The 89,356-nt window shown below is 66.3% G+C and carries 88 protein-coding genes and 1 pseudogene; 49 read left to right on the top strand and 40 right to left on the bottom strand.

Annotated features, from left to right (window positions below; all coding sequences use genetic code 11):
* Positions 1-90: 90 nt before the first annotated feature.
* From IFT88_RS16685 to ykgO, 4 genes are all read right to left on the bottom strand, one after another.
* Positions 91-363: a hypothetical protein gene (locus tag IFT88_RS16685; RefSeq protein ID WP_043594878.1), complete on the bottom strand. Its 273-nt coding sequence runs from the start codon at positions 361-363 to the stop codon at positions 91-93.
* Between the two features lie 92 nt (positions 364-455).
* Positions 456-764 (bottom strand): ArsR/SmtB family transcription factor, encoded by a 309-nt coding sequence (locus IFT88_RS16680; RefSeq protein ID WP_192122029.1) that lies wholly within the window; start codon positions 762-764, stop codon positions 456-458.
* An 87-nt stretch (positions 765-851) separates the two neighbouring features.
* A complete protein-coding gene (locus tag IFT88_RS16675; protein ID WP_192122027.1) occupies positions 852-1,007 on the bottom strand; it encodes a zinc transporter permease in 156 nt (51 codons plus the stop codon).
* A 142-nt stretch (positions 1,008-1,149) separates the two neighbouring features.
* A complete protein-coding gene (ykgO, locus tag IFT88_RS16670) occupies positions 1,150-1,272 on the bottom strand; it encodes a type B 50S ribosomal protein L36 (RefSeq protein ID WP_055795327.1) in 123 nt (40 codons plus the stop codon).
* A gap of 667 nt (positions 1,273-1,939) precedes the next feature.
* Between ykgO and IFT88_RS17790 the strand changes: the two genes are divergently transcribed.
* The 5 genes from IFT88_RS17790 to IFT88_RS16640 all read left to right on the top strand — a co-directional run.
* Positions 1,940-2,319, top strand: a 380-nt coding sequence (locus tag IFT88_RS17790; protein ID WP_446718842.1) for a GTP-binding protein, incomplete at its 5' end; no start/stop codon positions are given.
* 237 nt (positions 2,320-2,556) lie between these two features.
* On the top strand, positions 2,557-3,063 hold the full coding sequence (locus IFT88_RS16655) for a hypothetical protein (RefSeq protein ID WP_192122021.1): 507 nt from the start codon (positions 2,557-2,559) through the stop codon (positions 3,061-3,063).
* Positions 3,060-3,608 carry a DUF6611 family protein gene (locus tag IFT88_RS16650; protein ID WP_192122019.1) on the top strand — a complete coding sequence of 183 codons (549 nt, stop codon included), beginning with the start codon at positions 3,060-3,062 and terminating at the stop codon, positions 3,606-3,608. Before IFT88_RS16655 ends, IFT88_RS16650 begins: the two co-directional genes overlap by 4 nt.
* A 173-nt stretch (positions 3,609-3,781) precedes the next feature.
* On the top strand, positions 3,782-4,162 hold the full coding sequence (locus IFT88_RS16645; protein ID WP_192122017.1) for a hypothetical protein: 381 nt from the start codon (positions 3,782-3,784) through the stop codon (positions 4,160-4,162).
* Positions 4,163-4,258: 96 nt separating this feature from the next.
* On the top strand, positions 4,259-5,026 hold the full coding sequence (locus IFT88_RS16640) for a CorA family divalent cation transporter (protein ID WP_199859355.1): 768 nt from the start codon (positions 4,259-4,261) through the stop codon (positions 5,024-5,026).
* Positions 5,027-5,042: 16 nt separating this feature from the next.
* Here the strand turns inward: IFT88_RS16640 and IFT88_RS16635 are convergent, their stop codons facing one another.
* From IFT88_RS16635 to kdpF, 6 genes are read right to left on the bottom strand one after another with little or no spacing between them, the layout of a single operon-like run.
* A complete protein-coding gene (locus tag IFT88_RS16635; protein ID WP_192122015.1) occupies positions 5,043-5,732 on the bottom strand; it encodes a response regulator in 690 nt (229 codons plus the stop codon).
* A complete protein-coding gene (locus IFT88_RS16630) occupies positions 5,729-8,230 on the bottom strand; it encodes an ATP-binding protein (protein WP_192122013.1) in 2,502 nt (833 codons plus the stop codon). Before IFT88_RS16630 ends, IFT88_RS16635 begins: the two co-directional genes overlap by 4 nt.
* A gap of 4 nt (positions 8,231-8,234) precedes the next feature.
* Positions 8,235-8,840, bottom strand: a complete 606-nt coding sequence (gene kdpC, locus IFT88_RS16625; RefSeq protein WP_192122010.1) for a potassium-transporting ATPase subunit KdpC — start codon at positions 8,838-8,840, stop codon at positions 8,235-8,237.
* A 31-nt stretch (positions 8,841-8,871) separates the two neighbouring features.
* Positions 8,872-11,031 (bottom strand): potassium-transporting ATPase subunit KdpB, encoded by a 2,160-nt coding sequence (gene kdpB, locus IFT88_RS16620; protein WP_192122008.1) that lies wholly within the window; start codon positions 11,029-11,031, stop codon positions 8,872-8,874.
* A gap of 2 nt (positions 11,032-11,033) precedes the next feature.
* Positions 11,034-12,707, bottom strand: a complete 1,674-nt coding sequence (gene kdpA, locus IFT88_RS16615) for a potassium-transporting ATPase subunit KdpA (protein ID WP_192122006.1) — start codon at positions 12,705-12,707, stop codon at positions 11,034-11,036.
* Positions 12,707-12,796, bottom strand: a complete 90-nt coding sequence (kdpF, locus tag IFT88_RS17500) for a K(+)-transporting ATPase subunit F (RefSeq protein ID WP_159825887.1) — start codon at positions 12,794-12,796, stop codon at positions 12,707-12,709. Before kdpF ends, kdpA begins: the two co-directional genes overlap by 1 nt.
* A 48-nt stretch (positions 12,797-12,844) precedes the next feature.
* Between kdpF and IFT88_RS17785 the strand changes: the two genes are divergently transcribed.
* Together IFT88_RS17785 and IFT88_RS16600 are read left to right on the top strand one after the other, a co-directional pair.
* On the top strand, positions 12,845-13,480 hold the full coding sequence (locus IFT88_RS17785) for a LysR family transcriptional regulator (protein ID WP_446718841.1): 636 nt from the start codon (positions 12,845-12,847) through the stop codon (positions 13,478-13,480).
* A gap of 216 nt (positions 13,481-13,696) precedes the next feature.
* Positions 13,697-14,995 (top strand): TrkH family potassium uptake protein, encoded by a 1,299-nt coding sequence (locus tag IFT88_RS16600; protein ID WP_342212194.1) that lies wholly within the window; start codon positions 13,697-13,699, stop codon positions 14,993-14,995.
* A gap of 39 nt (positions 14,996-15,034) precedes the next feature.
* On the opposite strand, the gene IFT88_RS16595 is transcribed toward IFT88_RS16600, so the two are convergent.
* The 3 genes from IFT88_RS16595 to IFT88_RS16585 all read right to left on the bottom strand — a co-directional run bounded on the left by IFT88_RS16595 (position 15,035) and on the right by IFT88_RS16585 (position 18,472).
* The gene (locus tag IFT88_RS16595; RefSeq protein ID WP_192122002.1) at positions 15,035-15,721 is read right to left on the bottom strand and encodes a potassium channel family protein; all 687 of its coding nucleotides are present in this window, start codon (positions 15,719-15,721) and stop codon (positions 15,035-15,037) included.
* Complete coding sequence (locus IFT88_RS16590) at positions 15,714-16,955, bottom strand: TrkH family potassium uptake protein (protein WP_342212193.1); 1,242 nt, start codon at positions 16,953-16,955, stop codon at positions 15,714-15,716. Before IFT88_RS16590 ends, IFT88_RS16595 begins: the two co-directional genes overlap by 8 nt.
* A gap of 554 nt (positions 16,956-17,509) precedes the next feature.
* A complete protein-coding gene (locus IFT88_RS16585) occupies positions 17,510-18,472 on the bottom strand; it encodes an NADP-dependent oxidoreductase (RefSeq protein WP_192121998.1) in 963 nt (320 codons plus the stop codon).
* Between the two features lie 142 nt (positions 18,473-18,614).
* Between IFT88_RS16585 and IFT88_RS16580 the strand changes: the two genes are divergently transcribed.
* Positions 18,615-19,550 carry a LysR family transcriptional regulator gene (locus tag IFT88_RS16580; protein WP_342212192.1) on the top strand — a complete coding sequence of 312 codons (936 nt, stop codon included), beginning with the start codon at positions 18,615-18,617 and terminating at the stop codon, positions 19,548-19,550.
* A 250-nt stretch (positions 19,551-19,800) separates the two neighbouring features.
* On the opposite strand, the gene IFT88_RS16575 is transcribed toward IFT88_RS16580, so the two are convergent.
* Positions 19,801-20,079: a hypothetical protein gene (locus IFT88_RS16575; protein ID WP_192121996.1), complete on the bottom strand. Its 279-nt coding sequence runs from the start codon at positions 20,077-20,079 to the stop codon at positions 19,801-19,803.
* Between the two features lie 190 nt (positions 20,080-20,269).
* Between IFT88_RS16575 and IFT88_RS16570 the strand changes: the two genes are divergently transcribed.
* From IFT88_RS16570 to IFT88_RS16545, 6 genes are all read left to right on the top strand, one after another.
* A complete protein-coding gene (locus IFT88_RS16570) occupies positions 20,270-20,500 on the top strand; it encodes a hypothetical protein (RefSeq protein ID WP_192121994.1) in 231 nt (76 codons plus the stop codon).
* Between the two features lie 363 nt (positions 20,501-20,863).
* Complete coding sequence (locus IFT88_RS16565; RefSeq protein ID WP_192121992.1) at positions 20,864-21,379, top strand: MarR family winged helix-turn-helix transcriptional regulator; 516 nt, start codon at positions 20,864-20,866, stop codon at positions 21,377-21,379.
* A complete protein-coding gene (locus IFT88_RS16560) occupies positions 21,376-22,146 on the top strand; it encodes a hypothetical protein (RefSeq protein WP_342212191.1) in 771 nt (256 codons plus the stop codon). Before IFT88_RS16565 ends, IFT88_RS16560 begins: the two co-directional genes overlap by 4 nt.
* Positions 22,147-22,219: 73 nt before the next feature.
* Positions 22,220-23,089 carry a S26 family signal peptidase gene (locus IFT88_RS16555; RefSeq protein ID WP_192121990.1) on the top strand — a complete coding sequence of 290 codons (870 nt, stop codon included), beginning with the start codon at positions 22,220-22,222 and terminating at the stop codon, positions 23,087-23,089.
* A complete protein-coding gene (locus IFT88_RS16550; protein ID WP_192121988.1) occupies positions 23,086-23,964 on the top strand; it encodes a LamG domain-containing protein in 879 nt (292 codons plus the stop codon). The genes IFT88_RS16555 and IFT88_RS16550 overlap by 4 nt, the downstream gene beginning before the upstream one ends.
* A 666-nt stretch (positions 23,965-24,630) precedes the next feature.
* On the top strand, positions 24,631-24,969 hold the full coding sequence (locus IFT88_RS16545; protein WP_249409119.1) for a LysE family translocator: 339 nt from the start codon (positions 24,631-24,633) through the stop codon (positions 24,967-24,969).
* A 64-nt stretch (positions 24,970-25,033) separates the two neighbouring features.
* Here the strand turns inward: IFT88_RS16545 and IFT88_RS16540 are convergent, their stop codons facing one another.
* The 3 genes from IFT88_RS16540 to IFT88_RS16530 form a co-directional block, all read right to left on the bottom strand.
* Positions 25,034-25,561: a hypothetical protein gene (locus IFT88_RS16540; protein WP_192121986.1), complete on the bottom strand. Its 528-nt coding sequence runs from the start codon at positions 25,559-25,561 to the stop codon at positions 25,034-25,036.
* A 38-nt stretch (positions 25,562-25,599) separates the two neighbouring features.
* Positions 25,600-26,169, bottom strand: coding sequence for a recombinase family protein (locus IFT88_RS16535; protein ID WP_192121984.1), 570 nt, complete (start codon positions 26,167-26,169; stop codon positions 25,600-25,602).
* A gap of 1,332 nt (positions 26,170-27,501) precedes the next feature.
* On the bottom strand, positions 27,502-33,852 hold the full coding sequence (locus IFT88_RS16530) for a PA14 domain-containing protein (protein WP_192121981.1): 6,351 nt from the start codon (positions 33,850-33,852) through the stop codon (positions 27,502-27,504).
* A gap of 935 nt (positions 33,853-34,787) precedes the next feature.
* On the opposite strand from IFT88_RS16530, the gene lepB reads away from it, so the two are divergent.
* Entirely contained in the window at positions 34,788-35,432 is a 645-nt protein-coding gene (gene lepB, locus IFT88_RS16525; protein WP_342212195.1) for a signal peptidase I, read from the top strand.
* A gap of 63 nt (positions 35,433-35,495) precedes the next feature.
* Here lepB and IFT88_RS16520 read toward each other — a convergent pair whose 3' ends face one another.
* Positions 35,496-35,873 carry a hypothetical protein gene (locus tag IFT88_RS16520; RefSeq protein WP_192121977.1) on the bottom strand — a complete coding sequence of 126 codons (378 nt, stop codon included), beginning with the start codon at positions 35,871-35,873 and terminating at the stop codon, positions 35,496-35,498.
* A gap of 78 nt (positions 35,874-35,951) precedes the next feature.
* Positions 35,952-36,323 (bottom strand): hypothetical protein, encoded by a 372-nt coding sequence (locus tag IFT88_RS16515; RefSeq protein ID WP_192121975.1) that lies wholly within the window; start codon positions 36,321-36,323, stop codon positions 35,952-35,954.
* Between the two features lie 696 nt (positions 36,324-37,019).
* Between IFT88_RS16515 and IFT88_RS16510 the strand changes: the two are divergent.
* A pseudogene (locus tag IFT88_RS16510) lies at positions 37,020-37,637 on the top strand (recombinase family protein).
* A gap of 110 nt (positions 37,638-37,747) precedes the next feature.
* Here IFT88_RS16510 and IFT88_RS16505 read toward each other — a convergent pair.
* The 5 genes from IFT88_RS16505 to IFT88_RS16480 all read right to left on the bottom strand — a co-directional run bounded on the left by IFT88_RS16505 (position 37,748) and on the right by IFT88_RS16480 (position 42,477).
* A complete protein-coding gene (locus IFT88_RS16505; RefSeq protein ID WP_192121973.1) occupies positions 37,748-38,086 on the bottom strand; it encodes a DUF2274 domain-containing protein in 339 nt (112 codons plus the stop codon).
* Complete coding sequence (locus IFT88_RS16500) at positions 38,083-38,421, bottom strand: ParA family protein (RefSeq protein ID WP_192121971.1); 339 nt, start codon at positions 38,419-38,421, stop codon at positions 38,083-38,085. The genes IFT88_RS16505 and IFT88_RS16500 overlap by 4 nt, the downstream gene beginning before the upstream one ends.
* A gap of 541 nt (positions 38,422-38,962) precedes the next feature.
* Positions 38,963-39,832 carry an AAA family ATPase gene (locus tag IFT88_RS16490; RefSeq protein ID WP_192121967.1) on the bottom strand — a complete coding sequence of 290 codons (870 nt, stop codon included), beginning with the start codon at positions 39,830-39,832 and terminating at the stop codon, positions 38,963-38,965.
* A 254-nt stretch (positions 39,833-40,086) separates the two neighbouring features.
* A complete protein-coding gene (locus IFT88_RS16485) occupies positions 40,087-42,063 on the bottom strand; it encodes a hypothetical protein (RefSeq protein ID WP_192121964.1) in 1,977 nt (658 codons plus the stop codon).
* Positions 42,064-42,240: 177 nt separating this feature from the next.
* Entirely contained in the window at positions 42,241-42,477 is a 237-nt protein-coding gene (locus IFT88_RS16480) for a hypothetical protein (protein ID WP_192121962.1), read from the bottom strand.
* Between the two features lie 204 nt (positions 42,478-42,681).
* On the opposite strand from IFT88_RS16480, the gene IFT88_RS16475 reads away from it, so the two are divergent.
* From IFT88_RS16475 to IFT88_RS16395, 17 genes are all read left to right on the top strand, one after another.
* Positions 42,682-43,356 carry an XRE family transcriptional regulator gene (locus tag IFT88_RS16475; RefSeq protein WP_342212190.1) on the top strand — a complete coding sequence of 225 codons (675 nt, stop codon included), beginning with the start codon at positions 42,682-42,684 and terminating at the stop codon, positions 43,354-43,356.
* A gap of 133 nt (positions 43,357-43,489) precedes the next feature.
* Positions 43,490-43,939: a hypothetical protein gene (locus tag IFT88_RS16470; RefSeq protein ID WP_192121960.1), complete on the top strand. Its 450-nt coding sequence runs from the start codon at positions 43,490-43,492 to the stop codon at positions 43,937-43,939.
* Between the two features lie 26 nt (positions 43,940-43,965).
* Positions 43,966-44,853, top strand: coding sequence for a hypothetical protein (locus IFT88_RS16465; protein ID WP_192121958.1), 888 nt, complete (start codon positions 43,966-43,968; stop codon positions 44,851-44,853).
* Positions 44,850-45,971, top strand: a complete 1,122-nt coding sequence (locus IFT88_RS16460; protein ID WP_192121956.1) for an alpha/beta hydrolase family protein — start codon at positions 44,850-44,852, stop codon at positions 45,969-45,971. Before IFT88_RS16465 ends, IFT88_RS16460 begins: the two co-directional genes overlap by 4 nt.
* 173 nt (positions 45,972-46,144) lie before the next feature.
* A complete protein-coding gene (locus tag IFT88_RS16455; RefSeq protein ID WP_192121954.1) occupies positions 46,145-47,539 on the top strand; it encodes a zinc ribbon domain-containing protein in 1,395 nt (464 codons plus the stop codon).
* A gap of 25 nt (positions 47,540-47,564) precedes the next feature.
* Positions 47,565-47,915: a hypothetical protein gene (locus IFT88_RS16450; RefSeq protein WP_192121952.1), complete on the top strand. Its 351-nt coding sequence runs from the start codon at positions 47,565-47,567 to the stop codon at positions 47,913-47,915.
* Complete coding sequence (locus IFT88_RS16445) at positions 47,915-48,655, top strand: hypothetical protein (RefSeq protein WP_192121951.1); 741 nt, start codon at positions 47,915-47,917, stop codon at positions 48,653-48,655. Before IFT88_RS16450 ends, IFT88_RS16445 begins: the two co-directional genes overlap by 1 nt.
* Positions 48,655-50,058 carry a hypothetical protein gene (locus IFT88_RS16440; protein ID WP_192121949.1) on the top strand — a complete coding sequence of 468 codons (1,404 nt, stop codon included), beginning with the start codon at positions 48,655-48,657 and terminating at the stop codon, positions 50,056-50,058. The genes IFT88_RS16445 and IFT88_RS16440 overlap by 1 nt, the downstream gene beginning before the upstream one ends.
* 1,489 nt (positions 50,059-51,547) lie before the next feature.
* Complete coding sequence (locus tag IFT88_RS16435) at positions 51,548-53,227, top strand: hypothetical protein (RefSeq protein WP_192121946.1); 1,680 nt, start codon at positions 51,548-51,550, stop codon at positions 53,225-53,227.
* Between the two features lie 23 nt (positions 53,228-53,250).
* Entirely contained in the window at positions 53,251-53,808 is a 558-nt protein-coding gene (locus IFT88_RS16430; protein WP_192121944.1) for a hypothetical protein, read from the top strand.
* Between the two features lie 11 nt (positions 53,809-53,819).
* Positions 53,820-54,869 (top strand): hypothetical protein, encoded by a 1,050-nt coding sequence (locus IFT88_RS16425; RefSeq protein WP_192121942.1) that lies wholly within the window; start codon positions 53,820-53,822, stop codon positions 54,867-54,869.
* Between the two features lie 2 nt (positions 54,870-54,871).
* The gene (locus IFT88_RS16420; RefSeq protein ID WP_207110912.1) at positions 54,872-55,093 is read left to right on the top strand and encodes a hypothetical protein; all 222 of its coding nucleotides are present in this window, start codon (positions 54,872-54,874) and stop codon (positions 55,091-55,093) included.
* A gap of 44 nt (positions 55,094-55,137) precedes the next feature.
* Positions 55,138-55,641, top strand: a complete 504-nt coding sequence (locus tag IFT88_RS16415; protein WP_192121939.1) for a hypothetical protein — start codon at positions 55,138-55,140, stop codon at positions 55,639-55,641.
* Positions 55,638-56,162, top strand: coding sequence for a hypothetical protein (locus IFT88_RS16410; RefSeq protein ID WP_192121937.1), 525 nt, complete (start codon positions 55,638-55,640; stop codon positions 56,160-56,162). Before IFT88_RS16415 ends, IFT88_RS16410 begins: the two co-directional genes overlap by 4 nt.
* A gap of 22 nt (positions 56,163-56,184) precedes the next feature.
* Positions 56,185-57,297: a hypothetical protein gene (locus IFT88_RS16405; RefSeq protein WP_192121935.1), complete on the top strand. Its 1,113-nt coding sequence runs from the start codon at positions 56,185-56,187 to the stop codon at positions 57,295-57,297.
* A gap of 101 nt (positions 57,298-57,398) precedes the next feature.
* Positions 57,399-58,925, top strand: a complete 1,527-nt coding sequence (locus tag IFT88_RS16400; RefSeq protein ID WP_207110910.1) for a type IV secretory system conjugative DNA transfer family protein — start codon at positions 57,399-57,401, stop codon at positions 58,923-58,925.
* Positions 58,922-59,341, top strand: a complete 420-nt coding sequence (locus tag IFT88_RS16395; protein WP_192121931.1) for a DUF4913 domain-containing protein — start codon at positions 58,922-58,924, stop codon at positions 59,339-59,341. The genes IFT88_RS16400 and IFT88_RS16395 overlap by 4 nt, the downstream gene beginning before the upstream one ends.
* Before the next feature lie 65 nt (positions 59,342-59,406).
* On the opposite strand, the gene mobF is transcribed toward IFT88_RS16395, so the two are convergent.
* Positions 59,407-63,225 (bottom strand): MobF family relaxase, encoded by a 3,819-nt coding sequence (mobF, locus tag IFT88_RS16390; RefSeq protein ID WP_249409121.1) that lies wholly within the window; start codon positions 63,223-63,225, stop codon positions 59,407-59,409.
* A gap of 345 nt (positions 63,226-63,570) precedes the next feature.
* Between mobF and IFT88_RS16385 the strand changes: the two genes are divergently transcribed.
* Positions 63,571-63,990, top strand: coding sequence for a hypothetical protein (locus IFT88_RS16385; RefSeq protein ID WP_192121923.1), 420 nt, complete (start codon positions 63,571-63,573; stop codon positions 63,988-63,990).
* Between the two features lie 36 nt (positions 63,991-64,026).
* On the opposite strand, the gene IFT88_RS16380 is transcribed toward IFT88_RS16385, so the two are convergent.
* Positions 64,027-65,223, bottom strand: a complete 1,197-nt coding sequence (locus IFT88_RS16380) for an ATP-binding protein (protein WP_192121921.1) — start codon at positions 65,221-65,223, stop codon at positions 64,027-64,029.
* Between the two features lie 776 nt (positions 65,224-65,999).
* Between IFT88_RS16380 and IFT88_RS16375 the strand changes: the two genes are divergently transcribed.
* Together IFT88_RS16375 and IFT88_RS16370 are read left to right on the top strand one after the other, a co-directional pair.
* A complete protein-coding gene (locus IFT88_RS16375) occupies positions 66,000-66,353 on the top strand; it encodes a hypothetical protein (RefSeq protein ID WP_192121919.1) in 354 nt (117 codons plus the stop codon).
* A 33-nt stretch (positions 66,354-66,386) separates the two neighbouring features.
* Positions 66,387-69,146 (top strand): class I SAM-dependent DNA methyltransferase, encoded by a 2,760-nt coding sequence (locus IFT88_RS16370; protein ID WP_192121917.1) that lies wholly within the window; start codon positions 66,387-66,389, stop codon positions 69,144-69,146.
* Positions 69,147-69,398: 252 nt separating this feature from the next.
* Here the strand turns inward: IFT88_RS16370 and IFT88_RS16365 are convergent, their stop codons facing one another.
* Positions 69,399-70,136: an RES family NAD+ phosphorylase gene (locus IFT88_RS16365; protein ID WP_192121915.1), complete on the bottom strand. Its 738-nt coding sequence runs from the start codon at positions 70,134-70,136 to the stop codon at positions 69,399-69,401.
* Positions 70,133-70,507, bottom strand: coding sequence for a hypothetical protein (locus IFT88_RS16360; protein ID WP_054146476.1), 375 nt, complete (start codon positions 70,505-70,507; stop codon positions 70,133-70,135). The genes IFT88_RS16365 and IFT88_RS16360 overlap by 4 nt, the downstream gene beginning before the upstream one ends.
* A 197-nt stretch (positions 70,508-70,704) precedes the next feature.
* On the opposite strand from IFT88_RS16360, the gene IFT88_RS16355 reads away from it, so the two are divergent.
* On the top strand, positions 70,705-71,289 hold the full coding sequence (locus IFT88_RS16355) for a GntR family transcriptional regulator (protein WP_192121912.1): 585 nt from the start codon (positions 70,705-70,707) through the stop codon (positions 71,287-71,289).
* Positions 71,290-71,334: 45 nt separating this feature from the next.
* Here IFT88_RS16355 and IFT88_RS16350 read toward each other — a convergent pair whose 3' ends face one another.
* Genes IFT88_RS16350 through nrdH form a run of 4 tightly spaced genes read right to left on the bottom strand, consistent with a single transcriptional unit; the run spans position 71,335 to position 72,584 of the window.
* A complete protein-coding gene (locus tag IFT88_RS16350; RefSeq protein ID WP_192121910.1) occupies positions 71,335-71,733 on the bottom strand; it encodes a hypothetical protein in 399 nt (132 codons plus the stop codon).
* Positions 71,730-71,993: a hypothetical protein gene (locus tag IFT88_RS16345; RefSeq protein WP_192121908.1), complete on the bottom strand. Its 264-nt coding sequence runs from the start codon at positions 71,991-71,993 to the stop codon at positions 71,730-71,732. Before IFT88_RS16345 ends, IFT88_RS16350 begins: the two co-directional genes overlap by 4 nt.
* A 10-nt stretch (positions 71,994-72,003) precedes the next feature.
* Entirely contained in the window at positions 72,004-72,321 is a 318-nt protein-coding gene (locus tag IFT88_RS16340; RefSeq protein ID WP_192121906.1) for a hypothetical protein, read from the bottom strand.
* Positions 72,322-72,323: 2 nt separating this feature from the next.
* Positions 72,324-72,584 carry a glutaredoxin-like protein NrdH gene (gene nrdH, locus IFT88_RS16335; protein WP_192122031.1) on the bottom strand — a complete coding sequence of 87 codons (261 nt, stop codon included), beginning with the start codon at positions 72,582-72,584 and terminating at the stop codon, positions 72,324-72,326.
* A 1,080-nt stretch (positions 72,585-73,664) separates the two neighbouring features.
* On the opposite strand from nrdH, the gene IFT88_RS16330 reads away from it, so the two are divergent.
* Positions 73,665-73,856 carry a hypothetical protein gene (locus IFT88_RS16330; protein ID WP_192121904.1) on the top strand — a complete coding sequence of 64 codons (192 nt, stop codon included), beginning with the start codon at positions 73,665-73,667 and terminating at the stop codon, positions 73,854-73,856.
* Between the two features lie 132 nt (positions 73,857-73,988).
* On the opposite strand, the gene IFT88_RS16325 is transcribed toward IFT88_RS16330, so the two are convergent.
* The 3 genes from IFT88_RS16325 to IFT88_RS16315 form a co-directional block, all read right to left on the bottom strand.
* On the bottom strand, positions 73,989-74,312 hold the full coding sequence (locus tag IFT88_RS16325; RefSeq protein WP_192121902.1) for a hypothetical protein: 324 nt from the start codon (positions 74,310-74,312) through the stop codon (positions 73,989-73,991).
* An 89-nt stretch (positions 74,313-74,401) separates the two neighbouring features.
* A complete protein-coding gene (locus IFT88_RS16320) occupies positions 74,402-75,316 on the bottom strand; it encodes an ArdC-like ssDNA-binding domain-containing protein (protein WP_192121900.1) in 915 nt (304 codons plus the stop codon).
* Between the two features lie 79 nt (positions 75,317-75,395).
* The gene (locus IFT88_RS16315) at positions 75,396-75,581 is read right to left on the bottom strand and encodes a hypothetical protein (RefSeq protein ID WP_192121898.1); all 186 of its coding nucleotides are present in this window, start codon (positions 75,579-75,581) and stop codon (positions 75,396-75,398) included.
* Between the two features lie 372 nt (positions 75,582-75,953).
* Here IFT88_RS16315 and IFT88_RS16310 point away from each other — a divergent pair, with 372 nt between their 5' ends.
* Positions 75,954-76,118 carry a hypothetical protein gene (locus tag IFT88_RS16310; RefSeq protein ID WP_192121896.1) on the top strand — a complete coding sequence of 55 codons (165 nt, stop codon included), beginning with the start codon at positions 75,954-75,956 and terminating at the stop codon, positions 76,116-76,118.
* A 196-nt stretch (positions 76,119-76,314) separates the two neighbouring features.
* Here IFT88_RS16310 and IFT88_RS16305 read toward each other — a convergent pair whose 3' ends face one another.
* A complete protein-coding gene (locus tag IFT88_RS16305; RefSeq protein WP_192121894.1) occupies positions 76,315-76,467 on the bottom strand; it encodes a hypothetical protein in 153 nt (50 codons plus the stop codon).
* 19 nt (positions 76,468-76,486) lie between these two features.
* Positions 76,487-76,681, bottom strand: coding sequence for a hypothetical protein (locus IFT88_RS16300; RefSeq protein WP_192121892.1), 195 nt, complete (start codon positions 76,679-76,681; stop codon positions 76,487-76,489).
* A gap of 126 nt (positions 76,682-76,807) precedes the next feature.
* Between IFT88_RS16300 and IFT88_RS16295 the strand changes: the two genes are divergently transcribed.
* Both IFT88_RS16295 and IFT88_RS16290 read left to right on the top strand, forming a co-directional pair.
* A complete protein-coding gene (locus IFT88_RS16295) occupies positions 76,808-77,203 on the top strand; it encodes a hypothetical protein (RefSeq protein ID WP_192121890.1) in 396 nt (131 codons plus the stop codon).
* Positions 77,204-77,241: 38 nt separating this feature from the next.
* Positions 77,242-77,850, top strand: coding sequence for a hypothetical protein (locus IFT88_RS16290; RefSeq protein WP_192121888.1), 609 nt, complete (start codon positions 77,242-77,244; stop codon positions 77,848-77,850).
* 50 nt (positions 77,851-77,900) lie between these two features.
* Here IFT88_RS16290 and IFT88_RS16285 read toward each other — a convergent pair whose 3' ends face one another.
* The 3 genes from IFT88_RS16285 to IFT88_RS16275 form a co-directional block, all read right to left on the bottom strand.
* Positions 77,901-78,824: a DUF3800 domain-containing protein gene (locus IFT88_RS16285; protein WP_192121886.1), complete on the bottom strand. Its 924-nt coding sequence runs from the start codon at positions 78,822-78,824 to the stop codon at positions 77,901-77,903.
* Positions 78,825-78,960: 136 nt separating this feature from the next.
* The gene (locus IFT88_RS16280) at positions 78,961-79,827 is read right to left on the bottom strand and encodes a hypothetical protein (RefSeq protein ID WP_192121884.1); all 867 of its coding nucleotides are present in this window, start codon (positions 79,825-79,827) and stop codon (positions 78,961-78,963) included.
* Positions 79,824-80,168, bottom strand: a complete 345-nt coding sequence (locus IFT88_RS16275) for a PadR family transcriptional regulator (protein WP_192121883.1) — start codon at positions 80,166-80,168, stop codon at positions 79,824-79,826. Before IFT88_RS16275 ends, IFT88_RS16280 begins: the two co-directional genes overlap by 4 nt.
* Before the next feature lie 332 nt (positions 80,169-80,500).
* Here IFT88_RS16275 and IFT88_RS16270 point away from each other — a divergent pair, with 332 nt between their 5' ends.
* From IFT88_RS16270 to IFT88_RS16235, 8 genes are all read left to right on the top strand, one after another.
* Entirely contained in the window at positions 80,501-81,121 is a 621-nt protein-coding gene (locus IFT88_RS16270; RefSeq protein WP_192121881.1) for a hypothetical protein, read from the top strand.
* 281 nt (positions 81,122-81,402) lie between these two features.
* Positions 81,403-83,460 (top strand): cytochrome c oxidase assembly protein, encoded by a 2,058-nt coding sequence (locus IFT88_RS16265; RefSeq protein WP_192121879.1) that lies wholly within the window; start codon positions 81,403-81,405, stop codon positions 83,458-83,460.
* The gene (locus IFT88_RS16260; protein ID WP_192121877.1) at positions 83,457-84,068 is read left to right on the top strand and encodes a copper resistance CopC family protein; all 612 of its coding nucleotides are present in this window, start codon (positions 83,457-83,459) and stop codon (positions 84,066-84,068) included. The genes IFT88_RS16265 and IFT88_RS16260 overlap by 4 nt, the downstream gene beginning before the upstream one ends.
* Before the next feature lie 38 nt (positions 84,069-84,106).
* The gene (locus IFT88_RS16255; RefSeq protein ID WP_192121875.1) at positions 84,107-84,655 is read left to right on the top strand and encodes a copper chaperone PCu(A)C; all 549 of its coding nucleotides are present in this window, start codon (positions 84,107-84,109) and stop codon (positions 84,653-84,655) included.
* Entirely contained in the window at positions 84,652-85,890 is a 1,239-nt protein-coding gene (locus tag IFT88_RS16250; protein WP_192121873.1) for a Dyp-type peroxidase, read from the top strand. Before IFT88_RS16255 ends, IFT88_RS16250 begins: the two co-directional genes overlap by 4 nt.
* Before the next feature lie 50 nt (positions 85,891-85,940).
* Positions 85,941-87,392, top strand: coding sequence for a PepSY-associated TM helix domain-containing protein (locus IFT88_RS16245; protein WP_192121871.1), 1,452 nt, complete (start codon positions 85,941-85,943; stop codon positions 87,390-87,392).
* 69 nt (positions 87,393-87,461) lie between these two features.
* The gene (locus IFT88_RS16240) at positions 87,462-87,899 is read left to right on the top strand and encodes a GNAT family N-acetyltransferase (RefSeq protein WP_192121869.1); all 438 of its coding nucleotides are present in this window, start codon (positions 87,462-87,464) and stop codon (positions 87,897-87,899) included.
* A 161-nt stretch (positions 87,900-88,060) separates the two neighbouring features.
* Positions 88,061-88,768 (top strand): hypothetical protein, encoded by a 708-nt coding sequence (locus tag IFT88_RS16235; protein ID WP_192121867.1) that lies wholly within the window; start codon positions 88,061-88,063, stop codon positions 88,766-88,768.
* Positions 88,769-89,356: the final 588 nt, after the last annotated feature.

The following is an 89,356-nucleotide window of genomic DNA, read 5'->3' as shown; positions in this document are numbered from 1 at the left end:
GAATGAACGTTGCGGCATCCGCCGCCTCTGCCTGGTGCTCGGCCGCAAGGACGCCCCGCCCGGCAGCCGATCCCCTATCGGGACGCCTCGTCAAGGCTTGCGGCGCACACCCTGTCGGTAGCCGAGCCATGCTGCCAGCACGAGCAAGCTGATGACGACGATGGCCGCGCCCACAAGGCTTGCGGTCGAGAACATGTGCACACCCTCGGCTGTGAACGTCGTAGCCGACAGGGGCGCATAGGCGAACCACCCGAAGGACACCGGCTGCGCCGCCGCGATGGCAAGGACGACGATGCCCACAACCAACGCGGCCAGGCCGGCAACCAGAACGAGGCGGGAAGTCAGACCAGCACGACGCGTCATGCCTGGACCATAGCGCGCCGGTTCGCGCACCAGGATGCCCGCGACATGCCCGTCGTCCAACAGACTGATGGATGTGACCGGTGGCCGATCCTCTATCGGGCGCGTACCTCGAGTCTTGGAGCCTCGCCCACGTGTTCTACCGCGTCATCGACAATGTGGGAGACGTGTCGGTCGGCGACCGAGTAGATCGCTTCCCTGCCTACGCGGTTGACCTCGACCAGGCCGGCCGCCCGGAGGACGCGCAGGTGCTGCGACACCAGCGGCTGCGCCAGGCCCGACGCCTCGACGAGGGCAGTCACGCCCGCATCGCCGTGACCGAGATGGCGTAGGAGTCGGAGTCTCGACGCCGATGAGAGCGCCTTGAAGAGGTCCGCTGCAGACTCAAGGGAATCGGTGCTCATGAGCGTCACATTAGCGTTTACGAATGCGACGAGGGCCCCACCAGATGGTGGGGCCCTCGTCGCTTAACGCCGGTCAGCGCCAGAAGTTCAGTGCTCGTCGTAGTGGTCGCCGTGCTGTGCGTGCTTGTGGTCGCCATGGACGTAGTCGACGTGATCGTTGTGCGTCACGGTCTCGTGACCGCACGCCGTGCCGTGCTCGTGCTCGGTGACGGTGTGCTCTGCGTGGACTTCGGTGTCAGCCATGGGTGGCGCCTTTCTCATCGGGTGAATGCGTCCAGCAAAGCAGACGCATGCACGCATGGCAATGCATTGATCTAGATGATGATGAGAACCGGAACCAATGCCACGGACCAGCGGCGGCAGAACGCGCCAGCAGTGAAGGTCGTCAGCCCTGACGGGCCTTCCAGCGCGGGTCCTTCTTGTTGATGACGAAGACCCGGCCACGCCGACGCACGACCTGCGATCCAGGAATGGCCTTCAGCGCCTTGAGCGAATTGCGGACCTTCATGACGCCTCCGATTGTTAGTGAGAACAGTTATCAACTAGCGTAGCGGCATGGCCACCCGACCCGCTTCCTCGCCCACCTCGCGACACCGGGGCATCGTCCTCGTCGGCGGGCAGGACGCCACCGAGATCGAACGAATCGCGCAGGAGATCGCCGGCGATGCGAGTCATCTCGTCACCGTCGGCCCAGACGTGCAAGAGGGTGCCGACGTCATTCATCGGCTCTCCCTCGACCTGGCGAGATCCGGTGCCCGCGTCGACGTCGTCGCCGCCCTCGCCCCAGGCACCCCGTTGCGGGCGTTGGCGGTGTTGCTCGGTGCGCTGGTCGACTCCGACCTGGGCAGGCCGGGCGGAGAGTGTCTGCTCCAGCACGTAGTGGCCGGGGTGAGCGCGGTCGATCTCGCTGATCTGGCCTTGCGCGGTGTGGACGACAGGTTCTTCGCCGCCGAACACGTCATTGACCTCGTCGAGCACGCCACCGTCGTCATGCTCACGGACACCGCAGCCGTGCCCCCGCAGGACCTCCAGATCCTCGAACGACTGCTCGCCCGGCTCGCACCCGAGACCTCCGTTTGCAAGGCCGAAGAACTTACCCGTGACTCGCTGTCGCTACGAGGCGGCGCAGCGCAGCTCGCTGGCGCGGCCGGCTGGATGCAGGCTCTCTCGGAGCNTCGTCTACCGGAACGAGCGCCCCTTCCATCCGGAGCGTCTCGCGGCAGTCGTGGAGCGCACCTTTGCCCCGGGGGCCGTCGGCACGGTGCTGCGGTCACGCGGCTTCACGCAGTTCGCCACCCGTAGCGACCGGGTCGGCTCCTGGTCGAGCGTCGGACAGATGCTGAGCCTGGACCCCACGTCACTCCCGTCGTGGCACCCCGACTCACCTCACGGGCAACAGATCGCCTTCTTCGGCCTCGACCTCGACGTCGCCGCCATCCGCCGAGACCTCGACACCTGCCTCCTCACCAACGACGAGCTGCTCAGCGACCCCGCCTCGTGGCGTGACTTGGTCGACCCCTTCCCCGTCTGGACCGGCCACCGACACACCCACTAGCGCCGTCCGTAAGCCGATCCCCTATCGGGCACCACCACTGTGGTCACGACCGAACCGACTCGGTCGCGACGGCGTCGTGCACGAATGCCGTCAGGATGACGGTCGAGAGCGCATGGATGTCGCCAGGGTCGCCCCGGACGACGAGCAAGTCTCGTAGGACTGTCTCATGCACTCTCACTCTGCTCGGTCCGTGACGGATCAGCTCCGGCGCCGGTCTGCCGGCGCGGCGGATCGCTCGTGACCCTCACCGACATCCTCCCGTCGATGCGACGCGTCATCGCTGATCCATTTGCCGCGGATTCGTGGCCCGAGAGGACTCACCCCACAGTTGATGACGTCGTCATTGGTGGCGTCTCCCTGGTCCGCCTTGCCAGCATCTGCGAGACACCTTGTGTTCATACGGGTGCGGCCCTGATCCCTCGCTCGGGCGGACGCGTGTCTCCAGTGGACGACGCGACCGCGATCGTGGTCAGCGTCCGGACGGTGAGTCGTCACACGTCCGGCGCGATCGTGGTCCAGGTCGACGGGCGGCTCGGCTGTGCACCCGTGGTCATCGGCGAGCTCCGGCTCATCGGGAGGATCTCGACCGTGCACGACACAGCCGTGGTGGTCGGGCTCGATGACGAGGGGCCGTCCGTCGCGGTCGTCGACCTGCCGGCGGACCTGCGGGTCGGCGATCTTCTCGCCGTCCCCTGCCCTGGTGACGTCACGGTGGGGCGCCTCCGGCGTCGACACGCCCGATGAGCGCAGCCGAGGTGCCCCGGTCGGTCCGCCACGCCGTCCATGACCTGGTCGACGGCGCCCATTCCTGGGGCAGCCTGGATCAGGCGCCAGCTCGCTCCACGGTTGTTCAACAGATCACCCTCACGGTGCATCGACCAGGGACGAGCCTGCACGATCGTCGCCTCCTGCACGCACGTCAGACCTGGCCCCTCGGAGGAGCGATCCTCGCCGTGTCGATCGTGATCTTCATGGTGTCGTGGGCACCGGCGCACGTCATCGGATTGGTGGTCCTGATCGCCTGGGGGCTCGGGTTCGGGATTCTCGAGCTGACGACGCGTGGGCTTCGCGAGTCGGTTCGGGAGCTGTCGGCATCGTCGACCTGCACTCCGAGCGGACTTGTCGTCATGGGCGACGCGGCGTGCGTGCGCGCGACCGCAGCCCGGCTATTCGCCTTGGAACGAGAGCTTGACGCAGGGCACATCTCCACCGACCGCTACCTCACCCTGTGGGAAGAGGTTTGGCTGGCACTTCCCAGCACCCCGACCAAGCAGAGCGCGTACCCGTGAACGCGGACGTTTTTACCAGCGGGGCGTGGCACAGGACGCTGGGAACGGACCAACTGGAACGATCCGTCCGCGGCGGCACCGCCTCTCTCGTCGGATTCTCGGCGAAGGCGCGAGCCATCGGCTCAGGGCCGCGATATCGCGCCCTCGTCGTACAGATCGATGACACTTCGGCCATGACTCGGGGGCAGTCACGGCACCTGAAGCACGTGCTGGCCACTGCCATTGAGGCGCAGCTTCCCTCACTGGAGCCGGTGAGTCAGGTCCTGCTCGTCGAGCACGCTGACGAAGCACGTCGAGTGTCCGGGACTCATCTCGCGATGATCCGGGGAGTGCTCGGACAAGTGCGCAGTCACGGGCTGAACCGGTGCGGGACGGAAGTGTCTGCGAACGCCGTCATCCTGCCGATGTTGTTCACCGATGAGCGCACCGAACTGACCCTCGCAGACCTCTTGGAGCACCGCCCCCTCCAGGTCACGGGCGTCGTCGTCGACAGCCATGATCAGAGCGCAGATGTGCCCGACCTGCGCTCGTCGCTCGTGGCGGCATTCCTGTGACGGCGAGCGTCAGGAGTACGTAAGGACTCTTGGGCCTGGCGCATGGGTCTCGTGAGGACGACCAGGTCGAGCAGCGCCGGCCGGTAGACACGGTCCATGACCTCAGCCCCGCCCGTGAACGACGTCTCGCACCTCCCGCTCATCCGCACGGACGACTCGGGTCGTCTCGAGGTCTTCGGTCACCGTGCCGATCTCGCGCCGGGCCTCGGCGTGGAGGGTCGGCGAGCGGCCATGGGTGCGCACCTGCGTCTCGTGCTGGCGTCCTACGACGCTGTCCTCGAGGTCGTAGCGACCCGAGTGGACGAGGTCGAGGACGGCCTCCTCGATGAGCAGACCAGGTCCTTTCAGCCCCTGCACGCTGCCCTTCGCGACGTGTCACTGCTGCAGCGGTGCCTGCGACGTGTCGGTCGCTACGTCGCCGAGCACGACGCACTCGAGACCCCTTCCGCTGTTCGCCCGGCCACGTCGTCGGTGACCAGCGCCGAGGCGGCCCGGTGGGCTAACCTCAGCGAGAGGGCGGGGATGCTCCGCGCGTCCCTCCGCGACGCGTTGACGATCCACGCGGCCGTCGAGACCGAGCGGCAGAACGACGAGCTTCGTCGCCTGTCCGAGGCGAGCCTGGCACTCGGGCGGGAGACGCGCGACGTGTCGCGCCTCGGGGTGCGCCGAGCCGAGGAGAGCAAGACGATCTCGTCCTGGGCGGCGATCCTCTTCGCCCCGACGTTGATCGGGACCGTCTACGGCATGAACTTCGAGCACATGCCCGAGCTCGGCTGGGCTGCGGGTTATCCCCTCGCAGTAGGGGCGATGCTGTCCATGGGGGTGGGGCTGTGGCTCATCTTCCGTCGCAAGGGCTGGCTCTGATGTCCTTCGTCTCGCCTCAGCGTGGACGGTTCTCGGGGATGAAGCGGTACCCCATGCCCTGCACGGTCTCGATGTGGCGAGGCCGGGTCGGGACGGCTTCGAGCTTCTTCCGCAGCTGAGAGACGTAGAGGCGGAGGTACCCGCCGTCGTTGGCGTGGGTCGGGCCCCAGATGCGGGTGAGGATGTCCTCCCGGGTCACGAGCCGGCCCGGGTTCCGCACGAGGATCTCGAGGATCCGCCACTCCGTGGGGGTGAGCCGGATGACCTGATCAGGGACGCGGACGACGCTCTTGGCCGCGAAATCGACCCGGATTTCCCCGAAGACCACGGCCGGTTCGTCTGCCACGGGTGCCGTCCGCCTCGTGAGCGCCCGAAGGCGGGCGAGGAGTTCGTCCATCGCGAAGGGCTTGGTGATGTAGTCGTCGGCACCCGCGTCGAGGGCTTCGACCTTGTCCGACGCCCCCGCTCGACCGGAGACCACGAGGACCGGGATGTTGGACCACCCTCGGAGGCCCTGAATGACTCCGATACCGTCGACGTTGGGCATGCCGAGGTCGACCATGACGACGTCCGGGTGTTCGTCGATGGCGGCCCGGAGCGCCTCGGCTCCGTCGGCGGCGGTGGCGATCTCGTACCCGACGGCTGCGAGGGTCAGGGTGAGGGCGCGGACGATCTGGGGATCGTCGTCGGCGATGAGGATCTTCATGCGTCTGCTTTCTCAGCCGGGTCGGGGAGGGCGGGGAGGGAGACGACCATGGTGAGACCGCCTCCCGGGGTCTCTTCGGCCGTGAGGGTGCCGCCCATGCCCTCGGTGAAGCCCTTGGCGATGGCCAGCCCGAGGCCGAGGCCTGCGGTGTTGTCGGTGTCGCCGAGGCGTTGGAACGGGACGAACACCAGATCCAGGCGGTCCGGGCTGATCCCGGGTCCCCGGTCGGCGACTCGGATCTCCACGACGTCCCCGAAGGTGCTCGCCGAGAGGCGGACGGGGACGCCGGCGGGACCGTGTTTGACGGCGTTGTCGAGGAGGTTCACCAGCACCCGTTGCAGGAGGACGGGGTCGGCGTCGACGGGAGGGACGTCATCGGCGATCTGCAGCTCCATCCGGCCGAGGCCGGCCTGGAGTTCGTCCATGGCGGCGAAGAGGACGTCATCGACGTCGAGGGGTTGACGGGAGACCGCGAGAGCACCCGCCTGGACTCGGCTGACGTCGAGGAGATTGGTGACGAGGGCCGAGAGCGCGTCGAGGCTCTCGTGAGCCGTGGTGAGCAATTCGTCGCGGTCGTGGTCGTCCCAGACGACACCGTGCTGCTGCAGGCCGGTCACCGCCGCCGTGGCCGAAGCCAGAGGGCGCCGGAGGTCGTGCCCGACGGCGGCGAGCAGTGCCGTTCGCACTCGGTCGACCTGGGCCATGGGGCCGGCCGACTCGGCCGTGGCCGACAGGGCCTTGTGCTCCAGCGCCGTCTCCACTTGGGCGGCGATGACGGTTAGGAGGCGCCGTTCGGAGGCGGCCAGGGGCGGTCCGGTCATCTCCAGGCGCGCCTTCTCCCCCGCGGCGACGACCGTGGTCTCCTCGCCTCTCCGTGCGGTGCCGACGGAGTCCACGACCGCTCCGTCGGTGTCGATCACCGAGACCGATCGGAGACGGAACGCGTCCTGCGTGCGGGACAGGATCGCGTGGAGGGCGTCCTGTCCGCGGATGACTCCGCCGGCGACGGCTGCCAGGAGCTCGGACTCCGCCAGGGCCCTCGCAGCCGAGCGTGACTTGCGGGCGGCCTGGTCGACGACGTAGCTGACAAGCAGCGCGATGACGACGTAGAGGATCAGAGTCAACAGGTGCAGAGGGCGGCCGACGGTGATGCTGTCGTAGGGCTCGACGAAGAAGAAGTCGAGCGTCACCCCGGAGAGCACCGCGGCGAACAGAGCAGGCCAGATCCCGCCGACGAGGGCGACCACGACGACGAGGAGCTGGTAGACGAGGACGTCGCTCGTCAAGGACTCGTCACTGCGGAAGGCCACGAGCAGCCAGGTCAGCAGGGGGCCGAGGACGAGGGCGAGGGCCCCGCCGAGAAGCCTGCGACGGAGGGTCAACGCACCGCCGGCCCGCGGGAGCGTGAACCGGCCGCCGGCCGCGGCGTGGGTGACGATGTGCACGTCGATGTCACCGGATTCGCGGATCACGGTGGCGCCGATGCCGGGGCCCGACAGAGCTGCGGTGATCCGGCTCCGCCGGCTGACGCCGATGACGAGCTGGGAGGCGTTCATCGCCTTCGCGAACTGGACGAGCGCTTCCGGCACGTCGCCTCCGACGACCTGGTGGTAGGTGCCGCCGAGCTTCTCCGTCAGAGCCCGTTGGGCCGACAGCGCCCCGGGGTGGGCGTCGCGGAGACCGTCCTGGGCGATGACGTGGACGGTGACGAGCTCACCGCCCGAGGACCGGGCAGCGATCCGCGCACCCCTGCGGATCAGGGTCTCCCCCTCAGGGCCGCCCGTGAGGGCGACGACGACGCGTTCCCGGGCCTCCCACTTGCTGTCGATGCCCTTCTCACGCCGGTAGGCCTTCAGGGCGCTGTCGACCTCGTCGGCGAGCCACAGCAGGGCCAGCTCCCGGAGCGCCGTGAGGTTGCCGAGCCGGAAGTAGTTCGAGAGCGCGGCATCGACCCGGACAGCGGGGTAGACGTTGCCCTCGGCGAGGCGGTCGCGAAGGGCCTGCGGTGCGAGGTCAACGACCTCGACCTGGTCGGCGCCGCGGAGGATGCTGTCCGGGACGGTCTCCCGTTGCGCCGCCCCGGTGATCTTCTCGACGACGTCGTTCAGCGACTCGATGTGCTGCACGTTGACCGTCGAGACGACGCTGATGCCGGCGTCGAGGAGGACCTGGACGTCCTGCCATCTCTTCTGTCGGACCGACCCCGGTGCGTTGGTGTGGGCAAGTTCGTCGACGAGGGCGAGGTCGGGGTTCCGCTCGAGGACCGCGTCGACGTCCATCTCGGTTAGCTCAACGCCGCGGTGCGACGTCGTCCGTCGGGGGACGATCTCCAGGTCGCCCAGCATGGCCGCGGTGGCCTCGCGCCCGTGGGTCTCGACCACGGCCACGACCACGTCCTTGCCGTCTCGACGGAGACGGGTGCCCTCTTCGAGCATGGTGTAGGTCTTGCCGACGCCGGGGGCGGCGCCGAGCAGCACCCGGAGCCGCCCTCGCTTCACGGTGTCAGCGTCCCGTCTCGGCCAGGGCCGTGTTCAGCTCGAGCACGTTCACCGTGGGCTCTCCGAGGTAGCCGAGGTCCCGGCCCTGGGTGTGCTCCGCCACGAGGGCCTCGACGTCCGCGACGGGCAGGTCGCGGGCGTCGGCGATCCGCTCGACCTGGAGTCGGGCGTACTCGGGGCTGATGTGGGGGTCGAGTCCCGACGCGGAGGCGGTGAGGGCGTCGACGGGGACGTCCTCCGGGTCGACGCCGTCGCTCTCGGCGATCGCTGTACGGCGTTCGTCGATCGCGGCGATGAGGTCCTCGTTCTCGGGCCCGTAGTTGCTGCCGCTCGAGGCCGAGGCGTCGTAGCCGTCACCGGCAGCGGAGGGCCGTGACTGGAACCACTCGGGCAGGGCGGCCCCGTCGGCGTCGGTGAAGGACTGCCCGATGAGTGACGAGCCGACGGTCTCACCGTCGACGTGGACGGCGGAACCGTCCGCCTTGCCGCCCAGGACGAGCTGGCCGACCCCGGTGACGACGGCCGTGTAGGCCACGCCGAGGACGACGGTGAAGACGAGCATCGCGCGGAGGGCGACACCGTACTGGCGGAGCAGGGTGCGGGTGTTCATGGTCTCTCTCTCGTTCGTCGTCTGCGTCGGCTCAGAAGCCGGGGAGCAGGCTGACGATCAGGTCGATGATCTTGATGCCGACGAACGGGGCGACGACGCCGCCGAGTCCGTAGACGAGGAGGTTGCGCGACAGGATCGACGACGCCGACGCCGCCCGGTACTTCACGCCCCGCAGGGCGAGCGGGATGAGCACGACGATCACGAGGGCGTTGAAGATGATCGCCGAGAGGATCGCCGAGGCCGGCGAGGACAGCTGCATGACGTTCAGCAGCCCGAGCCCGGGGAACACCCCGGCGAACATGGCGGGGATGATCGCGAAGTACTTCGCGATGTCGTTCGCGATGGAGAACGTCGTGAGGGCGCCTCGGGTGATGAGCAGCTGCTTGCCGATGCGGACGATGTCGATCAGCTTCGTCGGGTCGCTGTCGAGGTCGACCATGTTGCCGGCCTCCTTCGCGGCCGACGTGCCCGTGTTCATCGCGACGCCCACGTCGGCCTGTGCCAGCGCGGGGGCGTCGTTGGTGCCGTCGCCGGTCATCGCGACGAGCGCGCCTCCTTCTTGCTCCCGGCGGATGAGGGCGAGCTTGTCCTCCGGGGTGGCCTCGGCGAGGTAGTCGTCGACGCCGGCCTCGGCCGCGATCGCCTTGGCGGTGAGGGGGTTGTCGCCGGTGATCATGACCGTGCGGATGCCCATGCTGCGCAGTTCGGCGAAGCGCTCGCGCAGGCCGGTCTTGACGACGTCCTTCAGGTAGACGACGCCGAGGACTCGGGCCTCGGCCTTGGTGCTCTTCAGGGCGACGACGAGGGGTGTCCCGCCGGCGTTGGAGATCTCGTCGATGCGGCCCTGGAGTTCGTCGTGCTCGGTGCTGGCGAGGTGGCGGTCCTCCTCGATCCAGGCGATGACAGAGTTCCCGGCGCCCTTGCGGATCTGGGTGCCGTCAGGCAGGTCGAGACCGGACATGCGAGTCTGGGCGGTGAAGGGGACGATCTCTCCCTGCTGACCGCCCGCGTCGTGCCAGCCCGTCGTCAGGGCGAGGTCGACGATCGACTTGCCCTCGGGCGTCGGGTCGGCGAGCGACGACCGGGCGGCGGCGTCGACGAGCTCGGCCCGTGCGATGCCGTCGAGGGGCGTGAACTCGGCGGCCTGCCGGTTGCCGTAGGTGATGGTGCCGGTCTTGTCGAGCAGCAGCGTCGTCACGTCGCCCGCGGCCTCGACGGCCCGCCCCGACATCGCGAGCACGTTGCGCTGCACGAGGCGGTCCATGCCGGCGATGCCGATCGCGCTTAGCAGCGCGCCGATCGTCGTGGGGATGAGGCAGACCAGCAGCGCGATGAGCACCGGGATGCTGACGGACGCGTCGCTGTAGCTGGCGATCGGGTTCAGCGTCAGGGTCACGACGACGAACACGATCGACAGGCTCGCGAGCAGGATGTTCAGCGCGATCTCGTTCGGGGTCTTCTGCCGGGAGGCGCCCTCGACGAGGCGGATCATCCGGTCGACGAAGGTCTCGCCCGGCTTGCTCGTGATGCGCACGACGACGCGGTCGGACAGCACCCGGGTGCCGCCGGTGACGGCGCTGCGGTCGCCGCCCGACTCGCGGATCACGGGGGCGGACTCGCCGGTGATCGCCGACTCGTCGACGCTCGCGATGCCCCAGACGATGTCGCCGTCGCCCGGGATCAGCTCGCCGGCGGTCACGACGACCGTGTCGCCGAGCGTGAGGTCGGCCGAGGACACCGACTCCGAGGAGGCGCGCTCGGCACCGGCGTCGGACGTCGCGTCGTACGAGACCACGCGCTGGGCGGTGGTGCTGGTGCGGGTCGCCTTGAGGGTCTCGGCCTGTGCCTTGCCGCGACCCTCGGCGACGGACTCGGCGAGGTTCGCGAAGACGACGGTCAGCCAGAGCCAGACCGCGATGGCCCAGGTGAACGAGCCGGGGACGGGCGAGCCGCCCGAGGTCTCGGGACCGGTGAAGAGGCCGGCGATCGCGAGGATCGTCGTGTAAGCGGCACCGACCTCGACGATGAACATGACGGGGTTGTGCCACATCTCGCGCGGGTCGAGTTTGCGGAGCGCGCCGGGCAGGGCCGCGACCAGCTGGGCGACGCCGAACGCGCCTCCTCGGTTCGTCGGGGCGTGCTCGCCCTCGTGGTCGTGGTCGGTGGTGGGTGTGTCGGTGACGACGGACATGGTTACTGCAGCCCTTCAGCGAGCGGTCCCAGTGCGAGGACGGGGAAGTAGGTCAGCGCGGTGATGATCACCGAGACGCCGGTGAGCAGGCCCACGAACTGCGGGCGGTGCGTGGGGAGGGTCCCGGCGGTGGCGGGGACCTTGTCCTGGGCGGCGAACGAACCGGCGAGGGCGAGCACGAGCACGATCGGCACGAACCGGCCGAGCAGCATCGCGACGCCGAGGGCCGTGTTGAACCACGGGGTGTTCGCGGTGAGCCCCGCGAAGGCCGAACCGTTGTTGTTCGACGCCGACGTGAACGCGTAGAGCACCTCGCTGAAGCCGTGCAGGCCCGGGTTCCAGATCGACGTGCCCTCGACGTCGGCGCGCACCGCGGGGATCGCAAAGCTGAGTGCGGTCCCGGCGAGCACGAGGGTCGGCGTGACGAGGATGTAGAGGCTGGCGAGCTTGATCTCGCGAGGCCCGATCTTCTTGCCGAGGTACTCCGGCGTGCGGCCGACGAGAAGGCCGGCGATGAACACCGTGATGACGGCCAGGACGAGCATGCCGTAGAGACCGGAGCCGACGCCGCCGGGGGCGATCTCACCGAGCATCATGTTGATCATCGGCATCATGCCGCCGAGCGCCGTGTATGAGTCATGCATCGAGTTGACGGCACCGGTCGAGGTGAGGGTCGAGGTGGAGCCGAACAGGGTGGATCCCCAGATGCCGAACCGCGCCTCCTTGCCTTCCATCGCGCCGCCTGCGAGCTGTGGTGCCGTGCCCGCGCCCCGCAGCTCCGCCCACGTCAGGGCGGACAAGGAGACCGCGAAGATGGTGGCCATGACGGCCGCGATCGCGACGCCCTGCTTGGTGGAGCCGACCATGCGGCCGAAGGTGCGCGGCAGCGAGAACGGGATGACTAGCATCAGGAGGATCTGCAGCAGGCTCGTCCACGGCGTGGGGTTCTCGAACGGGTGGGCGCTGTTGGCGTTGAAGAAGCCGCCTCCGTTGGTACCCAGCAGCTTGATGGCCTCCTGCGACGCGACGGGGCCGCCGGGGATCGTCGCGGTGCCGCCGGTCAGGGTCGCGACGTCGGTGAACCCGGCGAAGTTCTGGACGACGCCGCCCGCGATGAGCACGACCGCCGCGACCGCGGCGAGGGGCAGCAGGAGGCGGACGAGCGTGCGGGTCAGATCGACCCAGAAGTTGCCGAGCGTCCCGGTCTTCACTCGGGCGAGGCCCCGGATGAGGGCGACGGCCACGACGATGCCGACGGCCGCGGAGACGAAGTTCTGCACGGCGAGGCCGCCGAGCTGCACCGCGTACCCGAGGGTCACGTCGGGTGAGTACGACTGCCAGTTGGTGTTCGTGACGAAGGAAGCGGCGGTGTTGAACGAGAGTCCCTCGGGCACGGCGGGGAAGCCGAGCGAGTACGGCAGGACGCCCTGGAGGCGCTGCAGAGCGTAGACGAGGAGGACACCCACGAGGGAGAACGCCAGGACGCCCCGGAGGTAGGCCTGCCAGGTCTGTCCGGAGGCGGAGTCGACGCCGATGAGGCGGTAGAAGCCCCGCTCGACGCGGAGGTCCTTCGTCGTGGTGAACATGGTCGCCATGTAGTCGCCGACGGGCCGGTAGAGGACCACCAGGATGACGACGACCGTGAGGATCTGGAGGATGCCGAAGAGCGCGTCCATCAGAAGCGCTCAGGCTTCACGAGCGCGTACACCAGGTACGCGAGAGCGGCCACCGCGAGGACGACCGCGCCGATGCTGAAGACGATCACAGCTTCTCGACCCCCTTCGCCACGAGGGCTATCACTGCGAACACAGCGATGACGGCGAGCACGTACACGATGTCGAGCACTACGACTCCAAGAAGAACGATCGACGGGCCACCAGGGCCCGGTGCCCGTCGTGGGCACAGCGAGTCAGTAGACACCCGGAGGAGCGCCGGATCGGTGGCCCTTACGGGTTCCTCACGCCAGGACGTGGATTCCTCACGAACATCACACGCCCGACAAGGGAAGAACCCAGCAGACTGGCTAATCAGCGGCGTCGCGAAGGTGGCCTGCACAGTCCGTTCGCCGATATGGCACAGAGGAGGGACACCCGTGACAGCAGCAACAGCATCGCTCTTCGTTCAGATGGAAACGCTCCTGGCGGTCACCGAGGAAGGAAGCTTCGGGCGCGCAGCTCATCGTTTGGGTGTCAGCCAGTCCGCGGTGTCACAACGCATCCGAGCTCTTGAGCAGGCAAGCGGGCGGAGGCTGGTGGGGAGATCCACTCCGCCGATACCCACGAGAGAAGGGCTTGCTGTTCTGCAGGCGGCGAAGGACGCACGCGCGGTGACGCTCAGCCTCCGAGAGCTACGAGAAAAATGGATCCAAGAGTCTGCTTCGTCGACGTTCCCGGCGACGGCCTCGTCCGTCGGTCCTGGGCAGCTCCCGGCTTCGCATGTCCTTCAATGACCAATGTCCGGCTGCTCAAGGCCCATTGTCACTCCCCCGCATCTGCCAGGGGCATTCGGTCGCTTCGGGCCGCAGCTCGGTGAGGGCTCCGGGTCATCCCGGGGCGACTTTGCCGACCGTGAACGACGTCCTTGGAGTGGTGCGGTGAACGCCCGGGCGTCCACCGCACGCATTGCCGGTTTGCCGCAACGCGTTTTGCGACGGTCACCGGCCCTCGTGGCCCTAGGGATCTTCCTCAGCGTCATCGTGCTGTTCTCGGCACTGCTCGCGTTGCCCGTCGCAACTGCGGACGGCACCAGGACACCCCTTCACGACGCAGTGTTCACGGCCGTGTCGGCGATGACCGTCACGGGCCTCGTGACCGTGGACACCGCCTCCCACTGGTCGTTCTTTGGGCAGGTCGTGATCCTCGCCGGCATCCAGGTCGGGGGCCTCGGCATCGTCACCATCGCCCTGCTGCTCTCCCGGGCCGTCACGCACAAGCTCGGTGTTCGGGGCCGCATCATGGCTCAGCAGGGCATCGGCACCAGCAAGCTCGGCGAGGTCCAGTCGCTACTGAAGATCGTCGTCCTCACCACCGTGATCGTCGAGGCAGCCCTCGCCCTCGTGCTCGTGCCTGCCTTCATCGTCCGCGAGGGCTCCGTGGCGTCCGGGACCTGGCACGGGATCTTCTACGCGGTCTCAGCCTTCAACAACGCTGGGTTCGTCACTCACGAAGGCGGCCTCCAGCAGTTCGGCACTGACCCGTTCATCCTTGTGCCGCTGATGGCCGGCGTCTTCATCGGCAGCCTCGGCTTCCCGGTGTTCATGATCTTGATGGTCCACAAGACCCACGTGCGCCGCTGGAACCTCCACACCAAACTCACGCTCTCGGTGACCACCGGCCTGCTGGTCTTCGGGGCGATCGTGTGGACCCTGCTCGAGTGGGGCAACACCGCCACCATCGGGGACATGGCCCCCGGCGACAAGATCGTCCACGGCCTGTTCGCGTCGACCATGATGCGCAGCGGCGGCTTCGCGCTCGTCGACACTGGCGCCTCCCACCCCATCACCCTCCTCGCCTCCGACGCCCTCATGTTCGTCGGCGGCGGGTCCGCGTCGACCGCGGGCGGCATCAAGGTGACGACGATCGCGCTGCTGTTCCTCGCGATCGCCGCCGAGGGCAAGGGCGACAAGAACGTCCGGGTGTTCCGCCGCACCGTCCCCGAGGCAGCTCTCCGCGTCGCGATCAGCGTCATCTTCCTCGGCGCGACCCTCGTCCTCGCCGCGACCGCCCTGATCATGACCGTCAGCGACGAACCCCTCGACCGCATCCTGTTCGAGGTTATCTCCGCCTTCGCCACCTGCGGCCTGAGCGTGGGGCTGAGCGCCGAGCTCGACCCCTTCGGCAAGTACGTCCTCGCCGCCCTCATGTTCGCCGGCCGGGTCGGGCCCATCGGCCTCGCCTCGGCCCTCGCCGTCCGCCGCCGCACCCTGCTGTACGACTACCCGGAGGACCGCCCCGTCATCGGCTGACGTGCGCCCCTCAATCCGTCACGGGCGCCATCGCCGAGATCAGAGTGCACAGAACCGCTCGGTGCGTTCACGGGGCCCGGTGACGATGATGAGGTCGCCCTCGGCGGGGACGGTGTCCGCAGAAGCCGCCCGCCAGTGTCCGTCGAGGGACCGGATCTTGATGACCGTGACGTCGAAGCGACGTCGGATCCCGCTCTCGGCGAGTCGACGACCGACGATCTCGGCGGGAGCGACCGTCTTCGCCACGACGAGGTCGTGGTCGAACTCGACGTAGTCGAGCATGGAGCCGCGCACGAGGTGCGCGACCCGACGGCCCATGTCGGCCTCGGGGTAGACGACGTGGTCAACGCCGAGCTGGTCGAGGATCAGTCCGTGCTGGGGGTTGATGGCCTTCGCCCAGATGGAGGGGACTTGCATCCGGCGCAACATCGAGGCAGTGAGGATGCTGGCTTGGATGTCGTTTCCGATGCCGATGACGACTCGGTCGAAGTCTCCGATGCCGAGTTGGTCGAGGACCTCCTGGCGGGTCGAGTCGGCTCGGAGGACGTGGGTCAGGACACCGTTGAAGGACTGGACGATGTCCTCGTCGGTGTCGACGCCGAGCACCTCTGCCCCGGTGCGGGCCAGCTCGGTCGCGAGCGACCCGCCGAAGCGTCCGAGGCCGATCACCGCGACGGAGCGGGCGTCCGGCTTCGGCCGGCGGTGGGAGAACGGGTTGCTAACCAATGATGGGACGCTCCTTCGGCAGTTCGTAGAACCGTGTCGTTCGTGTGAGGGCCAGGGCCGACCCGAGTGCGACCGGCCCGAGTCGACCGACGAACATCAGCAGGATGAGGACCACCTGGGCGGCCGGCGGCAAGGAGGCGGTGATGCCGGTCGACAACCCGACCGTCGCGAACGCGGATATCACCTCGAAGAGAACCCGGTCGAAGTCGAGCCCCGAGATCACCATGATCGTCAGGGTGGACGCGATCACCAGGGCGACGGCGAGCAACGCCACCGTCAGCGCTTCGCGGTGGGCCGAGCGGGGCAGGCGCTTGCCGAACATGTTGACGGCGGAATCGCCCCGCAGCTCTGCGACCACGATGAAGAACAACACCGCGAAGGTCGTGATCTTGAGCCCGCCCGCCGTGCCGGCAGGTCCGCCGCCGATGAACATGAGGATGTCGGTCACGAGCCACGACGCCGGTTGCATCGCTGCGATGTCGAGGTTGTTGAATCCGGCGGTCCGCGGCATGACGGCCGCGGTGAACCCCGACAAGAGACGGTCAGCCGGAGCCATCGGACCGAGGGTGTCGGGGTTGGTCCATTCGAGAGCCGTGAGCACGACCGCACCCACAACGAGCAACAAGGCGGTACCGGCGATCACCGTGACCGTGTTCAGGGTCCACCGGCGGGGCACCGCGATCCGCTGACGCAACTCCATGAGAACCGGGAACCCGAGACCGCCGAGGATCACGCCGGCGCAGATCGGCAGGCAGATCCAGGGGTCGGTCGCGAACGAGATCAAGCTGTCGCTGAAGAGCGCGAAACCGGCGTTGTTGAACGACGAGATCGCGTGGAAGACGCCCAGCCAGACTGCTCGGGGAAGGTCCACTCCGTAGCCGACGAACCACCGGAGCGTGAGTACGAGGGCGATCAGCGTCTCGCAGGTGAGGGTGATGAGCGCCACACCGCGGAGGACTCGGCGCACGTCGCCGATGCCGACGCTGTGCGACTCGCTGACCGCGGTCAGGCGTGTGCGGAGACCGAGGCGGCGCGCGACGAGCAGCCCGAGGAGGGTCGCCAGGGACATCACACCGAAACCGCCGATCTGGATCAGCAGGAGGATCACGACGTGCCCGAAGGGCGACCAGAAAGTTGGAGTGTCGACGACGACGTGGCCCGTGACGCAGAGGGCACTCGTCGCCGTGAAGAGCGCCTCGACCAACGAGGCCCGGTTTCCGGGGGTGGTCGCCACAGGCAAACTCAACAGCGCCGTTCCCGTAACGATGCCCGCGACGAACGCGCCCGCGATCGTCCGACCAGGACGACCTGACACGAGCAGGGACACCCTCGTCCTCATCGTTCCCCCGGTGTCCGCAGTCATGCACGGTCGTGCACGGCGAGGAGTCTACGCACCCGTCGGGGCTGCACCGACTCGGCCCGAGGCTACGTGACGGCGACCGCCCCGACCCGGATGCCCCAGAGAGATGCCTGCAGCGGTCTCCGGAGCCCGCCTCCGGCAACAGATCGCAAGACGGTACTTGACCGTGCCGAGCTCGACGAAAGATGCGCGCCGAACTCGGCGTTCAACAGGCTCTGTGCCAGCAACTCCAGGACCTGGAATGCGCGGGCCGTCAGCGCGGTGCCTCCCTCGGGCCCGTGCCCCTGCCGTTGGAGTTGTTCCTCCCGCCTTGGGCTGCTTCGTCACGTCGGGGCACAGCCGGTTGCCGATCCCCTATTGGGACGCTGCACTCATGACTGCAGCGCGTAGCGGGCGGTAGCTGCTGACGCGCGTGCAACCTCGACCTTTCAGGGCAGAAGGACGATTTTGCCGGTGGCCTGGCCCGAGAGCCCAAGCTCGTGGGCGCGAGCTGCCTGGTCAAGCGAGAAGCTCTCCGCGATGACGACGCGCACCGCGCCAGAGCCGGCCAGCTGAGCGAGTCGGCCGCGGAACGAGGCCCGGTACTGCGTTCCGGCGTCCTGTCCCGGCCCGTAGCCGATCAGCTTGATGCCTGTGCCGAACCGCCGATCCGAACCGACGATCGAGGCAATGCGGGCTGGGTCGGCGACGAGTTCCAGTGACACGTCGAGCGCCTCCTCGGTCCCTGCGGTGTCGACGGCGGCGTCCACCCCTTGCGGGGCCGCAGCACGCACCCGGTCCGTGAGCCCTGGGCCGTAAACCACGGGAGTCGCGCCGAGGTCCCGCAGGAGGTCGTGGTTCCGCGCCGCAGCCGTCGCCACCACCTGGGCGCCGAGCTGGCGGAGGAGCTGGACGGTCATGAGGCCGACCCCGCCGGACCCGCCGTGGACGAGGACGGTCTCCCCCGCGCGGACGCCGGCCGCCTGTACTGCATGCGCGGCGGTGAGCCCGGCGAGCATGAGCCCGCCGGCCTCGGCCCACGGCAGCCCTGCCGGCTTCGGGATGAGCGACGTCACCGGCGCCAGGACGTAGTCGGCGTAGGCGGCCGTGACCGGGTAGACGATGACCTCGTCACCGACCGAGACGCCCGTGACACCCGGACCCGTCGTGACGACGACGCCAGCGCAGTCCATGCCGAGGCTCGGCAGCGCCTCCCTGAGTCCGGCGGCCTCCTTCTCGTCGTCATCGACCTCGTGGAAGGCCCCGCTGTAGAGCTTCCAATCGAGCGGGTTGACGCCGGCCGCGCGGACCTCCACCACCACCTCACCCGGACCGGGCGTCGGGGTCTCCACCTCGACGATATCGAGGACGTCGGGACTGCCGAATGTTCGCGGGCGCACGATGCGTGCCATGGGGACCTCCAAGTGCTGGGCATCCGCACGCGGGACGTTGCCGTGCGGGGAGCGATCCGCTCCTCGATCATCTTCCGGCGGCCGTAGATACTCGCAAAGCGCAACCTCTGCAAGGCATTGTTGCGTCCGCGACAATGAGGTCGTGGCTACCGATCAGATGGACCTGAACCTGCTCCGCGTCTTCGACGCCGTCGTCACCGCGGGGAGCGTGACCCGAGCCGCTGAGCAGCTGCACTTGTCCGTCCCCGCCACGAGCCGGGCGCTCGGTCGTCTCCGTCGAGCTTTGCGAGACCCCGTCCTGGTCCGGGCGGGCAGGACCATGGTGCCGACCCCCTTCGCGCAGCGTGCGGCCGCACGAGTGCGCGCGCTCCTCGAAGACGCCGACCAGCTGCGCCTCGAGACCACCGGTGACCCCGCGACCTGGCGACGGACATTCACGATCCGAGTCAACGACGCCCTGATTCCCGTGCTCGCACCCCGCCTCACCCGGCTCGTCACGACGGAGGCCCCGCACGTCCAGCTCCGGTTCGTCGCGCAGGACTCCAAGGACCCCGACCTCCTCCGAACCGGCGCCCTCGACCTCGACGTCGGTGTCGCCGACCCCGGCCCCGCCGACGTGCGGAGCGCTGCCCTGTTCACGGACACCTTCGTCGCCGTGGTCGCCGCCGCCTCGCGTCTAGGGCGTGAGCCGGTGCTCACGATCGACGACCTCTGCTCGGTCCCCCACGTGTCCGCGTCCCGCCGAGGCCTTGACCGTGGACCCCTCGACGACGCCCTGGACCAAGTCGGCCGGATACGACGAGTCGCCGCGGTCGTCCCGTCCTACGCGGTGGGTGCCGTGATGGCGCTCGAGGACGACGTCCTCTGCCTCGTCCCTCGCTGCCTCGCCACACACCTCGTCGACCGCGGGGTCCCCCTCCGTATCCACGACGTCCCGTTCGATCTGCCTCCCGCCGTGGTCGAACAACGCTGGCACCGACGCGTCGACACCGACCCCGCGTCGCGCTGGCTGCGACACGCCCTCACACGGGTCGGCACTTCGATGACGATGGCCCGTGACACCGTCTGCTCGTCATGAGCGGCACGGCGTTCGACGGGGATCTGATGAGGATGCACACGCCTATCTGACGGAGGCAGAGCCGGAGTCGCCCGGTGACCGATCACCTATCGGGCACTAATGCAGGCCATCGAAGCGAACCCGGCGGAGCCGATGGCGGAGGTCTTGCACATACGTATCACCCCGTTCCGGGTCCTCCTCGAGCCTCTCGAGGCAACCCCTGACGGCAGCCTCGATCAGCTCGAGTGGGTCGCTGGGCTGAGGGGGCACCTTAGAGTTCGCTCGTGAAGTCGTGGAAGCTCGGGTAGTCAAAGGCCACTACGAGGTCATCGTCGTCGCAAACATCCTCCAGGACAGCCTCCGATTCGAACGCGATCGGGATGCCTGGTGTGACCAGCACGTCCAGCACCCTGTTCCTGACCAGAGTGACAGTCACCATGCCCGCACCGTCTTGGGCCGCTTGCACCACGGCTTCCTTGACCTGGCTGATGTCTTGCCCCTGAGCCAGATCATGTGGAACTCCGTCCACGTGCATCGTGATCCGTTCCATGCCCCGATGCTGCCCCGGGTATGGCAATGCCCGCCCGACAAGTGCAGAGGGGCTGCCGACGGCGATAGTCCTACCTACCCTGTGCCTCTCCCGACAGGCCCCCCGAGGACCATCTACCGGGCAGCGTCGCCCGCGAGCGGCGCGCAGAGCCGCCTTACAGTTGCGTGGCACTTTTAGCTCGACGCGGACGATGCACGGCATCTCCTACGGGGCCGATGCCCACCACGGTCTCCTCCTGTGGGGCTCCGCGCCAGCGAGTATGCGTGAACCCCTGAAAATGAAGCGGGCAGTACCTAGCGACATCGAGGTCGTCTCCCGTCTGACAGCCGGCGAAGAGACCGTAATCACCGCGCTGGTCTCGGGAAAGACGGTGACCGTGGTCATCCCCACCATCGCCATCGGGGCCCTGGAACTCGCCTGAAAGCGCGTGAACAACTCGGCCTAACCCCACTGGCTGATCTCCAAACAGTTCGGGGGCACCTCTACCAGGTCCAGGTCCAGGTCCAGGTCGACTTCAACGGGCACGTCGGTTCACCAGGTATGCCAATGGGCACACCAACGCTGGCCATGCCATGTCGCTGCATTCCTCGCCCGGCCACTGGGAGGCAGGCAGAGCCAGGAACGCATCATTCACGTCACGGGAGAATGAAGAGCCAAGGAGTGAGTCGAATCGTCACACACGCACTCACTGCGAGTGGACCAAAATCTTTTTACCTTTGCACGACAGTCGTCTATCTTTGTTGCCAACACTCTTGCCTGCCGACTTTCTTGGACGTCAACACCCATGACCACATCACTTCCCACCACCGTCACCCCCGTCCTCACCGAAGTTCCCGAAAGCATGCAAACGCTCCTGACGGCATACGTCCGGCTCCAGCGAGCCAGCGACGCGGCGGCAGATCGCCTTGCGCGACTGTGCGACGTGCCAGAAGTTGACCTTCGGGGACTGGTCTACGTCGCGGGAAGCCAAGGACTCACCCCGAAAGACCTGGGACGAGAGCTAGGGCTGACCAGTGGCTCCGTCACAGGGCTGATTGATCGGATGCAGCAGAGCGGCTGGGCCCAGCGCGTACCCCACCCCGAGGATCGTCGCAGCACGATCATTGAGGTCACTCCCGCGGGGTTCCAACTGGTGGCCGAGATAGGCGCAGTGTGGGCCGGAGCCTTTGCCGGAGTCGTCGCGCCGGCAGATGCGCCTCTCGTCTCCCGGGCTCTCGAGTCGATGGGCAAGGCCCTGGCAAATCTCGACGTCAACGAGGTCGCGGCCAGCACCTCGACTCCCGGAGCCACTAAGGAGTGACGCTGCCCCCCGAAAGGGGGCAGTACAGGCTCCTAGCAATATTCACGTCCGTCGTTTATCTTGGTCACCAAGAAGCAATCGTTTTGATCTTCTTTGTCTCCTTTCTAAATGAGGTCGTAATGTCTGCTTCTTCTCGTGCCCCTCGCCGGTTCCGCATGGCCCCGGTTGCCCTGATCGCTGGTGTGGGCGCGGCCGCCCTTTTGGCGTTGTCACTCACGGGCACCCTGTCCGGCTTCGCCGCGTCGATCACCAACAGCTCGAACACCGCTGCCAGCGGCACCCTCGTCATGCAGGAGCAGAACGCCGCAGGCAGTGTCACGTGTTCCAGCACCGACGGCGGCACCGTGTCGACCAACGCCGCGACGTGCTCCACGATCAACAAGTTCGGCGGCAGCACCACGATGACCCCGGGCAACACCGTCACGACCTCCATCGCGATCAAGAACACGGGCACCGCTGCCGCGTCGACGTTCACTCTGACGCCGGGAACGAAGTGCACCCCGTCGGCCAACGGCACGACAAACGGGTCGGCCACGGACATCTGCGCGAAGATGAACCTGAAGATCACCTCGGGCGCCTCGACGATCTACACCGGCACCCTCGCCGGTTTCGCTGCGACCACGGCGTCCACCTTGACGCTGCCCGCGGCACCTGCTGCCGGCGCCACCGTACCCTTTACCTTCGCCGTCACCCTCGACTCCTCGGCGGACAACACCTACCAGGGCCTCGCAGCATCCGTTCCGATGACCTGGACCTTCACCGCGTAATCCCCGGAGCGCCCCGCATCAGCGGGGCACCCCCACTCTTTCCGGAAGATGTCGTCAGCCTGAGGAGGTAACGGTGGCCACCGCAGTCGTTCCCTTCATCCGCGTCACCGCGCAGCCCAACACCGAGTCACGCCGAGTGGCGCTGGCATGGGGAATCGTGGCGGCTGTCATCATCACGGTCCTTCTTGGCCTCGGGTGGCTTTTGGGCTCCGGCGGAAAGATCCTGATGGTGAAGACCCCCTCCATGGGGCAGGCCGCCCCGGTCGGGTCGCTCCTGGTCGATCGGCCCGTCGCCCTCAGCAGCGTCCGGGCAGGCGACATCGTCACCTACGCCGTCGCGGACCGTCCCGGGATCACCTACACGCACCGCGTCGTCGGAATCAACGCCGATAGCTCCCTGACCACGAAGGGCGACATCAACGGGGCGATCGACCCATGGCCGGTCACCAGCGACATGCTCCTGGGGTCACCGGCACTAATCGTGCCCGGCGCTGGATGGCTGGTGACAGCACTTCCCGTTCTGCTGCTGGGGAGCTTGCTGATCTGGTTCCTCACCGGGCCGTTCACCGACAAGGTCACCCGCTCCAGCCTCCGCCTCGCGGGCCTTGCCCTCGTGTTCTCTTACGCTGCGTTCCTCTACAAACCGTTCGTGAACCTCGACGTCCTCACCAACGTCGCCTCAGCAGGCAGCGTCGAGGCCACCGTCGTCTCCACGGGACTGTTCCCTGTCCAGGTCAGCGGTCCAGGCGGCGCCGCTGTCACCTTGAGCTCAGGCGAAGTAGGAACCCTGCACATTCACGATCTCGCCCAGAACGGCTACTACCAGGTCGCCGCGAACCTTCACCTGCCCTGGACAGGTTGGGTGATCGTCGCCGCGATCTGCGCCGTGCCACTCCTCATCGCGTACACCATCGGCCGCAACCCCGAGGGGGAGCTGGCATGAAGCCCCGCACCCACACCAAAAGCATCCGCCCCATCGCGATCGCGCTGCTGATGGTCCTTGCGATCGTGGTCGCCCTGCTCCAGTCCCCGACCCTGTCGGCATTCTCTGGCCGGATCACCAACAACACCAACAAAGCCGCCACCGCAGCGAACTTCACCTGCACCGGCGCCGCCGCGGTCGATGCCAGCAACGCCCTGGTCGCCTACCGACTGAGCGACCCCACAGGCTCCACCACCGCGAACGACTCCTCCGGCCACAACAACACCGGCACCTACCAAGGCGCCATGACCACCAGCACCACCAAACCCCTGGCATGCCCTCGAGACACCGGCGGGGCGTGGGCCCTGGACGGCACCACTAACTACCTCAGCACCACCACCCAACAAACAGCCCCCACCACCTTCAGCGTCGAAGCATGGTTCAAGACCACCTCCGCCGGCGGCAAAATCATCGGCTTCGGTGACCGCCAAACCGGGTCCTCACGAAACAAAGACCGACACCTCTACATCGCTAGCAGCGGCCAAGTTGTCTTCGGCACCTTCAACAGCGCCGCCGGCGGCGTCCAGAGCGTCACCGGACCCACGAACTACGCCGACGGCACCTGGCACTACGCAGTCGGCACGATGTCACCCCAAACCGGCATGAGCATCTACATCGACGGGCAGCTCATCACCAACGCCCCCACCCTGACCACAGCCGATACCTACGGCGGCTACTGGCGCGTCGGATACGACAACCTCTCCGGTTGGCCCGGCGTCCCGACCAACTTCTTCTTCCTCGGAAGCCTGCGCTACGTTGCGGCCTACAACATCGCCCTCACCCCGCAACAGATCACCAACCACTGGGCAGCTGGCCGCCAACCCGGCCAAAACTAAACGCACACACACAGCCCCACTGAAGTGTCCGGGCTCGCCGGCAGAAGCCCCAATGAGCCCAGCGCTTGAGAGAAATAAAAGAGCCTAGGCTCTGCCACGTGCACGGTTTGGTCGCCGTGCGCAGCCGCGCGTGGGTGGCGACCTGACCCGGCGCTCACGTGCGGCACCCGAAAAGTTGAGACGAAGCCGCCCCAACACCTTCCTGCGGTCTTTTCCACGAACTACCGCCCAGCACGACAGTTCGAGCAAGCAAACCGATCCCCTCGCCACGACCACCATCGCGCTCTGACCGTCCGGGTATATTTCTCTACTCCCCCGAACGCGGCAAGCAAGGCGGGGCCCACTCGGGAATAACCGCATCATCCCCATCATGACCATGCAGTCAGACTCCAAACCCTTGTAGAGAGGGTCGTCGCCACCTCGAGCCGACGGGAACAGCAAGACCGGTCACCTAGCCCCTCTTGAGGGGTGTCGCCATCAGGTCGTTGACGCCCGACAGGCCCGAGCCAGGGGAGATCCCCCGAGACGTTGATCCCGCATGAGGTGCGATCATCACCCAGCAGCTGAAGGGCGTCCCACTCGGAGCCGGTCGGCGGCGGTCGTCGCTGCCTCGATCATCCGCCCGAGGAGGACGGCCGAGGTGACCAGATCCGACGCGGAGGCCTCATGGAGGACAGCGCCGATCTCCGTGACCGCTGCCGCATGGGGCTCGTGACGAACCTGCTGAACCCGAAGGCGGCGATCATGTACCTCGCCCTCATCCCCCAGTTCGTCGACCAGAACGCCGGCTGCGTCGTCGCCCAGGGCTTCCAGCTCGGAACCGTCCAGATCGCCGTCAGCCTCACCGTCAACGCCGGCATCATCGTCGCCGCCGGATCCATCGCGGTCTTCCTCCGCCGCAGACCGAGCTGGATGCGCTGGCAGCGGTGGGCCACCGGCACCCTCCTCGGCGCCGTGGGCGTCAAACTTGCCCTCGACGCACCCACCCCGGCCACAGCCGGATAGCGATCGGCCATTGGGACGCGCCAGTCCGCCCTTCCGCCCTCAATGCTTGCCCGGGCTTCTGGTGCTACTCATGTAAGGGCCCGGGCGCGGCAAGTAGGTCGGCAGCCTCGCTGGCCATGAGATCCGTCCACTGTTCTGGTGGTAGCTCGTCGACGTAACCAATGATCAGCTGTAAGACTTCGACCCTGGGCACCCACGTGTCATTCCAGAATCGGACGCTGAATTTTCGGAAGGCTCTAGACAGCTGCTCTAGTTTGTCAGTGCGCCCCGCGATCAAGCGCAGACTCTCGACAACGAGAGTTCGCCGGCCAGCCTCGTCATCGTCGGTGGTCAACCCTAGATCGGCGCCGATCGCGAGGAGGTACCGAAGGTTCTCGCTTGCAGGCAGGCTCTTGGACTCGCCAGCAAGAAGGCGAATGTTCAAGCTGTCATGGCCCGCCATCAACCAAGCGACGGCAAGCTCAGGGCCGCACCATTCATCGGCCTCTCGCGTGAGCGCGACGACCAGCAGGATCGCGATCACGTCCCGATCAGTCACCTCAGTTTCCACAAATCCGCCATGGTCGACAGCAGCATTGTCTTCCGCGACCAACGGTCTCGTCCTCGCTCTGACTCGCTTGTGGAACCACATCAGGACTGCTCCCCTCGTTGAACCGCACGATAGACCGTCGAGCGGGCGACACCGAAGAGCTCCGCGATCTCGCTCGTCGTATGGGCGCCGGTGCGGTGCAGCTGCACGAGGTGCTTCTCCTGTGAGGCGGTGAGCTTGGGCTTTCGGCCGCGGAGCTTGCCTGCGGCCTTCGCGATCGCCATGCCCTCCCGGGTTCGAGCGCGGATGAGGTCCGCTTCGAACTCGGCAACCATGCCGAGGACGTTGAACAGGAGCCGGCCGACGGGGTCGGTGGGGTCGTAGACCGCTCCCCCGAGGTTCAGGGCGACGCCCTTCTTCGTCAGCTCGTCGGCGATGTCGGTCGCGTCGCGCAGTGACCGGGCGAGGCGGTCGAGTTTCGTGACGACTAGGACGTCGCCGGCACGGCACGCGGCCAGCGCCTCCCGGAGACCAGGCCGGGCTCGAGTCGTGCCCGAGAGCCCGTGGTCAACATGAACGTGTTGATCGTCAACACCGAGTGCTGCGAGACCGTCGCGCTGTGCTGCGAGATCCTGTCCGGACGTTGAGACGCGGGCGTATCCGATGAGCATCCGACGACTGTAGCGTTTAGGCTCCCGTCACCGGGCATTTTTGCGGGACAGGCATACGCGAATTCGCAGGCCAGGCGCCACTTGACCCCCGACGGCCAAGACGAGACTCAGAAGGTGTCCCGATGAACGACCGCCTATCGGACGCAACCCCAACGGCTCCGAGAGTGGAAACAGAACGCCTACTACGCATTACCTCTGGATCACGCTAAGAAGGGGCTCACGTAGTCGCGAAGGGTCCTGCCATATCTGGCGGGAACCTTTGTCACAACCAAGAGATCTCGTCCGTGACGTCATCAAGGACGGAGCAGTGGCCATGCTGGGTTAGGCGCAGCTAGTTCGGCCGATGCCGAGGAACCGGACCCCGAAACTGACTGTAAGCAGCAGCAACTCCGGCCTCAGCCACAGCCCACGAAAGTCACTCTCCCACCCCGACAGCGATGCGGCCGAACGCGCCCACAGCAGGGTTTTGATCCCACGGACGATCTGGCCAGCCACTCGCTGGCTGCACGAATATTTCTAGAAATATCGGCATGGTCCACCTTTCGCTCTGATTCATCGCTCTTGCAAGGGTTTTTAAGCCTCATTTTGGCAACCCCTACAGCGCGGCCATAGGTGGGCGTGGCTTTCGCGCCTCAAGTGCCGACCTGACAGCGGCAGAGCCGCAGGAAGTCGGGTTCGAGGTGCGGGTTGTCGACACCGTCGATATGAACGATCTTCGGCCAGTCCGGAGCAACGTTTTTCTTGGACCCTTTTCCGAAGCGGGGCACCTTGTGACACACCCCGAGACGTCGGTCCGCTCAAGACGGACACAGCGGCGTTATTGCATTACCTATTTGAGCTGCGCCACAACACTCGCAGCCGTCTCAGCTCACTCGCTGGATCGAGGCGCCCGAGTCCAATGGCTCGACCGAATAGCTGCGAACGCGGTCACCATTCCTCCACACCCACCCAGAAGCGCAAATGGTATCTGAATCTTACCAGGCGCGCCCATCGCGACCGGATAGCCAGCGAGTATCACGCCGCCTGCAACCCCCGCCATTAGCACCAAGACGGCACCGTTCACGTGCCCCGAATGTGCTCGACCTGTCAACAGTCGAGCGATGATCCAGGAAGCAGCTGAGGTTAGGAGACCGCCGACAAGCCCCAAGAAAATCGCTACAACAGAAAAAAGTATCCAGCTGGGATCAAAACGAATTGGTGACATCTGTCCGGATGACAGACCAGCTCCTGCTGAGATTGAGGCTTGATAAGCGATAAATCCAATCAAGCTTCCCCCTATGAGTCCGCAGACAACCGCCCGCAGGAAGCTGAGAGGCCGACGTTTGAAGAGCATTAGCGCCTCCTAACCAAATCCGGACGTAGTGCATCCTGGAAGTTCCAGGTTTGGCGAACCCAGGTGACGTAGGCCCGACGCAGGAAATACACCCCAAAATCGTTTACTGCTCCCGCGTTTGGAGCGTAGCCCTTCTGCTGAAGGTAGAGATTCCCATTCCTGCTGAATACGCGAAAAGTGATGGTTGATCCGGGCGGATCGAAGTAGCCAGCCGCCGAGACTGTGAACTTGACTGAATCCGAACCCAAGGTCACCTTTACTTTGCCTTTGCCCTTGCCGAACGGGATGTTGGGGACACTTAGGTTGCACGAACCGTTATTGACGAACCGGGTGCAACTCACAGAGAACGGGAAAATTTTCTGTGGATTGTTCTTGAATACCGAGAAGGCTCGAGCGGCAGATCCGTACTTCTTCGTTGATCCGACGAGGTTTGTGTAGGTGTATTGATACTGGCCTGTCAGGTCGACTTTATTCACCGAGTCATTCGGATAGACGTAGTCGTTGTCGACGCCGCCCTCAACAGGGTCCACCTCGAGGAACCGTCCAAGACCAGCCACATACTGCCGGGCGCCCATTTCGATGGTGGCGAGGGTGCTGAGGTGTTCGGTGAGTTTCTGGTGTTGGCCGAGCCAGCCGTAGTCGGCGTCTCCGGGCTTGTTGTCGGGCCCTGCCTGGTTGGCCGGCACTGTGCCCAGTGCACCCGTCGTCGGGTCCATGGTCTGGCCGAATGGGTCGTACACGGTCAGCCCGGCGGAGCGGGTGCCGGTCTGGTCGGCGGTGACGATGATGTCTCCGTGGATGTTCGGGTACGACCATGACTGCGAATCCGCCCCCATTGACACCAGCACCGAGCCGGGCAGCGAGACCACGGCCGAGGTGACGGCGCTCTGGTCATCGAGCTCGAGGTCGGGGCTGTCACCGTCGCCGGCGAAGGAGTACGTCGTCGAGGTGGTCACCCCGGCCTTGGTGGTCTGGGTGCGCTTGACGATCCGGTCGGTGACGTCACGCTGGTAGACGACCTTGCTGCCGTCATCCAGCACCGTGGTCATGTGCCGGTCGGTGCTGTCGTAGGTCATGACCTGGTTGGCGAGGCGGGTGGTGTTGCCGTGGGCGTCGTAGGTGATCTTCGTTGCCGGGATCGTCTGCGCCGTCGGCGTCGCCCCCGCCGGAGGGGCCGTGACCGTGGTCAAGAGCAGCCGGTCGGAGGTGTCGTAGCAGGACGTCGTGACCGACGCCGCGCCTCCGTCCTGAGCGTCCGTCGAGGAGGTTCGGTTGCCGTTCCGCCCTGCTGCCGCGGCACCACAGGTGGCGTTGGCGAAGGAGTACGTCAGCTGGTGCCTCGGGATCGAGGCCGTGACCAGCCGGCCTGCGGCGTCGTACCCGTAGGACGACACGTTCGACACGGCCCCCGAGGTCGCGGTGTTCGTCAGGATGCGACCCGACTGCGACCGGATCACCTGATCGGTCACCTGCTGCTGCCCGTTCGGGAACGCCCACGTCAGCCCGGTGAGAGCGCCGGTGGCGTTCTTCTGGATGGACTGCAGCACCGACCCGTTGCCGAGGTTCCCGGCACCGGCCGGGTACGACACCGAGACCAGCTCGCCCCGGTCGTACACCGGAAGAGCAAGCACGGCGTTGTCGTACGAGACCTTCGTGATCTGCCCGTCGGAGTTGTACTCGAACGCCTGGGTGTGGGGCGCCCCCTTGGCCGCCTTCGTGGTCGTCGAGATGGCCTTGCCCGTGCGGTCATAGGCGGTCGTGGTAACCGTGTTCCACACGTCCGTGTACGACACCGTCTTTCCGAGGAGATCAGTCTTCGTGGTGATTGTCGAGTTGTTTGGCGACGACATAAGTGAACTGTCGGAAACGCTTGTCGTCAGGGGGTCTCCAGCCAGCGCGTAGTTCGACCGAACTTCACGAGCCGGAGAAGCACCAGTAGCAGGTATGGCCGTACTTAACGTGCGACCGCGCGCGTCGTACCTAACGCAGGACCAGTCTTCATCCCCACTTCTCCGAGTCCCTGCAATTCGCCCCATGTTGTCAACAACAACCATCGACGAGACACCTGACGATGACACCGACGTCTTGATTCCCCCGTATTGCGGGGTCCCGGCGGGGACACCGCAGACGGCTGCGGTGGTGGTCTCGGTGTCGCCGTAGTAGGTCGACGTCGTCGCCCCCGCCGTGGCCTGTGCCGGCAGTGTGCGCGTCAGACGACGCAGGTATCCCGACCCGACGGCCTCGTAGGTGGTGCTGGTCTTCAGGGCGAGCCCTGCCGGGTCCTCGATCGTCGCGGTCGGCTGGCCGAGCCACGGGTTGGCGTATTCGGTGGAGCTCGTCTGCGACGGCACCTGGCTGCTCGAGACCCCGGCGACACCGGCGGGTGCTGCGTCGTCGGTCGTGCTGGAAGTCGCGAGGCCGTAGTCCGGGGTCAGGGCCGAGCCGGGCACGACGCCTGACGGCAGGCCGGGGCCGGACCATCTGAGGCTGAGGGTCGCGTTGTAGGTGTAGTCGAGGTAGTGGATGCGGATGCGGGCCTGCTGGTTCGGCGCCGTCGTGGTGATCGTGACACCCGGGGCGTCGTGCACGGCACCCGGTGTCGGGTCGGCCGGCGACGGGATGTCGTCGATCCAGACCTGGCTGGCGTCATCGGCGCGCGTGTTCACCGTGTAGGTGCCCGCGGTCGGGAACGTGATCAGGCCCGTCATGCGCAGCGACCAGTTGTCGGCCGGGATGCCCGCCATCGGGGCGTCCATCACCCAGTCCTTGTTGATCGACCCGTCGGTGACACCCGGCAGGCCGAGGCTGTAGGCCTTGGGGGCACCCGCGAAGCGGTCGTTGTCGTACCAGACCGCGTTCAGGCCCTTGAGTCCCTGGTCGTAGGTCGTCGAAGAGTGCGCCGGCGTGACGGCACAAGACGCCACCGGTTTCCGGTCGCTGCCGAAGCAGGACGCGGGGGCGGGCCCGTAGGTGTCGGTGGGGCGATCCTGGGCGTTGTAGATCGTGGTCGACATGCGGCCTTGCGCGTCGGTGGAGGACAGTTGCATGTCCTTGCCGTTCCACACCTGGCTGCTGGTCAGCCCCGAGGGGCTGGTCGAGGTCAGCTGCCGCCACGCGTCGTCGTAGGTGACGGTCATCGCGTGGGCACCGGCCGGCACGGTCAATCCGGCAACGTCGACCGTCGCGGTGCCTGCACCGGTGACGGGGCCGTACGCATAAGTCTTCTGCGGGCGGGTGTTCTCGGTCACACCGTCCGGCGCCGGGAGGGTCACGCTCGTCGCGCGGCCCTTGTCGTCGTAGGCGATCTGGGTCTTCACCGCGGGCGCGTCGACCCGGCCCGTGTTCGGCACGGCCAGCCAGTCGTTGGCCAGGGAATCTCGCAGGGCGGTGAGCTTGCCGTCGTCGTAGCCGAAGTCGGTGATCTCGTTGCCGGGGTCGACGATCCGGGCGAGGTTGCCCTTGGCGTCGTATAACAGGTCGGTCACCGTGTTGTCCGGGTAGCTGATCTTGCACAGCATCCCCGACGGAGCAGCGGCCAACCCGGACGGGGCCGTCGCGCAGGGCGAACCCGTCGCGGTGCCGTAGGCGAAGGTCACCTGGCGTTTGTACGTCTTCGACGCGCTGTCGTACGACAGCGGGTCGGAGAGGGACTGGATCATCCCGGTACCACCGACGTAGGTGGCGATCGGGGTGGCGCGCTTCAAGGCGTCCCCCGCACCGGTGACGGTCTCGACCCGGCCAGAGGCACCGAACACGGTCACCGTGCCGTCGTCCTCGGTAAAGGTGACCTTCCCCGTGGCATCCAGCGCGACGACGCCGTACTCCCCCTCGGGCGCCTTGTACCCAGTCGACGCACCGGTGCCACCGGTCTTGGTGTACGTGTGCGCGGTTCCGGTGGTGTCGGTGAGGATCACGGCAGTGTCGGTGACCTGGACGCTCGACCAGTCACCGGCGTCACCGTTCAGTGCGGTCGACGCCGACCAGCCGGCGGGCAGGGTCTCCACCTGACGGGAGAACCACGACGGGGGAACCACGAACGAGTTGCCGGTGCTGTCTTTCACCCACAGCTCGATGCCGGCGGTGACGGCGCCTTCGTAGTAGTCCATGGAGAACGGCACCGCGTCCGCGGCGAGATTCACGCTCGAGCCCCACAGGACGGCGCTACGAGATTCGGCGCCCCACCCGTCGTAGACCTTGGTGGAGCCGACCGTGACCCGGGCACCGTCGTCACGACTGACACCGAACTGGTAGGTCCCGGCAGCGGGCGCCTTGAGGAACCCGGTCCACCGCGCGAGGAAGTAGTCGTTGGGCACGGCAGGTCCAGGAGAACCGGAGGCCCAATCGAAAGACACATTCGGATCGGTCCGGACGAGCACAGGCGTCTTCCCGGTGAAGTCGAAGGACGGCGACGCGCCCGCTGCGGGGGTGACGTCGTAGTACGACCCCGTCAGGCCGCCGGCCTTGGGCTTCAGACTGTTGTAGCTGAAGGCCATGCCCATGCTGCCGCCCACGGTGGACACCGTCGGCGAGCTGAAGCGCATGCCCACGTTGCCGTTGGCGAGGTTCACCGAGACGGGGCCAGCGGTGTCGACCGGTGCGGGCCCGGATTCACCGATTCGCTGATTGACGACGAGGGCGTTCCGCCACGACGGCTGCGGCTTGTCGTAGCCGTCGCTCGTGCGGACGGACCAGGTGTACCGGCCACCGTCCTGGAGGGTGTTCTCGGGAACGATCCACGAGGGCGTCGCAAGCCAGCCGGAGGAGTTCACGGCCCCCGTCACGCCGTCGGTGCCGGTCGCGATCGTGAACTGATACTGAACCGCGTCACCGTTCGCGTCCGTTGACGTGCCCGTCGACAGCGTCGGTGTCAGACCGGTGATGACCGTCCCGTCCGCGATCGACGCACTGGACTGCGCGGGCGTCGGGGTGGGTGTGTTGGTCGAGAATGACCATGAACCCGAGCCGCGGATGGTGGTCGTGCCGAACTGGCCGTCGTACCCGTCGCGGACGTGGCCCTTCCAGTAGTACGTCTTGCCCGGCTGCAGCACACCAGCCGGAACGGTCACCTTCGACGAGCCCTGCCAACCGGAGACCCATAGGGGCGACACGTCAGGGTTCGGGTTCTCGCTGATGCGGTAGACGTACTCCAGGCCCTCACCGTTCGGGTCGGAAGCCGAGATCTGCAGCGTCGGAGTCAACGTCGACCGCGCACCATTCGCCGGCGACGGCGCGATCGCGGTCCCCGCGGTCGGGAATTCCTTGTACGTGATCTGCAGCTGCGAGACGACGGACTTGTAGGAGTACTTCCCGGCCGCCTCGTACCCGCGGAGCATGAGGTAGTTCCCGCTGGAGGAGGCGTTGACCCAGTTGGCGATCTGTTGGGTGACCCGGTCGTCATCGACGTAGCCCTCTCCAGCGCCGAGGTTCCAGTTGCCGAGGTGGTTGCCGACGCCGCCGTAGCTGAACGCGGTGGCGTAGTGAAGCGTGTTCAGGTACGTGTCCGTGGTTCCCTCGCCACCCTTGCGCGTGTACAGGTACGCGTCGAGGATCTGCTTACCGAAGAGGGCTTCGTAGTTGTAGTGCTGGACGGTGCGCCAGAACTTGTCGCCACCGTCACGAGAGTTGCCGATGCGAGAGATCCCGTCGACCCGGTTGACCCCGTCACTTCGGAACGCGTGGGCATCGTTCATCGCCCCGTCGTGGACCGCGGGGTCGATGTGCACCGGATAGACCCGGTCCTCGTTCGTCAACCACGACCGTGACGGCGTCAACGTGATCGCCCACCCCGCGGCCGTCTTCTTCAGGGTCAAGGGCACCATCGCCTCGGCGTCGGTCTTCTGCCCCTCGACCCCGGACGAGTCGTACATCACGGGTGCCGGGATGCCGAACACCGTGGCCCCGGCAGCGTCGGTGAAGACCACCGCGCCGTTGTCGTCGATCGTGGCGGTGAGGCCCGGGGCGGTGACGTTCCAGGTCCAGGAGTCGTTCTTCGCCGAGGGCACCTTCGCCAGGACGAGCTCTTCCTTCACCGACCCGTCGGCGACCTGATAGGTCAGATCCGTGTCGGGGAACACGTCCGGGTAGCGCACGAGGTCCGCCGGGGTGCTCGACCAGGGGAACACCTTCCGGACCGCTTTGCTGTCCGCAGCACCGACGAGCTCCATGCCCATCGTGTGGCCGTCCTTCGTGACAGAGAACACCTGTCCGTCGGCTGCGGTGTCGGCGAACACCGGCGCGAGGGGGTGCGCACCGGGCTCGAGGTCACCGTCACGGCGCTTGACCAACGTCGTCTCGACCGGCACGAACGACCCATCTGCCTGCTCGACGTTCACCGGTTCCTGCGCGATCACGGCAGTCTTCGTGCCGTCCTCGTTCTCATACACATCCTGGAACTCGGACTGCTCCACCAACACCGACGTCGCCGGGTCATACGACTCATCGACCTTCGGCTGATTCTTGGTCGAGGCCTTCGGCGCCTCGCCCGTGCGGTTCGGGGCAGTCTCGTAGTCCTCGCCCACGGCCGGCACAGTCGACCCGTCTGGGACCGTCGGCACAGTCGGATCGACCGCGTCGGACGAGATCGGCGGCACGGAACCGTAATCCGGCACCGGCTCCGCCGCGACCGCGGGAACCGCGACCAACAACTCCGCCAGCAGCGCGAACGCCGCTACCGAACCCACAACGGCGCCGCGGCGCCCCCAACCAGACAACATCTGCAACCCCAACTCGCGCGAGCCCCCATGACCCACGTCAAGCTGAGAATAAGCACCCAAAACGCATTGGAAAGACCCACAGGTCGGCCTCCACCGACCAGACCATGCAGTCCGGGTTACACGGACTGATCAGCGCCCCAGCGACCTGAACGACCAGCTCGGCAATGGGGTTCACAACAGGGGTACAGGGCCGTCACATCAGTTACGCAACCGTGACCACCCGACACCCACCAACGCCTGCTTGCCCACAAGCCCGCTCCGAGATGTGTCCCGATGAACGACCGCCTGTCGGGCACCTAGCATGCCGCTAGTGCGCCTCTGAAGAGCGAGCCCTTATAAGCCACCCGGACCAATGACGGCCAGGCGCCATGAGGTCAGAGTCGGAGATTGGCGCTGCCAGGCGTTGGCGTGCTCCGACCCGGACAGTCTGGAAGCAGTCCACAGACTTGCAGGCAGTACGGTTTGTCTATGCGCCCAAGAACTGCGAGGCAATAGTGCTTCGACAGACGGCTTCCACGTCCCCACAAGAAGGCGGCGCCAGGCCAAACGGACTACTCCGTTTCCTCCGTGACATAGTCGTCATTTTCTTAGCAGCTCTACTGATCTCCTTTCTCATTAAGACGTTCCTCATCAGGTCGTTCTACATTCCCTCCGGGTCTATGGAGACAACTCTTCAAATCGACGATCGAGTCATTGTCAATGAACTCGTGCCCGATGTCGTGGACCTTCACCGCGGAGACGTTGTGGTCTTCGAAGACCCTGGCGGCTGGCTGCCGGACTCTTTGCCAACTCCGTCCCCGACTGGCATTGAGCGTGCATTGGAGTTTGTGGGACTGCGTCCTCACGACAGCAACAATCACCTCATCAAGCGAGTCATTGGGCTGCCCGGAGACACCGTCGCCTGCTGCAATGACTTCGGGCAGATGACTGTCAACGGCGTGCCCCTCGAGGAGCCGTACACGAACCTGACACCAGAAGAACCTGCATCGCGCGATCCGTTCGAGGTGACAGTGCCGGAAGGGTCCATCTGGGTCATGGGCGACAATCGGAACAACTCTCAAGACTCGCGCTACAACCAGGGAACGCCAAGTCGTGGCTTTGTCCCGATGTCTGATGTCGTCGGCAGAGCGTTCGTCATTAGCTGGCCGTATACCCGATGGTCTTGGCTGGACAATTACCCCTCAGTGTTCGACGGCGTCGAACGCAGGGAGCAGTAGTCGAGGACGAAAAAGGGGCAAGGCCAGCCGGCCTTGCCCCTTCTCACAGGTTCGCCCTTAGATCTAGCGAAGCGACACCGTGGTGAGGGAGTTCTGCCCCTTGTAGAAGGTCGCAGTCAGCTGGCCGGTGTAGCCACCGAGGTTGCAGCTTCGCGTGTCGTTGTAGCCCATCGTGCCGGAGCAGATGCTCGCCCCCGTCGTTCCCTTGTTGATGGACCACTTCGCTGTGCCCGTCGAGGTCGTCTGCGTGATGGTCTTGATGCTCGCGGTGCTGGCAGTGAAGTTAGCCTGCGTGTCCCGGCACACTTCCTGCGTTCTGGGACATGACGTCACCTGGACGGCTGCTTGAGCCGCGGTGGGAACAGCCACGACGGCTGCGGCGACGATGCCGAGGCCGAGGCCGACAGCGAACTTGCTGATCTTGCTCTTACGAAGGTTCATGGTTTTCCGTTTCTGATGCTTGTTGTTTGGGTCGGGTCGGAGATGAAGATCAGGCGGCGAGCGAAGTGAAGGCCGTTGTCAGCGAAGCGAGACCGTGGTCAACCCGCCGGGGCCCTTGTAGAACGTCGCTGTGAGCTGGCCTTTGTACCCGTTGAGGTTGCAGCTCTTCTGGTCGTTGTAGCCCATCGTGCCGCGGCAGATCTCTGCACCAGTCACGCCCTTGTTGATCGTGTAGAGCTGCTTGATGGTTGACGTCGTACCGTTCGAGATGGTCTTGATCGTCGCCGTGCTTGCCGAGAAGTTCGCTTGCGTGTCGCGACACACTTCTTCCGTCTTTGGGCAGGAGGTGACTTGAACAGCAGCTTGCGCGGCCGCCGGTACGCCAACTACGGCCCCCATTGCCAAACTGGCTACCACGGCAACCCGACCAGCTTTGAGTAGAAAATTCATCTATCCCCCTCTGTGTTTGGACTGATCGTCCGCAGCTAACGTATTGAAGAAGTGAGCGGAACTCTGTCCTCCAAACAACCGACATTTGCGCTCAGTGCAGATGTTTAATCTCGTTTTCCCCTACGCCGTTTTTGTAGTTCAGAGCACAAGCCACACCTTTCCGCGGTGGACCTCGCGGCACATTGACTGACGATTTAGTTCTCAGAGCCGATAGCAACAGGTGCCTAGCGGTGGCTAGGCCGGATGGGGGAAGTCGTGGTTGGTTGGGCTGTTTTGGCGGGCGTGGGGCTTTTCGTGTTTGCCCTCCTTCGAACTCTTTACCGTCGCAAAAGCCGTGAACCTTATGGATCGTGTTCAGCTCCGAATCGTTCCCGCGGACGCAACAGGCTGTGCCAGAACCCGACACCCCGCGGGGGCTATTGCACTGTTCACCACGATCAGCGAGCCCTCGATACCGCAGCCGTCTGGGTCGCTGGCGGTCTCGGCATCGCTCTAGTCATCGGCGCGATTTATTTGCAGACAAGTCCGATGCCAGGGCTTGCTGGATAGGCGCAAATACCTCGAACAACTCATAACAATCGTTCACCGGACGCTCCCCAGCTGCGATCACTCCCCCGGATCTTCGGGCGACGGACCGTCTCAGATAGGTGGTCCGAAAGAGGTTCCGGTGATGGCACCCTCTGTGAGACTTAGACCATGACCACCGGGACCCTTATCGGCTACGCCCGCGTCTCCACCGACGCCCAGGACCTCACCGCATAGCGGGACGCTCTGAGCGCCCTAGGCGTGCCGCAGGAGCGGATCTACAGCGACCGAGGCATGACCGGGACCAACAGGGAGCGGCCGGGGCCCCGAGAGGCTCTGGCGGCCTGCCGGCAAGGCGACACCCTGATCGTGACGAGGCTCGATCGGCTCGCGCGATCGCTGCGAGACGCAACCGACATCGCCGAGGAGCTGACACGCCGGCAGGTGCGGCTGAACCTCGGCGGATCGGTCTACGACCCGACCGACCCCGTCGGGCGGTTGCTGTTCAACGTCCTGGGGATGGTGGCCGAGTTCGAGTCCAACCTGATCCGAGCGCGCACGCGCGAGGGCATGGCCACGGCGAAGGTGCGGGGGAAGCTCAAGGGGCGAAAGCCCAAGCTCTCTCCCGTGCAAGAGCGGCACATGGTGGCGCTCCACCGCGCCGGCGACCACACGGTCGCCAAGCTGGTGGAAATGTTCGGCGTGGGGCGGGTTCCGGTCTACCGGGCGCTCGAGCGGCACCCGGCCGCGGTCGATTCGGCCGTGACACTCCCCCGCGCCGACGCCTGATCTCACAGCCGTATTCCATGAACGAGGGCCGCCGCGGAGCGCTGGAATACAGACCTTGAGGGGCTGGGCGGCCAGTAGCGTAAGTCCGTAGTTACTGAACTACGGACGTACTAGTCGTCGAGCTGCGCGCGGACGCGGCGGGCGATGGCCCCCTGCAGCTCGTCATTTTCCAGCAACTCCGCAACGAGGGCGCGGGTGACGTGGACGTGCGCGACGCGGACGCGGCCCTGAGTCTCCGCGAGGCCTGCGGCGTAGTCGATGAGGCCTCGGTAGACCTGGGGCGACAGGTCGGCGGTGATGCGTACGGGCTTGGCTCGGATGACGTTCGGCCGGGGTGCTGGCGTCGCCTCGGCGGCGGGTGCTCCGGGCTGGTTCTGCTCGGGCGTCGTCGACGCGGCTCTCTGCGTCGCGCGGGCAGCTCGTGCTCGCAGCTCTTCGGCCTTGGTCATCGTCCTGCTCCCAGCGTCTCGATCTCGTCGGCGGCGTCGGCGTACTTGCCGAGTTCGGTGACCGGGCCACCGAAGGCCTGCGCGATGGGCTCTCTCCGAGGAATGGTTGTCGACAGGACCGTGTGTCCCTCGTCGGTCATCAGCTCGCGGAACATCGGCGTGCTGTTGGCGTTGGTGACGGTGCGGTTCATCAGCACGGCCGCAACAAGTGGCGTAGCGCGCAGCGGCTCCACGTCGTCAATCGCGGCCCACACCTCGGGCAGACGCTCGTACTCGCCTCTGGTGGGGGCCATGGACACGATCGCGAAGTCGGCGATGCGAAGAGCTGAGGACACGATGCCGGCCTGGTCCTCGAGCGGGGGCCGATCGACGATAAGGATTCAAACCCAGTTTCTGCCGACACTCACTGGTCAGAAGTCATCAACGACAAAGGGTCAACCCTTGACGAAGTTTTGACTTAGTTCGAGAAAGGACGGCCCGTGCGAAAACGCCCAGGGTTTTCTCGAAACGGCACTCCGCCGTTGTACTCGTCGGAGAGACGCTGAAGCTCACGCTCCAGCGCTCCATTTACCAGTTGCGCGAAAGAGCGATACCCCTCGGGTTCAGATTGCGTTTGAAGAACCGCTGTCTGCGCTTGAAGCTTGAGAGAACGCCGAAGAAGGGTTGTCGTCGCGACAGTGACATCTTCCGCGGGAACATCACGGGGTGAGGGAGGCGCAGAGCTGGTCACCTCCCCCCTCTCTTGATCTTGCCTAGACGTTGCGCCAGCTGGTTCCACGCTGGTGGGCGCTTGGGGAGTACCCGTGTTGACGGTCTCGACTCGAGGAGTCAACGAAATCGGGCTTTGAGCGCCAGGCCGGCGCCGTTGAGGCGCGGTCACGCCGCCGCCTCGGAACCCAGAAGTGAGCGGATGAACCGATCTGCGAGAGCGTCGTAGATGGCGACAGTCTTTCGACTATTTCGATCTCGCCAGGCATTTAGGGATGTGGCAGCCGCGTCGGCCTCAGCAAACCTCGACCACTCAGGAATGAAGTTCGGGTTGAGCAGCTCTGCTCCGTCTTCTGATTTCACGAGGCCTCCCAGCTTCCAGACAAGGTCTCCGAATTCTTGATTCAAGCCATCGATCTGATAGTCGTGTTCAGCCGTCAGCCGTCGTCTCGTCACGACCAAGCCGGCAATACGCAGGTTCGGATTCATCAGATCTGCCGCATGCCTACTTACGAAGTCTCGCACCCGGATAGCGGCCTCGATCGAATCAAAATTTGGGTCACATGGAATCAGGACTGTGTCGGAGGCAGCGAGAGCCATCTGCACTAAGTGACCGAGGTCCGGCCGAGTGTCGATGAGAACCACGTCATATGAATCGATCCACCCGTTCAGGGCTTTCGTCAGCCGCCGGGAGGCTCCAACTACGCCGGCCTCAGATTCACGGTTGATCAAGTCAAATCGCGAGGGGAGAACGTCGATCCGCTCCCCCTCTGGAGCTGACTCGGCATCCCATCCGCACGCAAGCACAGCTGCCTCTCCTGCACCATCTTGCGCTGCCGCGATCACCTCCGACATCGTGACAAATGGATTTGTCGGGTCCCAATCGATGCCGAGACGCCGAGTCGCGTTTGCCTGCGGGTCCATATCGACGACGAGAACGCGCTTTCCTGTCCTCGCTAGAGCTGCAGCTAGTTGACACGTGACCTCGGTCTTAGCGACACCACCCTTGTTGTTGGCGATTGAGGTGATGTGTGGCACGAGATTCCTTCCAAAACGCAATACTTACAAGGCTTGCAATGCATTGTGACACAGGCCCAACCAGAAGGCCTCCGACTAGTCTAGACAATACTGAACACAAACGCAAGCCTTACAAGCATTGTTTGTCTTACTTAGCTTGCTTTCATTGCTTATATTGATTGCTTTGTAAGCCTTTTAAGGCTTGATAGATGCTACGCGGCAGCTCTTGAGGAAACATGAGCCGGTTGGATGCCTGGAAAGCGTATTCATCGTGCTCAAGCGGCATAAAAAAATTGAACACGTCCGGGTCGCATCGCCTTTGCCCAGACGTCGTGCCTGGCCATGCGATGGTTCGCTCGGCCGTCAGGATCTCGTGGGTATTTAGGAAATGCTCGGGCTCGTGTTGATTGATCGGGTTCGAACAGTTCGCGTTGAGTGACGTGAACAGCTCGAGCCCGTTTTGGAGCGCCGGGGGAGAGGCGTTCGCATTCGGCTTGCCACCATTCCCAGAGCTCGTGTTCGTTCGCGTGCATCTGTCGGCGTCGCTCAAGCGTGCCCTCGACTCCGAGGTGCTTCGCTGCAGCATCCCGGCCGTCTTTGCGGGCTCTGAGCCACTCTCGGTTGCGCTCGACAATGAGGCGCTGCTTCTTCAGCCATCCGAGAAGAGACGCAGTACGGCCCTCGCTGATACCCAATGAGTCACTGAGCTCTCTCAGTGACTTCCTCGTCGTTCGGTTAAGAAGGGCATGCAGACGCCCACCTAGATGTCCGATGCCTTTACGTGTGTAGACATCGTGCCGCAAGGTGTCGATCTGTTCCTCAAAGTCAGCATGCAGGGCAGTGCGTAGGGCGAAAAGCTCGGCAGGGGGGCGGGCGTTTGTTAAGTGGTGTGTCAGCTGAGTTTGGCGGGCTGTGGAAAAGGTCGAGGTGAGGGTCCACTCGCTGGCGTTGGTGCCGTGGTGCAGGCGGTGGCGGGTGATGAATCCCTCGCGCTGCAGCGCTCGAAGGGCGGCCGCGGTGGTGGTTCGGTCGACACCGATGAGGTCGCCGAGCTCGCGGACGGAGGAGGCGACGGTTGCTTTACCGGCGCGGAGCATGAGGTAGGCGAGGCCGATGAGGACGCTGCGGTGGGTGGGGGAGCCGTGGGCGCCGGAGAACCGCCCAGGGTTGACGGTGAGGCGGTGCTGCAGCTGCTCGATGCGGGAGACGATCGTGTCGAGCTCCGATAGGTCTCGCGACCCCTCCGTTGTCGGCCGCGCGGGAGGTAGGGCGGACCATCGCGAGACGTGTTGTTGGGCCCTGGCCCATTGACGTTCGAGGCGGGCCTGGCGGTCCCTCGGGTTTCGGCGTTGCCGGTGTCCTTGTCCGGTGTCTCTGGTGCGGTAGTGCTCAAGGCCCGGGGCAGTGTCTACAAGGGCTGCAACGTCACTTAGGGACCAATTGGCTTGGGCGGCCGCGAGGAGGCACAGGTAAGCCGTGTGGGAGGGGTTGGCGCCGCCTGCGATGGTGGCGAAATGCGCCTTTCCCCATGCCTGCAACTTGCCGGTGCCGGTGTAGCCGGCGTCGACAAGGCCGGAGGGACGGGAGTCTTCCGGCCGGATACTTGGGGCCGCCGTCTCGAGGACCTCGATCAGGCGGTTGAGATCTCCGCGGCTTGTGGAGCGCCTCTCGGGGCGCAAGGTGTTGATGTCGCCGGTGAGGACGCGGGAGTAGACCCCGTCGTAGCGGTGCGGTGACAGTGGCGGCCGTACGCCCCCTGAGGCGGCGTTTTTGAGCATCCCGTGGTCCAGGGTCCCGAAGTTTGCCCGGGCGGCGTCGGCCAGGCGCCTCGTGACGTCGACGCTGACGCCTTCGGACAATCCCACCCACACATGTAGCCGGCCCCTCGTGGAGGACTGGCAGAGCACATAGGCGATCCCCAACGCGGTGAGGTACTTCGTGAATGTCGTCGCCTGTTCGATGGCGGCCTCGACGTCGTCGTCCAGGTCGCGGCTGGCATCGAAGTCGAATGCAAGGAGGCGGAAAAGCCGGTCTTCGCCGGCAAGGTGGATGTACCAGGGCGCCGACGGGGGAGTGGGCAGGGTTGGCACGCGTGCGCTGTACCGGTTGCCATCGGCCAGTCGGCCGCCGGCGTCGCGTTGCATTGCCTGAACATGCGGCCGCAAGGCGATCGCCCTGGTGAAATCCCACGCGGCCAGCCAGGTTGGTGACACGCCGAAAGATGGTTTTTCTGGCGCGGTGCTTGCGCGCACAGAAGAAGTGTTTACACTGATGCCATCACCTTCCTTCGGGATGGGGATACGACTAAGGCCCGGTGCACAACCGGTTCTTGATCGGAACTAGAAGCTCTAACCCCACCTCTTGGCGGATGCGGGGGTTGGAGCAACGAACTTGAAGATGCCCGTCGCGAAAGCGGCGGGCTCTTTCGTTTAAGCGGCGGGGATAGGCAACTCCTCGGCTTTCTCGCGCGGGCTGGTGACAAGGGGCAGGCAGCCCTGTTCAGCAACGAGCTGGGCCACGAGCGCCTCGAGGTAATAGGCAATCGACACACCGCTTGCGGCGGCGGCAGCCCGGACCTCGAGCCGCGTCTCAGGCGAGACACGACCCTGCAGAAGGACCGTGGGGACGTTCTGGGGTCGGTGGGCCAGGCCACGAATAGCGCTCATGGACTCATGATGGGTTCTTAAGATGCATACATCGGGGACTTTCACGAGGTGTGTCGAGCTTTGTTCCAAGTTGCCGCTTCCCCAGCCTCAAGTCGCGGCATCTATTTCTCAGGCAGAATTCAATCCCCATTTGTTGCAGATTAGTCACAGTGTGGCACTTCTGCAACACAGCGACCGGATAACCGACCTGCTAGCGTTTTTGCTGTGGACCCCATCAGTGAGACGCCCTCGCAAGCGCTCCAGGAAGCTCTTGCTGCGGAGCTGCGTGCCGCCCAGGGCATCGCCGACGTCAACGTACGCACGTGGGCTCAGCGGGCATCAATCACGCACGACTCCATCTACCGAATTTTGCGGGGGCGGCGTCCGGTCTCTGTCGTGGAACTCGTCCTCCTTTGCCAAGCAATCAACGACGATCCGCTCGACCTCATCTCGCGAGCCGCGCGCCGCGCCGGCCACCCCCTCCGGTCCTCGAGGACCATCGAGGTGGTTCGCGCCGATCGGGCGCGCCTTGCACTTGAAGCCGCCGGCCTGCACGACGACCCCAACCTCGCCTATGACAAGGCCCGACGGGCTCTGGCCGAGACAGGGCAGCTCCTGTCCCGCCAAGAGTGGCAAGCATTCCTAGAAGGAACCGGTTCAGCAACGATGACCGCTCCCCTTGGAGAGTTCCTCGAGGTGCCGGGGGAGTACCTGGCAGGTGCAGACGACAGCGCGACAGCCAAGGTAGAGACGGAGCTTCGCTTCGCTCGCACCATGCGCGACGTCGGTGTTACGCGCCTCGCAGCTCGGTCGCTCGACGAGCTGGGTTCTGATGAAATCAAGGCCGTCGAAGAAGCGATCCGTAAGTTCATCGATGAGGAGGAAGGTCACCATCAGTAGCGCTCTGGGTCACGCACTCTGTGGCTCCAGCTCTATCGACTGACCAGCGTCCATGGCTCACCTTTCGCGCTTTAGTCGCTCCGGCAGGGGCGGCCATGGCCAGCCAGCTGCACTCAGCCCTGTGGAAGCACTGGTGCAGCGCCTCGAGCTTCCTCCGCAGCCATCCCTCGACGATCTCAGCCACGTCGTGGAGGGCCTCTACGGGCGGCCCCTGAGGTTCAAAGAGATCTCCGGAACCGGGCTACAGCTCACAACCGGCGTCGTCTTTGACGCCCCCACCTTCACCGGGGTCATGGTTCCCGCCGAAGACAGCGCGTACTACAGCCTCCTCAGCAGAGTTCACGAGCTATGCCACCTCGTTGTGCGAAGCGCACCCGAGGCATGGTTCTCCGCCGAACTGTCTCGCCCGCGACAGCCTGAGCAGCACTCCCGACTCTTCCTCCGCATCTGCCCCCGCAACAGCAACGAAGCGGTGGACGCGGAGACTGTTCGTGAAGAGGTCCTGGTCGAGGACATGGCTCGCGCCCTCATGCGACGCCTCGGCGCTTTCCAAGACTCCACCGAGGAGGACCACTTCGCATGATTCAAGCGATTTGCCTCGTGGCATTGATGATCGTCGTCGCCCTACGCGCTCGATCCTCCTGGCACAAGCCAGCGTGGTGGGCGACGGCCTTCGGCGCCATTGCCGTGGCCACCTATGGGATTCTCTGGGCGACACCGGTCGTCCTGGACGGGATGCTGGGGGGCCGCAACCTCCTGACGCTCGTGAGAGACGCCGCGGCTGTGGCTGCGGTGTGGTTTTTCCACAACGCCGTAGCAGCCCAGCAGCGGAAGCCTGAGAAGAAACTTCCGGCCTGGGGTCTCGGCCTGGCGGTGCTTTCCTTCACCGTTCCGTTCCTGCTGATCTCGCGCCCCGGGCCGACGTCGAGTGCGTTCGTCCTGGACCGCCTCGATCAGTTCCCCGTCTGGCTGTTCTCGAGCATCTATATCTTCATTGTGGGCGCCCTCGCGGCCCGCGCCATAGCTCTGCTCTCGTCCGAGAAGACGGTAATGACGCGGTTCTACGTACTGGGGCTCTCGCTCATGCTCGTCGGATCGATCATCGAGCTGATGTACCTCGCCGCTACCCACTTCGGTCCGACCAATCCGGACTTCCGAGAGTCGTTGTACTACGTCGCCGAGCGCCCGTTCTTCGGCGGAATCTTCATCACCGTCCTGGGCTTCCTCTGGGTCTATGCGGTCCGCGTGTTCTGGAAGCACCTCGCCCGATGGACTCTGCGGATCGATGCACGCCACGAGGGCGGCGAATACCTCGCGCGATCGCTCGCGACCTCATCCGAGAACGGATGGTCTGACCGCCAGCTCGCGGTCAACTCTGCGGTGAACATTCGGGACCGCCTCAAGATCGGAACGCAAGCGCTATCGCGCCGCGAACACGCCCTATTCAGTGGCGTCGAGCATCTCCTCTCGAACCACCTGGAGAGGACACCCCGATGACATGGACGGTCGCGGTCGGAGCAACGGCGGTAATCGGAGGGCTAGCGGTCGCTGCTTCAACAACCCTTCTCGCTCGGGCAGTGATCTACCCCAAGCGATCGCGGCCGACCCGCATCGACGAGGTCCGCGCCAGCGGCGACGTCGTGCTGTCGTCGACGGCCCTGACTCGCTTTCCGGGAACCCTCGGTCTGCTGTACGACGGCGAATCGAAGTTGGCCGTCTTGAAGGCCGGTACGCGAGTTCTCGAGAACCCTGAGCGGGTCGTGCGGACCTTGGCGGCGCCGGCGCCCCTGCTCGGAGGCACTGAGGGGCGCGCGAGCGGCAACGTCTTTGGCCCGGAGGACATCACGGGTATACCTCCCGAGTCAGTCGCGATCGATGGTGGCCACCAGCTGCAGCCTGCATGGCTCTACAGAGGTGTCGGCGCAGCAGCGTCGACCTGGGTGATCCACGTTCATGGGATGCTCGCCGGCCGCGACTCGGCGCTCCGCAGCGCGCACGCTGTCGCGTCTGCTGGGGTGACCTCGCTTGTCGTGTCATACAGGGGCGATGGTGAGGCCCCGACCGAGACAGCAGGCCCATCACACCTCGGGCAGACCGAGTGGAACGACGTCGACGCCGCTGTGGCCTTCGCGCAGGTCAACGGGGCGACGAACGTGATCCTTGTCGGGTGGTCCCTGGGAGCCACACTGGCTCTGAACGCGGCAGAGCACGGCCCCTCGCGGGCGCTCGTTAGTGGTCTCGTCTTGGTTTCACCCGTCATCAGCTGGGCACGGAGCATCCGTTTCGGCATGCAGCAAAACCGATTGCCGGCATGGCTAGCGTCCCTGACGATCGCGGCCCTATCGCTGCCAGGAACGAGCACCCTGCTCGGCCTGACGCAGCCGCTCGAACTCTCAGACGCGTTGCCGACCGTCTCGGTCCCCACGCTCATCATCCATTCGGAGGGCGACCGGACCGCGCCGTTCCAGACGTCACGAGACTTCGCGGCGGCGAACGAAGCTGTTGAGCTCGACGAGTTCCCTGCATGCCCCCACGCCATGGAGTGGAACACCGACCCCGCCCGATTCAGCGCCGCCGTACAGCGGTGGATCGCGAAGCGGGGAGTCCACGACTGACAGCCCGCCTGTGCAGCACTGCTGCATACAGGCAGCGTTGCCACGCTGTGGCAAATCTGCAACACTTGTTCCTACGGGTTACCCCGTAGGAGGCCCGTCCGGCTGCCAAACAGCAGGCGTCGCCAAAAGCGCTTTGGGTAACTCGCAACTTATTAAGTTGGAGGAACCCAGCAGTGGACATCTCGCAGGGCAACGGCCTCGTGCCGCCCGACCAGATCAACACCCTGTTTCACAGAGCTCAGGAAGAGAGCTCGAACCCGACCGGTGCCACCGAGGGCGTCCGCGGCGCCTTGAACAAGGTGGGCTTTCGGCTGCCTCCGGGGCCGGCGGAGTGCCAGGCGCGGGAGCGTACGGCAGCTCTCGCCACGGCGCAGGCTGTCATCCTGCAGACGACTTTCACCCGTTCCGTGGGCGTGCTGGTTGCCAACCCCAAGGGGACGTCGGGTAAGACCCCCACGACGTTGATGCTCGCGGCCGCGATCGCGACGATCAAGGGCAGCGGCATTTGCGCCCTCGAGGTCGCAGACGACTCCGGCACCCTTTCACAGCGCGCCGAGGGCGACCCGCGGCTGGGGCTCGGTCGTCTCGTGGACGAGATCGACCAAGTGAAGTCGGCGGGACAGCTGTCGGGCTACGCCGTCCCGCAGACGTCGTTCGTCGATGTCTTCGGCTCCCTGCCGGGCGGACGTCGGCCCGCACTGACGGCCGAGGCCGTGCTGGCCGTCTCGCAGGTGATTGACGACTACTACCGGTTCCGCGTCATGGACAGCGGCAACGTCGTCTCTACGGGGCCGTTCCTCGGGGCCGTCGACGTCGCCGACGTTCTGGTGGTTCCGGTCATGATGGCCGGTGATTCCGGGCTCAAGGCGATCGAGATGCTGGACTACCTCACCAGCCACGGAGGCCACGCCGCCGAGCTGGCAGCCAACGCCGTGGTGCTGCGCATGGCCGACGGTCGCCCGGAAGACCCGCGTATCCGCGCCGAGGTCATCAACATGCTCGAGCAGCGAGGCGTGACACGCCAGTTCGACATCGCGTTCGACGCACACATCGCGGAGCGTGGAGAGCTGACCTGGTCGCGGCTGAGCGAGCAGACGCGGGAGTCCTTCACGCTCGCGGCCGCCTCGGTGATTCGCGTGCTGCAGGGGGAGAAGCCCTCGGAGCCGATCGTGACCTCGGCGACGTCACCGAATCCGGCGCCGGTGGAGACGGCGGCGGATGCCGACCAGCAGGAGGACGAGGTCGAGGAAGAGACCCTGTCCGCCCCTGTGTCGGCTGCTCAGGCGGCAGGACCGGTCCTGGTCACCGGTGTCGTGGCAGCACCGGCGGACACCGCAGACAGCCTCGTGGAGTGCCCCACGTGCCACGAGCGGGTTCCCGAGGCGCTGTTCTGCACACGGTGCGGCAGCCAGCTGGCCGTGGAACTGGATCTCGACCGCCTCTACCCCGGAGGAAGCCACGCCGCCGGCTACGCCGAACCCGCGTCGTCCCTCCCTGACCAGCTCCTCCCGGCCAGCACCCCCCGACGTCGCACAAGCGGCGACACCTCCTCCTCGGCTTCCGCCTAACCCCACACAGAAAAGGCTCCTTGTCATGACACTTCACACCGTTCTGCCGCTCGCTGCGGCCTCGTCCGCGACCTCCGTCGTGGCCGCCACCAACCCGTTCAACGGCGTCGGCCCGGACCTGAACTGGCTCGGAGGTGGCTTCAACAGCGTCTGGGTGGGGGCACTCGGCGGGTTCCTCGGCCTGTGCCTCATCGTCTTGGCGTTCGTCTTCGTCAAGGCGCTTGTTGGTCTGCGGCACGCACGCAACACCAAGAAGCCCCAGGAGGCCGAACACGCGATCGGCGTCCTGATCGGCACCGGCCTGGGCATCGCGGGGGTCATCCTCGCCCCCGTGCTGTTCGTGGCGATCACCAACGCGGCATCGCAGGGGGCCTAATGACCCCCGAGAGGAAGACACCCCAACCGACGGGCCCGCGACGTCGCATCCATCCCCGCACGCTGCTGTTGATCATCGCCGGGGCAATCGTCCTGGCGGCGCTGGCGTCGTTCCTAGTCGTGAACCTCGCACCGTCGACCGAGACGCAGACCCCTGTGGCCTCGAGCCCATCAGCTGCGTCGAGGGAGACCGCTCTGCCGGTCATCACGCCTCTCGAGGACTCCCGTCGACGGAACGTGTCGGGGTGCATGGCCGGTCCCGGCGTGACGGGGGAGGACCTGCTGCAGGTCCGTCGCAACAAGGACTTCACGGCCGAGGGTGCAGCCGAGTTCCTTGGTGCGTTCTTGCAGATCACCTCGGCCGCCGATCCTGATTTCCGCGAGGGAATCCAGCAGGTGGCAGACGTCACCACGAGCGGCGAGGCACAGGAGCTGGTGGAGCAGCAGATCGCCGGAGGGACGCCCGGGTACTCGGGTGGCCGGCGGCACGCCGTCGACCTGTCTCAGGGCGCATTCGCCGTAGTCGACCTATCGGAGCACTCGATCACGCTCGACATCGCGGGAGCGGCAACCACCGACGGTGTGGCCGACCAGACCGCCGAAGGAGAGACGAGCTACCTCGGGGGCGAGTTCACGCTGACCACGACCGACGGCGGCTGGGTCGTCACCGGCGCCACGGGTGAGGGCAAGTGGCTGGCGACTGCAACCGAGTCCGGTACTGCGTTCACGGGGGGTTGCTGATGCCGTGGTGGGGAGGCGCGGGAAGCGCCGATCCCAGCGGCCTGCCCGGCATCATCGGCGACATCGTCGATGGAGCCAACGACGCCGTCGATTCGGTAGTGAACTTCGCCGACTTCGCACAGGACCCCGCCGGCTACATCACCTCCCTTCTGCAGGCCGGGTGCCAGGCCGTCGCGCAGCAGGTCATCCCGCCGATGCTGAGCGCCCTGCACCCCGACTACTCGGCAGAGTGGTGGATCTCGGCCTACCGGGTCTCGTTCGGTATGGCCATGCTCCTGGGCGCGGTGTTGTTCGTCGTGGCCATGGTCAACCGCCGAAAAGGCAAGAACTCCGGCCGCGAGATCGTCGAGACGATGTTCGTAGCCCTGCCGGCATTCATCGTCGCCAGCATGTTCGGGCCGCTGGTCGGGATCTCGCTGTCGAAGGTGTTCATCCAGCTCGAGGACTCCCTCGCGATGTGGGCCGTCGACGGGACCACAAAGGACTACTTCGGCGCCCTCGGAGAGCGAGCTGCGGACAAGGACGCCGCGTCACTCTTCGGCGCCGCACTGATCTCCCAGATCACCCTCCTGTTCCTGTTCCTGGGGCTCCTCGTCGTCGTGTTCGTGCTGCTGATCCAACTCGCGACGATGTACCTCACCGGCGCCCTGATGGCGCTCTGCCTCGTCTGGGCGATCAACCCCGCAACGAGGCACTTCGCCAAGGTCGGGCCGATGATCTGGCTCGCGCTCTGCTTCTCACACAGCCTCCTGATCTTCCTCGTCGGGCTCGTCTTCCGAGCGGTCGCGGGGCTGCAGGTCGAGGCCACGGCCGACGGGGCCCTCTCGACGCCGTTCGCGACGTTCGTGAATCTCGCGCTCCCCGCTGTGCTGATCTGCCTGATCGTGTTTGCGCCCATGGCGCTCCTCAAGATGGGTGGCCAGGCGTCGGCGGCCTTGGGTGGCGGCGGGCAGTCACGAGACGGTGGGTTGAACTCACCCTCACAGGCACCGCAGCTCCCTCGAGGCAACGGCGGCGGAGGCGGGTCAGGACCGCAGAGCCCGAACCAGGCCGCGAAGGGAAGCGGCGGTGGCGACGGTGCGGGAAGCCCGTCGTGGACGCCGTCCACGCAGCCCGCGACGTCGACCGCTACGACGTCGATGGGGAGCGTCGGATCGAGCTCGTCAGCTGGCCAAAGCGTCGGTGCAGCAGCCGGAAAGCGGGCCTCACAGCAGGCGGCCTCGAAGGGGGCCACGAGCGCGGCAACGAAGACCGCGACTGCGGGAGCCGCGGCGTCGGGCGTCGGGGCGCCTGTGGCGGTCGGAGCGCTGCTGGCCAATTCGGCGCTCAAGGCGGCGGCCATGGCTGTGCGCGCCGGCCACCAGGCCGCCGAGCAAGCCGGTGACGCCGGCACCAACGACTAGGGGACGACATGCGCACATCACTTATCGGTGGCGATACCGCCCACCGCGGTCTCTTCGGCGGGTCGGTCTCCAAGCCCCGCCTGATCGCCCTCGGCGTCTCGGTCGGCCTCGGGCTACTGGCCGTCGTCACCTGGGATCTCTGGGGACTCATCCTCCTCGGCACCCTGCCTCTGGTCGCATGGTTCGTCACGATCCAGACCGAGAACAACTCGGTGATGGCTCGCTTCCTGGCACGGCGCCGGTGGCATGACCAGCAGGGCGAGGGAACGACAATGTTCGTTCCCTACGACGCCGACGGGTGGGGCCTGCTGACCGAGCACTGGTCGGAGGCAGCGACCCGCACGGAGCGCCGCGCAGCGGCCAAAGAGCTTCACGCGATGCGCCCCACCCCCGACGGTGTCGAAGGGATGCTGTGGCTTCAAGACGCCCTGGGGGTGCCCGGAATTCAGTGGCACCGCCCGAGCCACGCTCAGGAGTACCTCGCCGTGGTGTTCAGCACCACCGGCCAGGTGGAAGGCATCGAGTCCGACGAGGTCTTCGATGCCGCGACCGCCGGGTACGAGTCGGTTCTGGCAAAGATCGGTGACAGCCTGTCGCTGCCGTCCCGGGTGCAGACCATCGCCCGCATCCTGCCGTCGGACCCGACACAGCATGAGGCGTGGCTGCGAAAGAACGCAGACCCGACCGTGCCGATGATCTTGCACCAGTCGTATCGGCAGGTCTCAGACGCCGTGGCCAGCGCGCAGCTGGTCAACCGGCCCATGTTCACCGTCGTCTGGCCCGTGACGACCCGCTTCGAGGAACGCGCGATGCGACGGGCCGAGGGCGCCGAAGGCTGGCTGGACCTCATGGCGGGCGAGATCCGCTCGGTCGCCGGAGCGCTGAGCGCGGCGGGGTTCCGCAACGTAAAGGCCCTATCAGCCCGGCAGACGGCGGCGGTGTTCCGCCACCTTCAGCACCCCGGGTTCCCGATGGACCAGGTCGGCGACGTCGACCCCGATCGCGCGTGGTTGCCGTCGGAAGACTCCTGGTCGTACACGACGTACGTCGGCGCACCCGCCGGTGAGCTCTCGCAGTCGCTTTCACGGACATGCCGAATCACGGCGAAGAACGTCGAGCTCTCACACCGAACGGCGCTCTGGATGGCACCGATGCTTGGCGAGATGGCGGCCCAGGTCGTCCGAACGATCAGCTTCCACCTCGAGCTGACACCTCAGGACCAGTCGCGGTTCCGTGCGGAGCAGGACCGCGTCTCCGACATCGCCGACAAGAACCGGCGCGCGAAGGCCGGGGTTCTCGACTCGGCCGAGCTGAACGTGGAAGAGCAGGCGGCGGCCCGCCGCATCGCAAACCTCACCCCGGGCACCGGCCACACCGGCGCGAACTGGGTCGGCTACATCACCGTCACCGCGGGCACGAAGAGGGATCTGCTCGACGCGTGCGAGCAAATGACGTCCGCCGCCGGCAACGCGGGTATCAGCACCCTCGAGTGGCTCGACCCCTACCAGCAGACCGCCAACTCCTACACCTGGCCGACCGGCCGCGGGATCAAGGCCGCGAAGGACTCCATCTCGTCACACGTCGAGAAGTTCGCCGCCGGCCACGAATCGAAGGACGCACTATGAGCGACGACACCACCGACACCCAGTCGCAGCCGAGCCGCCGCGATCGCCGAAGTGCCGATCGCGAAAGCACGCAGCGGCCGTCCAAGCTGCGGAAGCTGTTCACCCTCCGCCCGGTCGACGAGGACGACACCGCTACCGGAGAGACGGCGACCGTCGACGACCGGGGATTCCCGCTCGCGCTTGAGCGCGGGTGGACGCCCCGGCGTCGCAAGAGCCTGGTCCGCATGGGGTTCTACGAGCCTGCAGGGCTCGGTGCCCCGTCGACGTCGCGGCAGGTCGAGATCCTGAACCCGGCTGTCGTGGCTTCGCCGATGGATTTCCAAGGCCTGTTGTCGGGGATCGAGACGCTGTCCTCGACCCCGTCGGTCAACGACCAGTTCGAGGCGTTCCGCCGCGGGAAGATCACGTCCCCGAACGTGTGCACCGCCGGCGACGTCGGGGTCGGCAAGTCGACCCTGATGAAGTGCGACTACGTGCTGCGCCCATTGGTGCTGAAGAACCGCCGTGTCGTCGTGATCGACATCAAGCCGTTCACGAACGAAGCCGACTACGGCGAGTACACCCCCGTCGCTGACGCTGCCGGCGTCGAGCCGATCCGGCTGGAGATCTCGCGCGGTGACGAAGCCTCGCGTGCGAGCTCCACGCTGAACCTCCTGGACCCGCGGCTGCGCCAGACGCAGGCAGTCCCGTCGATCACGGGAATGGTCCTCATCGTGCAGCAGACCGCCGCGGTCCTCAACGACAACACGGAGCTGAATCGCTTCGAGAAGAAGGCCATCCGTGTGGCCGTGGCGAGTGCATCGATCGCCGCGCACGAAGCAAAGCGCGAGCCGACGCTGCTCGATGTCATCCAGCACCTGGGGAACATGGACGCACCGGACTTCCAGGACCTCCCCGGGCACGCCAAGGACGCCATGTTCATGGCGGCGTACGGGGCGCAGGTGCTCCTTGAGCGCATCCCCGAGGAAATGCCCGGGCTCTTCGACGGCGACACGTCGAAAGACGTGGTGCTGAACAACAAGGCGACGTTCTTCGACTTCTCACAGCTCCCCGAAGACGGTCCCGCTCGCTCGATCGGGATGATGCTCGCCAACGCCTGGACCCTCGGTGCGATCCGAGCAGGAGGCACGAAGTGGCAGACGAACTTCTGCGTCGACGAGGGCTGGTTCCTCGTCGGAGGCCCCATGGGCAAGGTGATCCGTTCCAACTCGAAGCTGTCGCGGGCGTTGGGGATGGGCAACGTGGTGAACATTCACCACCTGTCCGATATCCCCGCCGATGACCCGGCGATCGCGTTCGTCAAGGAGGCGGGAACGCTTCACCTGTTCCGCCAGGCCCGACGCGACGACGCCGAAGCGGCCGCGTCCATCGCCGGCCTTCGTGCCGGCGCACCGGAGTACCTGATGACCCTCCCGCAGGGGCACCACTTCAAGAAGACCGGCATCCAGGCCGAGACCCGAGTCGCTCACATCCGCAGCGACCTCGAGAAGAAGATCACGGAGACGAACCACGCGATGGGGCTGCTCGAGGAGCAGGCAGCATGAGCGCCCGCCGGAGAAGCAGGGGCGTGCCCGTCTGGGTCGCGGTCGTCGCCGCGGCCGCTGCGGCCGCTGCGGCCGCCAGCGTCGTCGCTGTCATCGTGGGGCTGAGCAACGACGAGACGCCAGGGTCTGCCCCGCAGGCGCAGGCGCAGGTGACGTCGACGCCGGCTGCGTCGCAGAGCGCGCAGGCGACCGTGGCGCCGTCGACGGATGACGGCCCGTCCGAGGCCTCCGCGCTCGAGGTGGCGTCGTCGTTCGTAGCCGCGTTCACCGACCGGAGTGTCAGCGGCCAGGAGTGGGAGGCCGGCTACACCCGGTACCTCACGCCGCGTGCACAGGTGGCGTACGAGGGCACCGGGCAGTCCCGCGTCCCGGGAACGCAGGTCACAGGTGACGCCGTCCTCGAGGCCGGCGTCACAGCCGAACCGGTCGAGGGCGATGGTCACGACGAGCCGAGCGTTCTGCCGGCAATCGTGTCGGTCCCGACCGACGCCGGCGCCTACACGGTGAACCTGCAGCAGGTCGCCGGGCAGTGGCTGGTCATGTCCGCGTCACTGCCGACCGAGAGCGGAGCAGGGCTGTGAAGGCGGCGATCATGAGCATCGTCGCGCTCGTCTGCGTCCCGGTCGTCATCGTTGCCGCCATCGTGCTGTTCGCCGGCAAACCGACGTCGTGCGGTATCGGCACCGGGGGAACCCCGGCTCTCGCCGGTGACGTGCCGACGAAGATCGGTCGATGGGACGGCGACCAGCTCGCCGTCGCCTCGCAGCTCGTTGCCGTCGCACGGGAGATGAAGGTCAACAGCCAGGCGACCTCCATTCTCGTGATGACGGCCATGGGGGAGTCGTCCCTGTCGAACCCCGACCACGGCGATGCTGTCGACAACAGCACGATCGGTGTCCTGCAGCAGGGGACGTCCTACGGATCGCGAGCGGAACGGTTGGACATTCCGACCGCGGCAAGGGCGTTCCTGACTCGCCTGGTCGCGCTTCCTGGCTGGGAAGAGATGGAGCCCACCCTCGCCGCCCACAAGGTCCAGATCAACGCCGATCCCTACCACTACGCACCCTTTTTCGCCGAGGCCCAAGAGGTCGTCTCGGGGCTGACCGGTGAGCCCACGACGTCGGGCTGCGACGTGTCCGGCGATGAAGTGCAGCTCGCGACGATCCTCGCGAACGCCTGGGAGGAGGGGACGCTGACCGACCCGTACCACCCGCAGATGGTCGAACAGCAGATCCTCCCCATCGTCGACGGCACCGTGCAGCCGGGCTGCAAGGTCGACCCGCGCGTTCTGCAGCTGCTCGTCGCTGCTTTGAACAAGTACGGGTCCGTTCAGATCAGCGACCTGAACCGGCCGTGCGTGGGACTGAGCATCAACTGCCCGATCTCGCGCCACTGCAAGAACCCCGCGATGGCCGTCGACTTCAACACCGTCGGCGGAAAGCCACTTCTCGGCTCCGGGCCTGCGAACACGGAGTTTCTGACGTGGCTCGACACGGTGCTGCCTCCCGGGTCCCAAGCCGGACAGGGGCAGTGCCCCGCACGCCCCGTCTTGGCGAACATCGCCCAGTTCACCGACCCCTGCACACACCAGCACATCGATCTCGGCACCACCACGGCGCCCCTGACCCTCACCGGGAAGTGACCATGACCACCAACCCAGGCGACACGACGGCCGACCCGATCGAGGCGGTACACGAGGCAATCCGCTCGTACCGGAGATCCCGGCAGCAGCGCGACGAGGCGATCATCGCCGCCGCGATCACTGTCGGCCGCCAGACGGCCGCCGAGGCGTCCGGGCTGTCGATGTCCCGCATCAACCAGCTCGTGAACAACCGCGGCCGCAGGACCACGGAACCCACCCTCTAAGCGTCACCACCGACACCGGCAACTCACCACCGAAGGAGAACACCATGGCTATCAAGACCACCTGGCCCGTCACCTACACCTGCGGCCACACCGAGGACCGCGACCTTTCCGACAAGCCCGCCGGCAAGCGGGCCGCGTCGGCGAAGTGGTACGGCGAACACCTCGTGTGCGGCCGCTGCTTCAAGAAAGACGGCGGCTCTGGCGAGAGCGAGAAGGAGCGCGACGAACGTCACGCGGCCGAGGCTGAGGAGCTGCGCGCCGAAGCGGAGCGCGACGGGCTGCCGGTCGATCTGGTCGGCACCGAGAAGCAGGTCCCCTGGGCACTGCGCGTCCGAGGGGAGCTGATTCGCGGCGCGTATGCGGCGCTGGTGGAGACCGAGCAGCTCAGTGAAGCGGAGTTCCAGGTGCAGGTCCTCGAGGCGGCCGCACCGCTCGACCGGGCCCGCTGGTGGATCGACAACCGCGAGCAGGATGCAGCAGACCTTCCCGAGCTGCTGGCCGACCCCGGCGTCCTCGACAAAGGCGCATCGACGGAGAACGTCGCATGAGCGTCGACGTGGTCTGCCGCTCGAGGTACGTCTACGACGGCCACCTCTGGCGGTGCCGCATGCCGGTGGCCGAGGAGGGGCAGACCTGCGAGGCCGCGTCTCACATCACCGACATGCCTCTGCTGGACGACGACGTGGCGAACGTTCTGACGTGGGAGGACTTCGACCAGGTGCCTCTCGACCTGGTCGACGTCGTCGAGCAGGTCGAGGCGGCCGCCCCGAGCTTCGACTGGCAGCTCTACCTCGGCCGAGACCCGATCACGGGATCTCGCGTGGTCGAGGTCATCGGGACGTCGCGAGCACCGCTGGCAGACGTCGACGCGGCGGCACAGGCGGCGTTCCCCGGCGGCCGGTTCTCGACGTCGTTCGTTGACGAGGGCTACGCGATCGTCTTCGGCGACGCCGACCTCCCCACGGGGGAGCACTACGGGGTGCAGCTCACGAGCGAGGTTCCCGGCCACACGGGCCGCCCCTGGGAGAACACCTCCGCGTCGCCCACTGCCGGCAGCGGCCCGAAGTAACACCTAACCGAGGAGACGCACCATGTACTCAGCAGACCAGATCGCCGATGAGCTCGTTCTCGGCCTCAACTCAACGTGGGAAAGCCCCGAGCAGGGCGATCCTCTGCCGTTCGAGGACCTCACCGTCGGCAACGTCCCGATCGGCGACGCGATCGCCAGTCGTGCGTTTACCGACCTGATCGCCCGGGCCATTGCAGAAGACCGCATGTCTGACGCTGACCTGGACCCGACCATCACGCACGGCGACCGCCTCGAGGCCCTGCGGGTGGCCGAAGACGTCCGTGCAGCGCTCATCGAGCGAGGCTATAGAGACGCAGCGACCGCCGATGTTGCGTGGTGGGGCCCCGAGAGAGAGGCGCTGCTGGAATCGGGGCCCCTCGAGGACGAGGCGTCGACGTCAACCTCGGAGACGGAACGACCTGGTCTCCGCGCCCGCATGGAGGAGGCGTACCTGGCCGGCTACCAAGAGCGGATCCAATTTGGCCTGAGCTGGGCTCGGGCTGCCGATGGGTCCGCTCGGGACGACATCGGAGACTCCGTGCTCGCTGCCAAGGTGGTCGCCTACGCGAAGCTGGACGCGGCCATGGTCACCCTGCGCTCCGAGCTGCCCAACGTGCTTGGTGCGTCCGCGGATCAGCTCGCAGAACAGCCTTCGCTGGCGGCCGACGCCGCCCTCGAGCGAAGCGCCCATCTCGCCGGCAGGTGGGGTGGCATCGACGCAGGCTTGGACGCATCGCTTAGGAACATCGACAGGCAGCTAGAACCGCTCAGCTCCGTCGGCTCGATCCACGCCGGAGACCCCCGCGACGCGCTGTTCGGGTATGTCCACAGCGACTCGTCCGCAGCTGAGGCCGCGGTACCTCAGATCGAGCGGCGAGCCAGCGAACGCTCTGCAGGCCTTCGAGAGGGCGAGACCGACTCGACGGCTGATCGAGGATCGATCATCGAGCGCATGCGCGGGTGGCGCGAGGCCCGCCGCGAAGCTCACGGCCGCGACGGAGTCGACGACATGGATCGCCGGCGCGACGCGTGGCAGACAGCGCACGGCCGCGAAATGCGGACCGCCGGCGCCGCACAGCACAGCCCACAGCAAGACGTCGCGCAGCCCGCAATCGATCGGGGGATTGAGCGATGAGTGAAGTCCGTAGCACCGTCGAAACGGTCGCCATCCTCCTGGCCGTCATCGCCGCGGCGTACCTCGGCATCCATGCGGGTGCCGCCCTGACCCCAACCGGCATGACCTACTCGTGGAATCTCTACGAGCTGGTGATGCAGTTCGTCCGTGGGGCCGCTGTCCCGACGGCCACGTGGCCGATCGGAGTTGTCTTGGCGGCGGTCGTCGTCGTCGCGCTGGTGCTGGGGGCCAAGCTTGGCCGTGTGAGGCGCGATGAGCGACTCACTGTCGGCCGGCTCGCGGCTCCCTACGAGCACAAAGTCGTGCGGACGGCCGCGCGCCAGCAGGAAGCGGAGCGACTGCACCCGGGCTGTGACGACATAGGCCCGGGTCTGCCGATCGGGCGGGTGGTGACCCGCATCGGGAACCAGGTCTATCAGGGGTGGGAAGAGGCCGCTGTGTACCTGTTCGGAACGCGTCGCGGCAAGACGTCGAGCATGGTCGTTCCTCACTGCGCGGTCGCCCCCGGTGGTCTCGCGGTCACGTCCAACAAGCCGGACGGGGTCCGGGAGATCCTCGCGCTTCGCAGCGCCTTCGGCGAGGCGTACGTGTACGACCCCAACAAGATCGTTCGGACGACGTCGACACCGGATTTCACCTACAACCCGCTGGTCGACATCCACACGCCCGACGACGCACGCGAGCTGGCCGAGATCTTCGAGGCCTCCACCCGGAAGAGCAACGACCGTGGCGGTGATGCGCAGTTCGATGAGCCGGGGCGGGATCTCCTCGCGGCGTTCCTGCTGGCCGCGTCGCTCGAGGGCCGCACGCTGCGAGACGTCTACGGCTGGCTCGTGAAGCAGCAGGGCGTCATCGTGGCCGATCTGCTGCGCAAGCACGGTGTCGAGGGCCCTGCGGACAACCTCGATGGCATCAGCGAATGGGCTGACCGTACCCGTCAGAGCGTCTACGCCACGTCCCAGCGCATGGGTGGGGCAATGGCCAACGACGCTCTGCTGCAGTGGACGACGCCGATGGACGGGGTGCGGGTGTTCGATCCCGCGAGCCTTGCCAAGGGCAGAGACACCCTCGTTCTGCTGTCCAAGAACGGCACCGGCTCCGGCAGCGCCTTCGTCACGGCTCTGGTGCGCGCGGTCTGCAAGAGCGCCCAGCAGCAAGCCGAGGCCAACGGAGGTCGACTGCCGGTGCCGCTGGTCCTCGAGCTCGACGAGTGCGCGAACGTCGTCCGCTGGCCCGAACTCCCCGAGGTGTACTCGTTCTACGGGTCACTGGGGATCGTTCTCAGCTCCTACTTCCAGTCGCCGGCGCAGGCCGTCGCGGCCTTCGGCAAAGAGGGCTGGGAGTCCATCTGGGGAGCGGCCGTCACGCGCTGCTACGGCGGTGGCGTCGCCGACAGCCCCGAGCTGCAGAAGCTCTCCAACCTCATCGGGGACTTCGACGAAGTCACCGATAGCGCCAGCGGATCGACGCGGCAGCGCGCCATCCTCAGCGTCAAGCAGCTCGGGAGCATGCGGAAGTGGCGCGTCGTCGTGTTCAACAGCAACACCCCGCCGATCCTGGTGAAGGCACGCCCCTGGTTCCGGACACCGTCGATGCGCCGCCAGGTCAAGAGAGGAGCCACGGCATGACTGACGTTGCCGCCGAGCCGGGAACCGGTGAGGTGACGGAACCCACCGAGAGCGAGCTGACCAATGCTTTCGACTCGATGTTCTACGACTGGGTGCAGGAACGATTCGCCCGCGTCGAAGTGACCGGAGGGTCACAGCGCGTGACGTGGTGCCCCGAGTGGTGGCTGCACCCCGAGGTCGTCGACCGGCTGAGCGCCCTCTGGACGGCTCACATCGGAGCGGAGGCCGAGCTGGAGGACGGCAACAACCCGGCGGCCATGTCGGACTGGTGGCTGCGGCACTGGGACGTCCACCGGGCCGTGATCTTCGATCAGGAGAACGGTCCGTTCCGCAGCTGCAACCTCACGAAGGGGCACCTCCACGACGCATCTCGCGAGGACGTGGTGGCGGTCCGACCGAAACGGCCCGCCGTGTAGCACCGGGGCCAGTGCACGAAACGAAGGGAACGCCTGCGGGCGTCCCCTTCGTTGTGCCCGGCGGGTCAGCGCTCGAGGCCGGTGTCGCGGTCCCTCGTGGGCGTCTGCCGGGTGGTGTCCCGCCTGGTGTCGGCGGGCGGTCGCCCGGACGTCATGCGGCGCCCGTGGGCGGCCTCCCACGCTTCCCGTCGGCGACGTGCGTCCTCGCCGCCGCGACCCATGACTGCCTGCAGGCGTTCACGGCGGTCGCTGGCGGTGCCGCGGAGCGCATCGGACTTGTGGCTGGCCACGACGCGCTCCTGCAGGTCCTTGCCGAGGGCCTGGCCGCGGTACGCGGCAGGGACCGCGTCGGGCTCGGTTTCGGGGACCTGGAAGCGGTCGCGGAAGGTTGCAACCTCGGCGGCGAGCCTGGTCCACTCCTCGCGACGAGCGCTCTCGGCGGGGACGCCGCCCAGGTGGGAAGCCCACGCCGGCGGTTCGGCCGCCAGAGCTTCACCGCGCTCGTCGAGACGCAGCGCGAGGTAGTCGTATCGCTCGGCCATGTGCTCTCGCCACTCAGGGGCGGTGTGAGGACTGTCGATCGCGCGACGATCGGCGATCCACGTCGGCACCGCCGGCGCCTCGGTCTGCTGCTCGAAGGGCAGAGCGTCGACGTGCTGAGTGGTGTTCGCGGTGATGCGGGCCGAGAGCGCAGCCGGCACGTCGTCGACGCCCTCCAGGTCTCGTTCTGTCCACGACTGGTAGAGAACGTCGGCGGGGTCGAGCCCACGGCTCTCTGCATGTCGAAGGGCGCCCTCAACGGCACCCCAGCTCTCGTGCTGACGGAGCGCCTGCGCGGTGTCGTGCCCGAGGGCCTGGTCGGCGGCCTTCTCGAACCGGAGGACGTCGGCCCGCTCGGAGACGTCCGCGTACTGGTCAACGAGGGTGACCAGGTCATCGACCCGGGCCTGCTCGGCGCGGATCGTCTCGGTGGCCGAGAGCATCCCGTCGGCGTTGCCGGCGATCTGCTCGAGGACGTCGCTGACGGGCTGGGCAGCCTCGGTCTCGACGTAGAGATGGTTCGCTTCGCGGCCGCGGGTCAGTCCCACGTAGGCCAGCTCGCGCGACGTCGCGGAGTCGGCGAGTACGTGGGCGGTGTCGGCCGTCATTCCCTGGGCACGGTGGATGGTCGAGGCGTAACCCAGCTCGACGTTCCGGCTGACGTAGCTCGCCGGCAGCGTGATGCGGCCGCCGCTGGTGGTGTGCTCGACCGAGAGGGAACCGTCCTGGTGCGCCTCGCGAACGGTCCAGAGATCCCCGTTCTTCACGCGGTCGCGGCCGCCGCTGATCTTCAACTCCGAATTGTTCGACCGGGTCACGATCACGTCGCCGCGGTAGGCCGACAGGCCACCCCGGACGGTGGCCGATTCCTTGCCCGTAACGGTGCCGTCGGACATGCGGAGTGCCTGCGCGCGAGTGTTGAGCTCGGTCACGGTGGTGTTCGTCTGAGCGAGCATGACGGAGTGCTTACCGGCGGCGGTGTCGGCCTGCCAGGCGGTGAACACGTCGCCGGTCATGAGGTCGACGTCGCCGCCGCGCACGCGGCCGTTGTCGAGGTACCAGGCGAACGGGTCACCGGTCTGGGCCGGGTCACGGAGAAGCTTCGTGGCATCGGCCTCGGCACGGTCGGTGAACCGGTGCAGCTGGTCGAGCTTGATCGAGCCGACCTCGTGCTCGAGCAAGCGCAGAGCACCGCCGGCCTCCACCGCCGACAGCTGACGGTCGTCCCCGATGAGGCGCACGTGTGCGCCATGGACCTCGGCCAGGCGGGTGACCTTGGCCAGGTTCATCGTGCCGGCCATGCCCGCTTCGTCGACCACGATGACGTCGCCGCGGCGGATCTTCGTCGACGGCTCAAAGTCGGCGGCGTTGGTATCGAGGAGTTCGTCGAGGCTGCCCGCCTGGAACGTGAGGGAGTGAATCGTGGTGGCTTCGATGCCGATCGCGTCGGCCATGACCTTCGCGGCCGTCGCTGACGGGGCGAGCCCGATCATGCGGCCGCCCTCGGCCTCGATGGCTCGGGCAGCGACGCGCAGCGCCGTGGTCTTACCCGCGCCGGCGGGGCCGGTTCCGACGACCAGTCGCGTAGAGGACGTCGCGAACTCACCCGCGAGGGCGTACTGCCCGGAGTCCAGTGGGTGCTCGCTCTGCGCGTTCTCTTCCGCGGCGATCCGCTCGAACGTCTCACGGCTGACGGGGCGGATCGTGCGGTCGCGGGCGGCGTCCAGCAGAGTGTCCTCGGCCCGGAGGACACTCCGCGAGGTGAGGAGCTGGCGGCCCTTGTGCTCGTAGATGCTCGTCCCGTCGGCGCGTATCAGGGGCTGGAACGACCCGTGCGGCACCGGCGGGGTGACCGTGACGGAGTCGGTGGTCAGGGCGTGCCGGGTGATCTCTTCGACGCTGGCGTTGACGGTGACGCCGGCGGCGCGCTGCGTCTGGACGTAGCGTCTAGCTTCGGCCTCGATGGTGTGGGGGCCCCAGACGGAGTGGTGCTCGGCGACGGTCTCCACGACGGCGCCGGATGCCTCAGATAGCGCGACGGCGTTGGTGCTAGCGCTGGGAGTCTCGGGGCCTCTGGCGGCCGCCTGGGCCTGCTCGAGGACGCTGTCGACGACGCGGCCGCCGACGGCTGCCTCTGCCTGCGCCCGCCAGCCGGCGCGGAGCTCAGACAGCGAGCGGGCGTGTGCTTTGGCAGGCCGGGTGTCGAGGGTGGCCCGCTGGGCGAGGCGGACACGCGCCTTCATGTCGGGTGCGCGACCGTGGTCCTGCCGGTAGTCGCGCTCGAGCTTCTTCATCGTCGCTTTGATGTCAGCAGAGCGTGACGAGAAGCCGGATGCGAGACGGTCGTCGATCCCTGCGATCTCGACCACGGGCCGCTTTCCGGGGGTGACCTCGCGCAGCTCCGTGGTCAGGCCGAGAGCGTCGGTGACGAGGTCCATGACACGGGAGTTGTAGAACTCGGATGCCGCGACACCCTGGCGGTGCAGGAGCTTCGAGTCGATGGTGCGCCACTTGCCATCGGAGCCCTTGACCTTGTTCGCCACGACCAGGTGGTCGTGAAGCTGCGGGTCGCCGGCGCGGGAGTCGTAGTGCCGGAACCGGGTTGCGATCAGGCCACCCTCGACGTCGATCTGGGCGACCCCGTTCGTCCCGGCGCGGGTGGCGATCGCCTCAGCCTCCAGGTACTTCACCGTGTCCTCGATGGCGGACTCGTGAGCCTGCTCGATGGCACGGCGGGTGTCGTTGTCGCCGAGCCCCCAGAGGGTGGAGACGGTCTTGGCGGGGGAGAACACGAGGTCGAAGCCGGCGACGGCCTGCTGCGTCGGACGGGACGCAGCAGTGATGAACCGGCCCAGCTCTTCCTTGTCGGCGGGGGCACGGCCCTTGGCGGTGCGGAACGCCTGGGCGCCCTCGCGGACCCGAATGGCGCGGCGCTCGTCCGCGTTCGGCTCGCGGTGCTCGGTGCGCTCGAACCGTGCGTAGCCCTCATCGATCGCGCCCCGGAGACCCTGCCCGCCTTGGTCGTAGGAGTAGTAGGCGCGACCGAGCTTTGCTGCGGCCTGGGCCTCCTCGGCGGTCTTCCCGTCGTCCTGCGCTGCGGCGATGATCTTGTCGGCGTCGGGGTGCAGACCCTCGCCAAAGAGGGCCTTCATCTGCTCCTCGGCGACAGTCCCACTGACGCCGAGAGCGGTGAGGCCTGACCCGACCCACACGCCGGGAGGGTTCCCGTCCGCGGTGTAGTAGTCGCCTAGCTCGCGGTCCGGGTCGCGCTTGGCGTCGCCGGTCGCTGTCTCGCTCGTGTAGTAGGCATACCCGTCTCCCGCGGAGAGGATATGCATGGTCATCACGGGGCCACTCTACCTCGCTGATTCGTAATGCCAGAGGTGTGACGATCTGATGACCGCAGGACTGAGGAGATCGAGAGAGGAACGAACGATGAGCGACGCTGGACGGAGGGAGAGAAGGTTGACGAGGAGCGCAGCGAGTGCGGCTGTGGTTTGAGACCGGGGAAGCACGCGAGAGGGACGAGGAACGAGGACCGGAAGCGTGCGCGGTCGAGAAGCAACAGTCGAGCCGGCCTTGGGGCTCCAGCCCAGGGGTGTGGCGTAACCGGCACACCAATGGCCTCGCCTCGTCGTCCGAAGGGCGCGCATGCATAATGGACGCACCGTTCTACTGGAGGGCACCACATGGCTGAACCGCGAAAGTCCGCCAAGCAGACCGACGCCCGTCGTCGGGCACGCGAGAAGGCGGCGCAGTTCCGTGAGCTGCAGGACACGCTCGAGCAGCTCGCGACGGACTACTTCGTTGCAGTCGACTCGGTCGACGAGACGAACGAGGAAACCGAGCGCGAGATCGCGAAGATCCGTAAACGAGCGGAGCAGCAGACGCAGAAGGCACGCGACCGGGCCGACCAGGTTATTGTCCGCATGGTCGCCGCTGGCGCGAGTGCAGCTGAGGTCGCGGCGCGCCTTGGCGTCACCTCGCGTGAGGTGAAGAAGGCCATGAAGGGCACACCGGCACCAGTCCCGGCTGATGCGCCGCCCGCCCTCCCCGTCGGTGACGAGCGTGGCGAGCAGACCGGCGATTCACCGAGTGAAGACGAATGACTCCATCGGAAAAACGAGATTGAGGAAGGACGGGGCTTAGTCGGTAGCTCCGCTGACGTCGAGATCGTCGTGGTGGCGATCGATGTAGGCAGCCATACCAGGCACCGTGTAGGCGATCTGGCCATGTTCGGGTGCGTATACGAGGCCCTTGCTAATGAGTGCAGCTCGGTACGGACCAAGGCTGCTGGGCTGGAGGGTCATGCGATGGGCCACTTCAGCGGTGGGAGAGGGGCCCTCTCCATCGGCTGCCATCGCAAAGAGCATTCGTCGCTCAGATTTCGTGGCTCGCTCCCATCGGGAGCGGAAAAAGCCGGCGTCAAGCCGATCGGTCCCGTAGGAGACGGCGGCTGCCGCATCAGCAGCAGTGATGGTCCGCTCGGGCGCGAGGTCCCACGCTGTTTGACCGAACTCTTGAATGAAGTAGGGGTAGCCGCCTGTTGCGTCAAGAAGCTGCTCAAGCGCGTCTGGCTCGTATTCGGCGCCAAGGCGTTCCGCAGGCTCGCGCAGGGCATAGGCGGCATCGTCGCGGGCGAGCTTGCCGATGGGTCGGTAGTTGAAGAGTCGTTCTGCGTAGGAACGGGTCTCGGTCAGCACGCGAGGCAGGTTGGGTAGGCCTGCAGCAACAATGTAGAAGGGCCAGTCGCGCTGGTTGGCGGCGTGTTGGGCAGCGATCAGGGCGCCCATGGTCTCCGCGTCGAGGTCTTGCATCTCGTCAACGAAGAGGGCGAACCCGCGGCGCTTTTCGCCAAGGGCAGTGGCAACGTCCTCAACAAGCTCAAGCAGGTCAACCTCGACGTCCCCAGAATCGGCACGGCCCGTGCTGATGTCGACGCCGAGCTCAATGCTGGTCGCCCCGATTTTTGCGTTGAAAGACGAGATGGTGCCGAGTGCATCTTTCATTCGGCCCGTGAGCGACGTCCGGGTGAGCTTTCGTGCGGCCACCACCAACTCGCGCGCGAGGGCACGCCGAACGGTCTTGGCGCCCTGTTCATCCCGCCGGGCCTCGAGGCGAACAGTGAGCCAGTCATCGGCTTCAGCTCGGCGATGCATTTCGTTGAGGAGAACGGTCTTGCCGACTCCTCGAAGTCCCGTTAGGACTATGCCGCGATCACCAAGGCCGTATCCGACGCGGGCACTGAGCGTGTCGAAAGCTTCGAGTTCCTTTTGTCGACCGACGAGTTCCGGTGGCCGCCGACCAGAGCCGGGACTGTAGGGGTTCTGCTCAGGCAACATATTGTCAACGATAGGTGATGATTGTGAATTGTCAATCGGCGTTTAGATGTTTCTACTAGGGGCTTCTCTTGGGCTACGCATCAAGAGGAGCCACGCTCGGGGTGGGATCAGCGTTTGATTCCTTTGCAGGGGGAGCAACCTACCCGCCCATCGCCCCGGAACAGGAATGGTCGACAAGCATGACGCAATTCTCTTAGCCGCCAGCCGCGAAGGAACGGGCCGCGGCCAACACCTGCGGACCAGCCATGTCAGGGTCTTCGTCTCGGAGAAGCCGAGCGGGGATGCGTCCTGGGCGTGCACACCGCCGGCAGCACATAGTTGAACTTTGGCACCCGAATGACGGGCGCATTCGTGTCAGCTGTAGACCAGTACACAGCTCAGTAGCGTGACATCGTGACGTCTCAAGTAGCGAAGGCAGCAGCCGTAGGGCTTGCTTTCCTCGCTGCTCTATTCACAGCTGGCTGCGGCCCAATGCCGCAAAACCAAGGCTCATCCACCATTACCGCTCAACTCCAGGACGGCAGCCCTCTCGAGGGATGCGATGCCCAATTCTTTGGGCAAAGTCCGGTCACTGAGCAGGGCCGACTCACGAACTCGTTCGGCCAGGTGTACCTGAGCGCTAGCCCTGGCTCCTACTCAGTGACTATTCGTTGTGCGGCCGGCAGCGCCACGAGCGATTTTGAAATCGTCGAGGGCGCCGATCCGGTCAGCCTTGTCCTGACCATCTGATCCTGGAGCCAGATCTCGCGCCTAGCAAGTGACTGATAATATTGATTATGTCAGCTTTGGTCGGCATCTGCTTTCTCCCACGCTGCCGCTCATGGCGTTTGCGCGTTGATCATCGACGGCCGCGCATGCTGGCTCGAAGACCGAGGAGAGGGCTTGACGCCAACAGCGCCATCTCCGAAGGGCCGATCGGGGCCAATAACGTCACGCCGGTCTACACCTCAGCGTCGAGAAACGGCAATCCCCTTGCGCTGAGCTTCGTCTGTAGGTTGACGTCGCTGGTGATGACGCGCACTTGGGGGACACTGCAGCCGAATGTCTCGCCGGACATCGAGGCCTGGTTCCTGGCCATCTTCCGATACCGTCTTATCAAACGCGAAGGTGCCGCGACCACCACGGTGTAGGCCAGCTTCCGCGCAAAGGAGGGGTGGCACGGCGTGGCAAACAGGTCGCTAAATGAGATCCGGAAGCAGGCAGCGAAGTTCATCTCCGAGTGGAGGGACGAGCCTGGCGAGGAGCGCCAACAAGCCCAGTCGTTTGTCCGTGACCTCCTCGCCGTGTATGGCATCACCGAGACGAAAGCCGCCGCGTACGAGAAGCGTGCCAAGCGCTCCACGACTGGCTCCGGTGGGTACATCGACGCGCTCGTGCCGGGCCTATGTCTCGTGGAGATGAAATCTAGCGGCAAGAATCTCGCCGAGGCGGAGCAACAAGCACTGGACTACATCGACGACCTCACGGACGCCGAAGCACCCCGGTACGTCGTCACGTCCGACTTCCACACCTTCCGCGTCCTCGACCTTCACGACCGCACCGAAGGCGCCGTCCAGGCATTCCCGCTGGTCGATCTCGCAGTTAATGCCGAAAAGCTCGCGTTCCTCGCCGGGTACCAGACCCGGTCGTTCGGATCCGTAGAACAGGAAACCGCTTCCGTCAAGGCGGCGAAGATCATGGGGTCTCTCTACGAGACCTTGGAAAAGTCCGGATACCCTGACCATGAAGCGTCAGTATTCCTCGTACGTGTGCTGTTCTGCCTCTACGCCGACGACTCCGGGCTCTGGGACAGGGACCTCTTCGTTGACTTCATAGAGGACCGCACCCGCGACGATGGTTCCGACCTCGGCCCGCAGATCGCGATGTTCTTCCAGGTACTGAACCAGAAGGTCAAGCCTGGCCACCTCGATGAATCGCTACAGCGGCTGCCATACGCCAACGGCGGCGTGTTCGCCGAACCCATCAGTATTCCAGCGTTCGACTCCGAGATGCGGAACAAGCTCCTCGACGCATGCCGGTTTAACTGGTCCGGCATCAGCCCGGCTATCTTCGGCTCGCTATTCCAAGCAGTGAAGGACAAGACCGCACGCCGTCAACTCGGTGAGCATTACACGACCGAGACGAACATCCTCAAAACGCTCGGACCACTGTTCTTGGACGACCTCAAGACCAGATTTGCCAATGAGCAGCACTCGGTACAAGGCCTGCGGAAGCTTCGCCGCGACCTTGGCGACATCCGTGTCCTCGACCCAGCCTCCGGCTGCGGGAACTTTATTCTGCTGTCATACCGGGAGCTGCGGGCACTTGACCTGGCCGTCCTTGTTCGGCTCCGGCAGCTCGGCGACACGTCCGAGCTGCCGCAGATGTTCTTCACCCGCGACGACCTCGTCGTCAAACCGGAGCACTTCTTCGGCATCGAGATCGAGGAGTGGCCAGCACGGATCGCCGCGACCGCTCTGCATCTTGCGGATCATCAGGCAAACCAGGCCATGAGCCTCGAGCTCGGGATGGCTCCGGACTCGCTCCCGCTCGGCACGATCGAGACCGTCCACGTCGGCAACGCCCTTCGCACGAACTGGGCTGACGTTCTCAGCCCAAGCGCTACAACCATCGTCGTCGGCAACCCGCCGTTCAAAGGCCATCGGGGTCGCAGCGACGAGCAGACCGCGGATCTCCGCGCCGTGTGGGGTCGTGACGACATTGGCAGGCTCGACTACGTCACCGCCTGGTACAAGAAGGCCGTCGAGTACTTGGACGGGGTCGCCGGCGGTCGGTTCGCGTTCGTATCCACAAACTCAATCACGCAGGGTGAACCGGTCGCGACGCTGTTTGGCCCGGTCTTCGCCGCGGGGTGGCGCATCCGCTTCGCGCACCGCACGTTCATGTGGACCTCTGAAGCCCCCGGCGCTGCGGCCGTGCACTGCGTCATCGTCGGATTCGATCGCGGGGGTCGGGGCGCTACCAGTCCGAGGCTGTACTTCTACGACACGCTCCGGAGCACTCCCCGATCCGAAGCCGTGAAGGAGATCAACGCGTATCTCGTCGACGGCCCGAACCTTCTCGTCGAGCAGCGGCGGACCGTCCTCGCATCGGATCTGCCGGCGGTGACGATGGGCAGCATGCCGCGGGACGGGAAGAACCTCCTCATCGAACCTGACCAGTACAACGAAGTCGCGGCTGACCCGATCGCAATGAAGTACGTGCGCCCGTTTGTCATGGGTGAGGAATTCATCAACGGGCAGAAGCGCTGGTGCCTCTGGATGACGGACCTCGACCCGAAAGATGTGCAGCGGTCACCTGTGCTCAAAAAGCGGCTCGATGGCGTCCGGGAGATGCGGAAGCGCTCGAAAGCGGAGTCGACTCGAAAGATGGCTCTCACCCCCCACCTGTTCGGACAACGCTCGCAACCGACAACTCCTTACCTCGGCATTCCGTCCGTATTCAGCGATCGTCGACTGTGGGCGACCGCTGCTCGTTTGTCAGGAGATGTCATCGCCGGGAACAAGGTCTACAAGGTCGACGATCCAGACGGTTTTGCCTTCGCCATCATGTCTTCGGCCATGTTCATCACCTGGCAGAAGACCGTCGGTGGCCGCCTGAAATCCGATCCTAATTTCTCAAATACTTTGGTTTGGAACACGCTGCCGCTGCCGAAGGTGTCCGACAAAGTCCGGGCGGCAGTCATCGCGGCAGGGCAGAAGGTGCTCGACGCGCGCGACCTGCATCCAGGCCGGCCTCTGGAGGACGCTTACAACCCGGACGCGATGGACCCAAACCTGGTTGCAGCGCATCACGCATTGGACCGCGTCGTTGACAAGGCGTTCGGCGCCCGAAACACGCTCAACTCGGAAGCTGACCGGCAGCGGGTCCTCTTCCAACGGTTCGCAGAGTTGACGACGGTCGGGCAGCTGCCGAGGAAGTAACAGCCAGCGCCATCAAGGTGCACGTCAACGACATCGACAACTGCCTCCGAACCGGCGCAGAGAAACCGCGTCGGCTGCTCGCCGGACTACGCCGCCCCGGTCCACATGACGCCAACCCGGGGAAGCGTACGACCCAGTGGATGCCGATAATGCACCTTATGTCTCCGCTCCCCCGCGATCAGTCCGACCTTGCGCGGGCCAGGCAGGGAGCAGGGCCAGCGCTCACCGTGCCGGATCCGGAGGCGTTCGCGCTCAGTCCTCGTCGGGCGTGAGACCGAGAGTCTTCATGGCTTTGGCCACGTCGTGATCGCTCTCGGAGACGTTCATCGTCTGGATCTCGCTCAGTAGCTTGCTGGTGGAGGTGTCGTCAGGTTGCTCGAAGACGGTCCAGAGCTCCTGGTCGGCGCCGAAACGCGAGAGGAATCGGATGCCGTCGAAGAAGGGAACGTCGTCGTCGGTGGTCATTCGGTACACCCGGGCGCTGATGGCTTGAGTCAGTGGGCGCACATGGGCGTTCTGGAGCGCAGATCCGTCGAAGTCCGCCAGGCCGTGCTCGGCGATCGCGATGTGGGCGAATTCGCCCCAGAGGCCGGCGACGGTCTCGGAGTGGGCGATGTCGAGGTAGCTCCCGGCGAGAGACGCCCGCGTGAGCAACCGCGCGGCGAACCACTCAGCCGGAACCGTGCCGGCCGGCTGCGTGGGATAGAGAGCCTGATCGGCTTCGTCCGTCTCGATCTCCGTCATGGCAGCCACGAGGGAGGGGTCCGGTCGGAAACGGGCGAGGACCTCGAGGAGGGCGCCTTGGGGTTCGGTGGCGGCGTAGGTCGTTCGGTAGGTGTGCGGGTCGGGTGAGTCCCAGCGACCGGAGAAGGTGCCGGTGTCCGCGGAGGCGTATCGCCAGGGCGCCCAGTCCCAGGGGTTCGGCCGACGCCCCACACGCCACACCGACGACGGCGTGGACGTGTGGTGCAGGTGGTTCGGGTCGATCATCCGTTCGCGGCGAAGCTCTGCGCGGCGGCCAGGACCTTCGCGTCATCGCCGTCGGTCTCGCGAATAAAGCGTGCCGGTGCGACGTCATCGAGCTGCGGGTTCATACCCTGGAACCAGGCCTGCACCACCCGAGGGGCGTCCTGATCGAGCAGCAGAGCTGCAACCCGGTAAGCGAGGCGGAGCCGTTGCTCCTGCTTGGGCTGCGGACGCCGACCGTCATCCTCGGCCCACTGGCGAACCGCGCGGGTCTCTTTGACGCCGGCGATGTAGGCCACGAGCTGAGCCCCGAGCACGTCGCGCAGCGCCCCCACGAGTTCGGGCATATCCGTCCGAACGGATGCGGTGTACGCCTTGAGCTCAATCGTGGCCATGCCCCAACCCTAGCCCGAGGACACCCGCAATCCCACCCCGAATCACAGAATCCCAACGACCTGACGCCATCCATTGCGCACACAGCCCCACTTAGCCATCGGCCAACGAGCTGCTGGCTAAATCTCGACCTTGTCCCCCACCCCGAAACCACTGAATGCACTGGTATACCAGACGCACTATGTGCAAGGATCGGTGCATGCCGATTCCTACAGCCACCACTGAAGCAGGTCCCCGCCGTCTCCTACGCGATGTTGTCTTCGAGAAGATGCTTGCCGCGATCGTCGATGGCACTCTCGAGCCGGGCGAGCGGTTGAACGATGATCAGTTGGTGAAGTGGTTGGGGGTGTCGCGCACCCCGGTGCGGGAGGCAATCGCGCAGCTGCACACCTACGGTCTGGTCGAGATCGAAGCGAACCGCTTTACCCGCGTCTCCACCAGGGATGACGTCGTCTATGCCGAGGCGGCGCAGTTCCTTGCTGGCCTTCACACCCTCGCGAGGGAATGGGGCACCAGCAACCTCGACGCCGCCACCCGGAAGACCCTGTCGAAGTCGATCGCCACCGCACGAAAGCAGCTCAAGGCCCACGACCTCGAAGGCCCGGGCACGTTGCTCGACGTCCAGGGTGAGCTGGCGAAGGCGTCGGGGAACGCTTTGTTCGTGGGGACGGAGGAGCCGTTGCGGATCCGGGTGAACTTCCTTCGCCCGCGCGAGGCTGATTCCTACGACTGGGATGCCTTGGTGGCTGTGGCGGATGAGCTAGCGGAAGCTATCAAGAGCTAGCAACAGCAAACAGCCCACTCCCCCACCTGTCGGGCTGCGGCCAGATCACACCTCGGATGGTGGGGTCTTCGCGAGTTGTTGAATGCGGCCGGGGCTGACGCCGAAGGCAGCGGCTGCGGCGTCGAGTTTGTAGCCGCCTGCGCGTGCGGTGCGGACGGCGTCGCGGCGCAGTTGTGCTGCGCGCTGCTGCAGTGTCCGGGCCTGCTCTTCGGCTTCGAGTGCTGCAACCCAGAGCCGTTCCGCTTCCTCGGTGACGTGCACGGTGACGTCGACGTCGACACTGTCCGGTGGGACGCCGAGGTGGAGGGCTGCGACCTCGGCTGCCACGTCGGGGATCTCTCGGACGGTTCGGGCTTGGCCTATGGCGTCGAGTTCGGGTAGCCGCACAAGCCACCACCGCCCATCACGGGTGGCGGTGGCCTTCAGAGTGCGGGTGCCGGTCACGCCTGCCCCTCGGGGCCCGCACCGTGGGCCCGAAGTTGTGCCTCAACGGTTTGGGCAAGGGCCCAAGCGGTGCGGGCCTGCCGTTCTTGGCTCTCGGCCCATTCGACGTCGGGGTCGCTGTAGTCGCCGGCTCGAAGGGCGTTGTCGGCTGATGCACGGGATGCTTCTTGAAGGGCCGTGACGAGGATGCTGCGGGCGTCGTCCTCAGTGAGCTCGAGGGTCACCGTGATGGTGGCCGGGGTGGGGCTGGTGTCGGTCATGGCGGTCTCCTTAGTTTCGGCAGTGAGGGTGTGCGGGCGGTGTGACTGTGTGGTGACGGCCCTTCCAGCAGGAGCAGTTGCGGTGGTCGTAGGCGGCTCGGTAGAGGCGGTCGGCTTCGTGGTTCAGTCGCTCCACTTCTCGGGCGAGCTGCTCGTGCTCGTTGGTTCGCAGGAGGTACGCCGTGGTGAACCCGGCCTCATAGATGCGCTTCTCCGAGGCAGTCAGCTCCCACGGTTCGACGTCACTGGAAGGGTCGTCGTAGAGGGGTGGCGCGTCGGCATCGGTGGGAGGCGGCACCTCTTCCTCGGCCCACCCAAACTCGTCCATGGCTATGCCTCGACTGCTTCACTCTCGGTCGCTCCCCCGGCGGCCACGCGGTCGATGTGGTCGGGGCGGAACCCTCCCCAGTGGTCATGCTTGGACACGACGATGACGGGGGCCGTGAGGTAGCCCAGCTCCTTGACGAATTCGAGGGCATTGGCGCTCTCGGTGACGTCGACCACCTGGTAGTCGAGCCCCTTTGCATCGAACGCTCGGTAGGTCATGCGGCACTGCATGCAGTCGGGCTTGCTGTAGACGGTAATCACGATTCCACCCCCCCTCGGTTGCCTTTCGTACTCAAAAGCATACTCCCCCTATTGCTGCAAGCACAAGGGGGGCTATTATTATCTTGATGCGGCTTCCGGTCGGCGGTGGAGGTCGTCAATATCGTCGTCTCCACATGAGCGCCCCTCGATCCAAGCAACGACCGCACCCTCGGCCCCGACTGCTCGGAGCATCCCGGCTAGGGCCTCGACCTCGCCGCAGGTGAATTGGGGGCCGACGTCTCCGGCGAGCATCTGGTTATCGAACGCGTTGAGGAACCGAACGACGTCGGGAGCGTTGGTGTCGATGGTCTGGGTCGTGGCCTCTTCCCTCTCTCCCCACGTTTTTTTGGCCGTGGAGGCGATGGAATGGCCGGCAGGACGATCGGGGGCCGTGCAACTGGTCGTGGAACAGCGGACTGAGCGAAGCGAGGGAGGGTATGCCGCGAAAGCCGGTTGAGCGGAGCCCGATCGGCCGCACGCTGCCCCAGGCTCCACGACCAAAGAAACGGCCCCGGCACAGGGCCCGGCAGTGCCGGCGCTTGGGTCGGGACTCTAAGGAAGCCTGCTTCGGTGAAAATTGCGCAGGATGCTCTAAAGCCAGAATTTGGGCACCTTTTGCAAGACCTCGACACAGAAGGATTTCGTAACCCAACCGTTATATTCCGCGGCGCCGGGATGACGACTTAGCGGCGCCGATCGGCGCCGACGGTGGCGCCGACGTGAAAATCCCCGTGGCTACAGGGAACGCACTATGGGGTGACGCCACATGTGGCGCCCTACCGGCCGAGTAGGGTCCGAATGGCTTGTATTAGTCAGGCATGCCCTGAAATCGCCTCAGACAGCCACGAGTGGCCGTCTGAGGCGATTTTCGCCCTTGGCGTGACGGGCGTCGCGGTACTCTGGTCCTGTAACGCAAACGACCCCGGTTGGCAGATCGTCAGCCCTTGTGAGGGTCGACGGCCAACTGGGGTCGGATACGGAAACTTAGCGGGCTTCGTATTCGATCGTAACCCCGGCCCGGGCCTGGACGTCAACCGGCGTCCACGCTCGGGCTGTGGTCGGGTGTTGCAGATTGGCACCACCATGAGCGCACTGCGCCCCGGCAACAAAGCACCCATCAGCGGCCAGTACCTCGAAGTCGGCCCCCGCGGCGGCATCGTGGGAAAGCACGAGGTGACAAGCACGAAGAACAAGCCGCTGCCGCCCACGAAGGTGGCGGGCCGCACCTACAAGCCCGTTGACGGCACTAACAACAAGTCGGGCGGCAAGAAGTAGCGGCCTCCGCCTGACCCGCATTGCGGCCCTTCCGATAAGCGGAAGGGCCGCTCTGCATTGCTGGCGTAGTGCAGGGAGCGCGAGGGGCCGGCCCTTCGCCCGGCCGCTCGCGGGCGGGCGAGCACCGCCGGTTCAGGGCGCGCGCGTCGAGCTGGTGACGGTCACGGTGATGGTGTGCACGGGCTCGGGAGAGGCCGGACCGTGACCGGCCCCTCCGTGCTCGTACGCCCATGCGATCGCGACCGCTTCGGCGGGTCCGTCTCCGAGCTGGCCGAACACGGCGCGGTGTTCGTCGTCGGTGTGAGCTCGGCGGCGGGTGCAGCTCCACGGGGTGCCGAGCACGTCGACCGTCTCGGCCTCGCACTCGTACCCGGCGGGGTCAAGGTCCGCGGCGGGGGCTGCGGGGTCGAGCTGCTGGGGGTTGAGGTCCTTGGGGCGGCTGTAGGTGATGAGCACGGCGGTTCTCCTGGGGGGTCGTGGGGCTGCGGTGGCGGCTCGGCCGCCGGGGTGGGGGGCCGCGGCGCTAGCCGCGGCCCCTGCCGCTGTCAGGCGGCGTCGGCCTCGTCGGTGTCCTCGTCCTCGGGGTCGAGAATCGCGGCGATCTGGTGCGCGGTGGCGAGCACGCGGGCGGCCGTGCCGCGGATCAACTCGACGTCGGCGTCTGCCCATCCGGCGACGTATCCGACGCTGTAGGCGCTGGTGTCGAACCCGACGAGCCCGGCGACGACGTAGGCGACGCTCTCGGCCTCTGTCTCCATGAGGCCGCGGTGCTCGGCGTACTCCGCGAGGTCGTCGACGTGACCCATGAGCACGTGAGCCGTCTCGTGAATCATCGTCTTGGCGGTGTGCTCGGGGCTGAGGTGGTTCCCGATCACGACGCGCTGCCCCTCGGGGTCGCTGTAGCCGTTGCGGCCGCCGGTGAGGTCCTGGTGCTCGACGGTCCAGCCTTCGCCGTCGAGGTAGGCGCTGAGGGCGTCCACGATGCCGTGGTCCTCGGCGCCGGTGAGCTGCCGGACGATCGTTCGATCCGTCTCCCCCTCGATCACGTCGGTTTGGGCGATGTCGAACACGGAGAGGATGGGGAACCTGACGATGCGCTTTTCTTGACCCTCGCCGTTCTCGTCCTCCTCGGTCACCTTCTTGGTGCTGTAGCCAAAGATCCGCACGGCCTTCTCGCCCTTGCGGACCTGGCGGCCGAGGCCCTGCCACTTGCGGAACCCGGCGACGCGCTCGGCGTCGGGGCGCTGGCTGAGGATCAACAACACGTTGCCCAGGCTGTAGGCGTGGAACGCGGACGCGAAGTCGAGAAATGCGGTCCAGCGGTCGGAATCGCGCAAGCTCTCGACCTGAGTCGCGATCGACTCGTGGAGGGCGGCGGCCTGGGCCTTCTTCTCCTCCATGCTCTTGCGGGGTGCGGCGGTCTTAGCGGGGCGGCGGGTCTTGGTAGCGGTGGTGGTCATGGTTCCTGCTCCTGGGTCGATCGGTGATGATGGGTGGAGCGGGAGGGACCTAGTTCGAATAGGTCCCTCCCGTCCTGTGTCACTCGCTGTCGGTGCGGGTGAGGGTGTCGACGAACGTCATGACCTCGGGGCCGGTGATGGTCGCCGTGTGGGCGAGTTCCCACCCGTTCCGCGCGAACGTCGAAAGGTCCGAGTCGCGCTCGCCCAACTTGCGGAGCTGGCGCTGCAACTCGCCCTCCCCGACGACCGGAACGAACGTGGTCACGGTGGTGATCTACTGCTTCTGCATTTGCTTCCTCTCCCTCTCGTTTTTTTGCCGTGAAGGCGGTTTTCCGCCTTAGCGACCGGAGGGCGCAGTGCAACCCGGAGGGCGGCCGGGGAGAGAATTTCGGCGCGAAATAAGGGAGCTTGCGACCGCGTGCCGAAATTCTCGGAGGAGCCGGTGGCGTAGCCACTTGAACGGAGTCCCGGAGGTGGCTACGAGGGAGCGCAGCGACCGAGCCGCCGAAGGCTTCACGGCAAAAAGACGTGCCCGAAGGGCATTGAGCGCCGCGCAGCGGCTCCCCCGGGAGCGCAGCGACTCCCCCGGACCGCAAAGCGGGCCGTTCGCTACTGTCGACCCGTGATGATGCGAGTCGTGATCCTCCTAGGCGTCGCCGTCATGGTGGTCATCGCCGTGGTCGCGATGGTGCTCATGGTGAAAGACATTCGCGCCAACCGCCCCGCGTCTCGGCGCGCAATCATGACGCTCTGCGCGGCCGGCATCGTCGCGGCCGCGACCATCGCCTACGCCGTCATCTGACACGAGCGCTCGTCGGCCGGCACCGGACTCGAGAACGATCAGGGCGCACGAAGAAGCCCTCGCCCGGCTGGGGGGAGCCGGAATGCGGGGGCTGCTGCTGCCTAGCGGGTTAGGGACCGCCCGGCAGCTCTTGGCCAGCTTGGGGGGAAGCTGACCGGAGCCAAGCTACGCGTGGCCCCTGACGACTCTCTCGGGCTCAGTAGGGAGCGACCGAGGTCACGATGCGATCCTCGGGCAGCGTGGCGCGCACCTGGTCGATCGCGTCGGCCGGCGTCGGGGCGTTGACCTCAACGGCCACGGCGTCGGCGCTCGTGTCGCCCTTGGGGCGGTGCCTGACGAACCAGCTCATGCCCGGGCGCTACCCGCGGTCACGACGGCCACTCGTCCGGCTCGGGATGCAGCCGCCCCGTCAGGGCTGACAGCTCGGCCTCGTGCTGGATCATCCACGCGACGGCGCTGTTCAGGCTGCCCCCCAGCTCGGCCCGCGAGAGGACGTAGCCAAGGGGTGCGGCACGATCCCGGCGGACCTGCCAGACACCGAACGTGCCAGGGATCGGAGGCACTGCAAGCGGGTGCGTCGGGATCGGCCGGCGCAGAATCTTCGCCGCAGCTTCACCTGACCCTCGGACTCCCACGGCGGGAGCGTACGGCGCGCCACCGACGTCGACCACCGGCCCTAGTCTGATCGCATGAGCACCCCGGAGCCTCGCGAGCTGCTGTTGGTCTTGGTGGAGGTCGACGACGACAACATCACCGCAACATTCGACCTCGGGGGCCCGCTCCCCCTCGACGTGCCGGCCGACTGGTTCACCTACGGCCTGACCCTCGCGGGTTCTAGCGGCGGTCCGGTGAAACAGTTCGGTGTGCGGTTCTCCCCCACGGAGACGAAGGCGTTCATCTTCGAGTTCACGAGCGCGACCCAAGCGAACTACGACGCGGCGTACGTCGACAACCGAGGCTCCTCTGTGGTCGTCAAGTTCGTCGACGCGGCCCTCGGGGTCGACTCGATCGGCTCCCTGACCGGCTTCGCCACCGTCGAGGGCGAGGACGTCTCGATCGACGTCCCGGTGCAGCTCCTCACCTAACGCCTGGGCGAATCGGAGGACGTGGCACCCTTTGGCCTATGAGTCTCGAAGGCCTGCCAAATCTATCCGTGCACCATCAGTGGGTGTACGTCGTTGGGCGGATCGTCGTTGAGTCGGTGAACGTGGACGCACGCCTACGCGCATTACTGGCAACCCTCAACGGTCGAATGGACCGTGATGCCCTCAGAGAAGCTGCACCGCAGTGGTCGACCACGCTGGCAGGCTGCAAGAATTACCTCGCCCAAGTGCCGTTCAGTGAAAGGACTTGGGCCGCTGTGATGGCAGTGGTGAACGACGCTGATGCAGCCTGGAACGAACGCAACCGATACGTGCATGACCTTCTTGTCGAAACCATTGCCGCCGACGATCAGCCCCACCCGGACGCGGCTGCGTTCGACGGTAGACACCCACGTCTGCGCGTGCGCCTTGCAAGCGACCGAAAGGGGGGTGCGCCAGACGCGCAGGTCGTGTCGCTTGATCAGGCAGTCGCCTTGGTGCACCAACTCGTGGCGGTTGGGTGGCGGCTCCGAGGGGCGCAGGGCCACCTCGCGGGGGCTACGACGTGGAATGATCTTCTTTTCGGGCACGTCACGGGCGACTGGGATGGTTCTGCCGGGTGGACTTCAGATGAGGACGACGACAACTGATGCAGCCAACGGGTTATCCACAGTGCCCTAGCGGGCAGCATTACGGAGCGTCAGCGCGTCGCTCGTCCTCTAGCTGCCGCTGCCGCCTTCATGGCCTCCCAGGGCGGAGCTTCTCCCTGCATATTGCTGGCAAGGGTGCCTCTTGTCGGGTACGTCACGCGAGCAGTGCCGAAAATGTCGGCATTGTTCGGATCTTTAATACTGCTCTGCCACAGGTGCAATTTTGACTCGTACGTGAATGAGCTACGGACGTTCGGCAGCGCTGCGGGTTCGGTAACCCAGGCATACGGTGACGGGTCGAGGAGCTGGTAGTCGATCGCGCGGGTGACGCACGCGGCAACCCAGTCGGCAAACTGGATGTTCGCGCTCAACTTGCTATCCACGTGCATCGGCGGCTCGATGATTCGACGCATTTCCGAGTGATCGGAGGCCCGGCCGAGAATGTGGCTGTACATGCGGGGAAGTCGCTCGGCACGGGTCTTCTCGTTAATTTGGTCGATGACAACCATCACGTTCGACTTCTTCGTCTTCGCGTGGCGAGCGATGCGGTTAAGTGCCTCCTGCATGGCTGCTGTCTCACGGTCGGCTGGTTCCGTATTGCCGAGCGGCGCGACCTGCTTCGGTGTCCCGATGGGCTTCTGGTCTGCGTAGTAGAAGAGGTTCCCGCCGCCTTTGACGACCTCGCTCACCAGACTCGAAAACACCCGAAGTTGGGCCGGGTACCTACTACGAGTGTCCGGGCGGAACACGTCCGAGCCTTTTTTCTCCCACCGGCCAGAGTGCTCAGCTTCAGCAAGTTCTTTCTTAAACAGTTCTCCCTTAGCCGCCTGGAACAAGGCTCCGAAGTAACGCGCTTTGTGCTCAGGGATGATGAAGCCGGCGTAGCCGAACGCGGGGCTCGTCTTATACCGGTTGTGATCGCGGCTCACGAAAGCACCGGTTTCCCCAATTTCGTCTATGTACGCAAGCAGCACGTGGACAAGTATCACGGGTTAACGCAGAAACCCACGCCGGGGCGTGGGTTTCTCGAATTGGCGCTCGGGGAACTATTTCATCCCTAGCTACCGCCGGAAAGTCTACGCGACGGAATAGAGAGAGGTCTACTAGATCTCAGCTGTGATGACCGTCTCGGTTGACGATCGCTTGCAGAACCGGCTGGATGTGCAGGGCCGGGGTGGAGATGCGGACCAAGGTTGCGCCGGTCAGGGCGGCGGCGACGAACGGCAACAGATTCGTGAGTAGAAAGGGGAGGCCGATCGTCGACCAGATTCCGGTGACGACGCCAAATGACAGCGTCAAGTTGGTGGCACCGGCGATCACGAACGGAATGAGGGCTGCCGTTAGCCGGCTTCCGCGGGTGCCACTACTAAGTGTCCAGACCAGGGTTGCGGCGGAGGCGATAAGTCCTGCGCCGAGCCAGTAGTCCAGTCGAATGTGCCCGACGAGGATGAGAGCCCAGATGATGCCCAGCGCGAGCATTGTGAGGCTGCCCAGCAGGAGAACCCTTCGGTCCTTAGTTCCCAGAAGGACGCCGGCCGCTGCGAGTGCCGCGGGGACGATGCTCGCGAGGATAAGGATGGAGAAATACGCGAATTGGCGGGCAGGGGTGCCGATGAATGATCCAAGAAGCGCGAGCGCAACCGAGCTTGAGAGCATGGAAAGCAGGGCGGACAGGATCAGCAGTGGGACGGTTGGCAGGCTGTGTGGAAGGGGGCGGGCGTTAAGAACTGGAGCGAACACGGGGCTCTCCGCATCTTTTTGTCTCATTGGTTGGCGGTGTAGGAGCGCGGTACCGAGGGCTCCTGAGAGAAGGGCCGCCCGGGAGACGCCGACCTCGTCCGCGTGTTCAAGGTCGGCACGCCACTGTTCACGCCTGCTGTCTCGATGCGATGCTGTTGAGAGGAGCACGGCCATTTCCAGGACGGCTTCTTCGACCTGCTCGGCAATCAGGGCAACACTTCGCTCGATACGCCTCACGACGTCGCCACGGCCCAGCGACTCAAGGTCGGTCTGGGCTTTCCCAACGGCAGGCTTGACTCACCCTTCTGGACTCTGGCGGCTACCAGCGCGATACTCGCCTGTTTGCCTTCAGAGGTGAAGTCGTAGAGCCGCCGCCTCGGCCCAGGGCGCTCGGGGGATTCTTCCCACGATGAGACAAGCCAACCCAGCCGCTCTAGCCGCTCGAGGAGGGGGTAGACGGTGCCTGGTAGGCGGCCTGTGTCCCGGATGACCGCCAGTCCCCACGTCGGGCCCTCGTGGGCGAGTAAGGCATTGAGAACGTCCACGGTCGGTACCGTGATCCGCGTGAGGGGTTCCATACGCTTAAGCTATCTATATCAATTAGCAGGGTCAAGCATCGGTAATTCAGGTCTGTCTTCAGTTTGCTCAGTCTCGATTGCTAAAGCGCGTCCCGTTAGGCGATCGTTCTCCGATCAACGGTGGAGGCCAGCCGCTCCCCCGAAGCTACGGGGCGCCAGCTGTCTCGATAGGTCAGTCCGAAACTGATCTCGGTGAACGTTCCTCCATCGGACACCTTGCAGGGCGTCGCTCGAAGTCGAGAGACCCCGGGCTGCACCCGCCCTGCCAACTGCTGTTCCGTTGCACGCTCCCCGTAAGCTGGGCGTCTTCCGCAACAGGTGAGGAGAACGTCGTGGGGTCGAGGTGGTCACGTCTTCTTCGTGGCTCACTGACGACCGTTCTCGCTCTCACCGTTGCCGCGTTCTCCCACGTCGCCGGCGGGGGCTCTGCACCGGGTGTTCTCGGCATCGGCCTCGCTCTGGCGTTCGCCCTGCCCCTGGCGGTCGCGGTGACGGGCAAGAAGCTCTCAGCGGTCCGCCTGTCGATCGCGGTCGCGTTTGCGCAGCTCGCGTTCCACACCCTGTTCTCCCTCGGCGCGAGCACCAGTGCGGTGACGGCGACCGGTGGTGGACACCACGGTCACGACGCCCTGATCCTGCGTAGCGGTGACGCCTCCGGGATGGCGGGGATGGCTGGGATGCACGCTGGCCCCTCCATGTGGATCGCGCACGGTGTCGCCGCTGTCGCGACGGTGGTCGGCATCTGGTTCGGAGAGCGGACCTTGCGGGCACTGGCCGACCTCGCTCGGGAGGGCGTCTCGGCAGTCGTCTGCGCCCTGGGGCTCGTTCTCGTGCTCGTCGCCGAGCCCGTGCAGCTCCGGGCTGTCGTGGCACGGGTGGCCCGTCTCGTCCCGCACGACTCAGGCCTCGCCTGGTCGACCCAGCCTCACCGCGGCCCGCCGGCCGTCGCCTGACCTGTCACTCCGCGACGACACCACCCGGTGCCGTCTCGTGACGCTCGACGCCTCTCTCTAAGGGGCGCGAGCGTGTCGCACACCCGTCCCTGACCCTTTCCGCCGGTACCCGGCGCGAGGTCAGCTGATGCCGGGTGTGACCGTGATCTCGACCCCCGCGTCGGCTCGTGTGGCCGTGGTGGGTGGTCTGTTCGGTGCCGCACGTCGGCGCCTGTCAGGACGTCTCCCTTGTTCCCCTTCCTTCTTTCTCTGAACCCGCGACCTCGCGGTGGACAGTCGTCGTGAGTACTCGGCCGCCCGAGCTCGACGACGTCGACCTCGAGACCGGCGTCACCCCGTTGCCGCCGCTGCGCCCCGTCGGCTCTGTACTGGTCGCGTGCGTGCCCCTCGCTGTCGTCGTGACGCTGCTGGGCCTGTTGTTCACCGGCGCGACGACGCAGACGCTGATCGTCGACCCCGGCGACCTCGTCACCTACGGGTTGCCGGTCGCCCGGATCGTGCACGACCTCGCAGCCACCGTGACCATCGGGCTGCTGGTGCTCGCGGCGTTCGCCCTCCCCGGGCAGAACCGTGCTCCGGGGGTGCTGAGCTTCACCCAGTTCACCGCCGCCCGCTGGGCGGCGCGGGCTGCCGGCGTCTGGTTCCTCGCCGGGAGCGTCGTCATCGTCCTCACCGCCGCGAGCGTCATCGGCGTGCCCCTGTCGGACCCGATCTTCCGCCGCCAGTTCCTGTTCTTCGCCACCGGCCTCGAGCTGGGACAGTCCCTGGTCGTATCGACCCTGTGCGTGCTGGTCGTGTTCATGATCAGCTACCTGACCCGCAGCGTCTCGTGGACCGGCGCCGCGGCAGCCCTCTCCCTGCTCGCCCTGCTGCCCCTCTCGCTGTCCGGGCATGCGGCCGGCAGTGACGAGCACGCCAACGCGGTGAACAGCCTCGCCATCCACCTCCTCGGCGTCACCGTCTGGGTCGGCGGCCTGACCGCGCTGGTCCTCCTGCGGAAGAAAGTCCGTGGTGGCCTGCCCGTCGTCGCCGCCCGGTACTCGGCCCTCGCGGGTTGGTCCTTCGTCGCTGTGGCGCTCTCGGGTGTCGTGAACGTGTCGCTTCGCTTCACTGGGATCGGCGACCTCGTCACGACCGAGTACGGGCTGCTCGTGTCAGCGAAAATCTTCATCCTCGTCGCCCTCGGTGTCGCCGGAGCCCTCCACCGACGGCGCGTGATCCCGGGCCTGGTCCGCGAGCCCACCCGTCGTCGGGGGTTCGTGCGGCTGGCCCTGGCCGAGGTCGTCCTGATGGCGGTGGCCATGGGGCTCTCGGTCGCGCTGTCCCGGAGCGCGCCTCCGGTGCCTCAGACCTCGATCGCGAACGTCGACCCGCGGTCGTCGCTCATCGGGTTCACCTTCCCCGAACCGGTGTCCGTGTCCCGCATGCTGACCGCGTTCCACCCCGACTGGGCGTGGCTCGCGATCGCCGCGGTCTTCGCCGGTCTGTACCTCGCCGGGGTCGTGGGGCTCAGGAGGCGCGGCGACCGGTGGTCAGCGGCGCGCACCGTCCCGTGGGTGGCCGGCTGCGTGATGCTCGCCTACGCCACCAGCGGTGGCCCCGGCGTCTACGGGGCGGCGCACTTCAGCACCCACATGATCCAGCACATGCTGCTGATGATGTACGTGCCGCCGCTGCTCGTGCTCGGTGCCCCCGTCACCCTGCTGCTGCGCCTGTTGCCGGCCCGGCGGGATTACAGCCGCGGCGTCCGTGAGTGGGTGCTGCTGCTGACGCACTCCCGCTACGCCCAGCTCGTGACGCACCCGATCGTCGCCGCGGTGGTGTTCGCGGGCAGCCTGATCGCGTTCTACTACACCGGCTGGTTCCGGTGGTCGCTCGAGACCCATCAGGGGCACCTGTTGATGACGGTGCACTTCCTGATCAGCGGCTACCTGTTCTTCTTCGTCCTCATCGGCATCGACCCGGGCCCCAAACGGCCCCCGTACCCGATGCGGCTGATCATCCTGCTGGCCACGATGGCGTTCCACGCCTTCTTCGGCCTGGCGATCATGTCCGGCACCGAAGTCTTCGCCCTCGACTGGTGGCACGCCCTCGACGCCACCGACGACACCGTCCTCCTCGCCGACCAGGTCACCGGCGGCGGCATCGCCTGGGGAGCAGGCGAGTTCCCCGTCGTCCTCGTCGCTCTGATGGTCGTCCGTCAGTGGTCGCGGTCCGAGGAGCGCGCCGCGAAACGGTACGACCGCAACGCCGACCGCGACGACGACGCGACCCTGCGCGCCTACAACGACCAGCTCGCCCGCCTCAACGGCACCGACACCCCCCGGAGAGAGTCATGATCCCCACCACCTCCCGCACCCCCACCCGGACCGCGGGTGCCGTGTTCGCCGCGGTCCTGCTCGCGATCGCCGCCGCTGTGGGTGTCGCAGCACCTGCGCAGGCGCACGACCAGATCATCTCGACCTCCCCCAGCGAGGACGGTCACGTCGACACCGCCCCGGCCGAGGTGTCGATGGTCTACACCGACTCCCTCATCGAAGTCGGTGCCGTCGTGCTCGTGATGGACGACACCGAGAAGGACTGGGCCGACGGCCCCGTCGCCCTCGACGGCCCCAACGCCGTCCAGGCGATCAAGGCCGGCATGCCCGACGGGATCTACCAGGTGCGGTGGCGCGTGGTGTCGAGCGACGGCCACCCCATCTCCGGTGTCTACGACTTCGCCGTCGGCACCGCCACCCTCACCGCCGACACCGGCACAGAGACCGGCTCGAATACCCAGGCGGCCGCCGACCCTGCCGCGGCCGGCCCTGACGAGGGCACGGCGTCTGGTGCGACGTCGACGACTCGCACGGTGTCTTCCACCGTCGTCATCGGGCTCCTCGGCGCCGTCGCCGGGGTCGCCGTCTTCGGCGGCGTCCTCTGGTTCCGCAGCCGCCGCACCTCATGACTTCCCTGACCCACCACCACCTACAGAAAAGGATCCCCATGCGTACCCTCACCACCACCGGCCTCGCCGCTTCCGCTGTTCTCCTGCTCGCCCTCACCGGGTGCAGCGCTGCCAGCCAGGACAGCGCCGAAGCGGACACCAACACCGAAGCAGCTTCGCTGTCGATCGACGACGCCTGGGTCAAGGCCGCCGACTCCGGCATGTCCGCAGCGTTCGGGACCCTCGAGAACGACTCCGACCAGGACGTCACCATCGTCAAGGCCGAGTCCGACGCCTCGCCCATGATGGAGCTGCACGAGACCGTTGCCAACGACGCCGGCGAGATGGTCATGCAAGAAAAGAAGGGCGGGTTCGTCATCCCCGCCGGCGGCTCGTACGAACTCGCTCCCGGTGCGAACCACCTCATGATGATGGGCCTCGACGCTCCCGTCGCCGCCGGTGACGAGGTCGGATTCACCCTCACCCTCACCGACGGGTCGACGTACGAGTTCACCGCTCCCGCGAAGGACTACTCGGGTGCGAACGAGACCTACGAGGGCGACGACATGTCCGACATGGACATGTCCGGCACGGACGCGGACCAGTGACCCCCGACACGACTCCTGACGACGCTCCTCGGGGCGTCAGCCGGCGGCATCTCCTCTTCGGAGGGGCGGCCGCCGGCCTCGGCGCCGCCGGCGCCATCGGCCTCAGCTACACCGCCCGAGGCACCACCTCGACCGCCGAGACAGCCGACGCGAAGCTCTCCGGTGCCGAGACAATCCCGTTCTACGGCACCCACCAGGCCGGCATCGACACCGCCCCCCAAGCCCACGCCGTGTACTACGCCCTCGACCTGCTCCCGGGGACAGATGCGGCGGCGCTGCGACGGATGATGCAGGTCCTCACCGACGACGCCGCCCGCCTCAGCCAGGGAGACGCAGCCCTTGCGGACAGCGAACCCGAACTGGCCTACGTCCCCGCACGACTGACCGTCACCTTCGGGTTCGGGCCCGGCCTCGTCACCCGTGCCGCCGGTGCAGGGGCGGTCCCGACGTGGCTGGGGCCGCTGCCGGCGTTCAGCGTCGACCGGCTCGACCCGGCCTACGGCGACGGCGACCTGCTGATGCACATCGCTGCCGACGACCCCATGACCGTCGCCCACGCCGCACGGATGCTGCTGAAGGACACCCGCTCCTTCGCCACCCTCCGGTGGACCCAGACCGGGTTCCGGCGTGCCTCCGGGTCGGAGCTGAAGGGCACCACCATGCGGAATCTGTTCGGCCAGGTCGATGGGACCGTCAACCTCGAACCCGGAACGGCGGACTTTGATCAGCTCGTCTGGCGGAACACCGGTCAGGCCTGGATGGCAGGGGGCACCGGGTTCGTGCTCCGCCGCGTCTCGATGGACCTCGACAAGTGGGACAAGCTCGACCGGTCCGGGCGCGAGCAATCCGTCGGCCGGACCTTGGCCAACGGGGCACCTCTGACCGGGGTAAACGAACACGACGAAGCGGACTTCGAGGCGAAGACCCCGATCGGGTTCCCGGTGATCCCGGAGTTCTCCCACATGCGCCGGGCCCGGTCTGACAACCCCGACGAGCGCATCTTCCGCCGCGCCTACAACTACGACGACGCACCCACCCCAGGGTCGTCGGTGTCGAACTCGGGGCTGCTGTTCGTGTCCTACCAAGCCGACATCACCACCCAGTTCGTCCCCCTTCAACAACGCCTGAGCGACCTGGACCTGCTGAACGAATGGATCACCCCCGTCGGGTCGGCCGTGTTCGCGATACCGCCCGGCTGCACCAGCAGCGGCTACATCGGCGACACCCTCTTCTGACCCTCCCGCACGTCACCGCACCGCCTCCTTCACGAGCCACGAAAGACACCATGACCGAGACCCTGCAGCGCCCCACCCCGGCCTCTGACGCCCCTCCCCCGCACCCGACCAGCTCGAAGGGGTGGCTGGGGCAGCTGCTGCTCCGGCTGCACTTCTACGCCGGCATCCTCGTCGGCCCGTTCATCCTCATCGCCGCCCTCAGCGGCGCCGCGTACGCCGTCACCCCGCAGATCGAGCAAGTCGTCTACGACCGCGAGCTGCACGCCCCCGTCACCTCGACCACGCTCCCCCTCGCGGAACAAGTCGAGGCGGCCGAGGCATACGCCGGCGATGACACCCTCGTCGCCGTCCGGCCGGCCCCGGAGCCCGAAGACACGACCCGGGTCATGTTCACCGGCACCGGGCTAGGCGAGAGCGAGACCCGGTCGGTGTTCGTCGACCCCGGCACCACCGAGATCCGCGGCGACCTCACCACCTACGGCACCTCCGGCGCCCTCCCCATCCGCACCTGGGTCGACCACCTGCACCGCAACCTCCACCTCGGAGACGCCGGACGCCTCTACTCCGAGCTCGCCGCGTCGTGGCTCGGTGTCGTCGTCCTTGCCGGTGCCGCCCTCTGGGTCATCCGGTACCGGAAGGCCCGTCGGGCCCGGCGTGACATGGTTCGCCCGAACAACAAGGTGACCGGGTACCGGCGGATCTTCTCCTGGCACGCCTCCATCGGGATCTGGCTCCTCGTCGGGGCCCTGTTCCTCTCGGCGACAGGGATCACGTGGTCCACCTACGGAGGCGCCAACGTCGACAAGCTGCGTGCAGCACTCGACTGGGGAACCCCCTCCGTCGATACCGCCCTCACCGAGACCGGCGGCCCCACCGCCACCGGCGACCACGCAGGCCATGCCGGCCACGGCGCCGCTCCCACAACTGACGATGCCGAAGCACCGGTGATCGAGCCGACGACGTTCGACGAGGTCCTCGGCGTCGCCCGGAGCGTCAACGTGAACACCGGGCTGGTGCAGATCACCCCGCCGACCACGGCCGACACCGCCTGGGTCGTGCAGGAGATCCAGCGCAGCTGGCCCACCGAGGTCGACTCCGTCGCCATCAACGGCGACACCCTCGAAGTCGTCGACCGCACCGACTTCAAGGACTTCAACCTCGCCGCGAAACTGACCCGCTGGGGCATCGACACTCACATGGGCCAGCAGTTCGGTCTCGCCAACCAGATCGTCCTCGTCATCACCGCCCTCGGGATCGCGACGATGGTCGTCTTCGGGTACCTGATGTGGTGGAAGCGCCGCCCCACCCGCCCGGGGGCGCTGATCGGCAAGCCCGCCGCCGCTGGGGCCCTCGCCCGGGCACCCTGGTGGGGCACCGCCGCGGTGATCGTCGTCGCTGCCGGCATCGGATGGTTCCTGCCCCTGCTCGGGATCTCCTTGATCGGGTTCGTCGTCGTCGACGCCATCGTCACCGCGACACGATCACGCGCCGCAAGCCGATAGGGACTCGCAGGGCGGGCAAGCCCCTCGGGGCTGCCCGTCCCGCGCCCCGTCGTCAGGAAGACTCGACGCATGCCCCTGCACCGTGACTACCGCCTCCTCGACGGACCGCCACCCCTGGCCGACTACCTGCGGCTACGACTCGACAGCGGCCTGTCACCCAAGAACGAAGCCCAGGGCGCCGGCGCCCTGACCGGCTCCTGGACTTTCCGGCACGTCGTCGACACCGCCGGGGACGTCGTCGGGATGGGACGTGTCATCGGCGACGGCGCCTGGTACTTCCTCATCGCCGACATGGCCACCCTCCCCGGCCACCAGGGCCGAGGGATCGGAGGCGCAGTCTTGGACGCACTCCTCGCTCACATCGCCGAGCACGCGCCCTCGGGGGCCTATGTGACCCTCACGGCGGACCCACCAGGTAGGCGCCTCTACGAGCAACGCGGCTTCGTCGACGTCGCCCCCGGACGAACCGGGATGCACCTCGTCACAGCCGCTCCAGGGTCCCGATAGTCAACCGGCTGCAGTGGGGCGGGGATCGTGGCGCCACCATGTGAGCGCCGGCTCCGAGTCGGTCACGGGCGGGTAACGAAGATGATGCGTTCCAATCCTTTTCGGGCCCGGTGGCGAACCCAGTACATCCCCACCGGGACCAATTGACAAGGAGCTTCACCATGAACGCTTTCACTCGCAAGAACATCACCAAGACCACGCTGGGCCTCGTCGCCTCGGGCGCCCTGATCTTCTCGCTCGCCGCGTGCTCGATGGACTCCGGTTCGTCGACCGACACGTCGTCCTCGTCGAGCTCGTCCTCGTCCGAGCCCAGCGCCGCGTCGACGCCCGCCGCGTCGATCGCCGACCTCAGCAACGGTGTCGACACCCAGGTCGCCGTCGACCAGTCCTTCGTCGACGCGATCACCAGCCTCGGCCTGACCCCCGGCGTCGTGGGCACCGCGACCTTCACCGACGGCACGTTCTCGTTCCCGATCACCGGTGGCAACGTCGACTACTACGGCCCCGACAGCGACGTGCGACCTTACGTCCAGGGCGAGATCGACCACGACGGCTCGGGCCTGTCGCTGACCTCGGCCGACGGCACCGTCGTCGAACTGACCGACTTCCGCATCGACCCGGGTGAGAGCAAGCTCTACGGCACCGTGACCGTCAACGGTGCCGTCGCCGCCGAAGACGCCTACCTGTTCAACCTCTGGGGTGGCACGCTGAAGCCGATCCAGATGGAGGGCTCGAACGCCGTCCTCGAGGGCACCACCGTCCACATCAGCCCCGACGCCGCGTCGCTGCTGAACCAGACCTTCAAGACCGACGCCGTCCAGGACGAGATGCTCGTCGGCGTCGCGAAGATCACCGCCGCCACGGAGTAACACCTGCCCGGCCGCACCCCGCCTCGCGAGGTGCGGCCCGGAACCCGGGTCGTCTCCGTGACGACGCACCGGCCCTCGTCCTGCCTCGAGGGTCGATGATCCCGGTGGGCCCCCTCCTGCATCCGTGCAGGAGGGGGTTTTCCTCTGTTCGGGCCAGCCGACAGACGAGGCAAGCGCCACCGTGTCGATTGCCACGTCGTCGACCGCTCCGCCCTTGCTCCTGGGGTAGCTCGCCGGCAACGGGCGCGTTGCTCACCGCGCCGGTCGCCTCCTCGTCCGCACGGCGGCTGTTGACGATCGGCGCAGACAGAACTTCTGTCCCTCGTTCTGGGGTCACCACGTTCGATTCAGGCGCATAGAGTCCACTAGGTGCTGTCGGGGGCACGCCACCCCGACCATCGAGCCACCTGGACTGACCGTCATGCCTCTTGCACCTGCGCCACCCTTGGGAACCGAGCGCTCCGACGACGACCTCCTCGTCCTCGTCGCCGAAGGCAACCAGCAAGCTTTCGCCGTCTTCTACGACCGTACGGCCGCCCGTGTCCTCGGACTGGTCCGTCGCATCCTGGTCGATCCGGCGCAGTCCGA

The sequence above is a fragment of the Frigoribacterium sp. CFBP 8751 genome, assembly GCF_014841545.1.
Classification (GTDB): domain Bacteria; phylum Actinomycetota; class Actinomycetes; order Actinomycetales; family Microbacteriaceae; genus Frigoribacterium.
The sequence above is the reverse complement of the archived record's forward strand: the minus strand, read 5'-3'. Positions and strand labels throughout refer to the sequence as shown.

Coding starts and splice junctions, on each gene's coding strand:
- IFT88_RS16445 (WP_192121951.1), top strand. CDS start 47,915: ATGACCCCCGAGAGGAAGACACCCCAACCGACGGGCCCGCGACGTCGC.
- IFT88_RS16400 (WP_207110910.1), top strand. CDS start 57,399: ATGACCTACTCGTGGAATCTCTACGAGCTGGTGATGCAGTTCGTCCGT.
- kdpC (WP_192122010.1), bottom strand. CDS start 8,840: ATGAACACCCGCACCCTGCTCCGCCAGTACGGTGTCGCCCTCCGCGCG.
- IFT88_RS16520 (WP_192121977.1), bottom strand. CDS start 35,873: ATGAACCTTCGTAAGAGCAAGATCAGCAAGTTCGCTGTCGGCCTCGGC.
- IFT88_RS16450 (WP_192121952.1), top strand. CDS start 47,565: ATGACACTTCACACCGTTCTGCCGCTCGCTGCGGCCTCGTCCGCGACC.
- IFT88_RS16645 (WP_192122017.1), top strand. CDS start 3,782: ATGACTCGGGGGCAGTCACGGCACCTGAAGCACGTGCTGGCCACTGCC.
- IFT88_RS16635 (WP_192122015.1), bottom strand. CDS start 5,732: ATGAAGATCCTCATCGCCGACGACGATCCCCAGATCGTCCGCGCCCTC.
- IFT88_RS16380 (WP_192121921.1), bottom strand. CDS start 65,223: ATGTTGCCTGAGCAGAACCCCTACAGTCCCGGCTCTGGTCGGCGGCCA.
- IFT88_RS16355 (WP_192121912.1), top strand. CDS start 70,705: ATGCCGATTCCTACAGCCACCACTGAAGCAGGTCCCCGCCGTCTCCTA.
- IFT88_RS16585 (WP_192121998.1), bottom strand. CDS start 18,472: ATGGCACGCATCGTGCGCCCGCGAACATTCGGCAGTCCCGACGTCCTC.
- IFT88_RS16365 (WP_192121915.1), bottom strand. CDS start 70,136: ATGATCGACCCGAACCACCTGCACCACACGTCCACGCCGTCGTCGGTG.
- IFT88_RS16440 (WP_192121949.1), top strand. CDS start 48,655: ATGCCGTGGTGGGGAGGCGCGGGAAGCGCCGATCCCAGCGGCCTGCCC.
- IFT88_RS16360 (WP_054146476.1), bottom strand. CDS start 70,507: ATGGCCACGATTGAGCTCAAGGCGTACACCGCATCCGTTCGGACGGAT.
- IFT88_RS16405 (WP_192121935.1), top strand. CDS start 56,185: ATGTACTCAGCAGACCAGATCGCCGATGAGCTCGTTCTCGGCCTCAAC.
- IFT88_RS16535 (WP_192121984.1), bottom strand. CDS start 26,169: ATGCTCATCGGATACGCCCGCGTCTCAACGTCCGGACAGGATCTCGCA.
- IFT88_RS16375 (WP_192121919.1), top strand. CDS start 66,000: ATGTCAGCTTTGGTCGGCATCTGCTTTCTCCCACGCTGCCGCTCATGG.
- IFT88_RS16515 (WP_192121975.1), bottom strand. CDS start 36,323: ATGAATTTTCTACTCAAAGCTGGTCGGGTTGCCGTGGTAGCCAGTTTG.
- IFT88_RS16460 (WP_192121956.1), top strand. CDS start 44,850: ATGACATGGACGGTCGCGGTCGGAGCAACGGCGGTAATCGGAGGGCTA.
- IFT88_RS16640 (WP_199859355.1), top strand. CDS start 4,259: ATGACCTCAGCCCCGCCCGTGAACGACGTCTCGCACCTCCCGCTCATC.
- mobF (WP_249409121.1), bottom strand. CDS start 63,225: ATGACCATGCATATCCTCTCCGCGGGAGACGGGTATGCCTACTACACG.
- IFT88_RS16675 (WP_192122027.1), bottom strand. CDS start 1,007: ATGGCTGACACCGAAGTCCACGCAGAGCACACCGTCACCGAGCACGAG.
- IFT88_RS16305 (WP_192121894.1), bottom strand. CDS start 76,467: ATGAGCTGGTTCGTCAGGCACCGCCCCAAGGGCGACACGAGCGCCGAC.
- IFT88_RS16290 (WP_192121888.1), top strand. CDS start 77,242: ATGAGTCTCGAAGGCCTGCCAAATCTATCCGTGCACCATCAGTGGGTG.
- IFT88_RS16345 (WP_192121908.1), bottom strand. CDS start 71,993: ATGACCGACACCAGCCCCACCCCGGCCACCATCACGGTGACCCTCGAG.
- IFT88_RS16240 (WP_192121869.1), top strand. CDS start 87,462: ATGCCCCTGCACCGTGACTACCGCCTCCTCGACGGACCGCCACCCCTG.
- IFT88_RS16545 (WP_249409119.1), top strand. CDS start 24,631: ATGGAGGACAGCGCCGATCTCCGTGACCGCTGCCGCATGGGGCTCGTG.
- kdpB (WP_192122008.1), bottom strand. CDS start 11,031: ATGTCCGTCGTCACCGACACACCCACCACCGACCACGACCACGAGGGC.
- IFT88_RS16465 (WP_192121958.1), top strand. CDS start 43,966: ATGATCGTCGTCGCCCTACGCGCTCGATCCTCCTGGCACAAGCCAGCG.
- IFT88_RS16340 (WP_192121906.1), bottom strand. CDS start 72,321: ATGGACGAGTTTGGGTGGGCCGAGGAAGAGGTGCCGCCTCCCACCGAT.
- IFT88_RS16425 (WP_192121942.1), top strand. CDS start 53,820: ATGAGCATCGTCGCGCTCGTCTGCGTCCCGGTCGTCATCGTTGCCGCC.
- IFT88_RS16480 (WP_192121962.1), bottom strand. CDS start 42,477: ATGAGCGCTATTCGTGGCCTGGCCCACCGACCCCAGAACGTCCCCACG.
- IFT88_RS16570 (WP_192121994.1), top strand. CDS start 20,270: ATGCACGGCATCTCCTACGGGGCCGATGCCCACCACGGTCTCCTCCTG.
- IFT88_RS16320 (WP_192121900.1), bottom strand. CDS start 75,316: ATGACCACCACCGCTACCAAGACCCGCCGCCCCGCTAAGACCGCCGCA.
- IFT88_RS16685 (WP_043594878.1), bottom strand. CDS start 363: ATGACGCGTCGTGCTGGTCTGACTTCCCGCCTCGTTCTGGTTGCCGGC.
- IFT88_RS16550 (WP_192121988.1), top strand. CDS start 23,086: ATGAAGCCCCGCACCCACACCAAAAGCATCCGCCCCATCGCGATCGCG.
- IFT88_RS16415 (WP_192121939.1), top strand. CDS start 55,138: ATGGCTATCAAGACCACCTGGCCCGTCACCTACACCTGCGGCCACACC.
- IFT88_RS16330 (WP_192121904.1), top strand. CDS start 73,665: ATGAGCGCACTGCGCCCCGGCAACAAAGCACCCATCAGCGGCCAGTAC.
- IFT88_RS16680 (WP_192122029.1), bottom strand. CDS start 764: ATGAGCACCGATTCCCTTGAGTCTGCAGCGGACCTCTTCAAGGCGCTC.
- IFT88_RS16395 (WP_192121931.1), top strand. CDS start 58,922: ATGACTGACGTTGCCGCCGAGCCGGGAACCGGTGAGGTGACGGAACCC.
- IFT88_RS16420 (WP_207110912.1), top strand. CDS start 54,872: ATGACCACCAACCCAGGCGACACGACGGCCGACCCGATCGAGGCGGTA.
- ykgO (WP_055795327.1), bottom strand. CDS start 1,272: ATGAAGGTCCGCAATTCGCTCAAGGCGCTGAAGGCCATTCCTGGATCG.
- IFT88_RS16255 (WP_192121875.1), top strand. CDS start 84,107: ATGCGTACCCTCACCACCACCGGCCTCGCCGCTTCCGCTGTTCTCCTG.
- IFT88_RS16295 (WP_192121890.1), top strand. CDS start 76,808: ATGAGCACCCCGGAGCCTCGCGAGCTGCTGTTGGTCTTGGTGGAGGTC.
- IFT88_RS16505 (WP_192121973.1), bottom strand. CDS start 38,086: ATGACCAAGGCCGAAGAGCTGCGAGCACGAGCTGCCCGCGCGACGCAG.
- IFT88_RS16245 (WP_192121871.1), top strand. CDS start 85,941: ATGACCGAGACCCTGCAGCGCCCCACCCCGGCCTCTGACGCCCCTCCC.
- IFT88_RS16410 (WP_192121937.1), top strand. CDS start 55,638: ATGAGCGTCGACGTGGTCTGCCGCTCGAGGTACGTCTACGACGGCCAC.
- IFT88_RS16650 (WP_192122019.1), top strand. CDS start 3,060: ATGAGCGCAGCCGAGGTGCCCCGGTCGGTCCGCCACGCCGTCCATGAC.
- kdpA (WP_192122006.1), bottom strand. CDS start 12,707: ATGGACGCGCTCTTCGGCATCCTCCAGATCCTCACGGTCGTCGTCATC.
- IFT88_RS16385 (WP_192121923.1), top strand. CDS start 63,571: ATGGCTGAACCGCGAAAGTCCGCCAAGCAGACCGACGCCCGTCGTCGG.
- IFT88_RS16260 (WP_192121877.1), top strand. CDS start 83,457: ATGATCCCCACCACCTCCCGCACCCCCACCCGGACCGCGGGTGCCGTG.
- IFT88_RS17785 (WP_446718841.1), top strand. CDS start 12,845: ATGACGGCGAGCACGTACACGATGTCGAGCACTACGACTCCAAGAAGA.
- IFT88_RS16275 (WP_192121883.1), bottom strand. CDS start 80,168: ATGGAACCCCTCACGCGGATCACGGTACCGACCGTGGACGTTCTCAAT.
- IFT88_RS16235 (WP_192121867.1), top strand. CDS start 88,061: ATGAACGCTTTCACTCGCAAGAACATCACCAAGACCACGCTGGGCCTC.
- IFT88_RS16575 (WP_192121996.1), bottom strand. CDS start 20,079: ATGGAACGGATCACGATGCACGTGGACGGAGTTCCACATGATCTGGCT.
- IFT88_RS16565 (WP_192121992.1), top strand. CDS start 20,864: ATGACCACATCACTTCCCACCACCGTCACCCCCGTCCTCACCGAAGTT.